The sequence below is a fragment of the Erwinia sp. Eh17-17 genome (assembly GCF_039675725.1).
Taxonomy (GTDB): domain Bacteria; phylum Pseudomonadota; class Gammaproteobacteria; order Enterobacterales; family Enterobacteriaceae; genus Erwinia.
Genome location: NZ_JBDFQT010000004.1, coordinates 56,397 through 171,739 on the forward strand (window position 1 = coordinate 56,397; position 115,343 = coordinate 171,739).

General features: G+C 55.8%; 98 protein-coding genes (1 of these 98 only partly in view). 41 read left to right on the forward strand and 57 right to left on the reverse strand.

Features of this window, described 5'->3' with window-relative positions; translation table 11 throughout:
* Positions 1-44 precede the first annotated feature (44 nt).
* The 3 genes from feoA (at position 45) to ABEH87_RS12770 (ending at position 4,377) form a co-directional block, all read left to right on the forward strand.
* On the forward strand, positions 45-287 hold the full coding sequence (gene feoA, locus ABEH87_RS12760; protein WP_346576751.1) for a ferrous iron transporter A: 243 nt from the start codon (positions 45-47) through the stop codon (positions 285-287).
* On the forward strand, positions 284-2,587 hold the full coding sequence (gene feoB / locus ABEH87_RS12765; protein WP_346576752.1) for a Fe(2+) transporter permease subunit FeoB: 2,304 nt from the start codon (positions 284-286) through the stop codon (positions 2,585-2,587). Before feoA ends, feoB begins: the two co-directional genes overlap by 4 nt.
* Positions 2,588-2,688: 101 nt before the next feature.
* Positions 2,689-4,377 carry an alpha-amylase family glycosyl hydrolase gene (locus ABEH87_RS12770; protein ID WP_346576753.1) on the forward strand — a complete coding sequence of 563 codons (1,689 nt, stop codon included), beginning with the start codon at positions 2,689-2,691 and terminating at the stop codon, positions 4,375-4,377.
* Positions 4,378-4,411: 34 nt separating this feature from the next.
* Here ABEH87_RS12770 and ABEH87_RS12775 read toward each other — a convergent pair whose 3' ends face one another.
* The gene (locus ABEH87_RS12775) at positions 4,412-4,678 is read right to left on the reverse strand and encodes a DUF1471 domain-containing protein (protein ID WP_346576754.1); all 267 of its coding nucleotides are present in this window, start codon (positions 4,676-4,678) and stop codon (positions 4,412-4,414) included.
* A 150-nt stretch (positions 4,679-4,828) separates the two neighbouring features.
* Entirely contained in the window at positions 4,829-5,605 is a 777-nt protein-coding gene (gene bioH, locus ABEH87_RS12780) for a pimeloyl-ACP methyl ester esterase BioH (RefSeq protein WP_346576755.1), read from the reverse strand.
* Between the two features lie 33 nt (positions 5,606-5,638).
* On the opposite strand from bioH, the gene gntX reads away from it, so the two are divergent.
* The 3 genes from gntX (at position 5,639) to fabF (ending at position 8,397) form a co-directional block, all read left to right on the forward strand.
* Positions 5,639-6,322 (forward strand): DNA utilization protein GntX, encoded by a 684-nt coding sequence (gntX, locus tag ABEH87_RS12785; protein ID WP_346576756.1) that lies wholly within the window; start codon positions 5,639-5,641, stop codon positions 6,320-6,322.
* Positions 6,323-6,380: 58 nt separating this feature from the next.
* Complete coding sequence (nfuA, locus tag ABEH87_RS12790; RefSeq protein ID WP_346576757.1) at positions 6,381-6,956, forward strand: Fe-S biogenesis protein NfuA; 576 nt, start codon at positions 6,381-6,383, stop codon at positions 6,954-6,956.
* Positions 6,957-7,113: 157 nt separating this feature from the next.
* Complete coding sequence (gene fabF, locus ABEH87_RS12795; protein ID WP_346576758.1) at positions 7,114-8,397, forward strand: beta-ketoacyl-ACP synthase II; 1,284 nt, start codon at positions 7,114-7,116, stop codon at positions 8,395-8,397.
* Between the two features lie 65 nt (positions 8,398-8,462).
* Here fabF and malQ read toward each other — a convergent pair whose 3' ends face one another.
* From malQ to glpE, 5 genes are all read right to left on the reverse strand, one after another.
* A complete protein-coding gene (gene malQ / locus ABEH87_RS12800; protein WP_346576759.1) occupies positions 8,463-10,535 on the reverse strand; it encodes a 4-alpha-glucanotransferase in 2,073 nt (690 codons plus the stop codon).
* 10 nt (positions 10,536-10,545) lie between these two features.
* Entirely contained in the window at positions 10,546-12,948 is a 2,403-nt protein-coding gene (malP, locus tag ABEH87_RS12805) for a maltodextrin phosphorylase (RefSeq protein WP_346576760.1), read from the reverse strand.
* A gap of 304 nt (positions 12,949-13,252) precedes the next feature.
* Positions 13,253-14,011, reverse strand: coding sequence for a DeoR/GlpR family transcriptional regulator (locus ABEH87_RS12810; RefSeq protein WP_346576761.1), 759 nt, complete (start codon positions 14,009-14,011; stop codon positions 13,253-13,255).
* A gap of 12 nt (positions 14,012-14,023) precedes the next feature.
* Positions 14,024-14,842: a rhomboid family intramembrane serine protease GlpG gene (gene glpG, locus ABEH87_RS12815; RefSeq protein WP_346576762.1), complete on the reverse strand. Its 819-nt coding sequence runs from the start codon at positions 14,840-14,842 to the stop codon at positions 14,024-14,026.
* Positions 14,843-14,939: 97 nt separating this feature from the next.
* The gene (glpE, locus tag ABEH87_RS12820; RefSeq protein WP_346576763.1) at positions 14,940-15,263 is read right to left on the reverse strand and encodes a thiosulfate sulfurtransferase GlpE; all 324 of its coding nucleotides are present in this window, start codon (positions 15,261-15,263) and stop codon (positions 14,940-14,942) included.
* A 238-nt stretch (positions 15,264-15,501) separates the two neighbouring features.
* On the opposite strand from glpE, the gene glpD reads away from it, so the two are divergent.
* The gene (gene glpD / locus ABEH87_RS12825) at positions 15,502-17,013 is read left to right on the forward strand and encodes a glycerol-3-phosphate dehydrogenase (protein ID WP_346576764.1); all 1,512 of its coding nucleotides are present in this window, start codon (positions 15,502-15,504) and stop codon (positions 17,011-17,013) included.
* A 127-nt stretch (positions 17,014-17,140) separates the two neighbouring features.
* Here glpD and glgP read toward each other — a convergent pair whose 3' ends face one another.
* From glgP to asd, 6 genes are all read right to left on the reverse strand, one after another.
* A complete protein-coding gene (gene glgP / locus ABEH87_RS12830) occupies positions 17,141-19,588 on the reverse strand; it encodes a glycogen phosphorylase (RefSeq protein ID WP_346576765.1) in 2,448 nt (815 codons plus the stop codon).
* Positions 19,589-19,609: 21 nt separating this feature from the next.
* Complete coding sequence (gene glgA / locus ABEH87_RS12835; RefSeq protein ID WP_346576766.1) at positions 19,610-21,043, reverse strand: glycogen synthase GlgA; 1,434 nt, start codon at positions 21,041-21,043, stop codon at positions 19,610-19,612.
* Between the two features lie 16 nt (positions 21,044-21,059).
* Positions 21,060-22,346, reverse strand: a complete 1,287-nt coding sequence (glgC, locus tag ABEH87_RS12840) for a glucose-1-phosphate adenylyltransferase (RefSeq protein ID WP_346576767.1) — start codon at positions 22,344-22,346, stop codon at positions 21,060-21,062.
* A gap of 12 nt (positions 22,347-22,358) precedes the next feature.
* The gene (glgX, locus tag ABEH87_RS12845) at positions 22,359-24,335 is read right to left on the reverse strand and encodes a glycogen debranching protein GlgX (RefSeq protein ID WP_346576768.1); all 1,977 of its coding nucleotides are present in this window, start codon (positions 24,333-24,335) and stop codon (positions 22,359-22,361) included.
* Complete coding sequence (gene glgB, locus ABEH87_RS12850; RefSeq protein ID WP_346576769.1) at positions 24,332-26,518, reverse strand: 1,4-alpha-glucan branching enzyme; 2,187 nt, start codon at positions 26,516-26,518, stop codon at positions 24,332-24,334. The genes glgX and glgB overlap by 4 nt, the downstream gene beginning before the upstream one ends.
* A 461-nt stretch (positions 26,519-26,979) precedes the next feature.
* On the reverse strand, positions 26,980-28,089 hold the full coding sequence (gene asd, locus ABEH87_RS12855; RefSeq protein ID WP_346576770.1) for an aspartate-semialdehyde dehydrogenase: 1,110 nt from the start codon (positions 28,087-28,089) through the stop codon (positions 26,980-26,982).
* A 181-nt stretch (positions 28,090-28,270) separates the two neighbouring features.
* On the opposite strand from asd, the gene ABEH87_RS12860 reads away from it, so the two are divergent.
* Positions 28,271-28,864 (forward strand): YhgN family NAAT transporter, encoded by a 594-nt coding sequence (locus ABEH87_RS12860; RefSeq protein WP_346576771.1) that lies wholly within the window; start codon positions 28,271-28,273, stop codon positions 28,862-28,864.
* Between the two features lie 86 nt (positions 28,865-28,950).
* Here ABEH87_RS12860 and gntU read toward each other — a convergent pair whose 3' ends face one another.
* The 4 genes from gntU to ABEH87_RS12880 all read right to left on the reverse strand — a co-directional run bounded on the left by gntU (position 28,951) and on the right by ABEH87_RS12880 (position 32,860).
* Entirely contained in the window at positions 28,951-30,291 is a 1,341-nt protein-coding gene (gntU, locus tag ABEH87_RS12865; protein WP_346576772.1) for a gluconate transporter, read from the reverse strand.
* A 6-nt stretch (positions 30,292-30,297) separates the two neighbouring features.
* The gene (gene gntK, locus ABEH87_RS12870) at positions 30,298-30,837 is read right to left on the reverse strand and encodes a gluconokinase (RefSeq protein ID WP_346576773.1); all 540 of its coding nucleotides are present in this window, start codon (positions 30,835-30,837) and stop codon (positions 30,298-30,300) included.
* A 224-nt stretch (positions 30,838-31,061) separates the two neighbouring features.
* Complete coding sequence (gene gntR / locus ABEH87_RS12875; RefSeq protein WP_346576774.1) at positions 31,062-32,057, reverse strand: gluconate operon transcriptional repressor GntR; 996 nt, start codon at positions 32,055-32,057, stop codon at positions 31,062-31,064.
* A gap of 107 nt (positions 32,058-32,164) precedes the next feature.
* Positions 32,165-32,860 carry a pirin family protein gene (locus ABEH87_RS12880; RefSeq protein ID WP_346576775.1) on the reverse strand — a complete coding sequence of 232 codons (696 nt, stop codon included), beginning with the start codon at positions 32,858-32,860 and terminating at the stop codon, positions 32,165-32,167.
* Between the two features lie 450 nt (positions 32,861-33,310).
* Here ABEH87_RS12880 and ABEH87_RS12885 point away from each other — a divergent pair, with 450 nt between their 5' ends.
* Positions 33,311-33,805, forward strand: coding sequence for a GNAT family N-acetyltransferase (locus ABEH87_RS12885; RefSeq protein ID WP_346576776.1), 495 nt, complete (start codon positions 33,311-33,313; stop codon positions 33,803-33,805).
* A 5-nt stretch (positions 33,806-33,810) separates the two neighbouring features.
* On the opposite strand, the gene ABEH87_RS12890 is transcribed toward ABEH87_RS12885, so the two are convergent.
* Together ABEH87_RS12890 and ggt are read right to left on the reverse strand one after the other, a co-directional pair.
* On the reverse strand, positions 33,811-34,992 hold the full coding sequence (locus ABEH87_RS12890) for an aspartyl protease family protein (RefSeq protein WP_346576777.1): 1,182 nt from the start codon (positions 34,990-34,992) through the stop codon (positions 33,811-33,813).
* A gap of 240 nt (positions 34,993-35,232) precedes the next feature.
* Positions 35,233-36,981, reverse strand: coding sequence for a gamma-glutamyltransferase (gene ggt / locus ABEH87_RS12895; protein ID WP_346576778.1), 1,749 nt, complete (start codon positions 36,979-36,981; stop codon positions 35,233-35,235).
* 155 nt (positions 36,982-37,136) lie between these two features.
* On the opposite strand from ggt, the gene ABEH87_RS12900 reads away from it, so the two are divergent.
* Positions 37,137-37,448: a DUF2756 domain-containing protein gene (locus ABEH87_RS12900; RefSeq protein ID WP_346576779.1), complete on the forward strand. Its 312-nt coding sequence runs from the start codon at positions 37,137-37,139 to the stop codon at positions 37,446-37,448.
* Between the two features lie 37 nt (positions 37,449-37,485).
* On the opposite strand, the gene ugpQ is transcribed toward ABEH87_RS12900, so the two are convergent.
* From ugpQ to ABEH87_RS12950, 10 genes are all read right to left on the reverse strand, one after another.
* A complete protein-coding gene (gene ugpQ / locus ABEH87_RS12905) occupies positions 37,486-38,226 on the reverse strand; it encodes a glycerophosphodiester phosphodiesterase (RefSeq protein ID WP_346576780.1) in 741 nt (246 codons plus the stop codon).
* Positions 38,226-39,296, reverse strand: coding sequence for a sn-glycerol-3-phosphate import ATP-binding protein UgpC (locus ABEH87_RS12910; protein WP_346576781.1), 1,071 nt, complete (start codon positions 39,294-39,296; stop codon positions 38,226-38,228). Before ABEH87_RS12910 ends, ugpQ begins: the two co-directional genes overlap by 1 nt.
* Positions 39,297-39,299: 3 nt before the next feature.
* A complete protein-coding gene (gene ugpE, locus ABEH87_RS12915) occupies positions 39,300-40,145 on the reverse strand; it encodes a sn-glycerol-3-phosphate ABC transporter permease UgpE (protein ID WP_346576782.1) in 846 nt (281 codons plus the stop codon).
* A complete protein-coding gene (gene ugpA, locus ABEH87_RS12920; protein ID WP_346576783.1) occupies positions 40,142-41,029 on the reverse strand; it encodes a sn-glycerol-3-phosphate ABC transporter permease UgpA in 888 nt (295 codons plus the stop codon). Before ugpA ends, ugpE begins: the two co-directional genes overlap by 4 nt.
* 117 nt (positions 41,030-41,146) lie before the next feature.
* Entirely contained in the window at positions 41,147-42,463 is a 1,317-nt protein-coding gene (ugpB, locus tag ABEH87_RS12925) for a sn-glycerol-3-phosphate ABC transporter substrate-binding protein UgpB (RefSeq protein WP_346576784.1), read from the reverse strand.
* 290 nt (positions 42,464-42,753) lie between these two features.
* Positions 42,754-43,467 (reverse strand): high-affinity branched-chain amino acid ABC transporter ATP-binding protein LivF, encoded by a 714-nt coding sequence (livF, locus tag ABEH87_RS12930; protein WP_346576785.1) that lies wholly within the window; start codon positions 43,465-43,467, stop codon positions 42,754-42,756.
* Position 43,468: 1 nt separating this feature from the next.
* Positions 43,469-44,236, reverse strand: a complete 768-nt coding sequence (livG, locus tag ABEH87_RS12935; protein ID WP_346576786.1) for a high-affinity branched-chain amino acid ABC transporter ATP-binding protein LivG — start codon at positions 44,234-44,236, stop codon at positions 43,469-43,471.
* Positions 44,233-45,507, reverse strand: coding sequence for a high-affinity branched-chain amino acid ABC transporter permease LivM (locus ABEH87_RS12940; RefSeq protein ID WP_346576787.1), 1,275 nt, complete (start codon positions 45,505-45,507; stop codon positions 44,233-44,235). The genes livG and ABEH87_RS12940 overlap by 4 nt, the downstream gene beginning before the upstream one ends.
* Positions 45,504-46,430 (reverse strand): high-affinity branched-chain amino acid ABC transporter permease LivH, encoded by a 927-nt coding sequence (livH, locus tag ABEH87_RS12945; protein ID WP_346576788.1) that lies wholly within the window; start codon positions 46,428-46,430, stop codon positions 45,504-45,506. Before livH ends, ABEH87_RS12940 begins: the two co-directional genes overlap by 4 nt.
* Before the next feature lie 113 nt (positions 46,431-46,543).
* Positions 46,544-47,659, reverse strand: a complete 1,116-nt coding sequence (locus ABEH87_RS12950; RefSeq protein WP_346576789.1) for a branched-chain amino acid ABC transporter substrate-binding protein — start codon at positions 47,657-47,659, stop codon at positions 46,544-46,546.
* A gap of 389 nt (positions 47,660-48,048) precedes the next feature.
* On the opposite strand from ABEH87_RS12950, the gene panM reads away from it, so the two are divergent.
* Complete coding sequence (gene panM, locus ABEH87_RS12955) at positions 48,049-48,435, forward strand: aspartate 1-decarboxylase autocleavage activator PanM (protein ID WP_346576790.1); 387 nt, start codon at positions 48,049-48,051, stop codon at positions 48,433-48,435.
* An 85-nt stretch (positions 48,436-48,520) separates the two neighbouring features.
* Here panM and rpoH read toward each other — a convergent pair whose 3' ends face one another.
* From rpoH to ftsY, 4 genes are all read right to left on the reverse strand, one after another.
* Complete coding sequence (rpoH, locus tag ABEH87_RS12960; protein ID WP_346576791.1) at positions 48,521-49,375, reverse strand: RNA polymerase sigma factor RpoH; 855 nt, start codon at positions 49,373-49,375, stop codon at positions 48,521-48,523.
* Between the two features lie 299 nt (positions 49,376-49,674).
* Positions 49,675-50,667, reverse strand: coding sequence for a permease-like cell division protein FtsX (ftsX, locus tag ABEH87_RS12965; RefSeq protein ID WP_346576792.1), 993 nt, complete (start codon positions 50,665-50,667; stop codon positions 49,675-49,677).
* The gene (ftsE, locus tag ABEH87_RS12970; protein ID WP_346576793.1) at positions 50,657-51,325 is read right to left on the reverse strand and encodes a cell division ATP-binding protein FtsE; all 669 of its coding nucleotides are present in this window, start codon (positions 51,323-51,325) and stop codon (positions 50,657-50,659) included. Before ftsE ends, ftsX begins: the two co-directional genes overlap by 11 nt.
* Before the next feature lie 5 nt (positions 51,326-51,330).
* Positions 51,331-52,806: a signal recognition particle-docking protein FtsY gene (gene ftsY / locus ABEH87_RS12975; protein WP_346576794.1), complete on the reverse strand. Its 1,476-nt coding sequence runs from the start codon at positions 52,804-52,806 to the stop codon at positions 51,331-51,333.
* A 175-nt stretch (positions 52,807-52,981) separates the two neighbouring features.
* On the opposite strand from ftsY, the gene rsmD reads away from it, so the two are divergent.
* Complete coding sequence (rsmD, locus tag ABEH87_RS12980) at positions 52,982-53,587, forward strand: 16S rRNA (guanine(966)-N(2))-methyltransferase (RefSeq protein WP_346576795.1); 606 nt, start codon at positions 52,982-52,984, stop codon at positions 53,585-53,587.
* Positions 53,577-53,846 carry a DUF1145 family protein gene (locus tag ABEH87_RS12985; RefSeq protein ID WP_346576796.1) on the forward strand — a complete coding sequence of 90 codons (270 nt, stop codon included), beginning with the start codon at positions 53,577-53,579 and terminating at the stop codon, positions 53,844-53,846. Before rsmD ends, ABEH87_RS12985 begins: the two co-directional genes overlap by 11 nt.
* A gap of 15 nt (positions 53,847-53,861) precedes the next feature.
* On the opposite strand, the gene ABEH87_RS12990 is transcribed toward ABEH87_RS12985, so the two are convergent.
* On the reverse strand, positions 53,862-54,227 hold the full coding sequence (locus ABEH87_RS12990; RefSeq protein ID WP_346576797.1) for a DUF2500 domain-containing protein: 366 nt from the start codon (positions 54,225-54,227) through the stop codon (positions 53,862-53,864).
* A gap of 134 nt (positions 54,228-54,361) precedes the next feature.
* Here ABEH87_RS12990 and ABEH87_RS12995 point away from each other — a divergent pair, with 134 nt between their 5' ends.
* Complete coding sequence (locus tag ABEH87_RS12995) at positions 54,362-54,988, forward strand: lysoplasmalogenase (RefSeq protein WP_346576798.1); 627 nt, start codon at positions 54,362-54,364, stop codon at positions 54,986-54,988.
* 92 nt (positions 54,989-55,080) lie between these two features.
* A complete protein-coding gene (locus ABEH87_RS13000) occupies positions 55,081-57,348 on the forward strand; it encodes a zinc/cadmium/mercury/lead-transporting ATPase (RefSeq protein WP_346576799.1) in 2,268 nt (755 codons plus the stop codon).
* Between the two features lie 92 nt (positions 57,349-57,440).
* Here the strand turns inward: ABEH87_RS13000 and tusA are convergent, their stop codons facing one another.
* The gene (gene tusA / locus ABEH87_RS13005) at positions 57,441-57,686 is read right to left on the reverse strand and encodes a sulfurtransferase TusA (RefSeq protein WP_346576800.1); all 246 of its coding nucleotides are present in this window, start codon (positions 57,684-57,686) and stop codon (positions 57,441-57,443) included.
* Between the two features lie 207 nt (positions 57,687-57,893).
* On the opposite strand from tusA, the gene ABEH87_RS13010 reads away from it, so the two are divergent.
* Complete coding sequence (locus ABEH87_RS13010; RefSeq protein ID WP_346576801.1) at positions 57,894-58,559, forward strand: 7-cyano-7-deazaguanine/7-aminomethyl-7-deazaguanine transporter; 666 nt, start codon at positions 57,894-57,896, stop codon at positions 58,557-58,559.
* A gap of 95 nt (positions 58,560-58,654) precedes the next feature.
* Positions 58,655-59,215: a DcrB family lipoprotein gene (locus ABEH87_RS13015; RefSeq protein ID WP_346576802.1), complete on the forward strand. Its 561-nt coding sequence runs from the start codon at positions 58,655-58,657 to the stop codon at positions 59,213-59,215.
* Positions 59,216-59,268: 53 nt separating this feature from the next.
* Here ABEH87_RS13015 and iolE read toward each other — a convergent pair whose 3' ends face one another.
* The 4 genes from iolE to iolD all read right to left on the reverse strand — a co-directional run bounded on the left by iolE (position 59,269) and on the right by iolD (position 64,218).
* Entirely contained in the window at positions 59,269-60,165 is an 897-nt protein-coding gene (gene iolE, locus ABEH87_RS13020; protein ID WP_346576803.1) for a myo-inosose-2 dehydratase, read from the reverse strand.
* 44 nt (positions 60,166-60,209) lie between these two features.
* Positions 60,210-61,094, reverse strand: a complete 885-nt coding sequence (locus tag ABEH87_RS13025; RefSeq protein ID WP_346576804.1) for a sugar phosphate isomerase/epimerase — start codon at positions 61,092-61,094, stop codon at positions 60,210-60,212.
* A gap of 82 nt (positions 61,095-61,176) precedes the next feature.
* Complete coding sequence (locus ABEH87_RS13030; RefSeq protein WP_346576805.1) at positions 61,177-62,190, reverse strand: Gfo/Idh/MocA family oxidoreductase; 1,014 nt, start codon at positions 62,188-62,190, stop codon at positions 61,177-61,179.
* Positions 62,191-62,277: 87 nt separating this feature from the next.
* The gene (gene iolD / locus ABEH87_RS13035) at positions 62,278-64,218 is read right to left on the reverse strand and encodes a 3D-(3,5/4)-trihydroxycyclohexane-1,2-dione acylhydrolase (decyclizing) (protein ID WP_346576806.1); all 1,941 of its coding nucleotides are present in this window, start codon (positions 64,216-64,218) and stop codon (positions 62,278-62,280) included.
* Positions 64,219-64,815: 597 nt separating this feature from the next.
* Here iolD and iolC point away from each other — a divergent pair.
* From iolC to ABEH87_RS13065, 6 genes are all read left to right on the forward strand, one after another.
* Positions 64,816-66,738, forward strand: coding sequence for a 5-dehydro-2-deoxygluconokinase (iolC, locus tag ABEH87_RS13040; RefSeq protein WP_346576807.1), 1,923 nt, complete (start codon positions 64,816-64,818; stop codon positions 66,736-66,738).
* 287 nt (positions 66,739-67,025) lie between these two features.
* Complete coding sequence (locus tag ABEH87_RS13045; protein WP_346576808.1) at positions 67,026-68,108, forward strand: fimbrial protein; 1,083 nt, start codon at positions 67,026-67,028, stop codon at positions 68,106-68,108.
* An 87-nt stretch (positions 68,109-68,195) separates the two neighbouring features.
* Entirely contained in the window at positions 68,196-69,011 is an 816-nt protein-coding gene (locus tag ABEH87_RS13050) for a fimbria/pilus periplasmic chaperone (RefSeq protein WP_346576809.1), read from the forward strand.
* Positions 69,012-69,256: 245 nt separating this feature from the next.
* Positions 69,257-70,099, forward strand: coding sequence for a MurR/RpiR family transcriptional regulator (locus ABEH87_RS13055; protein ID WP_346576810.1), 843 nt, complete (start codon positions 69,257-69,259; stop codon positions 70,097-70,099).
* A gap of 158 nt (positions 70,100-70,257) precedes the next feature.
* Positions 70,258-70,779, forward strand: coding sequence for a fimbrial protein (locus ABEH87_RS13060; protein WP_346576811.1), 522 nt, complete (start codon positions 70,258-70,260; stop codon positions 70,777-70,779).
* Positions 70,780-71,135: 356 nt separating this feature from the next.
* Positions 71,136-72,167: a fimbrial protein gene (locus ABEH87_RS13065; RefSeq protein ID WP_346576812.1), complete on the forward strand. Its 1,032-nt coding sequence runs from the start codon at positions 71,136-71,138 to the stop codon at positions 72,165-72,167.
* Positions 72,168-72,252: 85 nt separating this feature from the next.
* Here ABEH87_RS13065 and iolB read toward each other — a convergent pair whose 3' ends face one another.
* Both iolB and ABEH87_RS13075 read right to left on the reverse strand, forming a co-directional pair.
* Positions 72,253-73,074 (reverse strand): 5-deoxy-glucuronate isomerase, encoded by an 822-nt coding sequence (gene iolB, locus ABEH87_RS13070; RefSeq protein WP_346576813.1) that lies wholly within the window; start codon positions 73,072-73,074, stop codon positions 72,253-72,255.
* A gap of 49 nt (positions 73,075-73,123) precedes the next feature.
* Positions 73,124-74,629, reverse strand: a complete 1,506-nt coding sequence (locus ABEH87_RS13075; RefSeq protein WP_346576814.1) for a CoA-acylating methylmalonate-semialdehyde dehydrogenase — start codon at positions 74,627-74,629, stop codon at positions 73,124-73,126.
* 508 nt (positions 74,630-75,137) lie between these two features.
* On the opposite strand from ABEH87_RS13075, the gene ABEH87_RS13080 reads away from it, so the two are divergent.
* The 5 genes from ABEH87_RS13080 (at position 75,138) to ABEH87_RS13100 (ending at position 80,748) form a co-directional block, all read left to right on the forward strand.
* A complete protein-coding gene (locus ABEH87_RS13080; protein ID WP_346576815.1) occupies positions 75,138-75,953 on the forward strand; it encodes a TIM barrel protein in 816 nt (271 codons plus the stop codon).
* A gap of 233 nt (positions 75,954-76,186) precedes the next feature.
* Positions 76,187-76,888 (forward strand): ABC transporter ATP-binding protein, encoded by a 702-nt coding sequence (locus tag ABEH87_RS13085; RefSeq protein ID WP_346576816.1) that lies wholly within the window; start codon positions 76,187-76,189, stop codon positions 76,886-76,888.
* Positions 76,885-77,859, forward strand: coding sequence for an ABC transporter substrate-binding protein (locus ABEH87_RS13090; protein ID WP_346576817.1), 975 nt, complete (start codon positions 76,885-76,887; stop codon positions 77,857-77,859). The genes ABEH87_RS13085 and ABEH87_RS13090 overlap by 4 nt, the downstream gene beginning before the upstream one ends.
* A gap of 45 nt (positions 77,860-77,904) precedes the next feature.
* The gene (locus tag ABEH87_RS13095; RefSeq protein ID WP_346576818.1) at positions 77,905-79,557 is read left to right on the forward strand and encodes an iron ABC transporter permease; all 1,653 of its coding nucleotides are present in this window, start codon (positions 77,905-77,907) and stop codon (positions 79,555-79,557) included.
* A 153-nt stretch (positions 79,558-79,710) separates the two neighbouring features.
* Positions 79,711-80,748 carry an AI-2E family transporter gene (locus ABEH87_RS13100; RefSeq protein ID WP_346576819.1) on the forward strand — a complete coding sequence of 346 codons (1,038 nt, stop codon included), beginning with the start codon at positions 79,711-79,713 and terminating at the stop codon, positions 80,746-80,748.
* A 209-nt stretch (positions 80,749-80,957) separates the two neighbouring features.
* On the opposite strand, the gene ABEH87_RS13105 is transcribed toward ABEH87_RS13100, so the two are convergent.
* On the reverse strand, positions 80,958-81,644 hold the full coding sequence (locus tag ABEH87_RS13105) for a FadR/GntR family transcriptional regulator (protein ID WP_346576820.1): 687 nt from the start codon (positions 81,642-81,644) through the stop codon (positions 80,958-80,960).
* Between the two features lie 235 nt (positions 81,645-81,879).
* Here ABEH87_RS13105 and ABEH87_RS13110 point away from each other — a divergent pair, with 235 nt between their 5' ends.
* On the forward strand, positions 81,880-83,178 hold the full coding sequence (locus ABEH87_RS13110; protein WP_346576821.1) for an MFS transporter: 1,299 nt from the start codon (positions 81,880-81,882) through the stop codon (positions 83,176-83,178).
* Between the two features lie 42 nt (positions 83,179-83,220).
* Positions 83,221-84,405: a mannonate dehydratase gene (gene uxuA, locus ABEH87_RS13115; RefSeq protein ID WP_346576822.1), complete on the forward strand. Its 1,185-nt coding sequence runs from the start codon at positions 83,221-83,223 to the stop codon at positions 84,403-84,405.
* 3 nt (positions 84,406-84,408) lie between these two features.
* On the opposite strand, the gene ABEH87_RS13120 is transcribed toward uxuA, so the two are convergent.
* A complete protein-coding gene (locus ABEH87_RS13120) occupies positions 84,409-84,738 on the reverse strand; it encodes a DHCW motif cupin fold protein (RefSeq protein ID WP_346576823.1) in 330 nt (109 codons plus the stop codon).
* A gap of 262 nt (positions 84,739-85,000) precedes the next feature.
* On the opposite strand from ABEH87_RS13120, the gene ABEH87_RS13125 reads away from it, so the two are divergent.
* From ABEH87_RS13125 to ABEH87_RS13135, 3 genes are all read left to right on the forward strand, one after another.
* Positions 85,001-86,566 carry an EAL domain-containing protein gene (locus ABEH87_RS13125; RefSeq protein ID WP_346576824.1) on the forward strand — a complete coding sequence of 522 codons (1,566 nt, stop codon included), beginning with the start codon at positions 85,001-85,003 and terminating at the stop codon, positions 86,564-86,566.
* Between the two features lie 518 nt (positions 86,567-87,084).
* The gene (proP, locus tag ABEH87_RS13130; RefSeq protein WP_346576825.1) at positions 87,085-88,590 is read left to right on the forward strand and encodes a glycine betaine/L-proline transporter ProP; all 1,506 of its coding nucleotides are present in this window, start codon (positions 87,085-87,087) and stop codon (positions 88,588-88,590) included.
* A gap of 105 nt (positions 88,591-88,695) precedes the next feature.
* On the forward strand, positions 88,696-89,712 hold the full coding sequence (locus ABEH87_RS13135; RefSeq protein ID WP_346576826.1) for an NAD(P)-dependent alcohol dehydrogenase: 1,017 nt from the start codon (positions 88,696-88,698) through the stop codon (positions 89,710-89,712).
* Between the two features lie 42 nt (positions 89,713-89,754).
* Here ABEH87_RS13135 and ABEH87_RS13140 read toward each other — a convergent pair whose 3' ends face one another.
* Positions 89,755-90,771: a LacI family DNA-binding transcriptional regulator gene (locus ABEH87_RS13140; protein WP_346576827.1), complete on the reverse strand. Its 1,017-nt coding sequence runs from the start codon at positions 90,769-90,771 to the stop codon at positions 89,755-89,757.
* A gap of 475 nt (positions 90,772-91,246) precedes the next feature.
* Here ABEH87_RS13140 and ABEH87_RS13145 point away from each other — a divergent pair, with 475 nt between their 5' ends.
* From ABEH87_RS13145 to fhuE, 4 genes are all read left to right on the forward strand, one after another.
* Positions 91,247-91,963: a gluconate 2-dehydrogenase subunit 3 family protein gene (locus ABEH87_RS13145; protein WP_346576828.1), complete on the forward strand. Its 717-nt coding sequence runs from the start codon at positions 91,247-91,249 to the stop codon at positions 91,961-91,963.
* Between the two features lie 12 nt (positions 91,964-91,975).
* Entirely contained in the window at positions 91,976-93,748 is a 1,773-nt protein-coding gene (locus tag ABEH87_RS13150; protein ID WP_346576829.1) for a GMC family oxidoreductase, read from the forward strand.
* Position 93,749: 1 nt separating this feature from the next.
* Positions 93,750-95,060 (forward strand): c-type cytochrome, encoded by a 1,311-nt coding sequence (locus ABEH87_RS13155; RefSeq protein ID WP_346576830.1) that lies wholly within the window; start codon positions 93,750-93,752, stop codon positions 95,058-95,060.
* Positions 95,061-95,371: 311 nt separating this feature from the next.
* A complete protein-coding gene (fhuE, locus tag ABEH87_RS13160) occupies positions 95,372-97,543 on the forward strand; it encodes a ferric-rhodotorulic acid/ferric-coprogen receptor FhuE (RefSeq protein ID WP_346577138.1) in 2,172 nt (723 codons plus the stop codon).
* Positions 97,544-97,594: 51 nt separating this feature from the next.
* On the opposite strand, the gene ABEH87_RS13165 is transcribed toward fhuE, so the two are convergent.
* From ABEH87_RS13165 to ABEH87_RS13205, 9 genes are all read right to left on the reverse strand, one after another.
* Positions 97,595-98,395 carry a hypothetical protein gene (locus ABEH87_RS13165; protein ID WP_346576831.1) on the reverse strand — a complete coding sequence of 267 codons (801 nt, stop codon included), beginning with the start codon at positions 98,393-98,395 and terminating at the stop codon, positions 97,595-97,597.
* A gap of 395 nt (positions 98,396-98,790) precedes the next feature.
* Positions 98,791-99,594 (reverse strand): hypothetical protein, encoded by an 804-nt coding sequence (locus ABEH87_RS13170; RefSeq protein ID WP_346576832.1) that lies wholly within the window; start codon positions 99,592-99,594, stop codon positions 98,791-98,793.
* 29 nt (positions 99,595-99,623) lie between these two features.
* A complete protein-coding gene (locus ABEH87_RS13175; protein WP_346576833.1) occupies positions 99,624-100,142 on the reverse strand; it encodes a fimbrial protein in 519 nt (172 codons plus the stop codon).
* Positions 100,143-100,159: 17 nt separating this feature from the next.
* Complete coding sequence (locus ABEH87_RS13180) at positions 100,160-100,696, reverse strand: fimbrial protein (protein ID WP_346576834.1); 537 nt, start codon at positions 100,694-100,696, stop codon at positions 100,160-100,162.
* 10 nt (positions 100,697-100,706) lie between these two features.
* A complete protein-coding gene (locus ABEH87_RS13185; protein WP_346577140.1) occupies positions 100,707-101,306 on the reverse strand; it encodes a fimbrial protein in 600 nt (199 codons plus the stop codon).
* Between the two features lie 104 nt (positions 101,307-101,410).
* The gene (locus ABEH87_RS13190; protein ID WP_346577142.1) at positions 101,411-102,106 is read right to left on the reverse strand and encodes a fimbria/pilus periplasmic chaperone; all 696 of its coding nucleotides are present in this window, start codon (positions 102,104-102,106) and stop codon (positions 101,411-101,413) included.
* A 176-nt stretch (positions 102,107-102,282) separates the two neighbouring features.
* A complete protein-coding gene (locus tag ABEH87_RS13195; RefSeq protein ID WP_346576835.1) occupies positions 102,283-104,823 on the reverse strand; it encodes an outer membrane usher protein in 2,541 nt (846 codons plus the stop codon).
* Between the two features lie 60 nt (positions 104,824-104,883).
* The gene (locus ABEH87_RS13200; protein ID WP_346576836.1) at positions 104,884-105,432 is read right to left on the reverse strand and encodes a fimbrial protein; all 549 of its coding nucleotides are present in this window, start codon (positions 105,430-105,432) and stop codon (positions 104,884-104,886) included.
* A gap of 85 nt (positions 105,433-105,517) precedes the next feature.
* Positions 105,518-106,057: a fimbrial protein gene (locus tag ABEH87_RS13205; RefSeq protein WP_346576837.1), complete on the reverse strand. Its 540-nt coding sequence runs from the start codon at positions 106,055-106,057 to the stop codon at positions 105,518-105,520.
* A 987-nt stretch (positions 106,058-107,044) separates the two neighbouring features.
* Here ABEH87_RS13205 and ABEH87_RS13210 point away from each other — a divergent pair.
* Together ABEH87_RS13210 and ABEH87_RS13215 are read left to right on the forward strand one after the other, a co-directional pair.
* Positions 107,045-108,103, forward strand: coding sequence for a diguanylate cyclase (locus tag ABEH87_RS13210; protein WP_346576838.1), 1,059 nt, complete (start codon positions 107,045-107,047; stop codon positions 108,101-108,103).
* Between the two features lie 471 nt (positions 108,104-108,574).
* Positions 108,575-108,814, forward strand: a complete 240-nt coding sequence (locus ABEH87_RS13215) for a transcriptional regulator (RefSeq protein WP_346576839.1) — start codon at positions 108,575-108,577, stop codon at positions 108,812-108,814.
* Between the two features lie 144 nt (positions 108,815-108,958).
* Here the strand turns inward: ABEH87_RS13215 and ABEH87_RS13220 are convergent, their stop codons facing one another.
* Entirely contained in the window at positions 108,959-110,143 is a 1,185-nt protein-coding gene (locus tag ABEH87_RS13220) for an NAD(P)/FAD-dependent oxidoreductase (protein ID WP_346577143.1), read from the reverse strand.
* Positions 110,144-110,384: 241 nt separating this feature from the next.
* Here ABEH87_RS13220 and pitA point away from each other — a divergent pair, with 241 nt between their 5' ends.
* Positions 110,385-111,884: an inorganic phosphate transporter PitA gene (gene pitA / locus ABEH87_RS13225; protein ID WP_346576840.1), complete on the forward strand. Its 1,500-nt coding sequence runs from the start codon at positions 110,385-110,387 to the stop codon at positions 111,882-111,884.
* A gap of 85 nt (positions 111,885-111,969) precedes the next feature.
* On the opposite strand, the gene uspB is transcribed toward pitA, so the two are convergent.
* Positions 111,970-112,305 carry a universal stress protein UspB gene (uspB, locus tag ABEH87_RS13230; RefSeq protein ID WP_346576841.1) on the reverse strand — a complete coding sequence of 112 codons (336 nt, stop codon included), beginning with the start codon at positions 112,303-112,305 and terminating at the stop codon, positions 111,970-111,972.
* A gap of 309 nt (positions 112,306-112,614) precedes the next feature.
* Here uspB and uspA point away from each other — a divergent pair, with 309 nt between their 5' ends.
* A complete protein-coding gene (uspA, locus tag ABEH87_RS13235) occupies positions 112,615-113,052 on the forward strand; it encodes a universal stress protein UspA (protein ID WP_062748192.1) in 438 nt (145 codons plus the stop codon).
* 190 nt (positions 113,053-113,242) lie between these two features.
* On the opposite strand, the gene rsmJ is transcribed toward uspA, so the two are convergent.
* Positions 113,243-113,998 carry a 16S rRNA (guanine(1516)-N(2))-methyltransferase RsmJ gene (rsmJ, locus tag ABEH87_RS13240; protein ID WP_346576842.1) on the reverse strand — a complete coding sequence of 252 codons (756 nt, stop codon included), beginning with the start codon at positions 113,996-113,998 and terminating at the stop codon, positions 113,243-113,245.
* 7 nt (positions 113,999-114,005) lie between these two features.
* Positions 114,006-115,343, reverse strand: the 3' portion of a protein-coding gene (gene prlC, locus ABEH87_RS13245) for an oligopeptidase A (protein WP_346576843.1). Its footprint extends 705 nt past the window's final position; 1,338 of the gene's 2,043 nt are visible here — the last part of the coding sequence; its start codon lies beyond the right edge, outside the window; its stop codon occupies positions 114,006-114,008.

Genomic DNA, 115,343 nt, shown 5'->3' on the forward strand with positions numbered 1-115,343 from the left:
CTCATTAAAATTCTCAGTGTCTTTTTATCTGGCAGGCACAACCCATGCAATTTATCCCAGAGCAGTCCTATCGAATCGCCGGTTTCTCGCCGTCCATCAATCCGGCATTTCGCCAAAAACTCATGGCGCTTGGCCTGTTGCCCGGCTCCACGTTTCAACTAATCCGCGTGGCTCCGCTCGGCGATCCGGTACATATCGAAATGCGGCGCGTCAGCCTGATGCTGCGGAAAAAGGATCTCTCTCTGCTTCAGCTGGAAGTGATTAACGCGGCCGGAGACGTGGCATGAAAACCCTCACCATTGCGCTGACGGGGAATCCGAACGTCGGTAAAACCACCCTGTTTAACCAGCTTACCGGTTCGCGCCAGCGAGTCGGCAACTGGGCGGGCGTGACCGTCGAACGCAAAGAGGGGCACTTCCTGACGGAAAAACATCGGGTGCGCCTGGTGGATCTTCCGGGCTGCTATTCGCTCACCACCCTGTCAGCACAGGCGTCGCTGGACGAGCAGATCGCCTGCCAGTATCTGCTGGAGGGCGAAGCCGACCTGGCGATCAACGTGGTGGATGCCAGTAACCTGGAGCGTAATCTCTACCTGACGCTGCAACTGCTGGAGATGGGGCAGGCCTGCATTGTGGTATTGAATATGCTGGATATTATCGAAAGCCAGCAGACGAAAATGGATCTTACTGCGCTGGAGCAGGCGCTGGGCTGCCCGGTGGTGCCGATGGTATCCACGCGCGGGCGCGGCATGGAGGCGCTGAAGCAGGCCATTGACCGCTATATGCCTGAGAAAACCCGGCTGACGGTTCCGTATCCCGCGCCGTTGCAGCCGGTGCTGGAGGCGTTAACGGCGGCGCTGCCCGCCTCGACTCCGCCACGGCAGAAATGCTGGCTGGCGCTGCAAATACTGGAAGGCGATATCGGCAGCCAGCAGCAGGCTCCCGCTGCGGCTGCGCTGTTACCCGCACTTCAGCAGCAGCTGGGGGACGATGCCGCGCAGACCATTGTCAGCTGCCGCTATCAGTTCATCGAAGCACTGTGCCAGCGGGTGATTCATGAGGCTGGCCGCCGCGCCGTTTTCAGCCAGCGTCTGGATCAGCTGACGATGAACCGCTGGCTCGGCGTGCCCCTCTTTCTGCTGGTGATGTACCTGATGTTTTTTCTCGCCATCAATCTTGGCGGCGCGTTACAGCCGCTGTTTGACCTCGGATCGGCGGCGATCTTTATTCAGGGCACACAGTGGCTGGGGGCCACTCTGCATCTGCCGGTCTGGCTGACGCTGTTCCTGGCTCAGGGTGTCGGCGGCGGGATCAATACCGTCATGCCGCTGGTGCCGCAGATTGGCATGATGTACCTGTTCCTGTCCCTGCTGGAGGACTCCGGCTATATGGCGCGCGCGGCGTTTGTGATGGACAGGCTGATGCAGGCGCTCGGCCTGCCGGGTAAATCCTTTGTGCCGCTGATCGTCGGCTTTGGCTGTAACGTGCCGTCAGTGATGGGCGCACGCACGCTGGACGCACCGCGCGAGCGGCTGATCACCGTCCTGATGGCTCCGTTTATCTCCTGCGGCGCAAGGCTGGCTATTTTTGCGGTTTTTGCTGCGGCTTTCTTCGGCCAGCGCGGCGCGCTGGTGGTGTTCAGCCTCTATCTGCTGGGCATCTGCGCGGCCATTGCCACCGGCCTGCTGCTTAAACACACTCTGATGCGCGGTGCGGCCAGCCCCTTTGTGATGGAACTCCCGCTGTGGCACGTACCGCACGCGAAAAGCCTGCTGCTGCAGACTTGGCAGCGCCTGCGCGGGTTTGTGCTGCGCGCCGGGAAAGTGATCGTGATGGTCAGTATGTTCATCGGCGCGCTGAACAGCTTTTCATTCAGCGGCCAGCCGGTGAACCATCTTAATGACTCCGCGCTGGCCAGCGTCAGCCGCACCCTGACCCCGCTGCTGGCCCCGATCGGGGTACATAATGATAACTGGCAGGCGACCGTCGGTCTGCTGACCGGTGCGATGGCGAAAGAGGTGGTGGTGGGGACGCTTAACACCCTGTATACCGCCGAAGCCCTGCAACAACCATTTGATGCCAGCCAGTTCAGCCTGAGCGCTCAGCTGTATGACGCCGTGCTGGAAACCTGGCAGGGCATTAAAGCCACCTTCAGCCTCAGCGTGCTCGCCAACCCGATTGAAGCGAGTAAAGGCGATGCCGAGATGGCCAGCGGGGCCATGGGCACCATGCACAGCAAGTTCGCCAGCGACGCCGCCGCCTACAGTTACCTGATTTTTGTCCTGCTGTACGTGCCCTGCGTCTCGGTGATGGGAGCGATTGCCCGCGAAAGCAGCAGCCGCTGGATGCTGTTCTCAATTTTATGGGGCCTGGACCTGGCGTATTCGCTGGCAACGCTGTTTTATCAGCTGGCCAGCTTCCACCAGCATCCGGGCAGCAGTAGCCTGATTATCGCTATTGTGCTGCTGTTCAACGCGCTGCTGCTGGCCGCACTGCGCCGTATCAGGGTTGGACCCGCGCCGATCCCGGTCAAAAACATTATCCGCGACGGCTGTGCGGACTGTAGCCGCAACGGCGGCTGCCATTAATCCGCGCGCTGACCGCGTGCAGGGGTTGCGATTTTTTGACCAGCGTCTACAGTGAAAAATAACGCCTGAATTCTTCACTCGCGGTGGCCTGCTAAATAATAATGGATATTATCAATAACTTAATAGATAAAATCTACGAATATGCGTTTCCGCCATCGTGCCTGCAGCGGCTGCATACGCTGATTGACGATGCGCGGCAGCATATTCCTCATCCGCGTAAGGCCCACTGGGATGAAAAAGACGTGGTGCTGATCGCCTACGCTGACCAGTTTCACGCGGAGAACGCGCCGACGCTGACCACCTTCACCCGCTTCTGGCAGCAACACCTTGCGTCCAGCTTCAGCCTGGTGCATCTGCTGCCCTTTTTCCCCTACTCCTCCGACGATGGTTTCTCGGTGATGGATTATCATCAGGTTAATCCACCGTGCGGCAGCTGGCAGGAGATCGCCGATCTGCGCCAGCACACGCGGCTGATGTTTGATTTTGTCTGCAACCATATGTCGGCCCACAGCGCGTGGTTCCGGCACTATCTGGCACAGGATCCCGGCTGGGATGATTTCTTTATCAGTATGCCCCCCGCCACCGATTTAAGCGCCGTTACCCGCCCGCGCACCTCGCCGCTGCTGACGCCGTTTGAGATGGCCGACGGCGAAACACGCTTTATCTGGAGCACCTTCAGTGCCGACCAGATAGATCTGAACTTCGCCAACCCGGAAGTCCTGATTGCGATGGTTAACGTGCTGCTGGATTACCTGCAAAAAGGGGCCGACTACGTGCGACTCGACGCCGTCGGCTATCTGTGGAAAACCCCCGGCACCTCGTGTATTCATCTGGAAAAAACCCATCAGCTGGTGAAGCTGTTCCGCGCCATTGCTGACGAAGTGGCGCCGGGAACCGTGGTGCTGACGGAAACCAACGTGCCGCACCAGGACAATATCAGCTACTTTGGCAACGGCCGTGACGAAGCGCAGATGGTGTATCAGTTTTCCCTGCCGCCGCTGGTGCTGCATGCCATCCATAATGGTTCATCGCGGGCGCTGCGCCAGTGGGCCTCGTCACTCGACGGCGGCAGCGGGACCACCACCTTCTTTAATTTTCTCGCCTCCCACGACGGCATCGGCCTGAACCCCCTGCGCGGTATTCTGCCGGAAACCGAGATCGTTTCGCTGGTGCGCGACCTGGCGATGGAAGGAGCGCTGGTGTCGTATAAAAATAACCCGGATGGCACCACCAGCCCTTACGAAATCAACGTCACCTATATGGATGCGCTGAACCAGAAAGACGACGACGACGATACGCGACTGCGCCGTTTTCTGCTGGCTCATGCGCTGCTGCTGGCCTTCCCCGGCGTCCCGGCGATTTACGTACAAAGTATTCTCGGGTCGCGTAACGATATTGAGGGCGTTAAAGCCGCTGGCCATAACCGCGCCATTAACCGGCAGAAATATGCCGTCGGCGAGATTGAGCAGGCGCTGACCAGGAAGGATTCGCTGCGCCAGCGCGTCTACTTCGCCCTCAGCCAGTTGATCCAGTTACGCACCCGTCAGCCCGCCTTCCATCCCGATAACCCGATGAGCATCATCGACAGTGATAATTCACTGCTGGTGCTGAAACGTCAGGCCAGAGATGAACAGGAGTCGCTGTGGTGCGTGTTTAACCTCAGCGGCAAAGCGGCCAGCTTCACGCTGCCGGAGGGGCGCTGGTATCGGGATATCGTCAGTGGCGATCGTATTGATGGCGCGCAGGGACTGCGGCTGGAGGCATGGGCGTTTCACTGGCTGAAAATCTGAACCTGCCCGACGGCAAGCGGGCAGGCAATACCGCTTACCGGTACACTTCAGCCAGGGCGTGATCGCGGTTACCCTCCTGGGCGGCAATGATCACGTAGTATTTCCCTCCCAGCGCATCCGCTTTTTGGGATAACCGTGCGTTGGCGTCCATCGGGTCACTCGTGGAGTTCGTCGTCACGGTGCCGATCTTTTCCAGCTTCATCTCCTGGGCTTTATCCCGGTCTATCTGCTCCGCTGCCCCGGCATTAAACGCCACAAGGGCAGTGAACAACAGGGCAGAAACAGCGACTGGCTTTTTCATACAACCACCTCTCCTTAGGTCAGCCTTTCCAGTTAAGCCTGGCAGCGAAATTTCACTGCCTCGTCCATTATTGTCCCGGCAGAGAAAAGCAGCAACGTTGTGAATTGTTGCAAAAAATGACCACTGGCACCGCCGCGTCATGTCCGGTATTCAGGGCCGCAGTGTCGTGCAGAAATCAATCACCTGCTGCGAGAAAATCTCCGGATGGGAAATAAACGGCGCATGGGCGGCCTTGTCGATCAGCACGCTGCGGCTCGCGGGCCAGCGCTCATCCAGCAGTGGGATAATGTTGCGCGGCACCAGTCCGTCCAGCGCACCGTAAATGCGCAGCAGCGGCACCGCCAGTGCTTCCATTCCGCTGCGCAGATCGGCCGTTTTCAGGATCTCCAGACCGCCGTTCAGTACCTCCTCCGTTGGAACCGGGCGTTCAAAAACCACGCTTTTCAGGGCTCGGGCATCCTGACGTGCGCTGTCGGTGCCCAGCGTTTGCAGCGCCAGAAAACGCTCCACCGTGCGCTGGAAATCTTCACTCAGCTGCTGCTGAAAATTGGTCAGTGTCTCCGGCTTGATGCCTGGCCAGTCGGCTTCGGCACTGAAACGCGGCGAAGACGCGACGCTAATCAGTCCGTTTACCCGCTCTGGGGAATCAAGCGCTATCTGGCTGGCGACCAGCCCGCCGAGCGACCAGCCCAGCCAGGTCGCCTGCGCCGGGGCCTGCGCCGCAACCCGTGCCGCCATCTCTGGCAACGTCATTGCCGGGAAGCCCTGACTGTGACCATAGCCGGGCAGATCCACCAGGTGCAGACAAAAATGTGCGCTGAGTCGATTGCTGATGCAATGCCATACCCCGGCGTTCAGTCCCCATCCGTGCAGCAGCACAAGATGGCGATCGCCGCGGCCAATGGTCTCCCGGTGAAGCGTACTCATGGGTTATGGTCCTGTTTTTAAGATGAGGTTGCCATGCTACCAATCCCGGCAGGCTGTTGGCTATGCCTGATGCCGCTCGCCGATTCACAGCACGGGGTGTGCAGCGTCTGTCTGCGCCAGTTTCTGAACCAGGCGGCCTGCTGCCCGCGCTGCGGATTGCCCAGCCGCCGGACTGACAGAGAGTGTGGCCGCTGTCTGCGTCGCCCGCCGCCGTGGCAGCGGTTAGTCCGTGTGACCCCCTGGCAGCGGCCGCTGGACCAGCTGGTGAACCGGCTTAAGTTTTATCGCACGACAGCACTTGCGGTAATGCTGGCCCGGTTGTTACTGCTATGCTGGTTAGTGCAGCGTCGGGAAACCGGGCTGCAACGCCCCGACCTGCTGCTGGTCGTGCCGCTGCATCAGCGCCGGGCGTGGCAACGTGGCTATAATCAACTGGATGATATGGCCCGCTGGCTGGCACGTCGGGTAGCGTGCCGCTATCTTCCGCGCGCCCTGACACGCGTTCGGGCTGGAAAAATTCAGCACCAGCTGGGGGCGCTGGCACGACGCAAGAATCTGCGCGGTGCTTTCAGGCTTGAAACCGATGTGCGTGGCCGGCATATCACCCTGCTGGATGATGTCGTCACCACCGGCAGCACTGTCGCCGAGATCAGCCGCCTGCTGCTGGCCCACGGCGCCGCCAGCGTACAGATATGGTGCCTGTGCCGAACCTTGTAGAGCGTCGGTGATGGGCGTATTATAACCAACGAAATTAGTCAACTATTGAGCAATCGCCATGATCCTAATTACCGACTCTGCACAAGAGCACTTCGCAAAACTGCTGTCAAAGCAGGAAGATGGCACCCAAATTCGTGTATTCGTGATTAATCCGGGTACACCTACCGCCGAGTGCGGTGTTTCCTATTGTCCGCCCGATGCCGTCGAAGCGACCGATACGGAACTGAAGTTCCCCCTGCTGTCAGCCTACGTTGATGCGCTGAGCGCCCCGTATCTGGAAGAGGCTGAGATCGACTTTGTTACCGACAATCTCGGTTCACAGCTGACGCTGAAAGCGCCAAACGCAAAAATGCGTAAAGTTAACGACGATGCCCCGTTAATGGAGCGCGTGGAGTACCTGTTGCAGGCGCAGATTAACCCACAGCTGGCCAGCCACGGCGGGAAAGTCTCGCTGATGGAAATCACCGATGACGGTCTTGCCATCCTGCAATTTGGCGGCGGCTGCAACGGCTGTTCCATGGTCGATGTGACCCTGAAAGAAGGCATCGAAAAAGAGATGCTGGCCGCCTTCCCTGAGTTGAAAGGCGTGCGTGATCTGACCGAACACCAGCGCGGCGACCACTCTTTCTACTGACAGACCCCTTCTTAACGGGGTGGGCATACCCACCCCGCAGTTTCCAGAACAACCCCTCCCGCATTTTTTAGCTCTGCTTGCCCCTGCTACGATTCCTTATGGATCTTTCAGCTTACACGTGTACACTGAAATCTGTTTTCGCAACCAGCAGGTCATTATGTTGAACAACACTGGCAGAAGAGTCGTGATCACGGGCATGGGTTTGATCAGCCCACTGGGCAATGGCGTTAACGGCAGCTGGCAACGGCTGATTGCCGGGCAGTCGGGGATTCGCCATCTTCCGGAAGAAGTCTATGGCGATACCGCCATCCGCGTCGGTGGGCAGGTTCCCTCCATTGAGCAGGATGCGCAGCACGGTTTTGATATTGCGGCATTAATCCCGGTAAAAGAGCAGCGCAAAGCTGATCGCTTTATTCATCTGGCCCTGGCCGCCGCCGAAGAGGCTATCGCTCAGGCCGGGCTGCACACCCTGACTGAAGCGGCAAAATTACGTACCGCCACGATCATTGCCACCGGCATCGGGGGTTTTCATGCCATTGGTCATGCCGTCAAAACCGTAGCCGAGAAAGGCAGTCGCAAACTGTCACCGTTTACCATCCCTTCATTCATCGCCAATCTCGCCGCCTCGCATGTGGCAATAAAATATGGCTTTAAGGGTATGCTGGGTACGCCGGTTTCTGCCTGTGCGGCCAGTATTCAGAGCATCGGTGACGGTTTCCGCGCCATTCGCTTTGATGATGCTGATATCGCCGTCGTTGGCGGCTGTGAGTCCTGTATCAACCCGGTATCGCTGGGGGGATTCCAGGCCGCCCGTGCGCTCTCTACCGACTTTAATGAACATCCGGAGCAGGCTTCACGCCCGTTTGACCAGGGGCGTGACGGCTTTGTGATGGGGGAAGGTGCCGGAGTGCTGGTGCTGGAGGAGCTGACCCGTGCTCAGGCGCGCGGTGCCACGATTCTGGCGGAAGTGGTCGGCTACGGCACCACCTCCGATGCTTACCACATCACCTCCGGTCCGGAAGATGGTGAAGGGGCCGCCCGCGCAATGAGCATCGCACTGCAACAGGCCGGGATGACGGGACGCGATGTGGACTACATCAATGCCCATTCGACCTCCACCCCGGTAGGTGACCTGGCCGAAATTAATGCGTTGCGCCGGGTGCTGGGCGACGGTGCCCGTGCGGCAATTTCGTCGACGAAATCTGCCACCGGCCATCTGCTGGGTGCTGCCGGGGCGGTCGGTGCGATCTTCTCGCTGATGGCGATGCGTGAGCAGATTGCGCCGCCGTCGCTGAATATTACCCGGCTGGACAGTGCGGCAGAAGGGTTGAAGGTGATCCGCAACGAGGCACAGCAGGTGACAATCCGCAATGCGCTGGTCAACGGCTTTGGCTTTGGTGGCGTGAACGGGTCGATCATTTTCAAAGCTTTTACCGCGTAGGGGCGAGGTATAGCCTCGCCCGCGAAGTGAACATCTGCCATAAAGGGGTCGGGTATGCCCGACCCCTATGATTTTTTGCGCCGCTGATTGATGTCCTTAATCAACCGGTTAACCTGACTATCGGCAAACATCACCTCCTGGGTGACGCTCAGTTTACGCCGCCAGTTGGGATACTGATCGGTAGTGCCCGGCACGTTCACCGGCTCCGCCATATCCAGCCAGTCCTCCGGCTGTAGCCCCAGCAGAGCGCTGTTGCTGTCGGCAATAAAGCGCTGTAAACCCCGGTTCAGCACTGCGCTCATCGCCATTTTATCCGCCCGTTTACCACAGCGTTTTGGCACACAGCCGAAGCGGTGCAACGCTGCCAGCAGCGCCTGTTTTTGCCGGGTGCGCTGGTCAAACAGTCCGCTGAGTATCAGCTTGTCCGGGTAAACGCCAAGCGACTCACCGAGCGTGAGATCGCCGGATGTCCAGAAACCGCGCAGCGTCGGCAGATCGTGAGTGGTGGCGCTGGCCATGGCCTGGCGCGGCCACGCTGACGGCGCACGGTAGCGATCCTCGCTCTCCTGCTCAAAGTAGAGCACCTTCCATGAGTAGATCCCGTTGTCGCGCAGCTTACCGACAATCTCTTCCGGTACCGTCCCCAGATCCTCACCGATGACCATGCACTGATGGCGCTGACTTTCCAGCGCCAGGATCGCCATCAGATCGTCCACCGGATAGTGAACATACGCCCCGAAGTTTGCCGTTTCACCGTAAGGGATCCACCACAGACGCAGCAGCGACATCACATGGTCGATGCGCAGCGCACCGCAGCTCGCCATATTGGCCCGCAGCAGCTCAATAAAGGGCTGATAGCCGCGGTCACGCATCACCTGCGGATCCATCGGCGGCAGCCCCCAGTTCTGTCCCTGTGGGCCAAGGATATCCGGGGGTGCGCCCACCGAGGCTTTCAGCCGGTAAAGCTCGCGGTCACACCAGGTTTCCGAGCCCCCTTCCGCGACCCCAACGGCTAAATCACGGTACAGCCCCACCGGCATCTGATGCTGCTGGCAGCGCTGCCAGCAGGCATCAAACTGGCGGTTAGCCAGCCATTGCAACCACAGCCAGAAACGCACTTCATCCTGCTGCTCACGGCAAAACTGCTGTACCGCCTCACTGTCACCGTGCTGTAAGTTTTCCGGCCATACCGGCCAGCCCCAGCGGGTAGCATCCTCCTTCAGCAGGGCGCTGTGCAGTGCATCATAGGCAGCCTGGTTTTGCAGGCTCTCCCCCCCTTCCTCAATGAATTTCGCAAAGTCGGCCACGCTGGCCTCCTGCGCGTCACGCCCGGCAAAGTGCTGCCAGGCAAAGCGCAGTCCTTCAATTTTCAGCGCCCCGACCCGCGCGTAATCCACCCAGTCGGCGTCACGTGCGGCCTGGACTGCGGCCTGGGTGCTCTTTTTGTTCCACCAGCGCTGAGCGGCCTTATCGTGCTGAAAATCCGCGACGGCAGCCACATCGATGTACATCACGTTCAGCCAGCGGCGCGAAGAGGGACTGTACGGGCTGGCATTTTCAGGCAGCGAGGGGTAAAGCGCATGAATGGGATTCAGCCCGATAAACGCGCCGCCGCGCGTGGCGATCTCACTCACCATCCGCTGCAGATCGCCAAAGTCACCGATGCCCCAGTTATGCGCCGAACGCAGCGTGTAGAGCTGCACGCAGGCGCCCCACAGCTTATCCCCGCGCTTCAGCTCTGCCGGTTCATAGCAGCGTTTTGGCGCAATGATAATCCGGCACGGCCACTGCTTTTTACCCTGCGTCAGCTGCAGCTGGTGATAGCCTTCCGGCAGATTCGCCGGCAGCGCCAGTTTCTCACCCGCGCTGACCACGCCCTGATACGTTTTGCCCTGCTCGGTGTTTAACTGCCACTGGTAGTCTCCTTTGCCGTCCACCTGAAGCTGCTGAGCGCGCTTTTTCAGCAGCACCTTACAGGGGGGCAGCGGGGCACTGCCCGCCGTGGGACGCGCCGCCATGGCCGCCAGCAGCTTTTCCCGCGTTTCCGCAGAGACCGCTTCCGGCTGCCCGCGGGCATTGATATATTTTGCCGCAATCCCCGCCGCCGCTGCGGCCTGCTCAAACTTCTTTGCATCCATAAGCCGCTCCTTATCGTTTTGCCTGCCAGATACGCTGCTGATAGTCACGCACCGAACGGTCGGAGCTGAACATCCCGGTGCGGGCGGTGTTAAGGATCGCCGCCCGCGTCCAGGCTTCCTGGTCGCGATACAGCGCCTCCACCTTCAGCTGCGCTTCGCAGTAGCTGGCAAAGTCGGCCAGTACCAGCCACGGGTCTCCCCCTTTACCCAGGCTGTGCAGCATCATATCGAAAGCGTGCTTATCCCCACCGCTGAAGAACCCTTTTTCCAGCTCTTTCAGCAGGCTGTCGAGATGTTTATCTTTCTTACGCAGTTTAATCGGATCGTAGCCGCCCGCTTTCAGCGCCTTCACCTGATCCACCGTGTTGCCAAAGATAAAAATGTTCTCTTCACCCACCTGTTCGGCGATCTCCACGTTGGCCCCGTCAAGCGTGCCGACGGTGAGCGCCCCGTTCAGCGCCAGTTTCATGTTCCCGGTGCCGGAAGCTTCATACCCGGCGGTTGAGATCTGCTCTGACAGATCGGCGGCCGGGATCATCAGCTCTGCCGCCGTAATGCGGTAATCAGGGATGAATACCACCTTCAGCCTGTCGCCCATCAGCGGATCGTTATTGATCTTCTCTGCCACTTTGTTAATGGCGTAGATGATATTTTTCGCCAGGTAGTAGCCCGGCGCGGCTTTCGCCCCGAACAGAAAGACGCGCGGCACCACATCCAGCGCCGGGTTATCGCGCAGTCGCTTATAGAGGGAAAGAATGTGCATCAGGCCCAGATGCTGACGCTTGTACTCATGCAGCCGTTTGATCTGCACGTCAAACAGCGCGTCCGGGTTGACCACAATGCCGGTTCGCCGCACGATATACTCTGCCAGCCGCAGCTTGTTGGCGTGCTTAATCTGGCGATACCGTTTGCGGAACGCTTTATTGTCGGCAAAGGCCTCCAGCCCTTTCAGCGCATCCAGATCGTTCGCCCACTCCACGTTCAGAGTTTCATCAATCAGCCCGGCCAGCGCCGGATTACACTGCTTCAGCCAGCGGCGCGGCGTGATGCCATTGGTGACGTTATGAAATTTCTCCGGCCACAAAAGGTGATATTCCGGAAACAGATCTTTCACCACCAGTTCGGAGTGCAGCGCGGCCACCCCGTTAACGGCGAAGCCGCTGACCACGCAGAGGTTCGCCATACGCACCTGTTTATCATGCACCACGGCCAGCTTCGCCCAGACCTTCGCATCGCCCGGCCACTGCTTATCCACGATCTTTTTAAAGCGGCGATTGATCTCTTTAATCAGCATGAAATGGCGCGGCAGCAGGCTGCGCACCAGGCGCTCATCCCAGCGCTCCAGCGCTTCCGGCATTAAGGTATGGTTGGTGTAGGCAAAAGTCTGATGGGTAATGGCCCAGGCCTCATCCCAGCTTAACCGGTGCTCATCCAGCAGCACGCGCAGCATTTCGGGAATGGCGATCGTCGGGTGGGTATCATTGAGCTGAATCACCTCGTAATCCGGCAGCGTCTCAATGCTGCGCCCGGCGAGATGATGGCGGCGCAGAATATCCGCCACGGAACAGGCGCACTGGAAATACTGCTGCATCAGGCGCAGACGCTTGCCTTCCTGATGATTGTCGTTGGGATATAACACCTTCGTCAGCTTCGCGGCATCTATACCCTGCTGTTCAGCCTTGAGGAATTTGCCGTCGTTAAACAGCGTCAGGTCGAACGGATGGGCGTGCGTAGCCTGCCACAGGCGCAGCGGCTGCACCACGCCATTGCGATAGCCGGTAACCGGCAGATCCCAGGCTTCACCGCGCAGGGTGAACGCCGGATGCCAGGCGATCTCCCCATCCGCATTTTTAATCACCGTGCCGCCAATGCCGACACTCACATCCAGCGCCGCGTTATGCCGGAACCACGGGTAACGTTCGCGCTGCCAGTCGTCCGGGGCTTCACTCTGCTGCCCGTCGTCAAATGACTGACGAAACAGGCCGTACTGATAGTTGAGGCCATAACCGGTGGCCGACTGCCCGACCGTGGCCATCGAATCCAGATAGCAGGCCGCCAGCCGTCCCAGACCGCCGTTACCCAGCGCCGGATCAACTTCCTCCTCCAGCAGTTCACTGAGGTCGCACTGGTGCTGTGCCAGCGCCGCTTTGACCTCGTCATACCAGCCCAGATTAAGCAGGTTATTGCCGGTCAGACGACCAATCAGAAACTCCATGGAAATATAGTTAACGTGGCGCTGCTGCTTCCCCGTTTTTGCCACCGGCTGCGCCGCCAGCAGTTCTGCCAGCGCCCCACTGACGGCCTGCCACCACTGGTGGGAGGTCATCTCTGCGGCGCGGGCATACCCCAGGTGTTGCCATTGACGTGTCAGGGCCGCATCAAAGCGCGCCCGGTTGAATTTCTGTTGTGACATACAGTCCCTCTTAAAATAGACGGGCGAAAATGTGACCAGGCACCTTACAGTTAAGACGCCAAAACGAAAAAAAGCTCACCGCAGAATGCGATGAGCGAAAAAAAAGCCAAAACAACAAGCTAGAGGGACACAACTAACCGGACTGGCAGCCCGGATAAAGCGCACGGCAGCAGGGTGCAGAGCAGGCTGCACGCCCAACAATGGGGGAAAGGGACGGAAAAATAGAGAGACTAATCTGAGTATGAGTGAATTCGTAAAACGCGCCAGTCGCGGGCGGCCCTTTTTTTGGCCGCCCGCTGCCGGGTTAGCAGAGCTCCAGATGAACGTCGTGCTGCTCGATGGTTTTCATCACGCCCGGAGGGGGGGCCTGGTCGGTGAACAGATAGTCGATTAATCCCATGTTGCCGAGATTTACCATCGCGTTACGGCCAAATTTAGAGTGGTCAGCCACCAGCATCACGCAGCGGGAATTCTCGATAATCGCCCGCTTGGTGCGCACTTCATGATAGTCGAAGTCCAGCAGTGAACCGTCCATATCAATGCCGCTGATACCGAGAATGCCGTAATCGAGACGGAACTGGGAGATATAGTCGAGAGTGGCCTCCCCCATAATACCGCCGTCACGGGTGCGAACCTCGCCCCCCGCCAGGATAAGGCGAAAATCGGGCTTCGCCATCAGCAGCACGGCCACATTGAGATTGTTGGTCACTATGCGCAGATTGCTGTGGTTCATCAGTGCGTGGGCCACCGCTTCCGGCGTGGTGCCGATATCAATAAACAGAGATGCCCCGTCAGGGATCTGGCTGGCAACGCGCTGGGCAATGCGCGCTTTCTCGGCCGACCACATCATTTTTCGGTCCTGCCAGGCGGTGTTTTCTGAACTGGAAGGCAGCGCCGCGCCGCCGTGATGGCGCTGAATTTTATTCTGCTCGGCCAGCTCGTTTAAGTCGCGGCGAATGGTTTGCGGACTGACGTCAAAATGTTCGACCAGCTCTTCGGTGCTGACATATCCCTGGCGACGCACCAGTTCGATGATGGCGTCATGTCGTTGTGTCTGCTTCAAGATCTTCCCCTTTTACCGTTTTATCTGACGCGTATCGACAAAGGCCATCACCAGCCCGACCAGCAGCCCGGTAACGTGAGCAGCATTGGCAATCGACAGGCCAAACCAGCCGAAATAGCCCACCAGCAGCCAGAGTACCGCGAAAGCCATCAACCCGCGCTGCAGGTAGATGCCGCGTTCAGGGCAGCGCTCACCGCACAGCCAGGAGTAGCCCATCAGGGCATACACCACGCCGGAAAGGCCACCAAACAGCACGCCGCTAAATTTCGCCTGCATCCAGCCGCTGAGCAACGCGGAAATCAGCATGATAACAAACAGCTTACCGCTACCGAGCAGCTTTTCCAGCGTGCCGCCAAGATACCAAAACCACATCAGGTTAAACAGAATGTGCAGTAACGAGAAGTGCAGCAGCGCATGGCTGAACCAGCGCCACAGTTCAAAATGCTGGTCTGCGTCGGGCCAGGAGAGCAGGCTCATCACCGCCTGGTCGCCGAATACCTGCATCAGAATAAACACCAGAATACAGGCGGCCATCACCAGCAGGGTTAACGGCCCGGCGCGTTCACGCACGTTCGCCAGCAGTGAGGTGTGCTGATAATGAATACCGCTGTCGGTGGTGCCTGACTGCCAGCTTGCCGCCTGATAGCGCACGTGGTTGGGGTCACGGATAAACTGATTAAGTTCGTTTTCGACCACGCTGAACTGGGATTCATCATCGAGCCACAGCGTATAGCCGCCGTCGTGCTCAATGCGCAACGTCACGCCGCGCGTCGCCATGTAGTCGACAAACGCCTGAGCCGGGCGCAGATGAGTAAAATGGGTGATGCGCATAATAGAAGCGGCTTCCTTACAATCTAACCAGACAAAGCGGACAGTATAACGATTTCCCCTTACAGATTGCAGGGGAAAGCGCCTGGCCTGCGATAAGTTACGCGTTATCCACCTGCTGGGGGAATGCCGTGCGCCAGGCTTCAAAACCGCCGTCAATGCTGTAAGCCGACGTAAAGCCCTGATTCAGTAAATACTGCGCAGCACCTTTACTGCTGTTGCCGTGATAGCACATTACCAGCACCGGGGTGGTCAGCGGCGCTTGGGCGATAAAGGCCGGCAGGGAATCATTGGTCAGATGGAAGGCTCCGCTGGCGTGGGCCGCAGCAAAACTCTGCGGGTCGCGAATATCAACCAGCAAAGCCTGCCCTGCGGCCAGCTTCTGCTGCGCCTGCGCTACGTCGATGCACTCAAATTGTTCCATGGTGGGTTCTCGTCAAAAGCTAAAAAAGTGACCAAATTACCCCCATTGTAGCCTGAAGCAGGCGCACAATAACCCGGCAGTCAGCAGGGAGATCGTCTTTTTCTTGCAGCAATTATGTTACCTGCATCACGCATAAATGTTTTTATTAGGTTAACGCTGGCGTCAATGTGGCTTTACGATTACTATAATGTTCGAAAACGAACATTATTGAAAGATTCCGAACATCGGAGGAGATGACGTGGAAACCAAAGACCTGATCGTAATCGGCGGCGGCATTAACGGTGCCGGTATTGCGGCTGATGCTGCCGGGCGCGGACTGTCGGTGCTGATGCTGGAGGCGCAAGACCTCGCCTGCGCCACCTCTTCCGCCAGTTCTAAATTGATCCACGGTGGCCTGCGTTACCTGGAACACTATGAATTCCGCCTGGTCAGTGAAGCACTGGCCGAGCGCGAAGTGCTGCTGAAAATGGCCCCGCACATCGCTTTCCCGATGCGTTTCCGCCTGCCGCACCGCCCGCACCTGCGTCCGGCGTGGATGATCCGCGTTGGCCTGTTTATGTACGACCACCTCGGAAAACGCACCAGCCTGCCGGGCAGCAAAGGGTTGCGTTTTGGCTCAGATTCGGTGCTGAAGCCCGAAATCGTGCGCGGTTTCGAATATTCTGACTGCTGGGTGGACGATGCCCGTCTGGTGGTACTGAACGCGCAGGAAATTGAAAAGCGCGGCGGCGAAGTGCGTACCCGCACTCGCGTGACGCGTGCCTGGCGTGAAAATGGCCTGTGGAACGTGGAAGCGGAAGACGTCGATAGCGGCAAAACCTTCACCTGGCAGGCCAAAGGCCTGGTGAATGCGGCGGGTCCGTGGGTGAAACAGCTGTTTGACGACAGCCTGAAGCTGAAGTCCCCTTACGGCATCCGTCTGATCAAAGGCAGCCACATCGTGGTCCCCCGCGTTCACACTCAGAAGCAGGCTTATATCCTGCAGAACGAAGACAACCGTATTGTGTTCGTGATCCCGTGGATGGATGAGTTCTCGATTATCGGCACCACCGACGTCGAGTACAAAGGCGACCCGCATAACGTCAAAATCGACGATAACGAAATCGACTATCTGCTGACGGTGTTTAACGCCCACTTTAAGAAAGACATCAGCCGTAACGATATCGTCTGGACTTACTCCGGTGTGCGCCCGCTGTGTGATGATGAGTCTGATTCCCCTCAGGCAATTACCCGCGATTACACCCTGGACGTGCATGATGATGCGGGCCAGACTCCGCTGCTGTCGGTATTCGGCGGTAAGCTCACAACCTATCGCAAGCTGGCAGAGCACGCGATGGAGAAACTGAGCAAATACTACCCGCATGCGGGTGCAGCCTGGACCAAAAGCTGTGTGCTGCCGGGCGGTAACTTCGCCGGTACGCCTCAGGATTACGCCGCAACGCTGCGTCGCCGCTTCCCGTTCATCACCGAAGCGATGGCGCGCCACTATGCGCGTACCTACGGCAGCAATACGGAATTAGTGCTGAAAGACGCCACCAGCCTCGACGATTTGGGCGAGCTGTTTGGCCACCACTTCTATGAAGCGGAACTGCGTTACCTGGTCGAGAAAGAGTGGGTGCGCGTGACCGACGATGCCATCTGGCGCCGGACGAAAGAAGGGATGTGGCTGAACGAAGAGCAGCAGGCGCGGATTACCGCATGGCTGGCCGAGCACGGTAAAAAACCTGCGGCGTTATCGCTGGCCTCATAAAAACAGGGGCGACCGGAAAAAAGGGTCGCCCCCTACGGAATCCAGACAAATTCTCCATCGCTAAGCGTCCGATAGCATTCGATTCCAGGGCCCGACCTTCTGTTAAGGTCGGGCCTCTCCTTCCCGCTTACAACCTGACCGGTTTAATCCCCCAGATCTCATCCGCATACTCCTGGATGGTACGATCCGACGAGAAATACCCCATATTGGCAATGTTGTGTACGGCACAGCGCGTCCACTCATCCTGATTGCGGTAGAGCTTATCGACCTTATCCTGTGTATCAACATAGCTGCGATAATCAGCCAGCAGCTGATAGTGGTCGCCCAGGTTCACCAGTGAATCAAAGATATTGCGGTAACGTCCCGGCTCCTGAGGGCTGAAGACGCCGGTAGCAATCTGCGTCAGCACCTGATGCAGCTCAGCATCCTTCTCGTAAAAATCACGCCCGTTGTAACCGCTGGCACGCAGCGCTTCAACTTGCGGCGTGGTGTTACCAAAGATAAAGATATTCTCTTCACCGACGTGATCCTGCATCTCGACGTTCGCCCCGTCCAGCGTACCGATGGTCAGCGCACCGTTCAGCGCGAACTTCATATTACTGGTGCCCGACGCTTCCGTTCCTGCCAGCGAGATCTGCTCTGAGAGATCCGCCGCCGGAATAATGATCTGCGCCAGGCTGACGCCGTAGTTAGGAATAAAGACCACTTTCAGCTTATTCTTCACCTGCGGATCGTTGTTGATCACCTGCGCCACATCGTTAATCAAATGAATAATATGCTTCGCCATAAAGTAGGCCGAAGCGGCTTTCCCGGCAAAAATATTCACTCGAGGCACCCAGTCAGCCGTCGGATCAGCTTTGATGCGGTTATAGCGGGTAATCACGTGCAGCACGTTGAGCAGCTGTCGCTTGTACTCGTGAATACGCTTGATCTGCACGTCAAACATGGCGCGCGGGTCAATAACGATATCCATCTTCTGGCTGACCCAGGCGGCAAGGCGCTTTTTATTAGCCAGCTTGGCGCTGCTGACCTGCTTAATAAACTCCGGGTAGTCGATGTGCTGTTTCAGTTCATCTAACTGACTCAGCTCGGTACGCCAGTTACGGCCAATCGCCTCATCCAGCACGTCGGACAGCGCCGGGTTGGCCAGTGCCAGCCAGCGGCGCGGTGTCACGCCATTGGTTTTATTGCAGAAACGGCCAGGGAACAGACGGGCAAAATCAGCGAACAGCGACTGCACCATCAGATTGGAGTGCAGCTCAGAGACGCCGTTAACCTTGTGACTGACCACCACTGCCAGCCAGGCCATACGAATGCGGCGGCCGTTGTTCTCATCAATAATCGAGATACGCGACAGCAGCTCCCAGTCATCCGGGTAGTATTCCTGAATGGTTTTCAGGAAGTAGTCATTGATATCGAAAATGATTTGCAGATGACGCGGTAAAATTTTGCCAATCATATCGACCGGCCACGTCTCCAGTGCTTCCTGCATCAGCGTGTGGTTGGTGTAGGAGAACACCTGGCAGGTGATTTCGAACGCATCATCCCAGGTGTATTTATTCTCGTCGATCAGCAGGCGCATCAGTTCAGGGATGGCCAGCACCGGATGCGTGTCATTCAGGTGCAGCGCAATCTTATCGGCCAGGTTGTCGAAGGTCTGATGCATCGCCCAGTGGCGGTGAAGAATATCCTGCACCGTGGCAGACACGAGGAAATACTCCTGCCTCAGGCGCAGCTCACGCCCCGAATAGGTGGAATCATCGGGATAGAGCACGCGAGACACGTTTTCCGAATGGTTTTTATCTTCCACAGCGGCAAAGTAATCGCCCTGGTTGAATTTCCCCAGGTTGATTTCATTACTGGCCTGCGCGCCCCACAGCCGCAGGGTATTGGTAGCATCCGTATCGTAACCCGGAATGATCTGGTCGTAAGCGGTGGCCAGCACCTCTTCGGTTTCCACCCAGCGTGCGCGGCTGCCCTCCTGCTGGATACGCCCGCCAAAACGCACTTTGTAGCGGGTATTAAAGCGCTGGAACTCCCACGGATTACCGTATTCCAGCCAGTAGTCCGGCGACTCAGCCTGACGACCATCAACGATATTCTGCTTAAACATGCCGTAGTCATAGCGAATGCCGTAACCGCGCCCCGGCAGGCCCAGCGTCGCCAGTGAATCAAGGAAGCAGGCGGCCAGACGCCCCAGCCCGCCGTTGCCCAGCCCCGGATCGCTCTCTTCTTCAATCAGGTCTTCAAGATCAAAGCCCATCTCTTCCAGCGCCGACTTCGCATCGTCATAGATGCCCATCGCCAGCAGTGCGTTCGACAGCGTGCGTCCGACCAGAAACTCCATCGACAGGTAATACACCTGGCGTACATCCTGCGACAGCTGAGCACGGTTCGAGCGCAGCCAGCGCTCCACCATGCGGTCACGCACCGCCAGCAGGGTGGCGTTGAGCCATTCATGCTTGTTAGCAATAGACGGGTCTTTGCCGATGGTAAACATCAGCTTATAGGCTATCGAATGCTTTAGTGCATCTACACTGAGCGTCGGTGAGGCATAGGAGAAGGGTGCGTTCATATCAAATTTCCCATTTTCTGGTTACAACAAACGTTGATAGAGATCGCGGTAGGCCACTGCCGCCACCTGCCAGCTAAAATCCATCCCCATGGCCTGGCGCTGAACATAGCGCCACAGTGAGGGGCGGGACCAGAGAACAAAAGCACGTCGGATAGCCCGCAATAAAGACCAGGCATTACTGTCTTCAAAGGCAAAACCGCTGGCGATACCATCCGCCAGATTTTCAAGAGAGCTGTCATTGACGGTATCAGCCAGCCCCCCGGTACGCCGCACTAACGGCAGCGTACCGTATTTCAGCCCGTACAGCTGCGTCAGACCACAGGGCTCAAAACGACTTGGCACCATAATCACATCGGCCCCGCCAATAATGCGGTGAGAGAAGGCCTCGTGATAGCCGATCTGCACCCCCACCTGCCCCGGATATTCGGCGGCGGCGGCCAGGAACCCCTGCTGCAATTCGGCATCACCCGCCCCCAGCAACACCAGCTGGCCGCCCTGCTCCAGTAACCCCGGAAGAGCTTCCAGCACCAGGTCGAGCCCTTTCTGTTTAGTTAAACGACTGACTACAGCAAAGATCGGCGCTTTTTCGTCGATCTTTAGCCCCATAGTGATTTGCAGCTGCCGTTTGTTCTCAAGCTTGGCATCCAGCACATCACGGTTGTAGCGGGCATTCAGTAGCAGATCCTGCTCCGGGTCCCAGATAGCCGGATCGACGCCGTTGAGGATCCCGGTCAGCCGCCCTTCCAGCTGGCGCTGCTTCAGCAGATCTTCCATGCCGTAGCCATACTCCGGCTGGGTGATCTCACGCGCATAGGTCGGGCTGACCGCCGTAATATGATCGGCATAGAACAGCCCGGCCTTGAGGAAGGAGATCTGTCCGAAGAACTCCAGCCCGTGCATAGTGAAGAATGACGGCGGGATCTGCAGCAGGTCCAGATGCCGGGCATCAAACAGGCCCTGATACGCCAGGTTATGCACCGTAAACACCGATTTGGCCGGACGCCCACGCGCGGCCAGATAGGCACAGGCAAGTCCGGCATGCCAGTCGTGCGCATGGACCACATCCGGTCGCCACCAGTTATCCAGACCACACGCCAGCTCACAGGCCATCCATCCCAGTAGCGCAAAGCGCACGTGGTTATCAGGATAGGCATACTGCGACTCGTCGTGATACGGGCTGCCCGGCCGGTCATACAGGCCGGGGGCATCTATCAGATAGATCCCGACGCCATCATAGTGACCAAAGAGTAACTCGACATAGCCGGCAAAAGTTTGCAGCCCTGCGACCACCTGGGTATTGGTGATGGCTTTAGTCAGAGCGGGAAATGCCGGTAATAACACCCGCGTATCCGTCCCGTCTGCAATTTGCGCTGCCGGTAATGCCCCAATAACATCAGCAAGTCCGCCGGTTTTAAGCAGCGGGAAAATTTCTGAACAGACGTGTAGCACCTGCATTATCGGCTCCTTTGTACTAACACCAGCCTAATTTCGCCAGCATGGTCCTGGTAACCAGAACAATCCCTTCTTCAGACCGGTGGAAACGCCGGGCATCATCATCCGGGTTTTCGCCAATCACCGTTCCTTCTGGCAGTACACAGGCGCGGTCTATCACACAGCGACGCAGGCGGCAGGAGCGTCCCACCTCCACATCCGGCAGTAATACCGACGACTCAATATTGCAGAAGGAGTTAATCCGAACCCGTGAAAACAGCACCGAGTTCACCACCACAGAACCAGAGATAATGCAGCCCCCTGATACCAGTGAATTCATTGTCATACCGTGGCTGCCGGAACGGTCCTGCACAAACTTGGCAGGGGGCAGAGGTTCCATATGGGTACGGATCGGCCAGGTACTGTCATACATATCCAGCTCTGGTGTTACCGAGGCAAGGTCCAGGTTGGCTTTCCAGTAGGCCTCCAGCGTACCGACATCACGCCAGTAAGGTTCCGCAGTTTCATCATGCTGAACACAGGAGAGGCTGAACGAGTGGGCCAGGGCTTCACCGCTGGCGACGATTTTCGGCAGCAAATCTTTGCCGAAATCATGGCTCGACTGCGGCAGCTCCTGGTCCGCTTCCAGCAGGCCATAAAGGTATTCGGCATCAAAAACATAGATGCCCATGCTGGCCAGCGCCTTGCTGTCATCGCCGGGCATTGACGGTGGGTTATCGGGTTTTTCGAGGAACTCCACCACCTTGTTATCGTCATCGACCTTCATCACGCCAAATGAACTGGCCTCGGCCAGCGGCACCGGCAGGCAGGCGATGGTGCAGCGCGCGCCGTTTTCCACGTGGTCGATCAGCATGCGCGAGTAGTCCATCTTGTAGATGTGGTCCCCGGCGAGGATCACGATGTACTGCGCGTGGTAGCGGCGAATAATGTCGAGATTCTGCGTCACCGCATCGGCCGTACCGCGATACCAGTGGTCGGTTGACAGGCGCTGCTGGGCAGGCAGCAGGTCGACAAACTCGTTCATCTCTTCATTGAGGAAGGACCAGCCGCGCTGAATATGCTGCACCAGCGTATGTGACTGGTACTGGGTGATCACCGCAATGCGCCGGATGCCCGAGTTCAGGCAGTTAGAGAGCGCAAAGTCGATGATGCGGAATTTCCCGCCGAAGTGGACCGCCGGTTTTGCCCGCTTGGCGGTGAGGTCTTTCAGGCGCGTGCCGCGGCCGCCCGCGAGGATCAGCGCCACCGTTTGTGTAGGTAATTGCCTTGCCAGCATTACAGGGTCGTTCTTATCTAATTTGACCATGTCTGACTCCTATTATGATTGTTCCTGGAACACGCACACACCGTGAGCCGCCCCATGCCAGACAGTTGACAGAATCGGGTTATCATCCCCGGCGAAGGGAGGAATGGCGTGCCATTTCCCCTGAGGTAACACCAGGTCACACACCTCTTCGGTGGCGTTGATCGTCAGCAACCAATGCTGTGAAAGCCTGATTTGCAAACGATGCTCCCCCTGCTCCCACTCTCCGGTCGTCAGCGGCTGCCCCTGGTCATTCAGCCACTCGACACTGCCGTCGCCCTCCTGCCACCAGCGATCCTGCTGCAGTGCCGGAATACGACGGCGCAGATGGATTAGGGCGGCGGTGAAGGCGAACAGCCCCCGGTCGTGATGCTGCCAGTCAAGCCATGTCAGCGGATTATCCTGGCAGTAAGCATTGTTGTTGCCGTGCTGGCTGTGGCCGTGCTCATCACCGGCCAGTAACATCGGTGTGCCCTGTGCCAGCAGCAGCGTCGTCAGCAGGGCATGTACGCTGCGGCGGCGATGCTCCACAATCAGCAATGGCGCATTCAGTCCTTCGTAGCCGTGGTTATGGCTGAAATTATTGTTGCTGCCATCGCGGTTATCTTCACCGTTGGCCTCATTATGTTTGCGATCAAAACTGACCACATCACGCAGCGTGAAACCGTCATGCGCCGTGATCAGATTGATGCTGCTGGAAGGGCGCCTGCCGCTGTGGTCAAAGACATCACTCGACCCGGCAAAACGGCGGGCGAAGTCGCCGTTAGACAGTTCACCGTGTAGCCAGTAGCGCCGTGCGCCATCGCGGAAATGGTCATTCCACTCGGCGAACGGCGGAGGGAAATTGCCCACCTGATAGCCGCCGGGGCCAATATCCCAGGGTTCCGCAATCAGCTTGCAGGCCGACAGCAGCGGGTCAGCGGCAATCGCCAGAAACAGCGGCGCCGTCTGATGATAGTCCGGCGTGCGCCCCAGCACGGTGGCAAGGTCAAAGCGGAAGCCGTCAACATGGCACTCTTCCACCCAGTAGCGCAGGCAGTCGAGCATCCATTCCATCACCTGTGGATGGCTGAGATTCTGCGTATTACCGCAGCCCGTCCAGTTCTGGTACTGCCCCTGCCCGTCCAGCCAGTAGTAGCTCTGGTTATCAATACCGCGCATCGACAGCATCGGGCCGGTCTCTTCCAGCTCGGCGGTGTGGTTAAACACCACGTCGAGGATCACTTCAATTCCGGCCTGATGCAGGGCTTTCACCGCCTGCTGAAACTCCTGACGCGGATCCTGACCTGACGCATAGCGCCCCTCCAGCGCGTAACAGGCCAGCGGGTTGTAACCCCAGTAGTTGGTTAACCCCTGGCGCAGCAGACGCGGCTCACTGGCGAAGCAGGCCACGGGTAGCAGTTCAAGGCTGGTGATCCCCAGACGCTGAAAATAGTCAATCATCACCGGGTGGCCGAGAGCCGCATAGGTGCCGCGTATTGCCTGCGGAATATCAGGATGCTGGATTGTCAGGCCACGCACGTGGGCCTCATAAATCACCGTGCTGCCCCAGGGCACACGCGGTGACGCATCCTCTTCCCAGTCAAAATCATCCGCCAGCACCACCCCTTTCGGTGCCAGCGCTGCGCTGTCCTGCACATCAGGCTGATCAACACCGCACTGGAAGCTCGGGTCGTCGCTCACCTCTCCCTGCACGCCATGCGCACAGGGGTCCAGCAGCAGCTTGGCGGGATTAAAACGCTGCCCCTGCTGCGGCTGCCACGGACCGTGTACGCGGTATCCATAACGCTGCCCCGGCTTCCCGGCGGGCAGATAGCCGTGCCAGATATCTCCGGTGCGCGCCGGGAGATCAACGCGGGTCTCATTGCCGCTGTCATCAAACAGGCACAGCTCAACGCGCTGCGCATGCTGCGAAAACAGGGTGAAGTTGATCCCTTTACCGTCGTAACTGGCTCCGCGCGGCGCAGGGAGCCCCTCGCGCAGCGGCATCATTGCGCCTCCCGCACCAGCCACAGCGTTGACAGCGGCGGCAGGGTCAGGCTCAGCGAGTGGCTGCGGTTGTGACTGCCCCAGTCATCGGTATGGATCACGCCGAAATTGCCGTGATTGCTGCCGTGATAGTGTTCAGAGTCAGTGTTGAGCACTTCGCGCCAGCGCCCGGCGCCTGAGACGCCAAAACGATAGTCATGGCGCGCCACCGGGGTGAAGTTACTGGCGACAATCAGCTCATTACCGTCGCGATCGCGGCGCACAAAGACAAATACCGAGTTATCAAAATCATCCACCACCAGCCACTCAAAGCCCGCCGGGTCGAAGTCCTGCTGATAGAGCGGCGGATTATCGCGATAGGTATGATTCAGGTCGCGCACCAGGCGCTGTACGCCGTTGTGCCAGTTGTCGTCCCCTTCCAGCAGGTGCCAGTCGAGGCTGGTATCGTGGTTCCACTCTTTGCCCTGAGCGAACTCATTGCCCATAAACAGCAGCTTTTTACCGGGGAAGCCAAACATCCAGCCGTAGTAGGCGCGCAGGTTTGCGAACTTCTGCCACGCATCGCCCGGCATACGGTCGAGAATTGAGCGCTTGCCGTGCACCACTTCATCGTGCGACAGCGGCAGCACGAAGTTTTCGGTGTAGTTGTACAGCATCCCGAAGGTCATCAGGTTGTGGTGATGGCGGCGGTAGATCGGGTCAAGCTTCATGTAGTCGAGGGTGTCGTGCATCCAGCCGAGGTTCCACTTGAACCAGAAGCCCAGGCCGCCCGTCTCCGGTGGCCGCGACACGCCATCAAAATCAGTCGACTCTTCTGCCACGGTAATCGAACCGGGAGCCGCGTGACCGAGGGTGCGGTTGGTGTAGCGCAGGAAGGAGATCGCCTCCAGATTTTCGCGCCCACCCTCGTGGTTCGGTACCCACTCGCCTTCAGCACGGCTGTAGTCGCGATAAATCATTGATGCCACGGCATCCACGCGCAGACCGTCAATGCCGAAGCGCTCGACCCAGTACAGCGCATTGCCGGCGAGATAATTACTAACCTCACGGCGACCAAAGTTATAAATCAGCGTGTTCCAGTCCTGATGGAAACCTTCTCGCGGATCCCCGTGTTCATACAGCTCGGTGCCGTCAAACTTCGCCAGGCCAAAATCATCCGAAGGGAAGTGGCCAGGCACCCAGTCCAGCAGCACGTTCAGCCCGGCATTGTGGGCGGCCGTGATAAAGGCACGGAAATCGTCGCGCGTACCGAAACGCCGCGTGGGCGCATACATTCCCAGCGGCTGGTAGCCCCAGCTCCCGTCGAAAGGATGTTCATTGATTGGCAGCAGCTCAAGATGGGTAAAGCCCATCTCTTTGGCATAAGGAACCAGCTGCTCTGCCAGCTCTTTGTAACTCAGCCAGAAGTGGTTATCGGTGTGACGACGCCAGGACCCAAGATGCACCTCATAAATCGAGATGGGCTGATCGAAACCATTGGCGCGCTGGCGTTCCGGCGACAGCGTGGTTTTCTCAGGAATACCGCAGATCATCGAGGCCGTCTGCGGGCGCATCTGCGCCTCAAACGCATACGGGTCGGCCTTCAGCCGCAGCTGGCCGTCTTTGTCGATAATTTCGAACTTATACAACTGCCCCGGACGAGCGGCAGGGATAAACAGCTCCCAGACGCCAATTTCACGACGCAGGCGCATCGGGTGCCGGCGTCCATCCCAGTAGTTAAATTCACCGACAACGGAAACACGCTGAGCATTAGGAGCCCAGACGGCAAAGCGGGTACCGATAACACCATCTATGACATCGGCGTGCGCACCCATGGTTTCATAGGGGCGCAGATGGGTACCTTCCGCCAGCAGCCAGCTGTCCATTTCCGGCAACAGCGGGCCGAAGCGATAGGCATCATCGATCAGGTTTTGCTGACCGTGCCAGGTGACAGCGAGCTGATAACGGAACGGATTCTTGCGTCGGGGTATCACCCCCTGAAAAAAACCGCGCGCATCCCGGCACTCCAGCTGGGCACATTGATTACCCGTACTGGGATCGATGACCCAGACTTCACTGGCGTCCGGTAACAGTGCGCGTACCTCCAGCCCTTTATCGGTTTTATGCATACCCAGCAGTGAAAAGGGGTCAGCAAAATGACCAGAGACTAAAGCATTAATCACACGTCGATCCATAAGCTCTGACATGACTTTCTTCCCGTGATGACTGGCAGGCGACTGGCTGAAACCCTGACTGCGGCTGTCCCCAGTGCGCTGCTCTTCATTGAGCCCAAAGCATGCTGACCGGCAGAGATGACCATCCACTGGGAAAAAAACTACCGCAGCATGCGTAAAATGACGTAACGAAAATAATAATCTTTTAGGGACAGTGGCTTTTAAGCATAGCCAGGGGACAACAATAGCTACGGAGGAAAGCGTAAAATATTTCTTCAGCTCAAAGTTTGCTGCTGTAAAAGCATAAGGCAGGGACGGCTGAATCCTTACGGATCCACTCAGGCTAAGGCCCCATACAGGGGGAGGCGCTGAGATCTGGCGCAGGGGAATCGCCAGTTAAAAAAGGAATGGAACAGATAATAGTAGTGAAAAAAGATGATGCATACCGACATAGCTGGACACTTCCCCCGCGAATCGCGGGGGACATATCGGCATTAACCGACCAGCAGACGCAGCATACGGCGTAAGGGTTCTGCCGCACCCCATAGCAGCTGGTCACCGACGGTGAACGCCGAGAGGTAATCCGGCCCCATATTCAGCTTACGCAGTCGCCCCACTGGCGTATTCAGCGTTCCGGTCACTGCCGCCGGGGTCAGCTCACGCATTGAGATATCACGGTCGTTCGGCACCACTTTCACCCACTCATTGTGGGCGGCCAGCATCTGCTCGATCTCGGCCAGTGGCACATCTTTTTTCAGCTTCAGGGTAAACGCCTGGCTGTGGCAGCGCAGTGCGCCAACGCGAACGCACAGACCGTCAACCGGGATCACGCTGCTGGTGCGCAGAATTTTGTTGGTTTCCGCCTGGCCTTTCCACTCTTCACGCGTCTGGCCGTTATCCAGCTGTTTGTCGATCCACGGGATCAGACTGCCCGCCAGCGGTACGCCGAAGTTATCGGTTGGCAGCAAGCCGGTGCGGCTCAGCTCGGTCACTTTACGTTCAATGTCGAGGATGGCAGACGCCGGATCCTGCAGCTCTTTCGCCACATGATTATGCAGCATACCCATCTGGGTCAGCAGCTCACGCATATGGCGCGCACCGCCGCCTGAGGCCGCCTGATAGGTCGCCACAGAGGCCCACTCCACCAGGTTATTTTCAAACAGGCCACCCAGCGACATCAGCATCAGGCTGACGGTACAGTTACCGCCAACAAAGGTTTTGATACCGTTGTTGAGACCGTCGTGGATCACCTTGTGATTCACCGGGTCGAGGATGATGATAGCGTCATCTTTCATGCGCAGCGTCGATGCCGCGTCAATCCAGTAACCGTTCCAGCCCGCTGCGCGCAGCTTAGGGTAGATATCGCTGGTATAGTCGCCGCCCTGGCAGGTGATGATGATATCCAGCGCTTTCAGCGCCTCAATATCAAAGGCATCCTGTAACGTTCCGCCAGACTGACCGCCGAAAGCCGGAGCCGCCTGACCGTGCTGAGACGTCGAGAAGAATACCGGGCGAATGATATCAAAATCGCGCTCTTCGCTCATGCGTTGCATCAGAACCGAGCCCACCATCCCACGCCAGCCAACTAATCCTACAGATTTCATTATTTACACCTGCATCAGGCCGCACCTGATGAGTGCCTGACCTGTTAAAGTTAAAAGAATTTGATTGCTAAACCTTACAAGTTGCAGGAAAAGTGGCAAGTGAATTAAATCGATTAGATGGTTTTTTTTAGCAGCGACGCTTATAACGTCACAGCACTGATGACTAACGAGAACAACAACGATGACTGAAATGATCTCTGCGACGATATTATTGTTGCTGATTATGGATCCGCTGGGCAATTTGCCGATTTTTATGTCGGTTTTAAAACATCTGGAGCCGAAACGTCGTCGGGTGGTGCTGATGCGCGAAATGCTGATCGCGCTCTGCATCATGCTGCTGTTTCTGTTCGCCGGAGAGAAAATTCTCGCCTTCCTCAACCTGCGAACGGAAACCGTGTCAATCTCCGGCGGGATTATCCTGTTCCTGATCGCCATTAAAATGATTTTCCCTTCGCAGGAAAGCAGCAGCACCGGGCTTTCCGCAGGGGAAGAGCCGTTCCTGGTGCCGCTGGCCATTCCGCTGGTTGCCGGCCCTTCGCTGCTCGCCACGCTGATGCTGCTGTCGCACCAGTATCCGCATAATATGGGCCACCTGGTCGGCGCACTGCTGATTGCCTGGGGGCTGACAGTGGTGATCCTGCTGCTGTCCGGGCTGTTTTTACGGCTGCTGGGGGACAAAGGGGTTAATGCGCTGGAACGGCTGATGGGGTTAATACTGATTATGCTGGCGACGCAGATGTTTCTGGATGGGATACGCGCGTATCTGAAACTGTGATGCCTGCGGGCGGAGCGAAAAAGAAGGTCCCCCCTACGGGGTTCTGCAGGGGCCGACCCTTTTTTCCGGTCGGCCCGCAACATCAATTACGACAACAATTCAAAGGCAATCATGCCGACAATGGCACCGACCGTGCCGAGAATGGTTTCCATCAGCGTCCAGGTTTTCAGCGTCTGCCCTTCCGTGGCACCGGTAAAGCGGCCAAACAGCCAGAAACCGGCGTCGTTGACGTGGCTACAGATAATCGAGCCACCGGCGATACAGATCGACAGGGCCGCCATTTGTGCCCCGGAATAATGCAGGGGTTCAATCACCGGCATAATCAGACCGACGGCGGTCAGGCAGGCAACGGTGGCCGAGCCCTGAATAATACGCACCGCCCCGGCCAGCACGAAGCAGGCGAGCGCGACCGGCAGACCGGCACCGGTTAACGCATTGCCCAGCGCCGGGCCAACGCCCGAATCCACCAGCACCTGTTTGAACACGCCACCGGCACCAATGACCAGCAGGATAATCCCGGCGGGCTGCAGTGCAGCACCGCAGATCTCCATCACACGCTCTTTGTCCATTCCCTGACGATACGCCAGGCCATAAATCGCCACCAGACAGGCCAGCAGGATGGCGGTAAACGGATGGCCGATAAATTCCAGCCACTCGTACAGGGTGGAACCCGGCGCGGTGAAACGTGCGCCGACCGTTTTCAGCCCGACCAGCAGCAGCGGGAACAGGATCAGCGACAGGCTGAAGCCAAAGGAGGGCAGCTTGCTCTCATCAAACTCCGGATGATCACCTTCCGCCGGAACGCCAAAGGTCACGTGCTGGCTGATAAAGCGGCCAAACAGCGGCCCGGCAATCAGCATCCCCGGAATGGCCGCGCACAGTCCCAGCAGGATCATCCAGCCAAAATCGGCATGCATCTGCGACGCCAGCAGCATCGGAGCGGGCCCCGGCAGCAGGAACGCCGCCGCCGCCGCTACCCCGGCAAACAGTGGGATCACCAGCTTCACCAGGTTATCGCCGGTGCGGCGCGCTACGGCAAACGCAATGCTGATCAGCAGCACCACCGCCACTTCGAAAAACAACGGCAGGGCACAAATCAGCCCGGCAATGCCCATCGCATAATGGGCGCGGCTTTCGCCAAAGGTTTTCAGCATGCGGATGGCAATCTGGTCGACCGCCCCGGTTTCATGCAGGATTTTCCCGAACATCGCGCCCAGCGCGACGACAATCGCGAGGAAACCCAGGGTGCCGCCCATGCCCTTTTCCATCGTCGTGGCAATTTTATCCAGCGGCATCCCGGAGAACAGACCTGCGCCGATGGAGACTAACATCAGCGCCACGAAAGCGTGCATTCGCGCCTTCATGACTAAAAACAGCAGCAGCAAAACCGAGCCCGCTGCCGTTAACACCAGTGTTGCAGTACTCATCACACCCTACTTAGTTTTTTCTGCCGCACCATCAATGGATTTGAGGGTTGCCGCAACAACCTCATCAAGCGACTGATTAATATCCACCACCAGCACATCTTTCTCGTCGCTGCCTGGCTCTTCCAGCGTGGCAAACTGGGTGACCAGCATCTGCGGTTTGAAGAAGTGGCCTTTGCGCGCGCGCAGGCGCGACTCAATGGTATCGAAGTCACCCTTCAGGTAGACAAAGGAGAGATTGTTATTCCCCTTGCGCAGAATATCGCGATAACTCTTCTTCAGCGCCGAGCAGACAATCAGCGACACATCGTTGGTGCGCTGCATGGCAAAGGCCGCATCGTTGATCGCTTCCAGCCACGGACGACGGTCATCGTCATTCAGTGGATGGCCCTGCGACATTTTTTCGATATTGGCACGCGGATGCAGGAAGTCACCGTCGAGGAACGCGGCCTTCAGCTGATGCGCCACGGCATTGGCAACGGCGGACTTACCGCTACCGGATACACCCATCAGTACAAAGACGTGATTAGGCGTTGATTGAGTCGTCATTATTAAGGCTCCGCTAGAGAGTGTGCAGGTGTATCGGGCTTTTTTGTTATCGGTAACATTGTCTGGATGTGTAGTGATTATGGCAACAGCCATGGCGGAAAAAGCTGGTAAATGTGAGGGACGTCAAAAAAACGACAGATTCAGACAGAAGGGGCACAAAGGGACAATTCGATAAAAAATCCGCACGGGCCGGACAAGGCCGACCCGAATGACGTGAGAGGGGATTAAATACTGCCCCCCGGTGAAATGGTAAAACCAACATCGATCGGTGACGGGTCAACAGCGTCGCCGCGAATGCGCGCCAGCAGCAGCGTGGCCGACTCATAGCCCATGCGCTCGCGCGGCGTTTGCACCGTCGCCAGAGGTGGGTTCACCACGTGAGCAATATCGTGACCGTGAAAACCGGCAATCGCCATCTGCTTTGGCACCTGCAACCCCTGGCGCTGGCACTCAAACATCGCACCCACCGCCAGGTCATCGTTGGTACAGAACAGGCTGTCGGCCATCGGATAGCGTTTCTGCGCTTCACACATCAGCATGGCTCCGGCAGAAAATGACGACGCTTCCTCCATCATGACAGACCGGGGTTCCAGCCCTGCTTCCTGCATCGCCAGACGATAGCCACGCTCTTTTTGCAGGGTGCGTTCATCGAGGCGCGCGCCAAGGTACACCGTATGACGGTGGCCTTTTTGCAGGATGGCGTGGGTCATCTGGCGCGCGGCTTCGACGTTATCAAAGCCCACGGCCATATCGAGGCACGGTGAAACACAGTCCATCATCTCAATCACCGGAATACCCGCCGTTTCAATCATGCGCAGGCTGGCGGCGGTATGGTTGCGTTCGGTGAGGATCAGCCCGTCGATATTCCAGCCAAGCAGCGATCGCAGCTGTAACTCTTCTTTTTCCGCACTGTAACCGAAGTGCCCGACCAGCGTCTGATAGCCTGCGGCATCCGTCACCGCCTCAATACCGCGCAGCACATCGGCGAACACCTGGTTAGTCAGCGAGGGCAGCAGGACGCCAATCGCCCGGCTGGTCGCATTGGACAGCATATCGGGAGCGCGATTGGGGATATAACCCAGCTCATCCAGCGCAGCGGCAATCTTGCCCTGCAGCGCGGCAGAAACCTGAGCGGGATTGCGCAGATAGCGGCTGACGGTCATTTTGGTGATGCCTACGCGATCGGCAACATCCTGTAGTACCGGTCTTTTTTTCTTCATTGGACTTCAGCTATTGAGGACGAAATTAAGCTGAGTGTAACAAAAGTGGGGGCAAAAACGACAAAGGGGCGATTATCTCGCCCCTTAAAGTGTGACACAGGTTGTTATCAGACCGCTGGCAGGTCGAACAGCAGGATTTCAGCATCGCTGCTGGCGGTGATAGCCAGGGATTTTTCATCCCAGATAGCAAAGGCATCAGAGGTGGTTGCCGCTTCGCCGTTAACGGTGACATCCCCCTTCACCACCTGGATCCAGATGCGGCGACCGTCTTCGATATCCACGCTCCCCTGCTCGTCTGCTTTCAGCGCCCAGCGTGACAGCGTCATATCCTGGAACACCTTCAGTGAACCGTCGCGGGCATCCGGTGACAGCACCAGCTGGCGACCCTGCACATCGTCAAAGCGGCGCTGTGCGTAGCGCGGTTCGATGCCAGTTTTTTCCGGAATAATCCAGATCTGATACAGATGCAGCGGGACGTCTTTGCTGGCATTGTATTCAGAGTGACGCACGCCGGTCCCGGCGCTCATAATCTGGAACTCACCCGCCGGGATCTGCTCCTTGTTGCCCATGCTGTCCTGGTGTTCAACCGTACCGGACAATACATAGGTCAGGATTTCCATATCCTTGTGGGGATGTGTACCAAACCCCTGACCGCCATCGATCACATCTTCGTTAATTACCCGCAGCGCCGAGAAGCCCATGAAATTGGCGTCGTAGTAATCGGCGAAAGAAAAGGTGTGGTAGCTGTCCAGCCAGCCATGGTTAGCATGACCGCGTTCTTGTGCTTTGCGTAAGTAAATCATATTCAATTCTCCTAAACGTTTTCACACAGTCTGGACTTATAGCACTGTGGATGATAGCGGAGAAAATTGTCTTCTCTGTTCAAAAAATTCGAAGTGATGTTCAGCAGTAATTCAGCGCGTCTGTTGATTAAAAAACCGAATGGATGGCTGCCGTTATTGATGAATCATCACAGTGATTCATTGTTAGTCATAAAACAAAGGACTTTCTGAGCTTTTTTGTGGAATAACAGGCAAAAAAAAAGCCAGCACCCGAGCTGGCTAAGAAATACTGAAGCAATGTGAGCAATGTCGTGCTTTTTCAGGGTACGCCAGAGGCCTTCCTGAAAACGCATGACAATAATAATCATTATCATTCGCAATTGTAAAGTGATTTTCTGATTATTTTTTGCTTGATATCAGCGTGAAAAACCCTGATTTTAAAGAGGAATTCTACAAACACGGAGAGAGAGAATGAGTGAAATTGTCATCCGACATGCACTGAAAGAGGACGCAGAAGCCCTGCACCAGATATTTTGTCAGCCGGACGTTTATGCCGATACGCTACGTATTCCTCACGCCTCTCTGCGGTTATGGCAGGATTCTCTCAGCACCCAGCGCGAAGGCCTGCAAATCCTGGTTGCCTGCGTGGGTGATGACATCGCCGGCGAGATCACCGTAGAGGTTAACAGCCGACTGCGCCGCCGCCATACTGCCACTTTTGGCATCGTCGTCAGCACACACTATCGCGGACGGGGTGTCGCAAAGGCCATGATGCACAGCCTGATCGATTTATGTGATAACTGGCTGAGCGTGGACCGGATAGAGCTGACGGTGTTTGCCGACAATCTGGTTGCCATCGGCCTCTATGAACAGTTTGGTTTTACCACCGAAGGCCGCGCCCACCGCTATGCGATGCGCAACGGAAAGCAGGTTGATGCACTCTACATGGCGCGTTTTCGCCCCTGATCGCTTCAGATGTGCAAGGTTTTAATTTTTCCCCGACGCTCAATTTTGAGCGTCAACTGCCCTGCCGGCGTATCAGCCAGCGCGCTACGGATACGATGAATTTCTTCAGGCTGGACCTGGCTGCCGTTGACCTCAAGCAGTGCGTCTCCGTTTTGCAGCCCGAAGGGAAGTAATGCGGCCGGGGGGTTTGAAAACAGTTCGACGTGTTTCGCGTAATAGCGGACCGCCAGCAGGCGCAGCGGGGCCGGTTCATCCCGGGTGAAGTGCTGTTCACTGTAGCAAAACTGCATCTCTCCGGGTATGAACAGGTAACGGTCAAAACGCGCCAGAAAGTTCATTCCCAGACCAAAGGCACCGTGCTTACTCTCGCGAGCCAGCAATTTTCCGAGCGGTATCTGGTTAAATGACAGTCCACTCAGCGAGTAACCATCGCTTACCTCTTCCCCGCCGATACCCAGCACCGGCTGATCGACACTCGTCAGCACGGCACTTTCAGGTTGTTCACGACTGACATTGATCATTTCGGCACTGATGTAGCTGTAATCAACACCGGTATTGACCTGCATCGTGACCGGACGATGATGGTAGTCCAGCGTCAGCCGGGGCCCTGCATCATTCCCGTCAAGGTAAGGCTCACAGTAGGGATAATCAAGCGCGCCCGGCACCTGCGGCCAGACGGTAAGCTGATGCGTCTGGTTGTCGACCTGCCAGGTGAACTGACGAAAAATATCCCTCCCGACAATACCGTCAATGGTCACGCCGGTCGCCTGGGTCAGAGCGCTGAGATCGGCCCCCAGCCAGGGCGTCGTAGCCGGTAATACCACGTCACCGATAGCAATGGCCAGCGGCTGCCAGACCTGAAGATCTTTCTGGTCCAGCGCACCACCGGCCGTGCGCAGACCGGCAGAGAGTATCTGCTGATACAGCGGCGATATCTGCTCCGGGGATGCTTTGCGCGTGAGCTCATGTGCCAGCGGATTATCAATCACCAGCGTGGCCATACCGGTATCCAGCAGAAAGTGATAAACCCTGCCGTGAATCGTCACCGGTATAATTAAAGCGTCGGGTCTGACGGTCACCGTTAACAGCGGCGCGGATCCGGGAGAGGGGGCGCGGTCAGACCACGCGGGGGGTGCCGCAACGATTAACGTAACGACAGCGGAAAAAACTATCGCTGAGAGCTTCATAACATTCCTTGTGATACCACATCCGGGTTGCCATCGCGCAGACGATATGGCGCTTAACATGGCGGGAATATACGTTAAAAAGCAGGAAAAACGGAGGATAAACGTGCTAATAACAGCGATATACCGCTAAAGGGTCCCGGCGGGAACTTTTCGTTGGTGGCGGGGAAAAAAGTTAACAGACGCGCCAGCATCATGCCCCCCTTGCACGGCCGCCCCTGAAGGCAGGGGCGGCCCGCTACCTTAATATCCGGCCGTTAAATCATCAACGGTGCGCGGATCGGACGCGCCGTAAAGCATGCCGTCCGGCCCCAGCACAATGCTCTGCGTACTGCCCATGGCAGACATTACCTTCACATTCTGCCCCTTGTCACTCAGCAGTTTCAGCGTGTCAGGGCTGAAGCCTTTTTCAACGCGTAGCTGGTCAGGCAGCCACTGATGATGGAAGCGGGGTGCGTTTGTCGCCTCCGCCACGTTCATCCTGAAATCGATGCTGTTCACCACCATTTGCAGCACCGTGGTGATAATACGACTTCCGCCAGGACTGCCGGTAACCAGCCAGGTTTTGCCATCTTTGGCAATAATGGTCGGTGACATGGACGACAGCGGGCGCTTGTAAGGCTGTATCGCATTGGCTTCACCGCCCACCAGACCGAAGAAGTTTGGCGTACCCGGCTTGGCCGAGAAGTCATCCATTTCGTTATTCATCAGGATGCCGCTATTGCCCGCCACAATCCCGCTGCCGAAGGTGGTGTTCAGCGTATAGGTCACCGCAACCGCGTTACCGTCTTTGTCCACTACCGAGAAGTGCGTGGTCTGGTTACTTTCATACGGTGCCAGCTTGCCCGGTTTGATTTCGGCAGAAGGCCGCGCTTTGGCCAGATCAATCTGCTCAGCCAGCGATTTCGCATAAGCTTTACTGGTCAGCGCCTGCCACGGCACCTTGACGAACTCCGGATCGCCGAGATACTCAGAACGGTCGGCATACGCATATTTTTCCGCTTCCGCCATCACCTGAATGGCATCGGCGCTGCCGAAGCCCATCTTCGCCAGATCAAAGTTTTCCAGGATATTGAGGATCTGCACAATGTGGATACCGCCGGAAGACGGGGGCGGCATGGAGAAGACTTCATAGCCGCGATAGGTGCCGCCGATCGGCTTGCGCTCAATCGCCCGGTAGTTTGCCAGATCGGCTTTGCTTATCAGGCCGCCGTGCTGTTGCATCTCACCCGCGATCTCATCGGCGATTTTGCCTGTGTAGAAGGCATCCGGCCCCTGCTGCGCAATCAGTTCAAGCGTGCGCGCCAGATCGCGCTGTACCAGCTTCTCTCCTTTCAGGTAGGGTTTGCCGTCGGCTTTAAAGAAGATGGCTTTACTGTTCGGATGCGCCAGCAGCACTTCCCTGCCATACACATTCAGGTCGTCGGCCAGCGACTCGTTAACCACAATCCCTTTGCGGGCCAGCTCCAGCGCCGGTTTGATCAGCGTGCTGAGCGGCAGCGTGCCGTATTTCTTCTGGGCCAGGGCAAAACCCGCCACGGTGCCGGGAATGCCGGACGCCAGGTGCGAGGTCAGTGATTTTTTACTGTCGGCGTTGCCCGCGGCATCCAGGAACATATCGCGGCTGGCCTGTACCGGAGCCATCTCGCGGAAATCAATCGAGGTGGTGTTCCCGGAGGCGGTGCGCAGCAGCATAAAGCCGCCGCCGCCAAGATTCCCCGCCTGCGGGTGCGTGACGGCCAGCGCATAACCGACGGCGACCGCCGCATCCACCGCGTTCCCCCCCTGCTCAAGGATTTTCACCCCGACGGCGGTGGCCGTCGCATCCACGGAAGAAACCATCCCGTGCTGCGCCTTTACCGGATGGAAAGTGTCCGCCCCTACCCCATAAGAAACGGGCGGTGCCGCAGGGGCCGCATTCGCTCCCTGCCACACCAGTAAACCGGCTAACAGCGACCACGACAGGCGTTTCAACGTAACTTGTGTCATCATTGTTACATCCTTTAATTATATTTACATTGTGTTTGCCCTTGATAAATATGCACAAAAACGGCGGAAAGGCGAACATTAACGCAAATCAGGAGCACTCCTGGCGAAGAAGCATGACAGGTGTCATAGACTTATGGCAGGAACACGGAGGATGTTAAATGAGAATGAAATGGTTAGTTGTTTTTGCCACACTACTGCCGTTAACCGGTATGGCAAATATGCTGAACAATAACAGCAATAATAATAACCCACAGCAGCCGGGTTATAACCCCAGCACACAGCGCCTGCAGCAGAACATGCAGAACCAGCAGTCGCAGCAGAAGATGAAGTTACAGCAGGATCAGCAGCGTCAGCAGCAGGATTTGCAGCGTAAATTGCAGGAGCAGCGCGACAGTGCGGCCCAGCGCACCAAAGACGGTCAGATCAAATCAAACCAGCCTTCTGGCGGGGTGAGTCCCGCCGGTGAGTGAATCCGCCGGGTCGGGCACGCCCGACCCGATGGTAACATCAGCAAAAATCCGGCCCAATGATGTCAATACGGTCGGTACAGATGGCATCCACGCCCCACTGTAACAGCTCACGCGCCCGCTCAGGTTTGTTCACGGTATACACCAGGATACGCAGCCCCGCCTGTTTCAGCAGCGCGACGCGCGCCTGATCCAGCAGCTTGTGATTCAGATGAATCGACGCGCAGTCCAGCGCCTGCGTCATCGCCTGCCAGTTCTCATCCCAGCTGTCGAGCAGCAAACCACGCGGCAGCTCTGGTGCGGCCTGCTGCGCGGCTTCCAGCGCACGGTAAGAGAATGACGAGAGCAGCGGTTGCGTCTGGTTTTCCCACATCACGCGGGCCGCCTGCGCCACCAGCCGCCCGGTTTCCACTTCCAGCCCCGGCGTCGGTTTGATTTCGATATTTGCCATCATCTGATGCTGCTGACAGCGCGCCGCCACCTCGGCCAGCAGCGGCAGGCGTTCGTCACTGAACGCATGGCTGAACCAGCCGCCCGCATCAAGCTGAGCCAGCTTTTCCCACGGCAGCTCCCCCGCCATGCCCCAGCCATTGCTGGTGCGGTCAAGGGTATCATCGTGCAGCAGGAAGATTTCGCCATCCTGCGACAGCTTGGCGTCAAACTCAATCATCCGGTGCCCCAGCTGCGCACCGATATCGATGGCCGCCAGCGTATTTTCCGGCGCCAGTTTACCGCCGCCACGATGGGCGACAATCGGCGGGTATGGCCAGGTGTGAGTCATTATTCGATCCGTTGTCCGTGACTATCAAAGAAGTGTAGCGTCTGCGCAGGCATCTGTAACCACAGCGTGCTGCCCATCTCAGGGCGCACCGAGTGCGGCAGACGTACCACCATTTTATTCTTGCCCCAGCGGCCGTGGGCGAGGTTATCCGCCCCCAGCATTTCCAGCATATCCACTACCAGCGGGATGCCCCCCTCGCGCTCAGACGACAGCTCAATATGCTCCGGGCGGATCCCCATCGTCAATGTCCGATCGGCCCATTTTGCTTTCGCCACGCTGAGCGGCAGCGCCATGCTGTCACTCAGGCTGAAACGCGAGCCGTCAGCGTTCATCTGCCCTTCCAGCAGGTTCATGGCGGGGGAGCCGATAAAGCTGGCCACGAAGCGCGTGGCGGGGCGTTCATAGATCTCCACCGGCGTGCCCAGCTGTTCCAGGATGCCTTTATTCATCACCATCACGCGCTGCGCCAGCGTCATCGCCTCTACCTGATCGTGCGTCACATACAGACTGGTGGTATTAAGACGGCGGTGCAGCTGCTGAAGCTCAAGGCGCATCTGCACGCGCAGGCGCGCATCGAGGTTCGACAGCGGTTCATCAAACAGAAACACCGCCGGTTCACGCACGATGGCGCGTCCCATGGCCACGCGCTGACGCTGGCCGCCGGACAACTCACGCGGCCGGCGTTGCAGCAGCGCTTCCAGCTCCAGACTGCGCGCCGCTTCCTGCACGCGCTGACGGATCTGTTCTTTACCCATACCGCGAATTTTCAGGCCCCAGGCCATATTCTCTTCCACGCTCATGTGCGGGTAGAGCGCGTAGTTCTGGAACACCATCGCGATGCCGCGATCTTTCGGCTCCTCTTCCGTGACGCGGCGCGTATCGATATAAATATCACCGCTGGTCACGCGTTCCAGCCCGGCCACCATCCGCAGCAGCGTTGATTTACCACAGCCACTTGGCCCCACCATCACCATAAACTCGCCATCGCGGATCGATACATCCAGCGGCTGGATAATCTGGTTCTTGCCATCATAGGATTTGGTGACGGCCTGAAGTCTTACGCCTGCCATAGTTTATTTCTCACTCTCAACCAGACCACGCACAAAGGCGCGCTGCATCACTAAAACAATTACGACCGGTGGGATCAGCGTGAGGATCATCGCCGCCATCACCAGATTCCATTGGGTTGCCGCATCGCCGGTAGCGATCATGCTGCGGATGCCCGCGACGGCCGTGCCCAGCTTGCTGTCGCTGACAATCAGCAGCGGCCACATGTACTGGTTCCAGCCATAGATAAAGGTGATCACGAACAGCGCCGCCAGATTGGTCTTCGACAGCGGCAGCACGATGTCCCAGAAGAAGCGCATCGGGCTGGCACCATCAATCCGCGCCGCTTCCATCAGCTCGTCCGGCAGCGTCATAAAGAACTGGCGGAACAGGAAGGTCGCCGTGGCAGAGGCCATCAGCGGCAGGGTTAATCCGCTGTAGCTGTCGAGCATATTGAGGTCGGCAATTACATCGACCGTCGGAAAAATACGCACTTCAACCGGCAGCATCAGAGTGATAAAGATCATCCAGAAGAACAGGTTACGCAGCGGGAAACGGAACCACACCAGCGCAAAGGCCGACAGCATGGAAACGGTGATTTTTCCGGTGGTGATCGCCAGCGCCATAATCAGGCTGTTCATCAGCATGGTGCTGAAGGGGGCGCTGTTTTGCCCGACACCGTGGGTCCAGATGCTGGAGATGTTCTCCCACAGGTGGCTGCCGGGGATCAGCGGCATCGGCACCTGGAACACCTGCTCCGTACTGAGGGTGGCGGCAATAAACGCCACGTACAGCGGGAACAGGACGGTGATGATCCCGAGGCCCAGCAGGGTATGGCTGAAAATGTCCAGCCCGCGTCGGTTTTCGATCATTGGTAGCGCACCTTCTTCTCGACATAGCGAAACTGAATCACCGTCAGAATAATGACCAGCACCATCAGCACGACGGACTGCGCCGACGACGAGGAGAGGTCCAGACCAGCAAAGCCTTCGCGATAAATTTTATAAATCAGCGTGGTCGTCGCCTGCACCGGCCCACCGCCCGTAGCGGCATCGATCACCGGGAAGGTGTCGAAGAAGGCATACACCAGGTTGACCACCACCAGGAAGAAGCCAACGGGGGCAATCAGCGGCAGCGACAGGCTGAAGAAGCGGCGCACCGGCCCGGCTCCGTCTATCGCGGCGGCTTCCACCAGCGATTTAGGAATCGACTGCAAGGCGGCGAAGAAGAACAGGAAGTTGTAGCTCATCTGCTGCCAGATAGAGGCCAGAACCACCAGGAACATCGCCTGACCGCTGTTTTGTGCGTGATTCCAGCTGTACCCCATCAGCCCCAGGAAATGGGTAATCAGGCCGAGGCCCGGACTGAACAGAAACATCCACAGTACCGCCGCCACCGCAGGAGCCACCGCATAAGGCAGCAACATCAGCGTCTGATAAAAACGTTTCAGGCGCAGCACATAGTCCACCAGCGCGGCAAACAGCAGGGACACCACCAGGCCGATCACGGTCACCAGACCGCTGAAGACCATCGTGGTCCAGAAAGAGTCCAGGTAGTAGCGGTCACTAAACAGGCGGATAAAGTTTTCCAGCCCGACAAAGGTGCTGGAGATGCCGAAAGGATCGACGTTTTGTACCGAGTACCACAGGGCTTCACCGGCTGGCCAGAGGAAAAAAATGATGGTGATCAACAGCTGAGGCAGCACCAGCAGATAGGGCAGCGCTTTGGCGCGAAAGACGGGACGGGGTTGGGACATAGCGGTTTATCTCGTGCAAAAAACGTTGTAGGGGCCAGCCGTTGTTCTGGCCGGCCCTGGCGGGCGGATCGTTGATCCGCCCCTACGTCAGGGGGTCAAAGACCCACCCGATCACTCTTACCGGGTTTGTTGTTCGAAGCGACGCAGCAGCTGATTACCACGCTCAACGGCGCTATCCAGAGCCGCCTGCGGGGTTTTCTTGCCGGTCCAGACGCTTTCCAGCTCTTCATCCACCACGGTACGGATCTGCGGCATATTGCCCAGACGCATCCCTTTGGTGTACGGCAGCGGGTCCTTGTTCAGCATCTGACGGGTAGCAATATCAGCCCCTGGGTTCTTATCGTAGAAGCCCTGCTGTTTGGTCAGCTCATAGGCGGCGGTAGTAATCGGCAGGTAGCCGGTTTTCTGGTGCCATTCGGCGGCAATTTCTGGTTTGGCCAGGAACTGCATGAATTTGGCCACGCCTTTGTAGGTCTCTGCGTCTTTGTTCTTCATCACCCACAGGCTGGCACCGCCGATAATGGCGTTCTGTGGTGCATTCGGCACGGTGGCATCGTATGGCATCATGCCCACGCCATAGTTGAATTTGGCATGGCTGCGGATATCGGCCAGTGAGCCGGAAGATGCGGTGGTGATGGCGCAGTCGCCGTTGTAGAACTTGGCGGTAGACTCATCTTTACGGCCGAAGTAGGTGAAATCACCCTTCTTGTTCATCTCTTCCAGCAGGGCGATGTGGCGAACCTGTACCGGTTTGTTGAACTCCAGTACCGCATCGGTGCCGTCGAAACCGTTGTTTTTCGTCGCAACAGGCAGACCGTGCCAGGCGCTGAAGTTCTCAATCTGGATCCAGCCCTGCCAGCCGCTGGCGTAACCACAGGTCATGCCCGCTTTACGTAGGGCGGCGGAGTATGTCGCCAGGTCCTGCCAGGTTTTTGGTGGCTGCTCAGGGTCAAGACCGGCTTTTTTGAAGGCGTCTTTGTTGTAGTACAGCACCGGGGTGGAGCTGTTAAACGGCTGGGAGATCAGCTGACCTTTCGCATCGCTGTAGTAGCCCGCGACGGCCGGGACAAACTGCTTAGGATCCATCGCGATGCCCGCGTTCTTAAACACTTCGTTCACCGGAACAATCGCTTTCGACGACATCATGGTCGCCGTACCCACTTCGTACACCTGCAAAATCGCTGGCGCTTTGCCAGAACGGATTGCTGCGATACCGGCTGACATACTCTGCTCGTAGTTACCTTTGTAGGTCGGTACGATCTTATAGTCAGGGTTTTCAGCGTTGAAGCGGGTTGCCAGCGAGTTAACTTCTTCACCCAGCGCACCTTCCATTGAGTGCCAGAACGGGATCTCGGTGGCGGCCAGCGCACTGGCGCTGAAGGTCAGTCCCAGTACCACGCTTATTGCGGTGTGACGAAATGCGAATGATGACATGTCGGTTTCCTGTGCCCGGTATTGTAAAGCGCGATATCGCGCATTCTTTTATTCGGGAGGTAACATGACACGCGAAAATGACAGAAAAATAACAGGTTTATGACTACGAGGTGACAGCAAGGTGACGGTATACGTCGGTTAGATCGTGGAGATCATTGGCACGGGCCGACCGGAAAAAATGACCGTCCCAAAGGGCCGACCGGAAAAAATGACCGTCCCAAAGGGCCGACCGGAAAAATGACCGTCCCAAAGGGCCGACCGGAAAAAATGGTCGGCCCCTACGGGGGGCATCATCCGCCCAGATAGGCGCTTCTGACGGCTTCATTAGCTAACAGCGCATCGCCGGTGTCTTCCAGCACGACGTGACCATTTTCGAGCACATAGCCACGATCGGCCAGCTTCAGCGCCTGATTGGCATTCTGCTCGACAAGGAAAATCGTCATGCCTTCCTGACGCAGCTGCTCGATGGTGTCGAAGATCTGCTGGATAATAATCGGCGCCAGGCCGAGCGACGGCTCATCGAGCAGCAGCATACGTGGCTGGCTCATCAGCGCACGACCAATGGCCAGCATCTGCTGCTCACCGCCCGACATGGTGCCGGCACGCTGGACCCGGCGCTCGTACAGACGCGGGAACAGCTCATACACGCGCTTAATGCGCTGCTGATACTGCTGACGCTCGGCAAAGAAGCCGCCCATTGCCAGGTTTTCGTCCACCGTCATACGCGAGAATACGCGACGGCCTTCCGGCACTATCGCAATCGCCTCACGCATGATGCGCGCCGTCTGCCAGTCGGTAATGTCTTTACCGTCGAAGGTGACCGACCCTTCGGTGGCTCGCGGCTCACCGCACAGCGTGCCGAGAATAGTGGTTTTACCCGCGCCGTTCGCGCCGATCAGGGTGACAATTTCGCCCTGATTAATATGCAGACTGACGTTGTGCAGCGCCTGGATTTTACCGTAGTGCGCGCTGATGTTATTCAGGGAAAGCATTGCCTGACTCATGTTATGCCTCTCCCAGGTAAGCTCGGATCACGTCCGGATTGTTGCGGATCTCATCCGGCGTACCGTTCGCCAGCGGCGTCCCCTGATTCACCACGTAGATGCGGTCAGAAATACCCATTACCAGTTTCATATCGTGTTCAATCAACAGTACCGAAACGTTGTGCTGGTTGCGCAGTTCGGCAATCAGCTCGTCCAGTTCGTGGGTTTCTTTCGGGTTCAGACCGGCCGCCGGTTCATCCAGCATCAGAATTTCCGGGCGCGTCACCATGCAGCGGGCGATCTCCAGACGGCGTTGCTGACCGTAGGCGAGATTACCCGCCTGGCGGTTGGCCAGCGCCAGCAGCCCGACGCGGTCCAGCCAGGTGGCCGCTCTGTCCAGCGCTTCACTCTCCGCTCTGCGGAATGCAGGCGTTTTCAACAGGCCGGAGAACACGCCGCTTTTCAGATGCTGATGCTGAGCCACCAGCAGGTTTTCAATCACCGTCATTTCACGGAACAGACGCACGTGCTGGAAGGTGCGCACAATACCCATACGGGCGATTTTCTGCCCCGACAGCCCTGCCAGCTGCTGGTCTCTCAGCCTGATGGAACCGCCGGTCGGGCGATAGAATCCTGTCAGGCAGTTAAATACCGTGGTTTTACCGGCCCCGTTCGGGCCAATCAGCGAAACGATTTCCTGCGGGCGCAGTTCCAGTTCCACGTTGTTGACGGCCAGCAGACCGCCGAAACGCATCATCAGGCCATTGACGGCTAACAGAGGCTGAGTCATGCCTGCTCTCCTTTTTCCGCACTTTTCAACTTCAGATGCGGGCGTTTCATTGGCAACAGACCCTGCGGACGCCAGATCATCATCAATACCATTAAACCACCGAGCACCAGCATGCTGTACTCGTTAAGGTCACGCATCAGCTCGCGCGATACCACCAGCAGGATGGCCGCGAGGATTACCGCAAACTGCGACCCCATACCACCCAGTACCACGATCGCCAGCACAAAGGCGGATTCGGCAAAGGTGAAGGATTCCGGGCTGACGAAACCCTGACGGGCGGCGAACAGACATCCGGCAAAACCGGCAAAAGCGGCGCTGATGGTGAAGGCGGTCAGCTTGATGCGCGTCGGGCTGAGGCCCAGCGAGCGGCAGGCAATCTCATCTTCACGCAGGGCTTCCCATGCCCGGCCCAGCGGCATCCGCAGCAGCCGGTTAATCACGAACAGCGTGATCACCACCAGCAGCAGCGCCACCAGATAAAGGAAGATAATACGGTCGCTGGGGTCGTACTTCAGGCCGAAGAAATTATGGAAGGTATCCCAGCCGCCGTCGCGGGCGCTGCGGTTAAACTCCAGACCAAAGAACGACGGTTTCGGGATCTGACTGATGCCGTTCGGGCCACCGGTAATCTCGGTGTTGTTCAGCAGCAGGATACGCACAATTTCGCCGAAGCCGAGGGTCACAATCGCCAGGTAGTCACCGCGCAGGCGCAGGACCGGGAAACCGAGCAGCAGGCCAAAGCCTGCGGCAACCATACCGGCCAGCGGCAGGCTCTGCCAGAAGCCAAGGCCATAGTAGTGATTCAGCAGGGCGAAGGTATAGGCACCGATAGCATAGAAACCGCCGTAACCCAGCACCAGCAGCCCGGACAGGCCGACCACCACGTTAAGCCCCAGACCGAGCATCACGTAGATCAGCGTCAGGGTAGCGATATCCACCGTACCGCGCGACACCAGGAACGGCCAGACGGCCGCCGCCACGATCAGCGCCAGCAGGAACAGTTTTTGTTTCGGCGTTGAACCATCAATTCCCGGCAGGACCAGCGACGGGCCGGAGACTTTTTTCAGGCTACTCTGCACCATCGGGCGCAGCAGCTGGAACAGAAACACCACGCCACAGCCAAGAGCAATCCAGTTCCAGCGCACCTCTCCGGCGTTGTTGACCACCAGCTTTGTGCCTTCAAGATCCAGGCGCATCCCCATAAAGAACGCCGCCAGCACCAGCAGCATCAGCGATGAAACAAAGGCATTAATCAGGTTGAGCTTCTTCATACTTTCTCAACCTCCGGACGACCGAGAATACCGGTAGGCATCACCAGCAGCACCACAATCAGTAGCGCGAACGACACCACATCTTTGTATTCGGTACTGAGATAGGCCGAGGTCAGGGCTTCGGCAATACCGAGGATCAGGCCGCCGATCATGGCGCCAGGAATACTGCCGATCCCACCCAGCACCGCAGCGGTAAAGGCTTTCATCCCGGCCATAAAACCAATGTAGGGGCTGATCACACCGTAGAACTGGCCGAGCAGCACGCCCGCCACCGCCGCCATCGCGGCACCAATCACGAAGGTCAGTGAGATCACGCGGTCGGTGTTAATACCCAGCAGGCTGGCCATTTTCAGGTCTTCTGCACAGGCGCGACAGGCGCGGCCCATACGCGAATAGCGGATAAACAGCGTCAGCGCCAGCATGGCAAGGAACGTCACGCCCCAGATCACCATCTGCATGGTGGAAATCGTGGCGGCGAAGCCGTTGCTTTCGCCCAGCGTCCACTGCCCGGTTACCAGGCCTGGCAGCGCGAGATCGCGCGAACCCTGGGTCAGGCTGACGTAGTTTTGCAGGAATATCGACATCCCGATCGCGGAGATCAGGGCAATCAGACGTTTAGAGGAACGCACCGGCCGGTAGGCCACGCGCTCAATGCTCCAGCCGTAGCAGGAGGCAATCACCACCGCGACCACGAAGCCGCTGCCAATCAGCAGCCAGCTGGCATCAATCCCCATCATCATCAGCGCAGCAATCACGATAAACGAGACATAGCTGCCGATCATATACACTTCGCCGTGGGCAAAGTTAATCATACCGATAATGCCGTAGACCATGGTGTAACCAATGGCAATCAGCGCATAGGTGCTGCCCAACGTCACGCCGTTGAACATTTGCTGCAGGAAATAGAGAAACTGCTCGGACATACCTTAAACCCTTACGAAAATACAACAAAGGTCGGGCATGCCCGACCCCTACGGGCGAATTCCGTTGCACCCCAGTCATGCAGGGGCCAGGCATGCCTGGCCCACAGCCTGGTTTATTTCACTGCGGTTGATGAACCATCAGCGTGCCATTTAAAGACGCCGAACTCGAAGCCCTTCAGGTCGCCCTTCTGGTCCCAGCTCAGATTTCCCATCACGGTTGGCACCGCTGCGCCTTCTTTCAGGTTCTTCGCAATATCTGCCGGCTCTACGCTTTTACTGCGTTCCATGCCGGTCGCCAGTGACTGTAAGGCCGCGTAGGTGGTCCAGACGAATGGGCCGGTAGAGTCTTCTTTTTTCGCTTTCAGCGCATCAACGATGGCTTTGTTAGCCGGAACCTGGTCATAGCGTTTTGGCAGTGTCACCAGCATCCCTTCGGACGCCGCACCGGCGATGTTTGACAGGGAAGCATTACCCACGCCTTCCGGGCCCATAAACTGGGTTTTCAGACCGGCGGCACGCGCCTGACGCAGGATCTGGCCCATTTCCGGGTGGTAGCCGCCAAAATAGACGAAGTCGACGTTTTCTTTCTTCAGACGCGCCACCAGCGTGGAGAAGTCTTTATCTCCGGCGGTCACGCCTTCAAACAGCACCACGTTGCCGCCGCCTTTTTTCAGGCTATCCTGCACGGAGCGCGCCAGGCCTTCACCGTACTGCTGCTTGTCGTGAATAACGGCAATACGCTGCGGCTTCACTTCGCTCAGGATATATTTTGCGGCGGTAGGGCCCTGGTCGGAGTCGAGGCCGGTGGTGCGCATAATCAGCTTGTAGCCGCGTGACGTCAGGTCAGGGGCAGTGGCTGCCGGGGTGATCATCAGCACGCCTTCATCTTCGTAGATATCAGAAGCGGGCTGAGTGGAAGAGGAGCACAGGTGGCCGATCACGTAACGGATACCGTCGTTGATCACTTTGTTCGCTACCGCGACAGCCTGTTTCGGGTCACAGACATCGTCATATTTTACCGCGACCAGTTTATCGCCGTTAACGCCGCCCTTAGCATTGATATCAGCAATCGCCTGCTGAGCGCCGGTCCACTGCATGTCGCCATACTGCGCTACCGGACCAGACATGGCACCGACGATCGCCACTTTGATATCTTTCGCCATTGCTGCGTGGCTCATTGCCAGAGCAACACAGCCCGCCAGGAACGCACTACCTTTACTCATTTTCATCCGAACTACCCCATCTGTTGTGGTTGCTGCTTATTATTTGCCGTGGAATCAGCGATAAACGCTTAACTAAGAACGAGTTAGAATGATTACCGGCATTTTTTTTGAATAAGGCTTTAAATTTCAGGTTATTAAACAGGAATATTCTGCTGTAAATCAACCGACATATTCAGTAAATAGCGGGGCCAACAGGACAATCCACTAACATTAACGGTGTCATAACAGACAGCAACCCAGGGGATTATGCTGCCTGATAAGCGCTGCGATAATGATTTACTCGGCAAACTGTTTAAGACACCCACACATCGCCTCGTTTTTGTGCAGAAAAACTTACACGTCATAGTATGGTCAACTTCGCTACAATATGCCTTTCTCAAGACCGGGTTAAATCGATGAAACTGACTATCATCCGTCTGCAACAGCTGTCAGAGCAGGATCGCAGCGATTTAAAAAAAATCTGGCCACAGGCCGACGTCGGGGGGCTGGAAAAAACGCTGAGTGAGGTGCACCGGCTCTATGCAGCACGCTTTAACGATCGACTGCTGGCGGCGGTGTGGCTGGACATTACCGGTGATAAAGGCCATATGTCGGAGCTGGAAGTACGTGAGGTGACGCGGCGGCGCGGCGTTGGCCAGTATTTACTGCAGGAGGCGCTGGCGCAAAATTTACAGGTAAAACGCTGGACGGTCAGTCAGGACGGCAGTTCATCACCAGAGGTTATCGCCGCGTTTATGCAGGCAACGGGGTTTGTGCAGCAGGATGGGGTGTGGGTGAAATAAGAAAGGATTGAGGACAGCCGGGCTGACCGAAAAAGAAGGCCAGCCCCTACAAAAAGAAGGCCAGCCCCTGCGTCAGAATCAGTTATTACGCTTCGATCGCCAGACGCAATTTTTTCATCGCGTTCTTTTCGAGCTGACGCACACGCTCAGCCGAGACGCCGTACTGATCGGCCAGCTCCTGCAGCGTGGTTTTGTTGTCGTCATCCAGCCAGCGGGCGCGAATAATATGCTGGCTACGCTCGTCCAGACCCTGCATGGCATCGCTCAGCTTATCAGCGGCGTGATCGTCCCAGTTGTCTTCCTCAATGCCGTTAGCAAAATCAGAAGATTTATCCTGCAGGTAGAGCATCGGCGCCATTGAGCGACCTTCACCTTCATCGTCCGGCGTCGGGTCAAAGGTCATGTCCTGCGCTGCCATGCGCGACTCCATCTCAAGCACGTCTTTGCTGGTGACACCCAACTCGCGAGCCACCATATCCACTTCCTCCTGGTTGAACCAGCCTAAACGCTGCTTGGCTTTACGCAGGTTAAAGAACAGCTTGCGCTGGGCTTTGGTAGTGGCGACTTTCACAATACGCCAGTTACGCAGTACGTATTCGTGAATTTCAGCTTTGATCCAGTGCACGGCAAAAGAGACCAGACGCACACCCACTTCCGGGTTGAAGCGGCGCACGGCTTTCATCAGGCCGATGTTCCCTTCCTGAATCAGGTCTGCCTGCGGCAGGCCATAGCCGGAGTAGTTACGCGCAACGTGAACGACAAAGCGCAGGTGGGACAGGATCAGCGTTTTAGCCGCTTCCAGATCGCCCTGGTAATGCAGCCGTTCAGCCAACGCTTTTTCCTCTTCCGCCGTAAGCATAGGCCAGGCATTAGCAGCCCGGATATAAGCATCCAGGTTACCTAAAGGAGCAATAGCTAAAGTGTGCATATCTTTGGTCATTCAAGTCCTCTCTGTGTTAATCATCATACTAACGGCGCCACTCCCTGACGCGGTGACTACACTACGCGAATTCTTTACCGAAATCGAAAGCAATCTGTGCGAAGTCATTTACCACTTTCTGCCGGGTAAGACCCTAAAGTTATCCACAAGTTCAATTTTGTCTGTGGATATTTAACGCACAGCTTTGGGCGCGTGGCAGAAGCCAGAATTGCAGGGGGAAGTGACAGTCTGATGAACTTCCTCTGCGGCTAACGCTCACGCAGCAGAGGAAGATTATATCAAAAAAACGTGTAAAGGGGTTACTGCGGCGTAAATCGGCGTAAATGTTGTACGGTAGCCAGCCAGGCGGCAATCCAGCCAATCATCGCGGCAATCAGCAGCAGCAGCAGGCTTTCGTCCCACGCCAGGCCATGCAGGCCAAAGGTGGTGCCAAATACCGAAGCCACCTGCGTCACTACGGACTCCAGGCGCATCACCAGCACTTCCGACAGCACCAGCGACAGCAGTGCCCCGCTGAAGCCTAACAGCGCACCACCGTATAAAAATGGCCGCAGAATAAAGCCATCGGTCGCGCCAATCAGCTTCTGCACGTTAATGGTGTCGCGACGGGCAAAAATGCTCAGCCGCACGCTGTTACCAATCACCAGGAACACGGCCACAATCATCAGGATGCCGATCATCGCTGCCACCTGCCCCACCAATCCGGTCAGCGCGGCCAGGCGGGCAAACCAGCTGTCGTCCATCTTCACTTCATCGATACCCTGCACCTTCGAAACGCGCTCGCGCAGGTTATCCATGGTGCCGGAGTTCTGGAAATTGAGTTTCGGGGTGATAATCGCCACGGCAGGCAGCGGGTTCTGCTCCAGCATATCCATCGCGCCACCAAAGCCGGACCAGTTACGGAACTCGCCCAGGGCCTCTTCACGCGTCAGATAATTGACTTTATCAACGCCCTCTTCTTTCTTCAGCTGAGCCACCACATTTTCAGCGGCATCATCATCCAGCGTTTTACTGAGGTAGACCGTCAGCTGCGGAGCCGGATACCACTGGTCTGCGGCCTGACTGACGTTTTTCCACACCATATAACACACGCTGGGAAGCGTCAGAGAGATGGCGATCACCATCACCGTCAACAGCGTGGCCAGCGGCTGACGCCACATATCAGACAGCGAACCGTGCATGGCATAACGCCACTGCTCCTGCCAGCCGCCCTTCAGTGCTTTGCTTTTCGACGGCTGCTTCTGTTTGACCGTTTTAGCCGCTGCCGGGCGTGTATTGCGCTTATTGACCACGATGACCTCCGTGCAAACGTCCCTGGCTCAGCGTCATCAGCCGGTAATGACGACTGCCAATCAGCCCCATATCATGCGTTGCCATCAGCACGGTGACCCCGACGCGGTTGAACTCTTCAAACAGACGCAGAATGTCGGCTGACAGCGCCTCGTCGAGGTTACCGGTCGGTTCATCCGCCAGCAGAACCGCCGGTTTGTTCACCACCGCTCTGGCAATGCCCACGCGCTGCTGTTCACCGCCGGAAAGCTGAATAGGGAAATTTTTCGCTTTGTCGAGCAGGCCCACTTTATCCAGCGCCGCCGACACGCGGCGGCGAATATCTTCCCCGCTGGCACCGGCGATGATCAGCGGGATTGCCACGTTGTCATACACTGTGCGGTCCATCAGCAGATGGTGATCCTGGAAGATCATGCCAATCTGACGGCGCAGGAATGGCACCTCACGGCTTTTCAGGCGGCTGATGTCGTGACCGCCAAACCAGATATGCCCCGCGCTCGGGCGCTCAATGCCACAGATCAGCTTCAGCAAAGTACTTTTCCCTGCCCCGGAATGTCCGGTCAGAAACGCCATTTCGCCGGGTTGCAGATGAAAATCTACCCCCTGCAGCGCTTGCCGACCGCCGAGATAAGCCTTACTGACTTCTTCAAAGCGAATCATCCTAATTAGTCCTCTCGGGCAAAAAGTGCCTCTATAAAATCGTCAGCTTTAAACGAGCGTAAATCTTCTATGCCTTCGCCAACGCCGATATAGCGAATCGGAATGTTGAACTGATCTGCCACCGAGAAGATCACCCCACCTTTTGCCGTACCGTCCAGCTTGGTGAGGGTAATCCCGGTCAGCCCGACGGCCTCATGGAACAGTTTAGTCTGGCTGATAGCATTCTGGCCGGTGCTGGCATCAATGGTCAGCATCACCTCGTGCGGCGCCTGGTCGTCAAGCTTTTTCATCACGCGGGTGATTTTTTTCAGCTCTTCCATCAGGTGCGCTTTATTTTGCAGACGACCGGCGGTATCGGCGATCAGCACGTCCACATGACGCGCTTTCGCCGCCTGGATGGCGTCAAAGATCACCGAAGCAGAATCTGCACCGGTATGCTGCGCCACCACCGGAATATGGTTACGTTCGCCCCACACCTGAAGCTGCTCAACGGCAGCAGCACGAAAGGTATCACCCGCCGCCAGCATCACAGACTTGCCTTCGGCCTGGAACTGACGGGCCAGTTTACCGATGGTGGTGGTTTTACCCACGCCATTGACACCGACCATCAGGATCACAAACGGCGTTTTACCGCTGACATCCAGCGGGGATTCAACCTTCGCCAGAATACCGGACATTTCCGTTTTCAGCAGACCGTACAGCGCTTCGGCATCGCGCAGCTCTTTGCGGCTGGCCTGAGCAGTCAGGTTGGCGATAATACGACGCGTGGTTTCCACGCCGACGTCGGCAATCAGCAGCTGCTCTTCCAGCTCTTCAAACAGATCGTCATCAATTTTCTTGCCGCGGAACAGGCTGATAAAGCCCGAACCCAGATTCTGACGCGTTTTTACCAGGCTGCGCTTCAGGCGGGCGAAAAAACCCTCTTTGGTCGGTCGCGCCTGTTCCACCAACGCTTCCGGCTCTTCTTCCGCAGCGGCGGCCGCCAGCGCAGCCGCTTCCAGTTCGGCTTCTGCAAGGGCGGCAGCTTCAGCTTCCGCACGGGCGGCGGCTTCGGCTTCCGCACGGGCAGCGGCTTCGGCTTCCGCACGGGCAGCGGCTTCGGCTTCCGCACGGGCAGCGGCTTCGGCTTCTGCACGGGCAGCGGCTTCGGCTTCTGCACGGGCAACGGCTTCAGCCTCTGCACGGGCAGCGGCTTCGGCTTCTGCACGGGCGGCGGCTTCGGCTTCCGCACGGGCGGCGGCTTCGGCCTCTGCACGGGCGGCGGCTTCGGCTTCTGCACGGGCAGCGGCTTCGGCCTCTGCACGGGCGGCGGCTTCAGCATCGTGACGCTCTTCGGCTTCAGGTGCCGCTACAGGCACCTCAGCGGGTGTATCGGCAGAGGGCTGCGGTGGTAACGTTTCTTTTACCTCTTCCTGTGGCGCCTGTTCTTCACGCCCCAGACCTAACCAGGAAAAAAAGCCACGTTTTTTATTCTTTGCCATGGTGCAACCACACTCCTCGCGGGAAAAACCGTTCCGGTTCCGGTACGAAAATTAATCTGTTAATTAATCCCTTAGTCTAACACTTTCTACAGAGCGCATCACAGCACCCTTTTTACGTTTCCTCCACCCGGTTAGCCCGTTAAACTATGCAACAAATTATTAAGAGTTCAGCAAGATGAATAAGAAACCCCGCAGCGGCGCAGCCGGGCAAATACGTATTATTGGTGGGCAGTGGCGTGGCCGTAAGCTGCCGGTACCTGACAGCGCGGGCCTGCGCCCGACGACCGATCGGGTACGTGAAACCCTGTTTAACTGGCTGGCGGCTGATATTCAGCAGGCTAAATGCCTGGACTGCTACGCCGGCAGCGGCGCGCTCGGTCTGGAGGCCCTGTCGCGCCATGCGGCCAGCGCTACCCTGCTGGAGCTGGAGCGCCCGGTCGCCCAGCAGCTGGAAAAAAACCTCGCTACGCTGGGGGCGAAAAGCGGACGCGTGGTCAATACCAACACCCTGCAATTTCTGGCGCAGAAAGGGGAGGAACATCACCTGGTGTTTATCGACCCGCCGTTTCGCAAAGGGCTGCTGGAGCAAACCGTCGGGCTACTGGAAACTAACGGCTGGCTGAGCGATGGCGCGCTGGTGTATGTTGAAAGTGAAGTGGAGCACGGTGTACCGCCGGTGCCGGTCAACTGGCAGATCCACCGCGAAAAAATTGCCGGGCAGGTGGCCTATCGCCTGTATATTCGTCGCAGCACTGATAAGGAGATTTCCGATGCTGATTAATGCAGGCCGCGTGCTGATGCTGTTTGTCTGGGCCTTTTTACTGCTTAACGTGGTTCATCCGTTTCCGAAACCGCTGACGTATTTCGTCAACGTCGCACTGTTTTTCATGGTGATTATGCACGGCCTGCAGCTGGTGCTGATGCGCACCACTCAGCCGAAAGGCGCGGAGAAACTGAGCGGTGCCATGCAGGCCAAAGTGTTTTTCTTCGGCGTATTCGAGCTGCTGGCCTGGCAAAAGAAGAATTTTCCTAAGCAGTAAGCGGTGTTTCCGGCATCAGTGAGCCGCGCTGGTGCCGGAAATAAACGAAACAAATCGCGTTCCCTTCACCTTCAGCTCGCCTTTAGTGCCCTTATCCATCTGATGATAATCCCCGGCGGTTAACTCCAGCTTAAAATCACCCGCGCCATTCAGGGGATGAAACCAGGCTTCGTAACGCATCTCTTCCACCGGGATATGCTCGCGCTGGCGCGAACGGCGGTTCGGTGCCGGGTATTCACGTTTTGCTTTCACTTCCACCATCAGGCTGCGCACTGGCGAAGCATCATTCACCGCGACTTCACGCCTCTGTTTGATAAACTGGCGGGTGGCTAAGATGGCAATAATGGCCAGCACGATAAAAAAGATCAGAGGGGGCTTCATGTTTCTTCATCCTCCCGGAGGCGAAAGTGAGCAGAACGAATAAGGATACAACCGGAGCCCTCTCATTGTCACATCTCCTGCGCTTAACCTAAACTGATCTGAAGTTGCGGAGTTTTTAATCTAAGGATAACAATATGATTTGGTCTTTCCTTGCGGTTCTTTTTTCGGGTTGGCTGTACGTGGATGCGTCCTACCGCGGCCCCCAGTGGCAGCGCTGGGTGTTTAAACCCGTCACCATGCTGTTACTGCTGGCCTGGGCCTGGCAGGCTCCGGTGCTGAAAACCACGGACTACCTGATCCTGTTCGGCGTGCTGGCAACGCTGGTCGGTGATGCGCTGACCCTGCTGCCCAACAAACGCATGCTGTACGCCATTGGCGCGTTCTTTGTTTCCCACCTGCTGTACACCCTCTATTTCGCCAGCCAGATGACGCTGAGTTTCTTCTGGCCCATTCCGCTGGCGCTGCTGATTATCGGCGGACTGGTTATCGCCACCGTCTGGAGCCGTCTGGAGGATCTGCGCTGGCCGATTTGTACCTTTGTCGGCGTGACGCTGCTGATGGTCTGGCTGGGCGCTGAGCAATATTTCATCCGCCCGACCGACTATACCTTTACCCTGATGGCCGGGGCTGTCCTGCTGCTGCTGGGGAATATTGTCTGGCTGCTCAGCCACTATCGCCGCCGCTTCAGCGCCGACCGTGCCATTATCGCCGCCTGCTATTTTGCCGGTCACTTTATGATCGTGCGCGCCCTGTGGCTGTAATCTGCATTAACGCTTGACTCTGGAGTCCACTCCAGAGTGTAAGATGGGCATCGGCGGGCAGTGTTGCCCGTCGTTACCGGTCAGGAGGCGTTATGCAGCAGCACTCTTCATGTGGTTGTGGTCACCACCATGCCAGCACTCAGCACGGATGCAGCACCCGCCCGCGCCCCGTTATTCAAAAAATCACAGCGGTCAGTGCAGCCAGCGTCGAGGCTCCCTGCTGTGGAGACAGCGCCTGCAGTTCGGGGCAGGACCCCGATGACGAGGGCGACAGGCCCGCTGGCGTCCTCAGTTTCAGCTGGCAGGTCACGGGGATGGACTGCCCGGCCTGCGCACGCAAGGTCGAAACTGCGGTCAAAAAACTGCCTGATATCGCCCGCGCCCGCGTGGTGTTTGCCAGTGAAAAACTGCTGGTTGACGCCAGCAGCGACATCCGTAATGAGATTGAACAGGCGGTCACACTGGCCGGTTTCCAGCTACACCGCAGCGACGCCGCCCCACCGCCCAGAGCCGAAAAAGGATTCTGGCAGGAAAATCTGAGCCTGATCGTGCTGAGTGTGATGATGGCGGCCAGCTGGCTGCTGGAAAGTCTCAACCATCCGGCGGGCAAGGCAGCGTTCATAGCCACCACGCTGTATGGCGTCTGGCCAATTGGCCGCAGCGCCCTGCGTCTGATGCGCAGCGGTTCACCGTTCAGTATTGAAACCCTGATGAGCGTTGCCGCCATCGGCGCACTGTTTATCGGTGCCACTGCCGAAGCGGCGATGGTACTGCTGCTGTTTATGCTGGGGGAGCGGCTGGAGTCCTTTGCTGCCGGGCGCGCACGCAAAGGCGTCACGGCGCTGATGGCGCTGAAACCGGACGTCGCTCTGCGCCTGAAAAACGGCCAGCGGGAAAGCGTACCCGTCAGCGGGCTGCGCCCCGGCGAGGTGATTGAAGTGGCAGCCGGTGCCCGCCTGCCGACGGATGCGAAGCTGCTCAGCGCCTTCGCCAGCTTTGATGAAAGCGCCCTGACCGGGGAATCCGTGCCGGTCGAACGCCAGCAGGGTGAGAAGATCAACGCAGGCTGTCTGAGCGTTGACCGTCTGGTCCAGCTGGAAGTGGTATCGGAGCCGGGCAAAAGCGCCATCGACCGCATTCTGCATCTGATTGAAGAAGCCGAAGAGCGTCGTGCGCCCATTGAACGGTTCCTCGACCGCTTCAGCCGCATCTACACCCCGGTGATTATGCTGATGGCGCTGATCGTCGCCCTGGTACCACCGCTGCTGTTCGCGGCCGCCTGGCAGCCGTGGATCTACAAAGGACTCACCCTGCTGCTGATCGGCTGCCCCTGCGCCCTGGTGATTTCCACACCGGCGGCGATCACTTCCGGGCTGGCCGCAGCGGCCCGTCGTGGTGCGCTGATCAAAGGCGGCGCCGCGCTGGAAAGCCTGGGCAGCGTGCGCACCATCGCCTTTGACAAAACCGGCACGCTGACCGAAGGCAAACCGCAGGTTACCGCTATCGTGCCGCTGGGCGCGCTGGATGAAAACCGCCTGCTGGCAACGGCCGCCGCTATTGAGCTGGGTTCGTCGCATCCGCTGGCGCTGGCCATCGTGGCGGCAGCGGAGCAGCGCCAGCTGCCCCTGCCGCAGGCGAGTGCTCAGCGGGCGCTGGCCGGGAGTGGCGTAGAAGCAGAAGTAAGTGGTTACTTACTGACCATAAGTTCACCTGTTAAGGTCCCCGCAGCGCTGCTGGCCCCTGAGCGTGAACGTACAGAGGCGCTGGAAAGCGCAGGCAATACGGTGGTGGTGGTGCACGACGGTCAGCAGCTACTGGGAATAATTGCCCTGCGCGACACGCTGCGTAGCGACGCCAGAGCTGCGCTGGAGGAACTGAGATCGCTGGATATTCAGGCGGTGATGCTGACCGGGGATAACCCGCGTGCGGCAGCGGCGATTGCCGGTGAACTCGGCATCGATTTTCGTGCCAGCCTGCTGCCGGAAGATAAAGTCGCGGCCATCCGCCAGCTTAACCAGCAGCAGCCGGTGGCGATGGTCGGTGACGGAATCAACGATGCGCCCGCAATGAAAGCCGCCACCATCGGTATAGCGATGGGCAGCGGCAGCGATGTCGCGCTGGAAACCGCCGATGCCGCGCTGACCCACAACCGGCTGAATGGCCTGGCGTCGATGATCCGCCTGTCGCGCGCCACCCACGCCAATATCCGCCAGAACGTAGCGCTGGCGCTGGGGCTGAAAGGGATATTTTTGGTCACCACGCTGATGGGGATTACCGGACTGTGGCTGGCGGTGCTGGCAGATTCAGGGGCTACCGCGTTAGTGACAGCTAACGCACTGCGGTTACTGCGTAAGAAATAGCAGGATGTCAGTGTCACAATCCTGCACCGGGCGACCCGAATGATATAGGGGCAATCCCCCGGCCCGACCGAAACAGAAGGCCGGGCCCTACACTACAACCCTTTCTTCAGCAAATACTGATACGGCAGGGCGTCAGTATTTTGCGCCACCAGCGTATGTTCCATAAAACGGCAAAAACCGGGGATATCACGCGTGGTTGCCGGATCATCGGCGATGATCAACAGGGTTTCCCCCTCCTGCATCAGGCGCACGGTTTTGCGCACCATCATCACGGGTTCCGGGCAGCGCAGGCCCAGCGCATCTAAGGTCTGGTCGGGGTTAGCGAAAAGGTCGCTCATGATATTCTCAATCCGGAATGGCAAATTGGCGCCTATTTTAGCGCCAGCCGCTGACGGTGCAAGGGATCAATCCCACGATAACGTTTGCGCTAAAATTAACCATTGCAATAGCAAGGCAACGCGGTAATATGCCGCGAATTCGCCTGAGCGAAACACGTACAAATTTTCATGGGTTCCCTCACCCCAATCTAAAAAAGGCTTACAACGATGATTGCATTCTCAACGCGTCAGCGCACCCATGCGCTGGTCTGGCTGTCCCTTTTCCATCTGCTGGTGATCACCTCCAGTAACTACCTGGTGCAGCTGCCCGTGGCTATTTTTGGCCTGCACACCACCTGGGGTGCCTTCAGCTTCCCGTTTATCTTCCTGGCGACTGACCTGACGGTACGCATTTTTGGTGCTCCGCTGGCGCGTCGTATTATTCTGGCGGTGATGATCCCGTCGCTGTTTATTTCCTACGCCATATCCGCCCTCTATTATCAGGGCGAATGGCAGGGGTTCGCGGCGCTGGAGGAGATGAACCTGTTCGTTGCCCGTATCGCCTGCGCCAGCTTTATGGCCTATGCGCTCGGCCAGATCCTTGATATTCACGTTTTTAACCGCCTGCGCCAGAAAGCAGCATGGTGGATGGCCCCTGCCGCCGCGATGTTCCTCGGCAATATCAGCGATACGCTGGCCTTCTTCTTTATCGCGTTCTATAAGAGCCCGGACCCGTTTATGGCCACGCACTGGGTGGAAATCGCGCTGGTGGACTACAGCTTCAAGGTGCTTATCTGCATGGTGTTCTTCCTGCCTGCCTACGGCGTACTGCTGAATGCCGCCCTGAAGCGGCTGGCAGAGAAGTCCCGCAGTGCGGGAGTCAACTTTGGTTAGTGTGTCCTGCCATCGTTGTTAAGTTGCTTTTAGCCGCTGAATACGTTTGTATTGAAGTCCTGAATTCTACGCGACCAATGTGAAAAGGGACTCTGATGCGTAACTTACTAAAATATGCAGGAATCGCTGTACTGGTAACCGGTCTGGCGGCCTGTGATGGCAAGAAAGATGAAAAGGCCGCAGCCGACGACAATGGCGTCAGCAGCAGCCAGTCAAACCAGAATGTCACTCTGATGGATGGCAAGCTGAGTTTTACCCTGCCGGCCGGTATGTCTGATAAGAGCGGTAAGCTCGGAACTCAGGCCAACAATATGCACGTCTATGCCGATGAGTCAGGCCAGAAAGCGATTATCGTGATTGACGGCGAAAGCACCAATGAAGGGCTGGACGTGCTGGCAGGTCGTCTGGAAGCACAGCAGCGCAATCGTGACCCGCAGCTACAGGTGGTGACCAACAAAGCGATTACGGTGAAAGGCCAGCCGCTTCAGCAGCTGGATACCGTGATCTCTGCCAACAACCAGTCTTCCTGGTCTTCTGTGGTACTGGGGAAAGTGGACGGCAAACTGCTGACGCTGCAAATCACCCTGCCAGCGGAAAATCAGCAGCAGGCGCAGACCGAAGCGGAAAGTATTATTAATACCATTACGTTGAAATAACGACCCGTTCAGACGTAATACGGGCCGATCGGAAAAACGATCGGCCCCTGTCGTTACAGACCCGCGTGTTCGCGAATGTATTGACGCGCTTTCACCGCATACTCAAACGGATTCGCCAGCGCCGGGTCCTGTTCTGCTTCCACTACCATCCAGCCTTTGTAGCCGAAATCGTCGAGGATTTTGAACACCGGATCAAAATCAATCACGCCGTCGCCCGGCACGGTAAAGGTGCCTTTCTTTACGCCATCCAGGAAGGACAGTTTCTGACTTTTCACCTGAGCCACCACCTCATCACGCACGTCTTTCAGATGCACGTGGTTGATGCGCGGCAGGTATCGGGTCAGGATCGCCAGCATCGCTTCCTGCGAGCCTTCTGAATAGTAAGCGTGGCCAGTATCGAACAGCAGATAAACATCATCATTGGTTTCCGCCATAAAACGGTCCACTTCAGCGGTGGTCTGAATGCCGGTCCCCATATGGTGATGCAGGCCAACAGTCATGCCCTTCTCTGCCGCCAGTTTTGCCAGTTCGTTATACCCTTCGGTAGTCAGACGCCACTGCTCATCGGTGAACTCCGGCTTCTCTTCCAGCACCGCTTTGGTGGTGCCCTGAATGCTCAGGCTTTGCTCTGAACAGCCGATCACTTTTGCCCCCATCGCATGCAGGAAATCGCGATGGTTGATGAATTCATCAATGGTTTTGGCTTTGTCGCCGTTGGCGAAGAAGGTGCTGAACCAGGCATTGACGATCTCAATACCACGGATATCCAGCATCGGCTTCAGCACCGCCGGATCGCGCGGATACTTGCTGCCCACCTCACTGCCGGTAAAACCCGCCAGCGCCATTTCACTGACGATCTGCTGGAAGGTATTCTCTTTACCCAGCTCTGGCATATCATCGTTGGTCCAGCCAATCGGCGCGATCGCCAGTCTGACGTTATCTTTGTTCATGGTGTTACCTCAGAGATTCACCAGGCGGCAGCCGCCGCCCTGCATTATTTTCTCAGCAGTTCACGCTCGATCAGCTCGCGCGTTTCGACTGCCTGACGATTCATTTTTTCCGGGTAGCCAAACAGTGAAGAGGCAATAATCGACTCGCCACCGACCTTAAAGGTGCGGTTGGCAAAGTCCATATCGCGCAGCGTCTGGAACAGCGTCTGGAAATCGACCTCCCCTTCGCCCACGCCCACATGCTGGTGAATGGTCGCATCAACGCCCGGCGGGTTCACAATGTAACGACAGTGTTTGGTGTGGTTCATGGTATCGGCGATCAGCACGTGCGACAGGTCTACGCCGGAATACTCCAGCATGCTTTTCACATCCCCTTTACCTTTGTCGTAGAAGAAGGTGTGCGGCACGCTGTACAGATACTTGACGTTCTCACTGCGGAACGATTTCACCATGTCGGCGGTTTCGTTGCTCTCTTCGCAGAAATCCCACGGATGGGACTGGATTTCGATGCGGATGCCCTCACGCTCAACGATCGGCAGCAGCTCTTCCATCGAGCGATAGAACATCTCTTCACAGATTTCAGGTTCGTTCGGGTTACCGGAAAGTTCGGTATTAATCACCTGTACGCCCATTTCCACTGCGATCTCAATCATGCGTTTCCAGTTTCTGACGGCGGCCTGACGGCGCGCTTCGTCCGGACCGGACCAGCGGTACACCACGATAAATGAGGAGATTTCCAGCCCCGTCTCACGCAGCGCGTTTTTGTACTCGGTGATAATTTCGCGGCTGGCTTTAGGATGCTTGTAGAACGGGTTGATCTGCGGATGCGGGGACTGTTCAATGTATTTGTAACCCCAGTCAGCCACCTGGTGAACCATTTTTGTGATGCCCATATCGCGGATGACATCAACATCAAAGGCAATTTTCATCAGACTCTCCGTGAATAAATCAGCACGCTGTTTTACGGTGAGCCCCCGCCATTGAGGCGGGGGCTAAGCGCGTCAGGTGAAATTACTTATTGTAGAACGTTGGACGCTGCGGCAGTTCTACCGGCTCGATGGCACCGCTCTCCTGCGCTTTCAGGCAGGCATCGGCAGCCACGGAGGCTGCATAGCCGTCCCAGGCGGATGGCCCGGTCAGTTTGCCTGCGGTGGCATCGTTGATAAAGGCCTGCAGCTCAACGTCATAGGCATCGATAAAGCGGTCTTTCCAGTCAGTCAGGATCGAGGTCGACAGTTTGGCGTCTTTACGCATCTGTACGGCAGAAGGCTCAGGCAACTTAGCGATACCCTCCTCACCGACCACTTCACACTGGATGTCGTAACCGTAGGCACAGTTGACGAAGATCTCTACGTCGATGCGGATGCCCTTACGGGTTTCAAACAGCACCACCTGCGGGTCGCGCAGCTTGCCGTGAGTTTTCGAGGTCGAACGCGGGAACACCACCTGTACCGATTTGTAATCATCTTCGGTCAGCCAGCGCAGCACATCCAGCTCGTGGATCAGGGTGTTGGTGATCGCCATATCGGTGGTGTAGCTTTCCGGTACGCTTGGGTTGCGGTGCGCGCAGTGCAGCATCAGCGGCTCACCAATTTCACCTTTGGTGATCACGTCTTTCAGCGCACGGTAGCCGCTGTCGTACGGGCGCATAAAGCCCACCTGCACCAGGCGCTTGCCGAACTTGATCTCCGCATCCACCACGCGGCGGCAGCCTTCAGCGCTCATCGCCAGCGGCTTTTCGCAGAATACCGGTTTGCCCGCCGCAATGGCCGACAGGGTGAACTCTTCGTGCGTCGGATCCCAGGAGGTGACCAGTACGGCATCAACGTTCGGTGAATTCACCACGTCATGGCCGTTGGCAAACACTTCTGCGTCAATACCAATACGGGTCAGGGCCGCTTTGGCACCCTCCACATTGATGTCAGAAACCGCAACAACCTGTGCGCCCTGCAACACTTTGCTGCAGCGACGAATATGTTCCTGGCCAATTGCGCCCGTTCCGATTACACCGAGTTTTAAAGTCATGGTCTTTCCTTACTAGTAGGGGGGTAAGCGGGCGCAGCGAATACGCCCGTTCAATCAATCAAAAAAACAAACAAAAACCGTTAGTTCTTAATATTCACGCGCCTGATCGATATGGTCGTTCAGCATCCGGGCCACGGCGTCTACGCGCTCTGAAGTGGACACCTGGGCACCGCCTACGCGCCACCAGCTGAAGTACTTATGGATCATGGTTTTTGGCAGAACTTTAATATCAATCAGCGTTGATACCGTCTGTTTCTGCGCATCCACCAGCGCTGCCTGCAACTGCTCGAGAGTGGTGACACGATAGGTTTTACAGCCGTAGCCCGCCGCGATAGCCGCGAAATCCACCGGCACAAAACCGCCGTTCAGCTTGCCGCCTTCGGCATTACGGAAGCGGAACTCGGTGGTGAAGCTGTCCATGCCGTGTTCCATCTGCAGGTTGTTGATACAGCCGTTGGTCATGTTATCCAGCAGGATCACGTTGATCTTCGCGCCTTCCTGGATCGAGGTCACCAGCTCGGAGTGCAGCATCATGAACGAGCCATCGCCGACGAAGGTGTAGACCTCACGATGCGGCTCAGCCAGCTTAACGCCCAGAGAAGCGTTGACCTCGTAACCCATGCAGGAATAGCCATACTCGACGTGGTAGCTGTTGTAATCTTTGGTGCGCCACATGCGCTGCAGATCGCCCGGCAGACTGCCCGCTGCCGCAACAATCACTGCATCCTTTGGGAGGCGCTCGTTGAGCGTACCCAGTACGCTGCTTTGCGTCAGGAAGGAGCCGGTCAGACGGTTGAATTCCGCCCACACCGCGTCGCGATCCATATGGTCGTCGATCTCCGGCACGTAGTCGGCGCCGCTGTAAACCGAGGCATAAACGCGCTGAGTTTCTTTCAGCAGCTTGCTCTGCGCCTGAGAGACTTTCTCCCCCCAGCCGCTGCTGAAACCGGTAGCGGCCAGGCGATCGTTAAGTGCGTTCAGGGCTGCCTGCGCATCCGCCACGACCTGCACGGCGTCCAGTTTATAAGCATCAAAATTGCTGACGTTGATGTTGATATAGCTGACGTCCGGGTTCTGGAATATCCACTTTGAGGCGGTGGTAAAGTCGGTGTAACGCGTACCGATACCAATCACCAGATCGGCCTCTTTTGCCAGCAGGTTAGCCGCCAGACAGCCGGTTTCACCCACGCCGCCGACGTTCAGCGGATGGTCAGAGACGATAGTGCCCTTGCCCGCCTGGGTTTCCGCAAACGGAATGCTGTAGCGCTCGGCAAAAGTACGCAGCGCATCGCCCGCACCGGAGTATTTCACCCCACCGCCGCAGATAATCATGGGTTTTTTCTTACCGGCAATCAGCGCCAGCGCGTCGGCCAGCTGGCCTTCGGTTGGCAGACGACGCTCCAGACGGTGTACGCGTTTCTGGAAGAAGTAGTCCGGATAGTCATAGGCTTCACCCTGCACGTCCTGCGGCAGCGAAATCGTCACCGCGCCAGTATCGGCCGGATCCGTCAGTACGCGCATGGCGTTGATGCAGGCGGTCATCAGCTGCTCCGGGCGGCTGACGCGGTCCCAGTATTTACTGACGGCGCGGAAGGCGTCGTTGGTGCTGATGCTCAGATCGTGACTCTGCTCGATCTGCTGCAGCACCGGATCGGGCTGGCGGGTGGCAAAGACATCGCCCGGCAGCAGCAGTAAAGGAATACGGTTCGCCGTCGCGGTGGCCGCAGCGGTGATCATATTCGCCGCGCCGGGTCCCACTGAGGAAGTACAGGCGATGATCTCGCGGCGCAGTTTTTGTTTGGCAAAACCGATGGCGGCATGTGCCATACCCTGCTCATTTCGCCCCTGGTACACCACCATATCGCCGCTGTCCTGCTCCAGCGCCTGGCCTAACCCCAGCACGTTGCCATGACCGAAGATAGCGAAAATACCCTGCACAAATTTGGTTTCAACGCCGTCTACCGACAGATACTGGTTGTCCAGGAATCTGACCAGAGCCTGTGCCGTGGTTAATCTAGTCTTGCCCATTTGCTCTTCCTTTATGAATCGGCGGCCACATCAGAAGTTCGGCCGGGGTTCGCATTTGTGGTCGCCTTGGTAACTGAACAGCGACAGCTATAAGTGAAACGTGAAGCGATTATAAACAAATATTTTTTTCACTAAACACAATTACAGAAGAAACATTTCATTTTGCGAGAGAGATCAAATTCTGCGGTGAAACCGCTATGAATAGGGTGATTCACAACCCGTAAATGAAACGATAACAATGCTGTGACGACTAAATGCGAAAAATCGTTTCACTTCAACACGTTCCCTGAGAAGCGCTGGCAAAGATGAGAGACGGCTCACATCTCTGGAATCGCGCGAAATGCCTGCTGTCTCACGGGGGGATAAATCCGCACGGCAAGAGTTTTAACCACCTCACACTTTTGGGGCAATAATTTCATTTCATATTGAATTTGGAATTTTTATTCCTCATACTTTGCTCTATGTTAGATCCGGAATCGATCGGGCCCACATCGCACGATCCGCTGGACACGCTCAACAGCATCGGCACTACCCAAAATTACTGGCGTTGTCGTCAGACGACAGGGTGGCTGGGTATAAACAGAGGAAACAACAGGTATGAGTACACAACAGAAGCGGCTTGATGTGATTTGTATCGGACGCATCGCCGTCGACCTTTATGGCCAGCAAATCGGTGCGCGCCTTGAAGATGAAACCACCTTTGCAAAATACCTGGGGGGCTCCTCCGGCAACGTGGCTTACGGCACCGCGATTCAGGGTCTGAAATCCGCCATGCTGGCGCGCGTAGGTGATGAGCATATGGGCCGCTTCCTGCGTGAAGAGCTTCAGCGTGTTGGCTGTGACACCCAAAGTCTGATTACCGATAAAACCCGTCTGACCGGGCTGGTCATCTTAGGCATTAAAGATCAGGAAACCTTCCCGCTGGTGTTCTACCGCGATAATTGTGCCGATATGGGCCTGGTGCCGGATGATATTCAGGAGGATTACATCGCTTCCTCCCGTGCCGTGGCCGTTACCGGCACCCATCTGTCACACCCAGATACTCGTGCTGCGGTCCTGAAAGCGCTGGATATTGCCCGCCGTCATGGTCTGCGCACTGCGCTGGACATCGACTACCGCCCGGTTCTCTGGGGTCTGACCTCCCTGGGCGATGGCGAAACCCGCTTTGTTGAGTCCGAACGAGTGACGCAGCAGCTGCAGGAAGTGTTGCACTATTTCGACCTGGTGGTCGGAACCGAAGAAGAGTTCCACATTGCCGGTGGCAGCACCGACAGCCTGACCGCGCTGAAAAACGTGCGCAAAGCCACTAAAGCCACGCTGGTGTGTAAACGCGGCCCGCTGGGCTGTGTGGTATTTGAAGGCGAGATCCCGGACAGCTGGGAGCAGACCCAACTGCAAACCGGCGTGCGTGTGGAAGTGCTGAACGTGCTGGGTGCGGGCGATGCCTTTATGTCCGGCCTGCTGCGCGGCTGGCTGAACGATGAGAGCTGGGAACAGGCCTGCCGTTACGCCAATGCCTGCGGCGCGCTGGTAGTTTCACGCCACGGCTGCGCCCCGGCGATGCCGACCAAAGAAGAGCTGGACGACTTCCTCAGCCGCGATAATGACGTAAAACGCCCGGATCTCGACAGCCGCCTTAACCACCTGCATCGCGTGACCACCCGCAAGCAGCAGTGGAATGAACTGAATATTTTTGCCTTTGACCACCGCAAACAGCTGGCCGATATGGCCAGTGAGGCGGGCGTGGATGATTCGCGCATTCCTGACCTCAAACTGCTGCTGCTGAAAGGTGCGCAGGAAGCGGCGAAAGAGGCCGGGCTGGACAACGGCCGCTGCGGTATCCTCGCTGATACCACCTACGGTCAGCCGGCGCTGAATGCCATCACCGGTAAAGGCTGGTGGATTGGTCGCCCGATTGAGCTCCCCAGTTCGCGCCCGCTGCGTCTGGAGCACGGCAACATCGGTTCGCAGCTGATCGACTGGCCACAGGAGCACGTGGTGAAGTGCCTGACCTTCTATCACCCGAAAGACAGCGCAGAGATGCGTCAGGAGCAGGACGAGCTGATCCTCGACGTATGGAATGGCTGTAACAAATCTGGCCACGAGCTGCTGCTGGAAGTGATCCTGCCGGAAAGTCATCCGGACAAGGATGAGAAATACTATCTGGAGATCCTGACTCACTTCTACAGCATGGGAATTCAGCCTGACTGGTGGAAACTGCCGCCACTGTCACACGCCAGCTGGGCGGCAATCAGCGCGCTGATTGAAAAGCACGATCCACACTGCCGTGGCATTCTGCTGCTGGGCCTGGATGCGCCAGAAGCCGAGCTGAAAGCAGGCTTTGCTGCCGCCGCCAAATCCCCGTGGGTGAAAGGCTTTGCCGTCGGCCGCACCATCTTCGGCCAGCCGTCACGCCAGTGGTTACAGGGCGAACTGGATGACGCCGCGCTGGTTGAGAAAGTGAAAAGCAACTATCTGACGCTGATCGGCTACTGGCGCGAAGCACGCCCGGCGCAGTAATTAAACGCGGCTCAACTCACGCCGCAGGGAGATACCTCTCTCCCTGCGGCGTTTTATTTACCCTCTGAAAACCCACTGGCTTATGGATTAAACACAGTCAGCAACCATCAAAATAATCATTTTACAATGGCACAACATCGATATAATAAATTAATGTAGCGATATATCATGTCGCATTAATATCATTCCGCGACGTCATATCGAGAATACTGCGTTACTGTTTTATTTATGACAGAGTAAAAACACGAATATTGTAGCAGGGTAATTTCACCATTAACAACACCCTAATGAATAACTATAATACTACAATTATTTTTTTAATGGGGAAAATGATGTTTTCCTGGAAGATCCTGGTATTATTTATATTCAGTGCGCCGGTTATCGCCGAAACAACACCACCGTCGGGGATGCCTGATGGTGGATGCTGGGCTGGTATTGAAAACTCTTTTGCTGTCCCCAGTTCAATAGGTGCTAACAAAGGAAGCAACATAAGTACAGGCGGAGGAAGAATAGACTCCGCACGATCAATTTTTTGTTATGCCAGCTCTGATAATTATTTACATAAATACACCTCATATATCGCAGCCGAAGTTGACCCCTTACTTCCCCCCTCTGATATAAACCCAGGGTATTATAAGTTCACAGACGACCTGGACATTAAAATAAAGTTAGCCGCGGTGAATATTCCTTCTGGAGGCTTTCCATCAGATTATAATATTACAACACCTGTAATGGATTATCGGGTAAATAATGAGTATCCGATTGTAAAAACAGGGGTAAACAGTAAATACATAGGTTTTTCAATATGGAGCCTTAACAATTTCGTTGTCAGGAGAAATATCATTGGTGGTGCAGCATTTGTTCCCGCAGGGATTCGCACCCTGAAAGTTTACCACTACTTTGGCCTGGGTCAGAGATCCTCAATACCAATATTCAGCGTCACCAGCAGAGCTTCTATTATTAAATCAAACGCTGAATGCAAAATAAATAATGGTAGCTTGATAAAAATCGATTTTTCCAGCGTGGATAATACATTATTGACTGACAGTTATTTAACCTCGCCTTATGTCAAACCTGCGTCGTTGCAATATCACTGTGCTACCCCACTGACCCAGGATATTAAGGTGATCCTGTTCGCCGAAGCCGCTGGCTATAGCGATGCGATAAAAACTAGCAACCAGGATATCGGCGTAGTGATGACCCGCAGTGGACAAGTGGTGCCCCCCCATACCAGCTTTAATAGCCGTCTGGTCAATGGCCAGGGTAACGATGAAGTGAAATTCACCGTGGTAAAAAATCCTGCGGTGGCAACCGTCGCTACAGGGCCGTTCGAGAACAACAATACGGTGCTGATCATCAGCACACTTTAAAATCGCTTTCAATAATCCGTTAGCAAAATTTAGAGCATGCTTGCCTGCGGATATTTATTTTTCGGCCATAAGTCGGAAATAACCACCATGCAGACATCTTTTATCACTCTGCAATCATTTTCAGTTATTGAGCTTTTTATGTTGAAAAAAAAGAAATTCTTTATCAGTTTCCTACTACCCATACAACTGTCTGCTTACCACATGCCAATATCCCACGCGGCGATCACCCTACAGGATTCACGCGTTATTTTAGACGGCGATAAAAAAAGTGCCAGCCTGTTGGTGACCAATCAAAACGCGGATACTCCTTACCTTGCCCAGGGCTGGATTGAGGATGCGGATAATAAAAAAATCAACGGCCCTTTGGTGCTGCTGCCTCCGCTCCAGCGTATTGAGGCGGGAGCACAAACCCAGATTAAACTGCAGACGTTGCCCACTCTTAACCTGCTGCGCCAGGACCGGGAGACACTGTTTTACCTCAATCTGCGCGAGATCCCTCCGCGCAACAATACGCCAGGCACCCTGAACATCGCCCTGCAGAATCGCATCAAGGTGTTTTACCGCCCCCTGGCGCTCAAAGCCCCGCGAAATACCCTGGCCACGCCGTGGCAGTCAGAGCTGGTGATGAAAAGGGACAATGATACCTGGACGATAAGCAACCCCAGTGCCTATTTTATTACCCTGGTCGATGCTCAAACCCGCCAAGATAGTGCCAGCGTACCCGGTTTTACCCCAGTGATGATCGCCCCTCACGACAGTGAACGTCTTACAGGCCGCGCTGCCGATTACGGTAATGCGCCGGTACTGACCTACCTCAACGATTATGGTGGACGCCCTGTGCTGACCTTCAGCTGCAGTGACAACCGGTGCAAAGTCGTCAGCAACATGGTTCCCAAATCTTAATGTTTACCACGTTGTTAACTGGAAGGTATGTCAAAGAAGGGACACTTCACTGCCTGAAAATATTCGCCAAAGGCCTGACGCTGCGATATTTCACTCTGGCGCTCAACCTCAGGTCACGAATCTGTGACCTCATTCCCATCCCTGATGAAATAAAAGCTAACTCTTTTTTCATCAAGTGAAATTTTTCGTTCATCTGTTAGAATAACGCACGAAAGAACACTATTTTCCTTTTAGCGAGCCTTGCAATGACTAATAACCCAACTCAGCTTTCCCTGTTACAGGACGAAATCCGTCGCCGTTATGACACTCTGAGTAAACGCCTGAAGCAGGTGGCTCGCTATATTCTCGACAACAGCAACAGCATCGCTTTTGACACTGTGGCGTCGATTGCCCAGCAGGCCGAAGTCCCGCCCTCCACGCTGATCCGTTTTTCCAATGCGTTTGGCTTCAGCGGCTTCAACGAAATGAAACAGGTTTTCCGTCAGCATCTGATGGAAGAGACGGTCAACTATACCGAGCGCGCACGGTTGTTCCGCCAGACGGCAACGGACGAAGCGCAGAGCGCCCCGGAGAGCCCGGCGGAAATCCTCAACGTCTTCACTATGGTCAACTCGCAGGCGCTGCAGCAGCTGGCGATGCAGGTTAATCCCGACCAGCTGAATAAAGCCGTTAAGCTACTGGATGAAGCCGATAATATCTATGTCATTGGCCTGCGCCGCTCGTTCAGCGTGGCCTCTTACCTGACCTATGCGCTGCGTCACCTTGAGCGCCGTGCCTTCCTGATCGACGGCCTGGGCGGGATGTTTGCCGAGCAGCTGAGCATGGTGAACCCCAAAGATGTTGTCATTGCCATCAGCTACTCGCCGTATGCACGTGAAGCGGTGGAGCTGGTTGAGCTGGGTGCAAAACGTGGTGCCCATCAGATTGCCATTACCGACAGCCAGGTCAGCCCGCTGGCAGCCTTCAGCGACGTCTGTTTTGTGGTGCGTGAAGCGCAGGTCGACGGCTTCCGTTCGCAGGTGGCTTCACTGTGCCTGGCGCAAACGCTGGCAGTCTCCCTCGCGCTCAATAACGCCGAAGTAAAATAAATTATTTCCAGCGGGTGACTGTGGTGGGAACCCGTTAATATACGATATTTAATATCGCATCCATCTCTTCAGATTGATTAGCGCTGGCTTCTCCTTTCCCTGATTTATACAATTATGCTTATGGTTTTTATTTCCTCTGCAAGGATTAAGGAAAAATTATGTTTTCATGGAAGAGTTTTCTGGCCCTCATTTTTGCCAGTTGCGGTTTATCTACCGGGAACGCTGTGGCTGCAGGTACCGCCGGTGAAGGCGGCACAGAGGTTTTGATAAAAGGCGTGGTGATCGCCCCACCAGATTGCAAGCTAAACAATGGTAAGCGGATAGATGTTGATTTTGGTACTGTCCCGATCAATAAAGCGGACGGTAAAATGTTTATTAAAAAGGTCGACTATAATCTGGTCTGCACCAGTAAACCAAATGCCAACTATAAATCCATGAAGATGATGCTTTCGGGTGTTGAAGGTTTTAGCGAAGACGTGCTGCAGACCCATGAGATCCCCGATTTAGGCATTCGCTTTTATCAGAACCAAACGCCAATCGTTCTTAACACATGGTTCAACCTGCCCAGCCAGCCCGAAACCATGATACTGGAAGCCGCACCCATTATTAATCCGGGCAGCCCACTGCCGCAGACGAAAGCTTTTACAGCTTCCGCTACGTTGATAGTCACTTTCCAGTAATTCAATTTTATTCACTACTTGTTTCGCAGCGCTTCGTTGCGACATTTTCCCCTGCCATATTTTCCCTCCCCCTTATCATAATGACTTAGGCCGGCCTGTAAGCGCTAGCCTTCATCAGAAGGCTCCACTACAGATGTAAATCTGCGACTTTTGGTCTAAAAATTTTTTACATGCGATATTTCATCGCTATGAGGTTATTTTCTGCGATATTTGCAAACCATTCAGACTTAATTATTTAAATAAATTACAATAAAATATCGAAATTCTTTTTTTTGATGGAATTTATTATTGCCAACAGGATGAACAAGGTTACTATTCCTCAACATATATTGACGTAATTGAAAAGAAGAAACGGCATGGATTATCAGGTAAAACTCAGGATGAGGCATTTAGTGTCCCTGGTCGTGTTAACGCTCACGATAATGGCGTCTTCAGTTTTTCAGGCACAAGGCTATGTTGATGGTGCCTGCTGGGCAGACCCGATGAATAACCTGGTGATAAAGCCCTCTCTTTCCCTCTTTCCATCCAATAAAGCAGGCGCAACAGGGAAAATTAACTTTTCTACCAATCCTGCGATTTATTCAGGCTTGTGTTATTCCCTTACCCCCGGAATTAGAAGTGCTCCTTTTTTCCGTTCAGATGTCAACCTTATGCCGTCGTCTGAGAAAAACTGGTTCATACTGAATAACGAAGTTGAGTATCAAATAAATATATCATTTCCCAATTACTCACCAACAAGTCCATTTAAAAATTTATACCTAAGTAGCGCTACCGCAGGGGCAAATGGGGTTGGGATAAGTCAAATTGTTAATGCCTGGTATGGCAATAGCGGTTTTATTACATTCAGATTACGCAGAGACGTTATTGGTGGTGGATTTATTATTCCTGGCGGCGTTGAACTGGCTAATTTATTCCGTTACGCTTCCGCGAACAAATGGGCGAATACGCCTATTTATCGTCTGATTACTGAAACGGCAATAATGCCAATTCCGGTAGTATGCGGCATCAACGGCGGAAGATTGATCACCGTGCAATTCGATACTATTGATGCTGCGCTGGTGACAACCCGTCCCGAAACAACCCCCTATAAAAAAAATATCGCGCTAAACTACAGCTGCAACACCACCGTGACTCAGGATATTAAAATTAACCTGATTAGCGATAAAGCTACCTTCTCTGCCGATGCGATTAAAACCACGAACGCCGATATTGGGGTCGTGATGCAGCATAATGGTGTCACCGTGCCGCCGATGGGCTCTTTCGCCAGCAGGCTGGTAAACAATGTTGGCAATGATAATGTGACCTTCAGCGTGATTACACGCCCCACTGGAGTCAAACAAACCGGCCCCTTCACCGGCAACGCGGTGCTGCTGATTACCTCACTGTGATTGCGTATTGACGCCAAAGGGCAGCCCGCGAGGGCTGCCCTTTGGTTTTTTTTATATCAGGACAACAATGGACACCGGGTATCAATCATCCCTTACGCGGATACTCGTCGCTGTTCACCCAGGCGTGATCTTTCTCCCAGGTAAATTTCCACAGGCGAACCGGCCCGGCCATCACGTTCAGATAGTAGTTATCGTACCCGGCCACGGTCGACATCGGATGATAGCCGCGCGGTACGGTTACCACGTCCTGATTGTACGGTGCCATACAGACATCCAGCGAACGGTCGTCGGTATAGACGCGCTGCATGGCAAAACCGCGCTCCGGGTTGAAACGATGGTAATACGTCTCTTCCAGGTAGGTTTCGTCAGGGGAATCTTCCTGGTCGTGCTTGTGGCTTGGGTAGGAGCTGGTATTGCCCTCGTCGGTGTACACTTCCACCACCAGCAGGCTGTCGGCGGGCTTATCGTCAGGCAGAATATTGTGCACCAGACGTTTGTTGTTCCCTTTGCCACGCTGCTCAACACCCACATCAGCGGGAGCGATCAGGCGTGCAGGCAGCTTGCCCCCGGTGGCGGGCGCACTGCACACCGCCAGCTCAAGATCGGACTCTGCCACCACGTCCACCTGCTCGTTACCCGGGACATAAACCGAGTAAGGTGGCGTGCGTTCAAAGGGCGACATGCGTTTACCGATGTTCGGGAACTCCGCCAGGCGGGTTTTCACCGACGCCAGTCCCGCCACCAGCACCAGGCACAGTTCCCTGCTGCCGCTTTCAAGCCGCAGCGTCTGACCTTTTTTCAACTGATAAGCGTCGAAACCGACATAGCGCCAGCCTGCACTTTCCGGGGTAACGTGCTGGATACGGCCCTGCGCATCCGGCTTTTTTACTTTGGATAGCAATGACATACAGCCTCTCTGTCCGTAGGAGCGGGGTAAGCCTCGCCCCTGCTGAGAATTAACCTAACGTTGGCATACTGAATTCTGACACGGTTTTCTGACCGCTCGGCCAGCGCACGGTAGCGGTTTTCATGCGGGTGTAGAAACGCACACCGTCCGGCCCGTGCACGTTCAGCGCACCGAACACTGAACGCTTCCAGCCGCCGAAGCTGTGGAAGGCCATCGGCACCGGAACCGGAACGTTCACGCCGACCATACCTGCCTGTACTTCGCGCACGAAATCGCGCCCGGTGTGGCCATTGCTGGTAAAGATAGCGCTGCCGTTACCGAACTCATGGCTGTTCACCAGGTCGAGTGCCGTTTTATAGTCAGGAGCGCGGACGATGCTCAGCACCGGCCCGAAGATCTCTTCACGCCAGATCACCATATCGGTGGTAACGTTATCGAACAGCGTACCGCCGACGTAATAGCCATCAGGATTGCCCTCCACCTGAATGCCACGGCCGTCAACCACCAGCTTCGCGCCCTCAGCTTCACCTTTATCGATATAGCCCAGCACTTTCTTCTGGTGCGCAGCAGAGACGACCGGCCCCATTTCGTTTTCGTCTTTTCCTTTATGAATGCCAGGACCAACACGCAGGGCTTTCACCAGCGGGGTCAATGCGGCAATCAGTTTATCTGCGGTGTCGTCGCCGACGGCAACCACCACCGGCAGGGCCATGCAGCGCTCACCGGCAGAGCCGAATGCGCCGCCCATGATGGCATTGACAGTGGCATCCAGGTCGGCGTCCGGCATCACGATAGCGTGATTTTTCGCCGCGCCGAATGCCTGCACACGTTTACCGTGGGCGCTGGCGGTGGTGTAGATGTGTTCTGCCACGCCGGAAGAACCGACGAAGCTCACGGCCTGCACGCGCGGATCTTTGTACAGCTGTTCTGCATTTTCATTCGAGCTGTGGATAACGTTGAACACGCCGTCCGGCAGACCGGCTTCGGTCAGCAGCTCAGCCATACGTACCGACACTGACGGGTCAAGAGCCGGCGGCTTCAGCACGAAGGTGTTACCGCATGCCAGCGCAATCGGGAACATCCACAGCGGGACCATCGCCGGGAAGTTGAACGGGGTAATCCCGGCCACCACGCCCAGCGGCTGCATCAGCGAATAACTGTCAACGCCGGTCCCCACATCGGCCGAGTTCTCGCCTTTAATCAGGTGCGGAATACCGCAGGCAAACTCCACCACTTCCAGACCACGGGTCAGCTCACCCAGGGCATCTGACCACACTTTACCGTGCTCGCTGACGATAAGCGTAGCCAGCTCATCGCGGTGCTCTTCCATCAGGGCTTTAAAGTTAAACAGAATGCGTGCGCGGCGCAGCGGAGAGGTTCGGGACCAGCTATCGAAGGCTTCATGCGCAACGGCAATGGCATTAGCCACTTCATCACTGGTGCTCTGCGTCAGTTCACGCACCGGCTGACCGGTTGCCGGATCGTAAACGGGAATGGTTTCATTGCTGGCGCTCAGAGAGGTTTTACCGCCAATAAAGTTTCCTACGATAGTCATGTGCTGGCCTCTGTATAAGTAGTGAGTTCCCCTGCAGGCAGTCTGACGTCAAACCGCTGCCACGCCGGGCGAAACCGTGATTCATGCTGAGACAGTATAATATTGAAATAAATTTTTCAAATAATTCACTTTAGAAAATTCATTTTTAGCGGCCTGGATCGCATTTTTACCCTGTATCAGGTCGGTTAACGATCCCGCGCCCGTAACGGAGATAAAAAAAGCCCTCAGAGCAGGCAGCATGCGGAGCAGGCGTTTCACTGGCGGGCCGATATCACGCGGTATTTAGCCTGGCTTAAACGCCAGGATAACGCTGTCTTTCGCCAGTTTACTGACGCGAATAGTGAAATTTTGCGAGATGGATCTAAAAATTTAAATTTCATTATTAACTAATTATGAAATAAATGTTCTCTTATGTGTCATGTCCCACCCCCGACCGGCTTACAGTCCGACAATAAAGCTGGCGGGGTAATTTTCTTTGACGTTCCCCCTACTCAACAGGAGCCACACGATGGCTATCGATCCAATCCGTTTCTGTGTTAACCGTAAAATTGCTCCCGCCCTCAGCATTGAGGCGTTTTTCCAACTGGTGCAAAAGCTGGGCCTGCATAAAGTGGAACTGCGTAACGATATGAAAGGCGGCAGCGTCACCGATAACCTGAGCCACCAGCAGGTTCGCGACCTGGCGGAAAAGTATGGTCTGGAAATTGTCACCATCAACGCCCTGTATCCGTTTAACCAGATTAGCGACGATCTGCTGGCGCGCGCTGAAAGCCTGCTGAAAGATGCCCAGGGGATTGGCGCCAAAGCGCTGGTGATGTGCCCGCTTAACGACGGTACAAAGATTTCAGCCGAAGACACACAGCAGGCTCTGAGCACGCTGGCCCCGCTGTTTGCCCGCTACGGCGTGGAAGGCCTGGTCGAGCCGCTGGGCTTTCCGGTCAGCTCCCTGCGCTCCGCTGCTCAGGCGCAGCAGCTGATCCAACAGGCCGCGGTGCCGTTCAAAATTGTGCTGGATACCTTCCACCACCATCTGTACGAAGGCGCAGAGCAGGACTTTGCCGACGGTATTGATGTGAATCAGATTGGCCTGGTGCATCTGTCCGGCGTCATCGACGGCCGCCCGGTAAACGAACTGACTGACGAAGAGCGCCTGATGCTGAGCGGCGACGACCTGCTGAAAAGCGTCTGGCAGGTACAGCGTCTGGAACAGCTGGGCTACAAAGGCGTGTACGCCTTCGAGCCGTTTGCCTCAGTGATGGACAACTGGAGTGCGGACGATATCGAACGTGAAATCCGCCAGAGTATTGAACTGCTGCAGGGTTAAATAGAACGCGGGCCAATCGAAAAAAGATCGGGCCCTGCGCGACAAACGTCTTCATCTTATCTGTGTCATTTGACAACGGTCCCCTCACCGGGACTGTTTTTTTTCCCCACAGAAAAACCCCGGACGGGCATGCCTCCCCTGCAATCCGCGCGGCCGTCTTTCTTCCGCCATAAATCCGTCACACACCCCTCCTATACTTCGCCGCACTAAGTCCCAAAGAGGATAACAATCTGATGCAAGTTCCAACCTCAGTCACACTCGAGGGCATTCACTATGCCTTCGGCACGCAGACCGTGCTCGACCACCTCGATCTCAACATCGGGGCGGGCAGTATTGTCGCCCTGCTTGGCCCCTCAGGCTGCGGCAAAAGTACCATTCTGAAATTACTCGCCGGACTGCTGCAACCCCAGCAGGGCACGCTGCATTTTGGCGAACGCCTGGTGGCCAGTGCCGATTGCTGTACGCCACCCGAACAGCGTGATATTGGCATGGTCTTTCAGGATTACGCCCTGTGGCCACATATGAGCGTGGCGCAGAACGTCGCTTTTCCCCTGCTGATGCGCCGGGTTGCCGCACGTGAACGCAGTGAGCGGGTGATGGCCGCGTTACAGCGCGTCGGCCTGGCCGACTTCGCCGGGCGCAAACCCTCGGACCTCTCCGGTGGGCAGCAGCAGCGCGTGGCGCTGGCGCGGGCGATTATCGCGGAACCGAAGATCCTGCTGTTCGATGAGCCGCTGTCAAATCTTGACCGCGATCTGCGTGAATCCCTGTGTCGCGAGATGGCCAGCCTGCTGCGCCAGCTCGGCACCACCGCCGTCTACGTCACCCACGATCGCAGCGAAGCTGAGATGCTGGCCGACCGTATCGTCTGGCTGGCTGCGGGATCTGTTTCTGCTATTCAAACCGTTACATCACTCTCTGGGGAACTTGCATGAAATTGTTTAACCCGATGAAAACAGGAGCACTTCTGGCAATGCTGCTATCTTCCGGCATGATGATAACTGACGCCCAGGCGCTGACGGTCTACACCGCCGGGCCGGGCTCGCTGGCAAAAAGCCTCGCGGCGGGTTATGAAAAACAGACCGGCGTGAAGGTCAATATTTTCCAGGCTACCACTGGCAAAGTGATGGCAAGACTGGAAGCGGAGCAGGCTAACCCGCAGGCCGATGTTCTGATTTCCGCCTCGTGGGATACGGCAGAAGAGCTGGATCAGCGCGGCTGGCTGCTGCCCTATCAGAGCCCGAATGCAGAGCAGGTTCCGGCAGCCTTTAAAACTGACGCTTACGTGGCGCAGGGCATCTCCGCGCTGGGGATTGTCTGGAATACCCAAAGCGGCACCCCGGAGCCGAAAGAGTGGAACGATCTGACCAGTGCCGCCTTTAAAGATCGGGTGACCACGCCCGATCCCTCATTGTCAGGTGCCTCACTCGACCTGCTGATCGGCCTGCAAAACAGCATGGGCGACCGCGCCTGGGCGCTGTTCAGCAAGCTGAAAATGAACGGTATGGCGATCGCCGGGCCCAACGCCCAGGCGCTGACCCCGGTGCTACAGGGCGCGAAGGCCGCCGTTTTTGGCGCGGTCGACTACGTCTCGTATAACAGCATTCAGGACGGTGAGTCCATCAAGGTGATCTTCCCGGCCAGCGGCACCGTCGTGGCTCCACGCCCGATGATGATCCTGAAAAGCACCCCACACGCCGCAGATGCCAGAGCGTTTATTGACTATGTGCTGTCGGAAGAAGGTCAGAAGAAAGTGGCCGATGCCTGGCTGATGCCGGCGCGTTCCGATGTGGGTGCCAGACGCCCGCTGCTCAGCGATCTGACCCTCCTGCCTGCGCAGAGCGGCGGCAGCGCCGACCGGGGTTCCGTGCTGCAACGCTTCGGCGCGCTGTTCAGCCATCCTTAATCTTGCCAGGGGCGGCGCGTCCGCGCGCCCCTTCAGGAACCCGCAATGAACTCTCGTTTACTCCCACTGCTGACCGTGGCCCTGCTGCTGATCCTGGTGGCGATGCCGCTGCTGTTTATTTTGTTACAGGGGCTGTTTCCGGCGCTGGCGCAGGGCTCGCTGGCCGGTGCGTTCACCCCGATTCCGACCCTGCTGGCTGACCCGCAGCTGCCCGCGCTGCTCAGCGGCACGCTGACAACCGGCCTGAGCGTGGCGCTGCTGAGTGCGCTGATCGGCATTCCGCTCGGTACGCTGCGCGGGCTTTTCCACCTGCCGCTGGCACGCTGGTGGGATCTGCTGCTGCTGATCCCCTTCCTTACTCCGCCCTATATTTCTGCCCTCAGCTGGATGCTGGCGCTGCAACACAACGGCTATCTGTATCAGTCGATCGGTGTCGATCTCAACGATCTGCTGTTCAGTCAGAGCGGCATCACGCTGGTGATGACGCTGAATATCTTTCCGGTGGTCTACTTTGCCGTATCGCGCAGCCTGCTGGCGAGCGGGCAGCAGCTGGCCACCGTGGCGCGGGTTCACGGTGCCGGCGCCTGGCGTGCTTTCTGGCACGTCACCCTGCCGATGCTGCTGCCCGCACTGGCGGCGGGCGTACTGCTGGCGTTTACCCTGGCGATTGAAGAGTACGGCGTGCCCGCCGCGCTTGGGTCGCGCGCGGGCGTGGTGATGCTGACGGTCGGTATAGAAGAACGGCTGGCCGACTGGCCTGTCGATCTGCCTGGCTCGTCGCTGCTCTCCGTGCTGCTGGTACTGGTGGCGCTGGCCGCGTTTGCCTTGCAGAAAAAGCTGGTTGGCAATAAAGACGTTACCAGCATTAACGGCAAACCCGCGCAGAACAGCGGCATCCGGCTCGGCGCGTGGCGCTGGCCGGTGCTGCTGCTGTTCGGTGTCGTGGCCACACTGATGGTGGTCATCCCGATGAGTTCAATGCTGCTGACGGCGCTGCTATCCACGCTGTCCGGCGGAATGCACCTCAGTAACCTGACGCTGCGCCACTTCAGCGCTCTGTTTGCCATTCAGGGAGATGCGCTGACCGCGCTCTCCACCAGCGTCGGGCTGGCGCTGGGCACGGCGCTCATCACCGGGCTGTTGGGGTTTCTGGCGGCATGGCTGGTGGTGGTACGGCGTATTCGCGGGGCGGCGCTGATTGATGCGCTGTCGCTGCTGCCCGCCGCACTGCCGGGCGTGGTGGTGGGCGTCGGGCTGATCCTGCTGTGGAATCAGCCCTTCTGGCCAGTAACCCCGTATAACAGCTGGCCGATCCTGCTGCTCTCCTACTGCTGTCTGCTGTTGCCCTGGCCGGTGCGCTATGTCAGCAGTGCGCTGAAACAGCTGGGCAGTAATCTGGAACCCGCCGCCAGGGTACACGGGGCCAGCGCCTGGGCAGCACTGCGCCACATTGTGCTGCCGCTGGTGTTCCCCAGCCTGCTGGCCGCGATGCTGATGGTGTTTGCCATCGCCTCGCGTGAACTGGTGACCTCCCTGCTGCTGGCCCCGGCGGGCACACAGACGGTATCGGTGTTTATCTGGCGTCAATTTGAGCAGGGTTCCGTCGGCCAGGGCATGGCGATGGCCAGCATCGCCATGGGTACCGGGCTGGCGCTCATGCTGAGCGCGCTGGCGATCCTGCAACGACGCGGACGCTGACACCCGCTACCTGCCTGTCTCTTTCCCTCCCTGGGGTGTGGCATCCCGCGCCCCCTGCCCGTCTTGCGTTAAAAACCCGATCATTCCGAAAGTGAATGGCTACCCTGCCACAGCGGCTACACTTGCTGCGCATAGTGTCTAAACGGAGAAGCAATGGAACCCTTGCAGCAGGAGAAGATCGGACAAAACATTTTGTTAAAGCTGGCGACGCTGGTGGTCATTCTGGGCGGCATCAAGCTGTCTGCCGACATCATGGTGCCTTTCCTGATGGCGCTGTTTTTCGCCATCGTACTTAACCCGCTGGTCACCTGGCTGATGCGGCGCGGCATACGGCGTGGCCTCGCCATCGGCCTGGTGGTGCTCCTGCTGATGATTGTGCTGGGCCTGTTAATTGCGATGATTGCCGGTTCACTGCAGGAGTTCAGCGAAGTCTATCCGCAGCTCCAGGCACAGGCGGAACAGAAACTTGCGGTACTCCAGCATTTTGCTGCCCGCTTTCATATCATGATCTCCCCTGAATCGCTGGCGCAGCGTCTGGACCCCAATGCCGTGATGGATGTTGCCACCACCATGCTGGGGCAGTTCTCCGGGGCGATGACGCAGATTGTTCTGGTGATGATGACGGTCATTTTCATGCTGTTTGAAGTTCATCATCTGCCGTATAAGCTGCGCTATGCGCTGGTCAATCCGCAGATCCGCATTGCCGGGATGCACCGGGCGCTGAAAGGGGTCACCCACTATCTGGCGCTGAAGACGCTGATCAGCCTGGCGACGGGCGTGCTGGTGTGGCTGGCTCTGCTGGCACTGGGGGTGAAATTTGCCCTGCTGTGGGGCGTGGTGGCCTTTGTGCTGAATTATGTGCCGAATATCGGGCCGGTGATCGCCGGTGTTCCCCCGGTATTGCAGGCTCTGTTGCTGAATACTCCGCTGGAGGCCGGCCTGGTCGCGACGCTGTTTATCGCCATCCATATGCTGCTGGGCAATCTGCTGGAACCGAGGGTCATGGGGCGCGGCCTGGGCCTGTCGAGCCTGGTGGTCTTCCTGTCGCTGATTTTCTGGGGCTGGCTACTCGGTCCGGTCGGAATGCTGTTGTCGGTCCCGCTGACCAGCGTCTGTAAAATTCTGATGGAAACCACCCCCGGCGGCAGCAAGCTGGCGATCCTGTTGGGCAACGGGCGCAAATCGCATTGAAGCGCGGGGCGACCGGAAAAAAAGGTCGCCCCCTACGGAACACGCGGGTGGCACGTGAGTCCGTGTCCGCCATAACACCGGGCGACCGGAAAAAAGGTCGCCCCCTACGGAACACGCGGGTGGCACGTGAGTCCGTGTCCGCCAGCACGCGGAACGATCGGTGTAGGGGCGGACCCTCTTTTTCGGTCCGCCCGTAATATCAACCCCCGTTACTCAATGAACAACCGATCGTATACGTGCTGTAAATGGCGCTCCATACAGGCACGTGCCAGCGGGGCATCCCGCGCGATAATCGCGGCGGCAATATCGGCATGGTCCTGATTCATCTCACGCGGAAAATCGCTCTCCGCATAGTGGATCTCCAGACGCACAAAGCGCGAACTTTTACGCTTGTTCCACAGGTATTCCATCATATCGCGCAGCACCTCATTGCCGGTCATCGCGGCAATCAGCAGGTGAAAACGCTTGTCTTCACGCAGGAACTGTTCGTCATTAACGTGTAGCTGAATGAGGTCCTGGGTGATCTCCTGCAACTCCGCACGCTGGTCGTCACTGCCGTTGCGCGCGGCCAGTTCGGCCGTCATCGCTTCATACACCTGACGCGCCTGGATCAGCGCCTTGAGGCTGAACTCCTCTTCCGCCGGGGCAGTGTCGACCTGCGGCAGCGGGTTCATTACGTAGACACCGTTGCCGGTGCGGATCTCTACCCAGCCGGTGATCTCCAGGGCGATGAGCGCTTCACGAATCGACGAGCGGCTGACCCCCAGCTGTTTGGCCAACTCTCTTTCCGGCGGCAGGATCGCCCCGGCGGGAAACTGTCCCTTTTTAATGCAGCCAATCAGCAGGTTAGAAATCTGCCGGTAAAGGCGCTCTACTTTCAGTGTCGGTAATTCCATACCTGTTCCGGGCGGAGGATGTGATGGGCTGAGCTTATCACAGGGGTCCACAGCCGGGCGAGGCATGCCTCACCGCGTGGTTGAATCGGGGAAAAAATGGCCGGGCTGCGATCGCTGTCACGGAACTCTGACGCGGTTAGCGTTTATGCTCTGGTCCAGCGGCCTGACCACTGGGCCAAAAAGACGCTGTGACTACCGACCATAAAACGGCCGTTGAGCCGCACAAGGAACACCGATGACGGTTTCTGACTTTGAATCACCTTTACAAAAATCCAGCCGCCTCAGGCGGATACAAACCGTTTCGCTGACGCTGCTGTTTTTCGCCGGGATCATTAACTTCCTCGATCGCGGATCGCTGTCGATCGCTAATGCGGCGATCCGCCAGGATCTCGGCCTGTCTGCCACGGAGTTCGGCGTGCTGCTGTCGGCCTTCTCCCTCTCCTACGGTATTTCTCAGCTACCCAGCGGGCTGCTGCTCGACCGTTTCGGGCCGCGTATTGTGCTCGGTGGCGGCCTGCTGTTCTGGTCGGTGATGCAGGCAATGGCCGGGGCGGTAAACAGCTTCAGCCACTTTATTATGCTGCGTATCGGGCTTGGTATCGGTGAAGCGCCGTTTATGCCAAGCGGCGTCAAGGTCGTCAACGACTGGTTCAGCGCCCGCGAGCGCGGCCTGCCGATGGGGATTTTTAACTCTTCCACCACCTTTGGTCAGGCCTTCGCGCCGCCGATCCTCGTGGCGCTGATGCTGGCCTTTGGCTGGCGCATGATGTTTGTGATTATCGGCGTGGCCGGGGTGGCGATTGCCCTGTGCTGGTACGCGTGGTATCGCAACCGCGACCGTTTTGCCCTGACGCCGGAAGAACAGCAGTATCTGGACCAGGGTTCCACGCCGTCGCAGAAAACCCGCGTATCGCTGAAGGAGTGGGGAGCTTTATTTAAGAAGCGCACCGTGTGGGGGATGATCCTCGGCTTCAGCGGCGTGAACTACACCGGCTGGCTGTATCTCTCGTGGCTGCCGGGTTATTTACAGGCCGAACGCGGCCTCAGCCTGAGCAGCACCGGCTGGGTTGCCGCCATCCCGTTCCTGTTCGGATCGATCGGAATGCTGGTCAACGGCACCGTGGCCGATCGCCTGGCCCGGCGTGGCTATGCGCTGGCAAAAACCCGTAAGGTGCTGATCTGCCTGGGCCTGGTGTGCTCCGCCGCCTGTACCCTGCTGGTGGTGCAGTCCACCTCTACCGCCATGGCCGTCGGCTTTATCAGTCTGGCGCTGTTCTTTGTCCACTTCGCCGGTACCTCGGCATGGGGGCTGGTGCAGGTGATGGCTCCGTCGCGCATGGTGGCGTCGGTCAGCAGTATTCAGAATTTCGGCAGCTTTATCTGCGCCTCATTCGCGCCGATTGTCACCGGCTGGGTGGTCGATACCACCGGCTCGTTCAATATGGCGCTGGTGATCTGCTCCTGTGTGACCTTCGCGGGGGCACTCGCCTACTTCTTTATCGTCAAAGACCCGATTAGTGACTCATCAACTTAACATCCGGGGCGTTATCGGCAGACAGCCCCGAAAGGAGAATTTATGGAACACACATGGCGCTGGTACGGCCCGGCAGACCCGGTATCACTGGACGACGCCCGTCAGGCGGGTGCCACCGGCATCGTTACCGCCCTGCATCATATTCCCAACGGGGACGTATGGCCGGTAGAGGAAATTCAGGCACGTCAGGCACTGCTGGCAGAAAAAGGCCTGGTGTGGTCGGTGGTGGAAAGCGTACCGATCCACGAGTCGATTAAAACGCAGCGCGGTGACTACAAAAAATACATCGCCAACTATCAGCAGTCGCTGCGCCATCTCGGTGCCTGCGGCATCGACACCGTGTGCTACAACTTTATGCCGGTGCTGGACTGGACGCGCACCGATCTCGGCTGGACACTGCCGGACGGGGCGAAAGCGCTGCGCTTTGACCATATCGCCTTTGCCGCCTTCGAACTGCATATCCTGCAGCGTCCGAACGCGCAGCGGGATTACAGCAGCGACGAGCAGCAGCAGGCCGCCGCGTATTTTGCCGCGATGAGCGCATCTGAGATTGACACCCTGACGCGCAATATCATCGCCGGGCTGCCGGGCGCGGAAGAGGGTTACACGCTGGCACAGTTCCAGGCGCAGCTGTCGCAGTATGACGGCATCGATCGCGCGAAGCTGCGCGAACATATGGCAGAATTTCTGCGCGCCATCGTTCCGGTGGCTGAGGAAGCGGGCATTGTGCTGGCGGTTCACCCGGACGATCCACCGCGTCCGATCCTCGGCCTGCCGCGTATTGTTTCCACCATTGAAGATATGCAGTGGCTGAAAGAGACCGTCGACAGCGTGCATAACGGCTTCACCTTCTGTACCGGTTCCTACGGCGTGCGCGCGGATAATGACCTGGTGAAAATGGCAGAAACGTTTGCCGACCGCATCCATTTTGCTCATCTGCGTTCGACGAAACGTGAAGCCAATCCGCACAGCTTCCATGAAGCCGCACACCTGGCGGGAGATGTCGATATGGTGGGGGTGATTAAGGTGATTCTGGCTGAAGAGCAGAAACGCCGCCGCGCGGGCCACCAGCGCGCCATCCCGCTGCGCCCGGACCACGGCCATCAGATGCTCGATGACCTGCATAAAAAAACCAACCCCGGCTATTCGGCGATTGGCCGACTGAAGGGGCTGGCAGAAATTCGCGGCGTGGAGCTGGCGTTAAAACAGATCTTTTTTAACGATTAGGCGTTAATCCACAATAAACAGACTGGCACCGCTCTCTGTCCATGAGCGGTGCGCTTCCGCGTTATCCGCCACCTGGTAGCTCATGCCTGCGGTCAGGGTAAACACCCGGCCATCATCCAGTTCGGTATGTAACTCACCGGACAGGCACAGCAGAATATGCCCCTTGCTGCACCAGTGATCGGCCAGATAGCCCGCGCTGTAATCCACCCTTCTGACGCGTATTTCACCAAACTGCTGCGTCCTCCACCAGGCGGTGCCGGTCTCTCCCGGATGCTCCGTCGCCTCCAGCGCTGACCAGGTCGTTGTTCCGAAAGGGATATCACTCATTTTCATGCTTATTGCCCTGTTTTAGCGTCAAAAAAACTAACTTACGACAGCGGTAAATTTGCGGCAAGCATTCCCTGCATCCGGGTAAGCACACGTCCTTAACGGGCCCGCAGGCGCACTTATCCGGCCAGGCCAGATGCCATGACCGGAAAAATTTTTTACTGATTGCTGCAGCGTGACGATAATTACTTGATAACATGCGGCGTAAAATCGACCTTTTCCGCTATTTGCAGTCTTTTCGTGCGCCTTAATGCCACAGGGGAACAGCTTGCAAGCCATCGTAAAGCCTAAACATGAGTATCTCTGGCTGACCCTCGCCGGGCTGCTGCCGCTGATACTCTGCCTGATATTCACCTTTATTGAAGCCCGCCAGGCCGTCCAGCGCCAGCAGGAGGTGACGGCCTCTATGCTGCTCAGCCAGGCCGACCACATCAGCGATATGGCCTGGAATATGTCTGACCGCCTGCGCAGGTTCAGCTACAGCCAGTGCGACGAGATGAAGCGAGAGCTTCAGCAGTTCGGCACACTGTTCGCCTATTTCCGCTCGGTCGGCGTGACGCAGGATTTCAGGATATTTTGCTCATCGGCCTTTGGTGATGCACAGGGTTCGCTGGAAACCATGATGCAAACGCCGATGCCTGCCCTGCGAAAAGCCTGGTGGAGCCTGTCGATAGCCGGAACCTTCGGCGTACGCGACCGTCCGGCCGTGGTTTTTGTGCGTGAAACGCCGGGCGGCTTCGGCACCTATGCGGTTGTTGACGGCCAGTACCTGATCGATATCATGCAGGCCGCAGGCATGCAGCACGGCTACCATATTACGATGCGTTTTAACCGGGGCTTCGCCATTACCAGCGGTGAAGCGCTCAGTGATTCGCCGGGTATTCTCGGCCGCAGCACTTACAGCCGCACTTCAGCGCGCTATCCTATCGACATCAATATCACTGCGCCGCGCACCGAAGCGCTGCAAAGCTGGCGTCAGGTGCTGTTCACCTTCCTGCCGATGGCGATTATTCTCTCGCTGCTGTTCATCGCAATCACCAGCAGCTGGCTGAAGCGTCGCAGTTCCTGGCATGATGAGATCCGCCACGCCATCGCCCGCCATGAGTTCTCCGTCCACTATCAGCCGGTGTGTAGCCTGGAAACCGGAATGCTGGCCGGCGCTGAAGCACTGATGCGCTGGCAGCGTGCGGACGGTAGCTGGGTGCGCCCGGATATCTTTATCGCCGCTGCCGAAGAGGAAGGGATGATTGTTCCGCTGACCCAGCATTTACTGACGCTGGTCAGTAAAGACTGCGCCAGCTGGCAGGTTGCGCCCGGTTTCCATATCGGCATTAACGTGGCGGCTGAGCATTTGCAGCATGATGATTTTGTCCGCGATATCCGCCAGTTCGCCGCAGGCGTGGCGCACATTCAGCCGGCGATCACGCTCGAACTGACCGAGCGCAGCCTGATCAGCGAGGGGGCGATGGTGGCCCGTAAGCTGTCCGAGCTGCGCCAGGAAGGTATGCACGTCGCGATTGATGATTTCGGCACCGGGCACTGCTCGCTAACCTATCTGCAAACCTTCCCTATCGACTACCTGAAAATCGACAAAGGTTTCGTGAACGCGATTGAAGCCGTAGAGGGTGAGACGCCGGTGCTGGATGCCATCATCCAGCTGTCACATCGTCTGGCGCTGAAGGTGGTGGCAGAAGGGGTAGAAAACCCCATGCAGATGGCATACCTGAAAAATCACGGCGTGGCGTTTATGCAGGGCTACTACTATGCGCGCCCGATGAATAATGACGCGCTGATGGCCTGGATGGCACAGCAGTCAGACAGGCCGCTCAGCTAAAGACCGGAATGGCACCATAATGCTTTAAATTTTCTTCAACACTGTCCAGCACGCTCAACCAGCTGTTCTGGAAATTTTGTTTTTTCGTCTTGTTCACATCCCCCCCAAAAGGCGGCGACGAGTATTACCGATAGCCGACAGTGGATCAAGTTCCTCCATCACAAAATTAAGATTATTCCCATTAGAATTCATCAATTTACCTTATGAGTTTACGGGTCAGTGCGTCGACCTTTTCCACTATTTCCGGCGAATCCGTGCTGTTTCGCGTGAAAAAACACCGATTTTCTCCTGTCAACATTCAGATGTTTCTATGTGAAATTATGTGACCGTGCGAAGAGCAGATATACTGTTAGCTGTCAGAGTGTGCTGCCGTGCTGTATTGGAACATAACCAATGCCTGACGATGGCGCATTTTGCTGGAGGTTTTTCACCCGTGACAGGTCAGGCAGACAACACGGACCAGACCTGAACAGCGTGAATATTTATTTGGAAAAACAGATAATTACAGGGTGTTCTTTATGAAGCTACGTAGGAAGCGTGTTAAGCCTATCGGGATAAAAGACGTCACCATTATTGATGACACCAGATTACGTAAAGCCATCACCGCCGCCTCACTGGGCAATGCCATGGAGTGGTTTGACTTCGGTGTTTATGGCTTTGTCGCCTATGCTCTGGGGCAGGTTTTCTTCCCCGGTGCCGATCCTGGCACACAGATGATTGCCGCTCTGGCAACCTTCTCCGTTCCTTTCCTGATCCGTCCTTTAGGTGGCCTGTTCTTTGGCGCCCTGGGGGATAAATACGGCCGTCAGAAAATCCTGTCGATTACCATCATCATTATGTCGGTCAGTACCTTCTGTATCGGCCTGATTCCTTCCTATGCCTCAATTGGCATCTGGGCACCGATCCTGCTGCTGCTGTGTAAAATGGCCCAGGGCTTCTCGGTGGGCGGTGAATATACCGGAGCATCGATCTTCGTTGCTGAATACTCACCGGACCGCAAGCGCGGATTTATGGGGAGCTGGCTGGACTTCGGTTCTATCGCCGGTTTCGTCCTCGGCGCCGGACTGGTGGTACTGATCTCTGCGGTGATCGGTGAAGCGAACTTCCTGTCCTGGGGCTGGCGTATTCCGTTCTTCGTGGCGCTGCCGCTGGGTATCATCGGGCTTTACCTGCGCCATGCGCTGGAAGAAACCCCGGCGTTCCAGCAGCACGTGGATAAACTGGAACAGGGCGATCGTGAAGGTCTGGCTGACGGCCCGAAAGTGTCGTTCAAAGAGATTGCCACTAAGCACTGGAAAAGCCTGCTCTCCTGCGTGGGCCTGGTGATTGCCACCAACGTCACCTACTACATGCTGCTGACCTACATGCCGAGCTACCTGTCACATAACCTGCACTACTCGGAAGACCATGGTGTGATGATTATCATCGCCATCATGCTGGGTATGCTGTTTGTCCAGCCGGTGATGGGCCTGATGAGCGATAAGTTTGGTCGTCGTCCGTTCGTGATTATCGGCAGCATCGCGCTGCTGGTGCTGTCCATTCCGGCATTTATGCTGATTAACAGCGGCGTAATGGGGCTGATTTTTGCCGGTCTGCTGCTGCTGGCGGTGATCCTCAACAGCTTTACGGGCGTTATGGCTTCTTCTCTGCCAGCGATGTTCCCGACCCATATCCGCTACAGCGCGCTGGCCAGTGCCTTTAACATCTCCGTTCTGGTTGCGGGCCTGACGCCGACCGTCGCAGCATGGCTGGTAGAAACCACCAGCAATCTCTATATGCCTGCGTACTATCTGATGGTGGTAGCGGTGATTGGTCTGATCACCGGTCTGACCATGAAAGAAACCGCCAATATGCCGCTGCGCGGTGCCACCCCTGCGGCCTCTGATATGGCAGAAGCCAAAGAGATCCTGCAGGAGCACCACGATAACATCGAGCATAAAATCGAAGATATCAGCGAGCAGATCGCCGAACTGGAAGCGAAACGCTCCCGTCTGATCGATCAGCACCCGCGTATTAACGAGTAACCACGCAGGGCGACCAGAAAAGCGGTCGCCCGGACAGTAGGGGTCGACCTTCTTTTTCCGGTCGACCCTTTTTTTTCTGACCGTAAACCGAATCTGAGGTATTAAATGAAAATTAAAAGCTACGCGGCCATGAAAGCAGGACAGGCTCTTGAGCTGTATGAATTCGACGCAGGCGAACTGAGCACAGAGGAAGTGGAAGTCGAGGTGGAATACTGTGGCGTCTGCCATTCTGACCTGTCGATGATCGACAACGAATGGGGCATTTCGCAGTATCCAACCATCGCCGGTCATGAAGTGATCGGGCGCGTGTCCGCGCTCGGCGAGGCGGCAAAAAATAAAGGGCTGTCCGTCGGCCAGCGCGTGGGCATTGGCTGGACGGCAAAGAGCTGCCAGCACTGCGATGCCTGCATCAACGGCGAGCAGGTTAACTGTGAACAGGGCACCACCCCGACCATCCTCAACAACGGTGGCTTTGCCGAGAAGCTGCGCGCCGACTGGCAGTGGGTGATCCCGCTACCGGAAAGCCTGGATGCTGCGGCCGCCGGTCCGCTGCTGTGCGGCGGCATCACCGTGTTTAAACCGCTGCTGATGAGCAATATTACTGCCACCAGCCGCGTGGGCGTGATCGGCATTGGTGGCCTGGGCCATATTGCGATTAAGATCCTGCGGGCGATGGGGGCCGAAGTGGTGGCGTTCAGCTCTACGGCGGATAAAAAGCAGTCCATCCTCGATCTGGGTGCGGATGAAGTGGTTAACAGCCGTGACCCGCAGGCGCTGAAAGCGCAGGCCGGACGTTTCGACCTGATCCTCAGCACCGTGGCCGTTGACCTCGACTGGAAACCGTACTTCGATGCCCTGGCGCCGAAAGGCAAGTTCCACACCGTGGGTGCGGTAATGAAGCCGTTCCAGGTGGGGGCATTTGACCTGATCATGGGCGACAAAGCGATTACCGGTTCTTCCACCGGTTCACCAGGCCAGCTGCGTTCGCTGCTGAAACTGGCGGCACGTCGCGATATTGCACCGCACGTCGAGTTCTTCCCGATGTCGAAAATCAATGACGCGCTGGACCACGTGCGCGCCGGAAAAGCCAATTTCCGCGTGGTACTGAAAGCCGATTTTTAAACCGGTAATCATGTAGCGGGCGGGGCCAGCCCCCGCCCGTTTTTACGCGTTCTCCGGCGTAATCAAGCGAAAATCCACCTTTCCATCAGCGTACAGCGTCGGCTGATATCCCTCTTCCAGATGGCGCAGCAAAATATCCGTCGCCAGCTGCGCATGCATACGTGCATTTTGATCCAGCGTCAGCGCCAGCAGGTCATCGGCCATCAGACGCCGGGTGATGCTGTACAGCTCGTGCGTGATATAGACGCAGTTGCCCAGCAGCTTATGGCGTTCCAGCGCCGCGCTGACTTCGGTATTGCCGGATCCGGTGTTATACAGGCCGACAATATTCTGCACGTCACTCAGATTTTCCTCCAGCAGGCGGCTGATCACCTCGCGCTGATCCTGCCCGGCTAGCACTTCACGCAGCCGCAGCTCAGGAAATTTCTGCTCCAGCACGGCGCGGAAACCCGCAATGCGCTGGCGGTGTGCGCTGTAATCACAGCGGCCACTGACCATCACCACCTCACCGGCGCGCCTGACCATACGCCCCATCATCAACCCGGCGGTGCGCCCGGCCTGCATCTGATTAATCCCCACGTGGCATAAGCGCTCGGCATCCGGCAGGTCGGTAACGATGGTGATCACCGGTACGCCGCGTGCTTTACACACCGCCAGTGCCTCATACAGCGCCGGAGAGTGGTGAGCGACCACAATCATCCCGTCACGTTTCTGACTGCTGTCGACAATCAGGCGTGCCAGTTTTTCTGGCTGAGTTTCTGCGGTAAAGGTTCTCAATAATGTCATGCGCCGGTAACCCAGATGACTGGCTATTTCACCAAAATCCTGCGCCAGCTGTTTAAAGAAAAATGACCCGTTACCGCTGAGAAAAACTTCTATTTGCCACGGTTGCTGATAAGCCGCCGGTAATATTCTGTTGAGTCCAATTTCCTGCGCGGCAAGTAATACTTTACGCGTCATTTCCGGAGAAACGCCACCGCGTTCATTTAACACCCTGTCAACAGTTGCCACACCGACACCTGCTTTTTTGGCCAGCATATCAAGCGTATGCTTTTTCATTATGACTCCCAACCCTCTCATTTTCTGATGCTATCAGCCAGAAGTCGCCACCGCTTACCCGGCTGAAAGACAGCAAGAAAAACCACGAGAAACGCGCTGAGTGTACGGAAAAGCCCGGCACACAGGCAAGGCGGCAATTGTTGCCAAAAAAAACAACCGTCGGTTTTTGCTCGTTATCCATACAAAACATGATGACTCTGATGGAAAACCATCAAGGCAACGGTATGCAGGCGAAACGAAAGATTTTATCATACCCGCAATGTTACTAAGTTATTAATTATTTTAAATTCATGTAACGCATAATAATAATAATACTTCTGGAAACTCCAAAATAAAAACTGACCATCACGGTGCTCTTTTCGCCCGCGCTCAATAACTCTGTTTATTAATAAGCAGACGCGGCGCAGCGCTGTCTTTTTTTTAAAAGACGATGGCCGGCAACCACGGTTAATTATTTGAGAAGCAGGGAAATGTCATGAAACGCAGAGAGTTCCTCACGTCAGTCGCCGCTCTTGGCCTGGCCTCCACGCTGCCCGTGGCCGACGCCAGGGAAGTCAGCGGGGGTCAGCCCTGGGAAGCCGGTCAGATCAATACCCCGCCCCCGCCTCCGCGCACCGGAGGATTGCAGTTCCTTACGCGCCATGAGTTCGACACCGTGGCAGCCATTGCCGACCGTTTTATTCCCGCCGATGAGATGAGCCTGGGCGGGAAAGATGCGGGCTGTGCCGTGTTTATCGACCGCCAGCTGGCCGGGGATTATGGCAATGCCGTGGCCCTTTACCGGCTTGGACGCTTTGTAAAAGGCACCCCGGAGCAGGGGCCGCAGTCACCGCTGACGCCTGCGCAGCGCTATCGTCAGGGGCTGAGCGCGCTGGATGCCGCCACCCAGGCGCAGTTTGCGAAAAAGTTCGTCGACCTCAGCGGCGACCAGCAGGACCAGGTGCTACATGCGATGGAAGCCAACCAGTTCAATCTGGGCGCGGAAGTGGAAACGAAAGTGTTTTTCGAACTGCTGCTGCAGAACGTACGCGAAGGTTTCCTGGCTGACCCGATCTACGGCGGCAATAAAGGGATGACCAGTTGGAAAATGATTGGCTTCCCCGGCGCGCGCTATGATTTCCGCGACCTGCTGAGCAAAAAAGGCCAGAAGCTGAACATTATCCCGACCAGCCTGATCGATAACTCCCTGTAACTGAGTCTTAAAATGAAAAATATTCGTCCACACGCTGATGTGGTAATTGTCGGTCTGGGCTGGTGCGGTTCTCTGATTGCCGAAGAGCTGACCCGCGCAGGCCTGAACGTCGTGGCCATTGAACGTGGCCCGTGGTTTGAAACCGCCACCGATTTCCCGCCGTCGATCGATACTGACGAACTGCGCTGGGATACGCGCCGCAGTATGCTGCTGCCGCCCGCCGTGGAAACCACCACCTTCCGTAATAATGTTACGCAGAAAGCGCTGCCCTCCCGCGACTGGAACCTGAACGAGCTGGGTTATAACGTCGGTGGTTCCGGTACGCACTGGGCCGGTATGGCCTGGCGTTTCACCCCATGGGATCTGGAGCCTTACAGCCAGACGGTGGCGCGCTACGGGAAAGAAAAAATCGCTAAGGGGCTGATTCTACAGGACTGGGGCGTAACCTATGATGAGCTGGAACCGTTCTACGACCGCTTTGAGAAGATCGCCGGCGTGTCCGGTAAAGCCGGACGGCTGAATGGCGAAACCCTCGCTGACGGCAATCCGTTTGAAGGCAACCGCAGCAGCGAGTATCCGCTGCCGCCGCTGGAAAGTATGCGACTGACCGACCTGTTCCGTGATGCGGCCAAATCCCTCGGCCAGCATCCGTTTATGGTTCCGGCAGGCCAGGCGTCCCGCGCCTATGTCAACCCGCTCGGCGTGCGCATGGGCCCCTGCACCTACTGTGGCTACTGCCTCTATTACGGCTGCGGCAACTTCTCCAAATCCAGCCCGAACGCCTGTGTGATCCCGGCGCTGATGCAGCGTGAAAACTTCACCGTGCTGACCGACTCCGCCGTGGTGCGCGTCAACAAAGCTGACGATGGCAAAACCGTCACCGGCGTCACCTACATTGATAAGAATAAAAAAGAGTGGGAACAACCGGCAGGGATCGTGGTGCTGTCTGCGTTCCAGATGCAGAACGTGCGCCTGCTGCTGCTGTCGAAAATCGGCCAGCCTTACGATCCGCTGAGTAAAACCGGCGTGGTCGGCCGCGCCTACAGCTTCCAGACCGTATCCGGTGCCAGCCTGTTCTTTAAAGACGAGAACCTGAACCAGTACATCGGGGCCGGCGCGCTGTCGCAGCAGGTGGATGACTTTAACGGCGATAACTTTGACCACAGCGATCTCGATTTCATCGGCGGCGCGGGCATCCTGGTGGTGGCACGCGGTGCGCGTCCTATCGGCAATGCCGATGCGCTGCCGCCGGGAACGCCGCGCTGGGGTAAAGCGTGGAAAAAAGCCTACACCCACGCCTTCCAGAACGGCACCTTTATCTTCGGCCAGGGCACCAGCTTCTCGCACGAGGATTACTACCTCGATCTTGATCCGGAATATAACGACGATAACGGCAACCCCCTGCTGCGCGTCACCTTCGACTACAACGATAACGACCGTCGTTCCGCGAAGTTTATTGAACAGAAAAGCGTGGAGATAGGAAAAGCGATGGGCGCAGAGATCGTCCTGGGCACCAACTCCGCCGCCGGAAATTACTCGCCTTATAACTTTGCCAGCGACCACACCATCGGCGGTGCGGTGATGGGCACCGACCCGAAAACCAGCGTGCTCAACCGCTATCAGCAGAGCTGGGATGCGCACAACCTGTTCGTGCTTGGTGCTTCATCGTTCCCGAACAATGCCGGGTATAACCCGACCGGCACGATTGGCGCGCTCAGCCTGTGGACGGCGAAAGCCATCATTGAGCAGTACCTGAAAAACCCCGGCCCGCTGGTAAAGGTGTGAGATGAAAAAATTCAAATTAGCCCTCACCGCCGTGGCGGTGGCAGCCGTGGTGGCGGGCGTACTGCTGTACCAGAACGGTAATACCCGTGCCGATAATGTGGCAGACGATCAGATTCTGATGAAACAGCCGCTCACGGCGGCCGATGCCGCCGCCGTGGAGCGCGGCCACTATGTGGCGCTGGCCGGTGACTGTGTCGCCTGCCACACCGCCCCGGAAAGTAAACAGGCTTATTCCGGTGGCTATGCAATCAGCACGCCGTTCGGCGGAATTTTTGCCAGCAACATTACCCCGGATGCAGATACCGGCATTGGTAACTGGACCGAGCGTGATTTCTATCGCGCCGTTCGTCACGGCAAGGGCAAAGAGGGGCAGAATCTCTACCCGGCGATGCCATATAACGCCTACGTCAAGGTCAGCGATGAGGATATGCACGACCTGTGGATGTACATGCGCTCGGTGAAGCCGGTACATCATCAGGTTACGGAAACCAACCTGCCATTCCCGTATAACATCCGTCTGGCGATGATGGGCTGGAACCTGCTGTTCTTCGAGAACGCGCCATTTGCAGCGGACAGCAGTCAGTCAGCGCAGTGGAACCGCGGTGCCTATCTGGTTCAGGGGCTGGAACACTGTGCCGCCTGCCATACGCCCAAAAATATCATCGGTGGCGATACCGGTGACTATTTGCAGGGCAGTAATCTGGGCGAGTGGTACGCTCCGGAGATCACCAGTAACCGCTACACCGGTATTGGCGACTGGAGTGAGGATCAGGTCGTACAATATCTGAAACTGGGCAGTAACCACGTAGCGGTCGCCTCCGGGCCGATGGCCGAAGCGGTGACCAACTCGACCCAGCATCTCAGCGATGACGATCTGAAAGCGATTGCGGTATATATCAAATCGCAGCCGGGGTCTGACCGTCAGAAACCAGCCGCGCTGGCCGCTGACAGTGAGCAGATGCGCACGGGGGCGAACGTCTACTCCGCTAACTGCACCGCCTGCCACAACAGCGACGGTAAGGGCATTCCACAGCTGGCGGCGAGCCTGGCCAACAATCCGGCCATCATGGCCCCGGACGCGTCCTCGCTGATCACCACCGTGTTGCAGGGTGGGCGCGGGGCCGTGACACACGGTAACCCGACCAGCGGGGCGATGCCGCCGTTTGCCTGGAAGCTTTCTGACCAGCAGGTGGCCGCCACCATGACCTACATCCGCAACAGCTGGGGCAATGCCGCACCGGCCGTGACAGAGCAGGAAGTGGCTGAGAAACGTCAGTTGTTGAAACAACCCGCGCAGATGCCGGCACAGTAATCCGCACGGCCTACAACGGACGGGGTATGCTCTGCCCCGTCCGTTCCCTCACCGGGGTCCGACCTGTCCGGCCCGTCTCTTTTATCTTTTTGTTTTCCCTGCCCGATAATATTTATTTACACCTTAACTCTTAATAATTATAGTTCTCATTTGCTTTACCATTACAGGCGAAAATCGCCTGATTGTCGTATCAGTGGACCTCACCGCAACGTCATGGATAAGTCAGAGTACATATACCGCCTAAGGATAACCGGTAGATATTTTTGTGCCCGGTGCCGGTATTGACTCAACATCAGCAACTTATTCCAGGAATGACCGTGCCAATCTCTCGCCCTGAAGTCAGTCATAAAAATGATTCTTTATCCTGCTCCGCCGCCGGTATTTTCACGCCATCGATTGCCGCACTGCTGGTGATGGCTGCGTTACAGCCCGCTTTCGCCGCCGATGGCAAAACCACCGACACGCTGACCGTGGAAGCGAATGCGGATACCGCAGCAGCGCAGGCCACCACTGACTACAGCGTTCCGGTCACCCGTGCAGGCACCAAAATGCCGCTGACGCTGCGCGATATCCCGCAGTCTGCCACGATTGTGACTAAGCAGCGTATTCAGGATCAAAAACTACAAAGCATCGGCGAGGTGTTAAGCAACACCACGGGTGTCTCCGCATCTAATATCGATTCAGACCGCTCCAACTACTATTCACGCGGTTTTATGATTAACAACTACCTGTTTGACGGCATCCCGACCGTTGTCGACAACCAGTGGGATTTAGGCGATACCGCCGGAGATACGGAGATTTATGACCGTATTGAAGTGATCCGCGGTGCCAACAGTCTGAGTACCGGTTCCGGTAATCCGTCAGCGTCTGTGAATATGGTGCGCAAACACGCTGACAGCAAAGTGCTGACCGGCAATTTCTCGGCGGAGACCGGCAGCTGGGACAAACAGCGCTATACGGGTGATATCAGCACCCCGCTTAATGAATCAGGCACTGTCCGTGGCCGGGCTATCGGCGGCTATCAGGATAACGACAAGTGGATCGATCGCTACAGTGCGCGTAAAAAATTCCTCACTCTGGTGCTGGATGCGGACCTGACGGACTCCACCACGCTGTCGTTCGGCTGGGACTATCAGCAGAGCCATACCAACGACCCGACCTGGGGCGGATTACCCACCTTCTACTCCGACGGCAGCCGTACCCGTTACGATCGTGAAAACAACACCGCAGCAGACTGGACTTACAGCGATAAAGAGTCGAATAAAGTCTTCGCCACCCTGACGCAGAAATTTGATAACGGCTGGCAGGCGCAGGTGAACGGTTCACATGCGAAAACCACCTTCGACACCCGGCTGATGAGCTCATACCTCTACCCGGATAAAGCCACCGGGGCGGGCATTGCGCCTTTCGACGGCTGGAATAAAGGTTCACGTAAAGTGGACGCCGTTGACATCTACGCCAACGGCCCCTTTGAGCTGCTGGGCCGCACTCATGAACTGATGGCAGGCGGTAGCTATAGCAAACAGGAGAGCCTGTTCTTTAACTCGTTCTCTGATATTTCTTCTGCCGACGTCAACGGCTTCAACAACTGGGACGGCAACATCGACCAGGGAGACTGGAGCGCGTGGAAGGTGGAGAAAGACGATACCATTCGTCAGAAGTCAGCCTATACCGCCGCCCGTTTCTCACTGGCTGATCCGCTGTCGCTGTTGGTGGGGGCGCGCTATACCGACTGGAGAGGCAACGGCACCAGCGGTAACAAAACCAGCAGCAAAATTGCACCCTATGCCGGTCTGACTTATGACATCAACGACACGTATTCGGTTTACACCAGCTATACCTCGATTTTCCAGCCGCAGACATTCCGCAGTGCGGATGCAAAATACATCGGCGCGGTAACGGGGAAAAGCTATGAAACGGGCCTGAAGGGGGACTGGAATAACAGCCGTCTGACCGCCACCCTGTCGCTGTTTCGCACCGAACAGAACAACCTGGGCAACAATACTTACGGCACCATCGGCACCTCAACGGAATACGCGTATGAATCGATTGATGCCGTCAGCCGTGGCGTAGAGTTTGAAGTAAACGGAGCGCTGACCGATAATTGGCAGATGACCTTCGGCGCCTCACGCTATATTGCTGAACAGCGTAACGGCACCGCCGTGATGCCGGAAATTCCGCGTACCACCGCCAAGCTGTTTACCCGCTATCGTCTGCCGATGCTGCCGGACCTGACCGTCGGCGGTGGCGTGAACTGGCAGAACAAAACCTGGGCGAACGTTGATGGTGCTCCGGCGGATTACATCGACCAGTCACCGGTAACCCTGGTGAATCTGTTCAGCCGCTATCAGGTAACGAAGCAGCTTTCGGTTCAGGCAAATATTAACAACCTGTTCGATAAAGAGTATTACGACTACCTCGGCACCTATGTGGTTTACGGTGCGCCGCGTAACGTCTCGGTTTCGGCCAACTACTCGTTTTAATAAGATGATTGAACCGATGCCAGCAGCGTCAGGCTGCTGGCACAGTCCTGATTAAAAATATTTGATAACCATAACGGTAGAACCGCTGAAAGGGCCCGCTTTTGTCGCCATGTCGGTGTTAATCGTACTGCGGATATGCACCAGGTTATCGCCGCCAAGGCTGTTAATCCAGCCATCAGTGCTTTCAACCACATCCATTTTGGACATCATCCCGTTAGATAAATCGATATTATCATCGATAAACTCCAGCCTCATTTTCATGGCGCTGGAACACCTGAAGTGAAAAGCCACGCTCTTTTGATGAAGGCCAGATGACATATTCAGGGTTGCAAAATCAATCTTCAGATCAGACTGGTCGGTATCGCACCACTGTTCCCCAGGCGGTAGCTCATAGCAGGTACTTAAGGGCATCTGTACAGAAGCCCACGCCTGAAGTTGCTGCCCTGCCCCCACGCCGATGCAGGCGTTCAGGTTATCATAAGTAATATAAGAAGACGGTAGCATCCCCTTCTCATAAACCTCCCGGGCATAATCGCCAATCGTCCCGCCTGGACTGCCTACAATGATGGTCTTAAAGGGCACAACCGTCTTTGGTTCATTATAAATATGGCCGATGTCACGACTCACACGTATCACGGTACCCACGCGCGTAGGGGGTATAATCGGAACTTCGCTATCTGGCCCCACTTCGCGCAGCCCCCACCTGACCCCGTGTATCGTGGAGACCCATGGGAAGCCTGGAGAAATTGTTATTGAATCAAACCCGATCATTACGGGATAAAGCCCGGCCCGACAGGTTGATGCTGTGAGTAATAACAGCCAGCAAAAAACGGCTGATTTTAGTTTCATCATATTTTTACCTGAACCCAAAGATCATTACTCATACTCAATGGTAAAATTGGCAACGGCGGAAAATGACCCTTCGTTGATATTTTGTTGAGAAACCGCGCCGAATCCAGCGTCGATATACATTTTCAGAGTCAACATATAATGACCATTGAGGGATTGACTTTCAGTGCCCGATAACGTCGTTTTAATTATATTTTCATCAAGCTGATAAAAATAAAAAACAGATGAATGAGTAAAGATAGCATTTAAAAATAGTTTTAAATAGCTTTAAAAAAGACAAAAAAAATCATGTTACTGGAATAAATTACACATACCCGTACTCAATTACCATGTAAAAACATATTTTCTCCAGCAACATCAGGCACACAGAAAATTAATGCAACGACCGATTATCGTCATTAAAAATATTTGATAACCAGAATGGTAGAACCGCTGAAAGGGCCCGCTTTTGTCGCCGTGTCGGTGTTAATTGTGCTGCGGATATGCACCAGATTATCGCCAGCACTGCCGTTAATCCAGCCATCACCGCTTTCTACCACATCCATTTTAGACGTCATACCGTTAGATAAATCGAAATTATTATCGATAAATTCCAGCCTCATTTTCATGGCGCCGGTACACCTGAAATGAAAAGCCTCGCTCTTTTGGTGAAGGCCAGATGACATATTCAGGGTTGCAAAATCAATCTTCAGATCAGACTGGTCGGTATCGCACCACTGTTCCCCAGGTGGTAGCTCATAGCAGGTACCTGTGGGCATCTGTACCGTTGCCCACAGGCTGTGATGCATCCCGGCCCCCACGCCTAAACAGGGCATCATGTTATTAAAAGTAAGATTTTTCGGTAGCATGCCCTTCGCATACATTTCCCGGGCATAGTCGCCAACCGACCTCCCAGGTTTGTCTACAGCGATCTTAGAATAGGCCATAGTAATAATTTGATCCGAAGTAGGGTCGCCGCCTTTACGAAAACTACGAGTCACTACACCTACATACGTTGGGGCTATAATCGGAGTTTCGCTATTTGGCCCCACTTCGCGCAACCCCCACGTGACGCCCATTAGCGAGGAAACATATGGAAAAACGCCAGTACTGGGTGTTAGTATTGAGTTAAATCCAACCACTACGGGATAAAGCCCGGCCCGACAGGTTGATGCTGTGAGTAATAACATCCCGTAAAAAATGATCCGCTTTAGTTTCATCATATTCTCATACCTGTTAAACCCAGAAATAATTATTCATATTCAATAGTAAAATTGGCGACGGCGGAAAACGAACCTTCTTTGATATTTCGTTGAGAAATCGCGCCGGGTTCAGCTTCGACATAGGCTTTGAGAGTGACAACATTATTACCATTGCTGATATTTTTAAGCACTGTGGTCTGTCTCAGGGGTAAGGCAGCCCCCTGCGCATCCTGCAAACCGATAGCAATACCGGAAGCCTTACTGCCAGCATCCAGAGCCAGTAATCCCGGAAGGGATTTGCTTTCAGTGCCCGTGAACTTTATTTTAATGATATTCCCTACAGAGGTGTCACAATCAATAAAGCGGATACTAAAAGGCTTAGAGGGTGTTCGGGTGTATGAGTAAAGATCGCGATTAGCAATAGTTTTAAAATCCACAGAAACGTATTCATCTTCTGGTAATAAAGTACATGCATTCTGTACTAACGTGCCATGTAAAAACATATTCTCTTCAGCAACCGCAGGCACACAGGAAACTAACACAACGACCAGCGCGAATAATTTAATCATTTAAAACCTCCTCTCCATTACCGATAATCGACCAGCAGAGTTGCAGTAGCATTAAAGTCACCCGTGCTTAATACTGCTCCCGGTCGCTTGACAGGCACGGCGGTTAACCTGGGTTTTTTTTCATAGTCAAATTCCATCCAGTCATTGATCACCTGTCTTTTACCATTGATAAATAATGCGATACCGAAGTCATCGACATTTGTCGTCAAAGCAGTCTTATCAAAAGATGTCGAAGTCCCTGCAATCTTCATTCGCATGGGATTAGAGATATTACCCTTACAAACCAAAGTGTAAGGGATATTTTTTTTATAATTTTTCCCGTCAACCCTGGCGATAGCAACATGGTCGCCGAAATTGACATCAATCATCTTTTCGCCATTAATGACGCAGGATATCTGGGCAATCAAAACCCCACTCACGGTCACCAACGTTTGGGCCTGAGCAACGTTCCCCCCCTGTAAAATAAGAAAAAAAGCAATACTGCGAAGATAATTCGAAGAAGTAAGTTTTAATAATTTCGCAAATAAAAGCCTCAGATTAAGGGAAGTCACCACGCTATTTTCCTTAGTCATAACTTAACCGAAAGTTAACTACCGCCCAAAATGCTCCCGCAACTAAAGGGGCAATGGTACGCTCAGCCACCACGGTATAAGTCAGTACATTTTGACCCGGCGTGACCAGCAGCGGCTTACCGCGGCTACCCAGGCGGACATCACGGCCTTCAGGATCCATCAGGTGTAATGCCAGGCCAGATACCCCCTGCACTTTAACTAACCGGGGATTATCCATGTCCGACACGGCACGAAAACTTAACGTCACCGAAGGTTGATGAATGGCGGTAATCAATGCTCCGGTACGTTCATCACGCTGGCTTAGCGTGGTGCGCAGGCAATCTTGCAGGCGCAGTTTAAAACTGACCGGCGTTCCCTGAGCGCCGGGCTTGATCAGACGCCCGGTGCCGGTTTCACCTAAGTCGATCTCCTGCGTGGCGCTATCCATTTCCAGACGACAGGCGCTCTCAGTCAGCGCACCATAAACATAAAGCACACCATTAGCCCCTTCAACATTCCAGTTATCTGTCGCATGTGAGGGTGGCGTAGTGAAAATAAGCGTACATAACAGCAATATTATCTGCAGAAAACCGCGGCTGGCATGGCGCCTCATTCCTTTAAGACAGCCCATTAGCTCATCACCCTCGTAATAATATTTATCCATTTATATTACCTTTTCGATCGTCAGCATGAACGCGGCAACAGGTCACTTTCCGTTCAGGACTTTTCAGGAATAACCTTACAGGTGCTTCCCTCACAGTGGAAACTCAACTGTGGGTAACCGCCATAATCATTAATATAAGTCAGAACAGGTGTATTTCCGACGACAGGGGCACTGACACTCAGCTCCGACTCCCCTTTAGGCGGCACCATAAAGGGTACAAAGTCTTTCGGACCTCTGGTTTTGACTTTATTACTGGCATCCACAATGGTGACATAATAGGGAGTCGGATTATTGACGATGAATTTATTGCCCTTTTTGCTCAACGTCAGCTGCTCCTGCCACGGAGATTGATTACTTTTAGGCATAATCGATGCGGGACGATAAAATAACTTAATCCTCGTCTGAAGGGCAATCTGCAACGTATTTGATTTATCGCTTCTTGGTGGAATCTCACGTAGATTAAAGTAAAATATTGTCTCACGGTCCTGGGGCAAACCCGCAACAGCCGGCAATGCCTGGATTTTCACCTGACCGGGTTTTCCCGGTTCAACACGCTGCACGGGAGGTAACACAATGAGCGGGCTTTTAATTTTATTCCCTTCTTCATCTTCAAGCCACCCCTGAGCAAGATAGGGCAACTGTTTATTCTGGTTGCTAATTCTCAAACTAACCGACTTCTGGCTGCCATCGAATATAACGCGAGTACGGTCAAGGGCAATGGCAGCATGGCCTTGTTGCACAGCGACCATGACGAACAATGCAGAATAAACTGTTTTTTTCAGAGCGCTAAGCATGATATCGATTACTCCATAAACCATCATAATGTTTTTATACTTTCCCAGTAAAATTGATAATAAATATTTTTATCGCGTTCATACATCCTCAGCCCGAAGCTGGGGAATAAAATCTCTTAACTATTTGATCACTACTGCTCACCTTCATTTTCTTTTAACGAAATGGTTTCTTTTAAAAGAGTACAAGGCAACAACAGATTTTGCGTAAAATATTTTGACACAGAAACAGGAATCTCCACTTCACACTGTGCTTTTCCATCCCAGTTTACCGTCATGCTCTCACCGGGATTAACGCCGGTAATATAAACGCTGCCGTTATCGTTAATGATGCCCGTTTGCTGTTTACGCCGGTTAAACACTTCTGAACCAAAAGGCGGATAACTACCATCACCCAGGCGGATAATAGCCATCATTTTCATACCTGAAATGACGCTAAATTTGCGGTAACCAATCGCACCTTCTGTTAATGTGGCCTGCACAACCGACTTGGTGGCCTCTGCATTTTCCGGCAGATTATTAATGTCGATTCTGACCTGATTATGATAATAGTCACTAATATTCCCGACGACAGCCTTACCCCAGGAATTGGTCCTGATAGCGGCGCCATAGCCTGCAACAGGAATATCCGCAACGCCCTGAGTATCCAGCAACAGCCGCGTTGCTCCCTCAGTGGTGACCGGATGAAGCGCACCACCTTTAGGTGTTATTGTTGCTCCACCCTGAGCGGAAATACCCACTGAGCTGTACTCGCTTTCCTTATAGCTGGCATTGGCACTCAGATGCGCGATATCACCTTCATGATCGTAATACCCACTCAGCTGGCCGCCATTGCGAGAAATGCCGGTTTGCAGTTGATAAGAGTTATTTTCATCAACACGATCGTAATATCCCACCGTGTGGGAAGTATCACGACCATTCACCGACAGGTTGTAACTCAGGCTCGCTCCGGTGCTCAAAGGAAGCGACAGTGAAAGATACATACCATTATCGTCGCGGCCATTATATTTATTGCGGAACGCTGATAGTGACGCACTCGCGTTCTTAAACTTCCAGATATCAAAATAGCGGGATAACGTCATGCTGTAGCGGTCGGTCGTTGGGCGATTCCAGTAAGTCTGGTGGCTATAGTTCAGGTAAGCGCTCAGCCCACTGTCGCGGAACTGTTTATTGAAAGTAATGGTGTACATTTCCTTGTTACTTTGCTGACGCGTACCGTAGTAGCGCGCATCCAGATATTCACTCATACTCATGAAATCCTTTTGCGAGAATCTGTAACCGGCAAAGGTGACCTGGCTGTCAATTTCTTCAAACGTTTTTGAGTAACTCAAACGATACGAACCACCTTTAAGCGTCCCCCCAGTTTGCGGTAAATGGGCCCATGACTGCGTGGCATCCAGAGCTAAGGCACCAAATATCATCAGGTCACGTCCGACACCAAACGACAAGGCGTTGTAGTTATTACCCACCAGCGCACCGCCGTACATTGACCAGCCGTTACTGATCCCCCAGGAGAACTCGCCGGTACCGAACAGTGGACCGCGCGAATGATGCTCGAAATCAGAGGGTTTCCCCGCTGCAATTTTGAAGCGTATCGTTCCGGGGCGTGTCAGATACGGTACATTCGCCGTAGTGACCTTAAATTCCTGAACGCTGCCATCCTCTTCTTCTACCCTGACCATCAGATCGCCCGTTACGGCGTCATTCAGGTCCTGGATACGAAATGGCCCAGAAGCTACCTGGGTTTCATACAGTACGCGCCCCTGCTGGCTAACGGTAACTTTGGCGTTAGTTCTTGCAATGCCGACAACTTCTGGCGCATAGCCACGCAGATTAGGCGGCAACATTTTATCGTCCGATGCCAGCGTCACCCCAGTGAAACGGAAGCTGTCGAATAGATCAGAGTTTAGATAGTTCTCACCTAGCGTCAGTTTGGAACGCAGTGATGCAATAGCCCGGTAAGCATAATACTGGCTCCAGTCCCAGTTAGTCCGCGTATTGCCCTTTGAACCGCTATACTTTTCCATTCTTGCCTGCCAGTTCGCACGAAAACGCCACGCTCCCAGGTTCGCCCCGAGAGTACCGTTACCGCTGACGTTGTAATTTGAACCGGAGTGCTGCTGATGCTGTGATTGAGCATTTACGTTGTAATCAAGCAGCAAACCAGGGATACCATTATCCCAATGGGAGGGAGGTTCCCAGTCGTCGGAAGAGTACTCCAGATAGGCCTGGGGAATGCTTAAATAAAGAGCCGCCTCTGAAAGGTCAGCATGAACACTGGTCCCTTTGATGCTGTCTGGATTCAGGCACTGATTATCATGCCACCACGTTAGCTTCTCTGCTATTTCTGGCTTCAGACCAAGCAGTTCCAACTGTTCATGTGTAATACAGGCTTCACTTCCGGAGGGATCGTCATCCGGGGGATAGAAATTTACCGGTTGGTCGGGCACTTCATTTTTATTAATGTGTAAGTCCATATTGTAGGCACCGGGCATGATGTATCCGCGCCGGGAAAACCTGCTCAGGTCAATGTTTTTCTTGTCGTTAACATCCAGAATGTCCATATTGAACTGGATATTATCCGCAGAATAGACAGATGGGCTTGCTAATGCGATAAATACCAAGATACTGACAATTTTAACTCTGGACACGCTCTCCGTAGAATATAAAAACATAATAACCAGCCTGTAATATCCCTATAAATTACACCATGCCGATCATAGCCTTATCAGCACTCAATAATAATCCATTTTAAAACGTATTATTGAATAGAATCTCCCAGACTTTAACTTCTTAGAGTTGGAGACTAATTTTATCCTAAAATTAAGATCCTTATTCCCTTCAATAATATCTTCAGCAGGCATAGCCACACCTGGCAATGCTTTTTTGTTAGTGCTATCGATTATTTCAAGCGCGATACCCTTCGCATCACCTTTGACCGAAAAAAACCTGCCATCTGCATCCGTATCGCCATCAAATGTCACTTGAAAGCTATGCCAGTCAGGTCGATGTGGATCAACATTAGCCAACTCACAATTTATTAACTTAATACTAAAAGGGTATTCCATTCCATGGTTGTTAAGCAGAATGCTACTCGCCGGAACTGTCTTCATATCGATAGACTGGGAACGACTGCCTGTAGCAATAGCACAGGCGGTGTTAATAATAGACCCGTGCATGCTCACATGCCCCCAACCTTGCGTCGATTTAGCAGCCTGTGACTGGAAGGGTGTCAGTACCAGTAAAATGTATAGCATGCACACATTGAATATAAACTTCCTCATTGGCGCCTTCCCTATGCCAACATTTTTATTTAAATGGCATGCGATATAATGACATGCCATTTAAATGTCAGACCAGGATAACTAGTTACTGGTAGGCGAGAGTAAAGTCTGCAACAGACTGGAAATCGCCAGGCTTGATATCCGCATCATTGCCTTTCAGGTAAGCAGAGAAGCTTAAGGTATTGTCACCATTTTGCAGCTGCTGCGCTTTAGATGGCTGCCCTAAAGTGATGTTCTGACCAGAACCATCAGTAATCGCAATACCTGCACCCTTCGCGGTACCCGTAATACCCAGCAAACCATCTTTCGCTGAAGATTCCATACCGGTAAAGGTCAGGGTAACATTGTTATTTTTACCCGGATCAACGGAAACCAGATCGCAGTTTTCCAGCTTAATGGTGAACGGACGAGGTGTGGACTGACCACCATCTTTCAGCGCAACGTTAGACACTGGGCCCAGGTCTACGGTCTGAGCAACTGAATCAGGTTTAATTGAGCAAGGCGCATCAATGATAGAACCTTTAAATGTTACAGTACCATGCCCTTGATCTACTACAGCTGCCTGAGCCAGTGAAACAGAGCCGAAAGCCATAACTGCAGCAAGCATGAATTTATTCAATTTCATATAATGTTCCTATCCTTAGTATAGAAAAATCAACATCCAAGATTTAACTTCCGTTAGTGCCATCAGTAAGTGAAAACAGATGACCACGCTAAACCCTTTAGCGTATTACAAAAAGTCAGTATCAGACTGGCAATACCCATCGCTTTTTGTCCCCACAATTATTACCAGGTTCAGGGAACAATTAAAGTCAAAATTGATGAAATCAGAAAAACAATATAAAAAACCCAGTATCAAGGCCAATTTTTAATTTTTCGATCTATAAAATCGCAGGACAACAACAACTCAGAATTAAATATCGCAATACACAACCTGTAAACACATTGATCTAAAATCATTACTCTGGATGAATTTTTATTCCAACTCACCTCGCGCACGATGGTGTAACCGTCAGCTTTTCAGGCCTCTTTTTCCTGTGACCATTTACTGCTATCAATAATGATGCAGACCGTGCAGAGCCCGCCTCTTCCGGGGGTTATAAAACTATTAGCCGGTTTTTTATACTTTTTCATCTGTGCGTTGCATTAGCTTAATAAGTAAAACTCAGCCGTACCGTCACCCTCTGCTACGCGTGCAATAAAAAGTAGAATAAATGCTATATTTAGCAAAAAAAATAAAATAACTTACAAATACCTTACTTCTTTGGGGCTATAAATGGTCTATTTTGTATTAAATAGAAATATAATGTTTATTTTTGTAATCTACAGACTTTCATTTTATATATAAAATATCCTGACAAATCCGATCAGACACACTGGCCATTGCCCTGATTGCCGGATCGATTACACTCCTCGCCGCTCTCATCTCGCTACCGAGCGCCGCATCATTTGCATGCTTCTCTAACCGCAAGAATTATAAGGTTAATTTATTTAGTCATCCGTGCCATCCGTATCCAGCTGAAGATTTAGCCTTTCGGTTTCAAGAAAATTCCTAACAGGTTTTATTTTTTCCGATACACTGCAGCATTGATCGGCTCAATGTCGCGTACACATGCACTATTATTCCCCCGATGACACACAGTTAAAACAGCGCTCTGTACGCTTTATTCGTCGCATGTTCGCCATGCGACAATTGGGCACTTTTTTGTGTTTTTTCCCATTTTTGTCGGTACTGACTGAGCTGGACCGGGGACTGTGGCTGGCTATCCTGCTGGCGATTAATGCCTTTATCTGGCCGGTCATTGCCTGGATTCTGGCACACTCCTCACGCGACCCGACCAACACCGAGCGGCGTAATCTGACCGTCGATGCGGCCTTTGGCGGGGTCTGGGTGGCGCTGATGGGCCTCAGCCCCGTTCCCTCTTTCATCATCATGGCGGTGCTGGCCTCAGACCGCTATGCGGCCGGTGGCTGGCCGCAGCTGAAATCAGCGATCGCCGCTTTCCTGCTGGCGTTTATTCCAGTGTGGAGCGTGGCAGGGATGCCGCTGGTAAGCACCTTCAGCACGCGCACCGTCTGGCTGACCCTGCCGCTGGCCACCTGCTATATGCTGGTCCTGAGTGCGGTTTCCTATCAGTTGACCCTGACACTGCGCCGTAAGAATCGTGAGCTGGAACGCATCTCGCTGATGGACCCCAGCCTGAAAATCCCTAACCGCCGCCTGTTCGACCGTCGGCTGGAAAGCGAATACCTGCGCACCCAGCGCGGCGACAGCCATGCGTGGCTGATGCTGCTGGATGTAGATAACTTCAAACAGGTGAATGACCGTTTCGGCCATGAAGCCGGGGATTATCTGCTGGCGGAGATCTCACGCCTGCTGCGCAATGAGGTTGGCACGCGCGATATTCCGGCGCGCTTCGGTGGCGATGAACTGGGGGTGATTGTGCGCGATGCAGACCACAACAGCATTGTGATCCTCGCCGCGACGCTGAAAGAGAAAATCGCGCAGATCCGGCTTCCCGCCGCCCCGGACTTTCAGTGTTCGGTGAGCGTCGGCATTGCCCCGGCAGGCACAGCCGACTCTATTCACCAGTGGCTGCGCAATGCCGACCAGGCGCTGTATAACGTCAAGCGCACCGGCCGGGACGGCATCCATCTCTGGAATCCCTGAGGTTCAGAAACGCGTAAAACGATAGGGGTGCGGGTCAATCACCGGATCAGAATCCGGCGTGACATCAATCCGCGCCGGATGCGGTTACGCACCCGTTCGAACGGCGGACGCGTCATAGCGACGAAGAAACAGCCGTGATGAAAAATGGCGCCTCACAGGGCCATTTTTTCGCTTATGACGCCTCTCAGTGTAAGAGGAAAAAACGATTAAAGTTGCCAGAGGCAGGCGCAGGGCGGCTCTCCTCAGTTTTTACCAACGTTTAAAAAAAATCTTTCAGTCTGACGAGCGAGAGATTTAATCAACTTTCCCTTCTCTTTTTTCCGGTTAATGCCACAATCATAAGCATAAAGGTATCGCACGATTAGATAGCGCGATAACTAAAAGACCGTCTTGCTCCAACTTTTGATAAAAATGACCACACCAGGGAAAACTCATGCAGCAACTCAAAAAAATTATACAGAGGAAAGGCCTATGCCAAACCCAACACTTCAGCACTCTGTGCCTGTCATGACTAACGTGCGTGAACTCCGCCTGGCTGCCGGCCTCTCACAGGAGGGGGCTGCCGAACGGTTTGGCCTGAGCCTGCGGGTCTGGCAGACCAAAGAGGCCGCCAGCAAACCGGGCCAGCTGGGCCAGACGGAATATGAATTCCTGCTGCTGCTGGCAGGCCGCCATCCGCATTTTTCACTGGCACCGCTGCAGTCCCGATAAAGGGGCTTGGCTGAAGGGCTCCGGACTGACCGGAACCCTCTGCTGTGCTCCCGATGACTTCAGATGCGATTGCAGCTCTGAACAGACCTGGCGCAGTGCGGTTTTCACCGCTGGCTGATTGCTCAGGGCATTGAGCAGACCCTGTTACAGCGCCTGCGCGCACGCCCAGGCGGAGCTCCACGCCCACTGGAAGTTATACCCTCCCAGCCAGCCGGTCACATCGACCACTTCACCGATAAAATAGAGGCCCGGCACATCGCGGGCTTCCATGGTTTTTGAGGAGAGCTGCGTGGTGTCGACGCCGCCGAGCGTCACTTCCGCCGTGCGATAACCTTCGGTGCCGTTCGGCTGCACTTTCCACTGGTGCAATGCGTTCGCCAGATCGGCCTGCTGGCGGCTGTTCAGCTGTTTCAGCGTGCATTCCGGTACGCTGCCCAGCAGCTGCAGGCACTCGACAAGGCGCTTCGGCAGCAGTTTTGCCAGGGTGTTTTTCAGGCTCTGATTCGGATGACTGTGACGCTCATCGTTGATAAACGCATCGATGTCCTGACCAGGGGAGAGGTTAACCGTAACAAACTCACCCGGCAGCCAGTAGCTGGACAGTTGCAGCACCGCCGGGCCGGAGAGGCCGCGATGGGTGAACAGCAGCGCTTCTTTAAACACCGTACCGTCTTCAGCGGTCAGCACCGATGGCACCGACACGCCGGACAGCGTCTGAAGCTGTTCCAGCAGCGGCTTATGCAGGGTAAACGGCACCAGTCCGGCGCGGGTCGGGAACACCTTCAGACCGAACTGTTCAGCGATTTTGTAGCCAAACGGGGACGCCCCCAGGCCCGGCATCGACAGCCCGCCGCTGGCAATCACCAGCTTTTCTGCCTGCACTTGCGCACCGTTCAGCTGGAGCATATAGCCGCTGTCGTCACGGGTAACGGAGACAACCTCACTGCGCAGACGCAGCGTTACCTGGCCCTGTTCACACTCTTTCAGCAGCAGATCGACCACCTGCTGCGCGGAGTCATCACAGAACAGCTGGCCGAGGGTTTTCTCATGCCAGGCAATGCCGTGGCGATTGATCAGATCGATGAAGTCCCACTGGGTATAGCGCGCCAGGGCAGACTTACAGAAATGCGGGTTATGTGACAGATACGCGGCGGGTTCAGTATAGAGGTTGGTAAAGTTACAGCGACCGCCGCCCGACATCAGAATTTTACGTCCGGCTTTTTTGCCATTATCAATCAACAGTACGCGCCGCCCTTTCTGACCCGCCTGGGCTGCGCAAAACAGGCCAGCTGCGCCTGCACCAATTACGATAACGTCAAATTTTTCCACCACACACTCCGCGCCGACCTGCAAAAACGCTGATTGTAGTGAGTTGGCCTCCGGGATGCCAGTGTCACGCCAGATCGGCGCTGAAACATTTTGTAACCTCATGATTTAAAAATGCTTTCGCCTGAAATTTTCACGCTACTGACACATTAATGTCAAAAAAAGTCTATATTTCCCTTCCCCCCGGCGTAGTTTGTCGCTGATAATGCGCCGCGTTCATGTCCTCCAAAATGGCGTAACGCTTATGCTACATCTGTTTGCTGGTCTTGATTTACATACCGGCCTGTTCCTGGTTCTTGCTCTGTTGTTTGTATTATTTTATGAGGCAATCAATGGCTTCCACGATACGGCCAACGCGGTAGCAACCGTAATTTATACCCGTGCAATGCGATCGCAGTTAGCGGTGGTGATGGCCGGGGTGTTCAACTTCTTTGGTGTGCTGCTGGGCGGCTTAAGCGTAGCTTATGCAATTGTCCATCTGCTCCCCACCGATCTCCTGCTTAACGTTGGTTCTGCTCACGGTCTGGCGATGGTCTTCTCCATGCTGCTGGCAGCTATCATCTGGAATCTTGGTACCTGGTATTTCGGGTTACCGGCCTCCAGCTCCCACACCCTGATCGGTGCCATTATCGGTATTGGCCTCACCAACGCGTTGCTGACTGGCACCTCGGTGGTTGATGCGCTCAATATTCCTAAGATGATTGGCATCTTCATGTCGTTGATTATTTCACCGATTGTTGGCCTGGTCGTCGCGGGTGGACTGGTGTTTCTGCTGCGCCGTTACTGGAATGGCAGTAAAAAACGTCAGCGTGTCCACATGACCCCGGCTGAACGTGAAAAGATCGACGGCAAGAAAAAGCCACCGTTCTGGACGCGGACCGCGTTGATTGTCTCGGCGATTGGCGTCAGCTATTCGCACGGTGCAAACGACGGTCAGAAAGGTATCGGCCTGATTATGCTGGTGCTGATTGGCGTGGCACCGGCGGGCTTTGTGGTCAATATGAACTCCAGCGGTTATGACATCACGCGCACGCGCGATGCGGTTAACCACCTGGAGCAGTATTACGATCAGCATGCGGCATCGCTGACACACATCATCCAGATGACGCCTCCGGCGCTGCCAACCCCGGAAGAAGTGCCGTCAGGCCCGAAAGAGTTCCACTGCGATGCAGCACGCGCGCTGTCTGCTATCCAGCGAGCGCAGGGTCTGCTGAACAATCTCACCAGCTATGACACGCTCAGCGTCGAGCAGCGCAGCCAGCTGCGTCGCCTGCTGATGTGCATCGCGGATACCGCAGAAAAAACTGCCAAGCTGCCGGAAACCACGTCAGACGACAAACGTTTCCTCAGCAAGCTGAAAGGCGACCTGCTGAATACCGTTGAGTATGCCCCGGTGTGGATTATTCTGGCCGTAGCGTTAGCGCTGTCGCTGGGTACGATGATTGGCTGGCGCCGTGTTGCCACCACCATCGGTGAGAAAATCGGTAAGAAAGGGATGACTTACGCCCAGGGGATGTCGGCGCAGATGACGGCCGCGGTCTCTATCGGCGTGGCGAGTTATACCGGAATGCCGGTATCTACCACCCACGTGCTCTCCTCTTCCGTTGCCGGTACGATGCTGGTTGACGGCGGTGGCGTTCAGGGCCGCACCATTAAGAACATCCTGCTGGCGTGGGTGTTAACCCTGCCGGTGTCGATTGTGCTTTCCGGTGTGCTGTACTGGCTGGCGTTGAAATTGATTTGATATGGTTGCGGGCGGACCGAAACAGCAGGTCCGTCCCTACTGTACGATGCAAAAAAGGGCGACCATTTTAATGGCCGCCCTTTTTTTAATGCCAGATGGCTAAACCAATCAGGCTAATCACCACCAGCCCGCACAGGGCGCTGGTTAAAACAAACTGGCCTCGCAGCCGCTGACAGCGGCGAATAAACTCATCGTCATGATGGTCGAGATAGCGCTGATACCAGATGTAGCCAATCAGCCGGACCTGCTTACCCGGCTGCCCGTGAGACGTAAAAAAACCCCCGCCATCCACGTACTGATACAGCAGCGGATCGCAGCCACGCAGCACCACTAACAGTGCCCGTAGCGAAGAGAAGTAGCGCGCCATATTCACTACACAAACGACACAAAGAGCCCAGAAAAGCGCAACGGTGCTGATCATGATCCCCTCCCGGACTTTCATCAGGAAATACGCTACGCGGCCAGAGCCGGGTGCAATCCCGATGGTTAGCCAACTTTTATTATTAAGATGATTGCTGCCCGCCGGACGGCGAAAAAATGTACTTTTAATGCCGTCTGTAATCAGTGTAGGAGATCTGTTTAAATTTTTTCCAGTGCTGTTTTCATCCGCGACGGATTTTAGACAAAAAATCATGTTGATCGCCCTCGCAAACGCTGCCCTGTGTACCAACACCCGGAAGCAATTTTCGCTATACTTAGCCCCAACACTTACGTGAAAAGGAGTATTCAAATGGCCTATAAACATATTTTAATTGCCGTCGACCTGTCGCCGGAAAGTAAACTGCTGGTCGACAAGGCCGTATCGATGGCACGCCCTTACGACGCCAAAGTGTCCCTGATCCACGTTGATGTGAACTATTCCGATCTCTACACCGGTCTGATTGACGTTAACCTTGGGGATATGCAGAAACGTATTTCTGAAGAGACGCACACCGCGCTGACCGACCTGTCCAACAGCGCAGGCTACCCGATTGCCGAAACGCTAAGCGGCAGCGGCGACCTCGGCCAGGTGCTGGTCGACGCCATCAAGCAGTATCAGGTAGATTTAGTGGTGTGTGGGCACCACCAGGATTTCTGGAGCAAACTGATGTCCTCTGCCCGCCAGCTGATCAACACCGTTCATATTGATATGTTGATCGTGCCGCTGCGCGATGACGAGGACGACTAAGGCATCACTGGCTGACCGGCGACAGGTACGTAGGGGTCGACCTTTTTTTCCGGTCGACCCGTGTTTTCTGGTCGACCTTGTTTTCCGGTCGACCCTTATTTTCCGGTCGACCCTTATTTTCCGGTCGACCCTTGTTTTCCGGTCGACCCGCGTTTTCCGGTCGACCCGTGTTCGCTGGCAAAGCGCTCAATCAGCCCTGCGCCAGCGGCGCATAAATATCAAAACGGTGGCTTTTGGTGGCGACGGCATTTGGCGTAGCCACTCCGGCCAGCGGCGGCGCATAGTCCGGGCGCTTAACCACAACGCGTTTCTTCGCCAGCTGGCGTGCAGGCAACAGCAGCCCGTCGGCATCAATATCCGGCCCCACCAGCGACTGAAACACCCGCATCTCTTTTTTCACCAGCGCACTTTTCTGCTTGTGCGGATACATCGGGTCAAGATACACCACGTCCGGCGGCGGGCTGATATCCGTCAGCGCACTGAGGCTGGAGGCATGCAGCAGCGTCAGGCGCTCGCGCAGCCACGGGCCAATTTCCGCATCGGCGTAGCCGCGCTGTAAACCATCATCCAGCAGCGCGGCCACCACCGGGTTGCGCTCCAGCATCCGCACCCGGCAGCCAACAGACGCCAGCACAAATGCATCGCGCCCCAGCCCGGCGGTGGCATCCACCACATCGGGCAGGTAGCCGCTCTTTATGCCGACCGCTTTCGCCACCGCTTCACCGCGGCCACCGCCAAACTTGCGGCGGTGCAGCATTGCCCCGGAGACAAAATCGACAAAGATGCCGCCGAGCTTCGGTTCATCGCGCTTGCGCAGCTCCAGATGGTCAACCGTCAGCACCAGCGCCATCAGCGCATCGTCATCGTGTACCAGCTGCCAGCGGGCGGCTAAAACAGATAAGGCGCCATCGCTGGCGCCCGTTTCATCTAACAAACAGATGTTCACTGATAACTTACCCTTTGATGCCGTAGTGTTTCAGCATCGCATCCAGCTGCGGCTCGCGGCCACGGAAGCGACGGAACAGTTCCATCGGCTCCTCCGATCCCCCCCGCGTCAGGATGTTGTCGAGGAAGGACTGCCCGGTTTCCCGGTTAAAGATGCCCTCTTCTTCAAAGCGGGAATAGGCATCCGCCGCCAGCACATCCGCCCACAGATAGCTGTAGTAACCTGCGGCATAGCCACCGGCAAAGATGTGGCTGAAGGCATGGGGGAAGCGGCCCCACGACGGCCCCGGCACCACGGCCACCTGAGCTTTAATCTCTTGCAGAATCTCCAGGATCCACGCCCCTTTCGCCGGGTCAAACTCGGCGTGCAGGCGGAAGTCGAACAGGCCGAACTCCAGCTGGCGGAGGATAAACAGCGCTGCCTGATAGTTTTTCGCCGCCAGCATTTTATCCAGCAGATCTTTTGGCAGCGGTTCCCCGGTCTCGTAGTGGCCGGAGATAAATGCCAGCGCTTCCGGCTCCCAGCACCAGTTTTCCATAAACTGGCTTGGCAGCTCGACGGCATCCCACGGTACACCGCTGATGCCTGACACCCCCGGAGTTTCAATGCGCGTCAGCATATGGTGCAGGCCGTGGCCGAACTCGTGGAACAGGGTGGTGACTTCATTATGGGTAAACAGTGCAGGCTTGCCGCTCACCGGACGGTTGAAATTACAGGTCAGGTAAGCAACCGGCTTCTGCAGGGTACCGTCGGCTTTACGCATCTGGCCCACACAGTCATCCATCCATGCCCCGCCGCGTTTGTTTTCCCGCGCATACAGGTCCAGATAGAAGCTGCCACGCAGCTCACCGCTGTCGTCAAACAGGTCAAAGAAGCGCACGTCCGGGTGGTAAACATCCACGTCGTGACGCTCGCTGGCGGTGATGCCATAAATACGCTTCACCACTTCAAACAGGCCATCCAGCGCGCGCTGAGCCGGGAAGTACGGGCGCAGCTGTTCGTCGCTGATGGTGTACAGATGCTGTTTCTGCTTCTCGCCGTAATAGGTCATGTCCCACGGCTGTAGGTCATCTACTCCGTACTCTTTCTGAGCGAAGGCGCGCAGTTGAGCCACCTCCTGTTCGGCCTGAGGACGGGCGCGTTTAGCCAGGTCGGTCAGGAAGTCGATCACCTGCGCCGGGTTTTCAGCCATTTTGGTCGCCAGTGACTTGTCAGCATAAGAATCAAAGCCCAGCAGCTGTGCCAGCTCATGACGCAGCGCCAGCTCTTCCGCCATCACCTCGCTATTATCCCACTTGCCGGCATTCGGCCCCTGATCGGAGGCACGGGTGGAGTAGGCGCGGTA

Bases quoted from the DNA above. Each gene is read 5' to 3' on its own strand.
- ABEH87_RS13045 (WP_346576808.1), top strand. From the start codon at position 67,026: ATGAATAACTATAATACTACAATTATTTTTTTAATGGGGAAAATGATG.
- malQ (WP_346576759.1), bottom strand. From the start codon at position 10,535: ATGGATGCAAAGAAGTTTGAGCAGGCCGCAGCGGCGGCGGGGATTGCG.
- uxuA (WP_346576822.1), top strand. From the start codon at position 83,221: ATGGAACACACATGGCGCTGGTACGGCCCGGCAGACCCGGTATCACTG.
- ABEH87_RS13080 (WP_346576815.1), top strand. From the start codon at position 75,138: ATGGCTATCGATCCAATCCGTTTCTGTGTTAACCGTAAAATTGCTCCC.
- ABEH87_RS13175 (WP_346576833.1), bottom strand. From the start codon at position 100,142: ATGATTAAATTATTCGCGCTGGTCGTTGTGTTAGTTTCCTGTGTGCCT.
- gntK (WP_346576773.1), bottom strand. From the start codon at position 30,837: ATGACGACTCAATCAACGCCTAATCACGTCTTTGTACTGATGGGTGTA.
- ABEH87_RS12950 (WP_346576789.1), bottom strand. From the start codon at position 47,659: ATGAAAATGAGTAAAGGTAGTGCGTTCCTGGCGGGCTGTGTTGCTCTG.
- ABEH87_RS13085 (WP_346576816.1), top strand. From the start codon at position 76,187: ATGCAAGTTCCAACCTCAGTCACACTCGAGGGCATTCACTATGCCTTC.
- ABEH87_RS13095 (WP_346576818.1), top strand. From the start codon at position 77,905: ATGAACTCTCGTTTACTCCCACTGCTGACCGTGGCCCTGCTGCTGATC.
- rpoH (WP_346576791.1), bottom strand. From the start codon at position 49,375: ATGACCAAAGATATGCACACTTTAGCTATTGCTCCTTTAGGTAACCTG.
- ABEH87_RS12860 (WP_346576771.1), top strand. From the start codon at position 28,271: ATGACTGAAATGATCTCTGCGACGATATTATTGTTGCTGATTATGGAT.
- bioH (WP_346576755.1), bottom strand. From the start codon at position 5,605: ATGAGTACGCTTCACCGGGAGACCATTGGCCGCGGCGATCGCCATCTT.
- ABEH87_RS13120 (WP_346576823.1), bottom strand. From the start codon at position 84,738: ATGAAAATGAGTGATATCCCTTTCGGAACAACGACCTGGTCAGCGCTG.
- ABEH87_RS13210 (WP_346576838.1), top strand. From the start codon at position 107,045: ATGCACTATTATTCCCCCGATGACACACAGTTAAAACAGCGCTCTGTA.
- ugpB (WP_346576784.1), bottom strand. From the start codon at position 42,463: ATGTCATCATTCGCATTTCGTCACACCGCAATAAGCGTGGTACTGGGA.
- iolD (WP_346576806.1), bottom strand. From the start codon at position 64,218: ATGGGCAAGACTAGATTAACCACGGCACAGGCTCTGGTCAGATTCCTG.
- ABEH87_RS12890 (WP_346576777.1), bottom strand. From the start codon at position 34,992: ATGAAGCTCTCAGCGATAGTTTTTTCCGCTGTCGTTACGTTAATCGTT.
- iolB (WP_346576813.1), bottom strand. From the start codon at position 73,074: ATGTCATTGCTATCCAAAGTAAAAAAGCCGGATGCGCAGGGCCGTATC.
- pitA (WP_346576840.1), top strand. From the start codon at position 110,385: ATGCTACATCTGTTTGCTGGTCTTGATTTACATACCGGCCTGTTCCTG.
- ABEH87_RS13055 (WP_346576810.1), top strand. From the start codon at position 69,257: ATGACTAATAACCCAACTCAGCTTTCCCTGTTACAGGACGAAATCCGT.
- iolC (WP_346576807.1), top strand. From the start codon at position 64,816: ATGAGTACACAACAGAAGCGGCTTGATGTGATTTGTATCGGACGCATC.
- ABEH87_RS13185 (WP_346577140.1), bottom strand. From the start codon at position 101,306: ATGAGGCGCCATGCCAGCCGCGGTTTTCTGCAGATAATATTGCTGTTA.
- ABEH87_RS13145 (WP_346576828.1), top strand. From the start codon at position 91,247: ATGAAACGCAGAGAGTTCCTCACGTCAGTCGCCGCTCTTGGCCTGGCC.
- glgP (WP_346576765.1), bottom strand. From the start codon at position 19,588: ATGAACGCACCCTTCTCCTATGCCTCACCGACGCTCAGTGTAGATGCA.
- glgB (WP_346576769.1), bottom strand. From the start codon at position 26,518: ATGTCAGAGCTTATGGATCGACGTGTGATTAATGCTTTAGTCTCTGGT.
- ABEH87_RS13060 (WP_346576811.1), top strand. From the start codon at position 70,258: ATGTTTTCATGGAAGAGTTTTCTGGCCCTCATTTTTGCCAGTTGCGGT.
- uspB (WP_346576841.1), bottom strand. From the start codon at position 112,305: ATGATCAGCACCGTTGCGCTTTTCTGGGCTCTTTGTGTCGTTTGTGTA.
- glgA (WP_346576766.1), bottom strand. From the start codon at position 21,043: ATGCAGGTGCTACACGTCTGTTCAGAAATTTTCCCGCTGCTTAAAACC.
- ABEH87_RS13065 (WP_346576812.1), top strand. From the start codon at position 71,136: ATGGATTATCAGGTAAAACTCAGGATGAGGCATTTAGTGTCCCTGGTC.
- ABEH87_RS12990 (WP_346576797.1), bottom strand. From the start codon at position 54,227: ATGAAGCCCCCTCTGATCTTTTTTATCGTGCTGGCCATTATTGCCATC.
- livF (WP_346576785.1), bottom strand. From the start codon at position 43,467: ATGAGTCAGGCAATGCTTTCCCTGAATAACATCAGCGCGCACTACGGT.
- ABEH87_RS13075 (WP_346576814.1), bottom strand. From the start codon at position 74,629: ATGACTATCGTAGGAAACTTTATTGGCGGTAAAACCTCTCTGAGCGCC.
- ABEH87_RS12885 (WP_346576776.1), top strand. From the start codon at position 33,311: ATGAGTGAAATTGTCATCCGACATGCACTGAAAGAGGACGCAGAAGCC.
- feoB (WP_346576752.1), top strand. From the start codon at position 284: ATGAAAACCCTCACCATTGCGCTGACGGGGAATCCGAACGTCGGTAAA.
- ABEH87_RS12940 (WP_346576787.1), bottom strand. From the start codon at position 45,507: ATGAAGAAGCTCAACCTGATTAATGCCTTTGTTTCATCGCTGATGCTG.
- ABEH87_RS13140 (WP_346576827.1), bottom strand. From the start codon at position 90,771: ATGAAAAAGCATACGCTTGATATGCTGGCCAAAAAAGCAGGTGTCGGT.
- ABEH87_RS13025 (WP_346576804.1), bottom strand. From the start codon at position 61,094: ATGAAAATTGCCTTTGATGTTGATGTCATCCGCGATATGGGCATCACA.
- ugpE (WP_346576782.1), bottom strand. From the start codon at position 40,145: ATGATCGAAAACCGACGCGGGCTGGACATTTTCAGCCATACCCTGCTG.
- nfuA (WP_346576757.1), top strand. From the start codon at position 6,381: ATGATCCTAATTACCGACTCTGCACAAGAGCACTTCGCAAAACTGCTG.
- ABEH87_RS13205 (WP_346576837.1), bottom strand. From the start codon at position 106,057: ATGAAATTGAATAAATTCATGCTTGCTGCAGTTATGGCTTTCGGCTCT.
- ugpA (WP_346576783.1), bottom strand. From the start codon at position 41,029: ATGTCCCAACCCCGTCCCGTCTTTCGCGCCAAAGCGCTGCCCTATCTG.
- ABEH87_RS12995 (WP_346576798.1), top strand. From the start codon at position 54,362: ATGATTTGGTCTTTCCTTGCGGTTCTTTTTTCGGGTTGGCTGTACGTG.
- glgX (WP_346576768.1), bottom strand. From the start codon at position 24,335: ATGATGCCGCTGCGCGAGGGGCTCCCTGCGCCGCGCGGAGCCAGTTAC.
- ggt (WP_346576778.1), bottom strand. From the start codon at position 36,981: ATGATGACACAAGTTACGTTGAAACGCCTGTCGTGGTCGCTGTTAGCC.
- fabF (WP_346576758.1), top strand. From the start codon at position 7,114: ATGTTGAACAACACTGGCAGAAGAGTCGTGATCACGGGCATGGGTTTG.
- glpG (WP_346576762.1), bottom strand. From the start codon at position 14,842: ATGCGCATCACCCATTTTACTCATCTGCGCCCGGCTCAGGCGTTTGTC.
- ABEH87_RS13190 (WP_346577142.1), bottom strand. From the start codon at position 102,106: ATGGTCGCTGTGCAACAAGGCCATGCTGCCATTGCCCTTGACCGTACT.
- ABEH87_RS12775 (WP_346576754.1), bottom strand. From the start codon at position 4,678: ATGAAAAAGCCAGTCGCTGTTTCTGCCCTGTTGTTCACTGCCCTTGTG.
- rsmD (WP_346576795.1), top strand. From the start codon at position 52,982: ATGAATAAGAAACCCCGCAGCGGCGCAGCCGGGCAAATACGTATTATT.
- gntU (WP_346576772.1), bottom strand. From the start codon at position 30,291: ATGAGTACTGCAACACTGGTGTTAACGGCAGCGGGCTCGGTTTTGCTG.
- ABEH87_RS13155 (WP_346576830.1), top strand. From the start codon at position 93,750: ATGAAAAAATTCAAATTAGCCCTCACCGCCGTGGCGGTGGCAGCCGTG.
- ABEH87_RS13105 (WP_346576820.1), bottom strand. From the start codon at position 81,644: ATGGAATTACCGACACTGAAAGTAGAGCGCCTTTACCGGCAGATTTCT.
- ABEH87_RS13110 (WP_346576821.1), top strand. From the start codon at position 81,880: ATGACGGTTTCTGACTTTGAATCACCTTTACAAAAATCCAGCCGCCTC.
- uspA (WP_062748192.1), top strand. From the start codon at position 112,615: ATGGCCTATAAACATATTTTAATTGCCGTCGACCTGTCGCCGGAAAGT.
- ABEH87_RS13150 (WP_346576829.1), top strand. From the start codon at position 91,976: ATGAAAAATATTCGTCCACACGCTGATGTGGTAATTGTCGGTCTGGGC.
- tusA (WP_346576800.1), bottom strand. From the start codon at position 57,686: ATGAGCGACCTTTTCGCTAACCCCGACCAGACCTTAGATGCGCTGGGC.
- asd (WP_346576770.1), bottom strand. From the start codon at position 28,089: ATGAAATCTGTAGGATTAGTTGGCTGGCGTGGGATGGTGGGCTCGGTT.
- ABEH87_RS13090 (WP_346576817.1), top strand. From the start codon at position 76,885: ATGAAATTGTTTAACCCGATGAAAACAGGAGCACTTCTGGCAATGCTG.
- fhuE (WP_346577138.1), top strand. From the start codon at position 95,372: ATGACCGTGCCAATCTCTCGCCCTGAAGTCAGTCATAAAAATGATTCT.
- gntX (WP_346576756.1), top strand. From the start codon at position 5,639: ATGCTACCAATCCCGGCAGGCTGTTGGCTATGCCTGATGCCGCTCGCC.
- ABEH87_RS13100 (WP_346576819.1), top strand. From the start codon at position 79,711: ATGGAACCCTTGCAGCAGGAGAAGATCGGACAAAACATTTTGTTAAAG.
- livH (WP_346576788.1), bottom strand. From the start codon at position 46,430: ATGTCCGAGCAGTTTCTCTATTTCCTGCAGCAAATGTTCAACGGCGTG.
- ABEH87_RS13000 (WP_346576799.1), top strand. From the start codon at position 55,081: ATGCAGCAGCACTCTTCATGTGGTTGTGGTCACCACCATGCCAGCACT.
- glpE (WP_346576763.1), bottom strand. From the start codon at position 15,263: ATGGAACAATTTGAGTGCATCGACGTAGCGCAGGCGCAGCAGAAGCTG.
- ftsY (WP_346576794.1), bottom strand. From the start codon at position 52,806: ATGGCAAAGAATAAAAAACGTGGCTTTTTTTCCTGGTTAGGTCTGGGG.
- ABEH87_RS12985 (WP_346576796.1), top strand. From the start codon at position 53,577: ATGCTGATTAATGCAGGCCGCGTGCTGATGCTGTTTGTCTGGGCCTTT.
- ABEH87_RS13170 (WP_346576832.1), bottom strand. From the start codon at position 99,594: ATGATGAAACTAAAGCGGATCATTTTTTACGGGATGTTATTACTCACA.
- ABEH87_RS13195 (WP_346576835.1), bottom strand. From the start codon at position 104,823: ATGTTTTTATATTCTACGGAGAGCGTGTCCAGAGTTAAAATTGTCAGT.
- ABEH87_RS13050 (WP_346576809.1), top strand. From the start codon at position 68,196: ATGCAGACATCTTTTATCACTCTGCAATCATTTTCAGTTATTGAGCTT.
- ABEH87_RS13015 (WP_346576802.1), top strand. From the start codon at position 58,655: ATGCGTAACTTACTAAAATATGCAGGAATCGCTGTACTGGTAACCGGT.
- glgC (WP_346576767.1), bottom strand. From the start codon at position 22,346: ATGGTCAAATTAGATAAGAACGACCCTGTAATGCTGGCAAGGCAATTA.
- ABEH87_RS12880 (WP_346576775.1), bottom strand. From the start codon at position 32,860: ATGATTTACTTACGCAAAGCACAAGAACGCGGTCATGCTAACCATGGC.
- panM (WP_346576790.1), top strand. From the start codon at position 48,049: ATGAAACTGACTATCATCCGTCTGCAACAGCTGTCAGAGCAGGATCGC.
- ftsE (WP_346576793.1), bottom strand. From the start codon at position 51,325: ATGATTCGCTTTGAAGAAGTCAGTAAGGCTTATCTCGGCGGTCGGCAA.
- livG (WP_346576786.1), bottom strand. From the start codon at position 44,236: ATGACTCAGCCTCTGTTAGCCGTCAATGGCCTGATGATGCGTTTCGGC.
- ABEH87_RS13010 (WP_346576801.1), top strand. From the start codon at position 57,894: ATGATTGCATTCTCAACGCGTCAGCGCACCCATGCGCTGGTCTGGCTG.
- ABEH87_RS13135 (WP_346576826.1), top strand. From the start codon at position 88,696: ATGAAAATTAAAAGCTACGCGGCCATGAAAGCAGGACAGGCTCTTGAG.
- malP (WP_346576760.1), bottom strand. From the start codon at position 12,948: ATGTCACAACAGAAATTCAACCGGGCGCGCTTTGATGCGGCCCTGACA.
- ABEH87_RS13215 (WP_346576839.1), top strand. From the start codon at position 108,575: ATGCCAAACCCAACACTTCAGCACTCTGTGCCTGTCATGACTAACGTG.
- ABEH87_RS13030 (WP_346576805.1), bottom strand. From the start codon at position 62,190: ATGACTTTAAAACTCGGTGTAATCGGAACGGGCGCAATTGGCCAGGAA.
- ABEH87_RS13200 (WP_346576836.1), bottom strand. From the start codon at position 105,432: ATGAGGAAGTTTATATTCAATGTGTGCATGCTATACATTTTACTGGTA.
- ABEH87_RS12900 (WP_346576779.1), top strand. From the start codon at position 37,137: ATGAGAATGAAATGGTTAGTTGTTTTTGCCACACTACTGCCGTTAACC.
- feoA (WP_346576751.1), top strand. From the start codon at position 45: ATGCAATTTATCCCAGAGCAGTCCTATCGAATCGCCGGTTTCTCGCCG.
- iolE (WP_346576803.1), bottom strand. From the start codon at position 60,165: ATGAACAAAGATAACGTCAGACTGGCGATCGCGCCGATTGGCTGGACC.
- proP (WP_346576825.1), top strand. From the start codon at position 87,085: ATGAAGCTACGTAGGAAGCGTGTTAAGCCTATCGGGATAAAAGACGTC.
- ABEH87_RS13165 (WP_346576831.1), bottom strand. From the start codon at position 98,395: ATGATGAAACTAAAATCAGCCGTTTTTTGCTGGCTGTTATTACTCACA.
- gntR (WP_346576774.1), bottom strand. From the start codon at position 32,057: ATGAAGAAAAAAAGACCGGTACTACAGGATGTTGCCGATCGCGTAGGC.
- ABEH87_RS12770 (WP_346576753.1), top strand. From the start codon at position 2,689: ATGGATATTATCAATAACTTAATAGATAAAATCTACGAATATGCGTTT.
- ABEH87_RS12910 (WP_346576781.1), bottom strand. From the start codon at position 39,296: ATGGCAGGCGTAAGACTTCAGGCCGTCACCAAATCCTATGATGGCAAG.
- ugpQ (WP_346576780.1), bottom strand. From the start codon at position 38,226: ATGACTCACACCTGGCCATACCCGCCGATTGTCGCCCATCGTGGCGGC.